This is a genomic window from Actinoallomurus sp. NPDC050550, from assembly GCF_040655075.1.
Taxonomy (GTDB): domain Bacteria; phylum Actinomycetota; class Actinomycetes; order Streptosporangiales; family Streptosporangiaceae; genus Actinoallomurus.
Genome location: NZ_JBFAJC010000008.1, coordinates 173015 through 285278 on the forward strand (window position 1 = coordinate 173015; position 112264 = coordinate 285278).

Genomic DNA, 112264 nt, shown 5'->3' on the forward strand with positions numbered 1-112264 from the left:
GTGCTCGGCGCCCTGGCGCCCGGCGGCATCAACGAGGACGACTACACCGACCTCCTGCTCGAACGCGGAGTCTCCGGGATCGTCTTCGTCTCCGGGCTGCACGCCGACTCGCAGGCCGACCACGGCCGCTACAAGCGCCTCACCGATCGCGGGCTCCCGATCGTGCTGATCAACGGCTACGCCGAGGGGGTCGACGCCACGTTCGTCTCCAGCGACGAGGCCGGCTCCATGGAGCTGGCCGTGGCACACCTGGCGCACCTGGGGCACCGGCGCATCGGGCTCGCCGTAGGCCAGGAGCGTTTCGTGCCGGTCATCCGGAAGACCGAGGGCTACCGCAGGGGGATGGCCGAGCGCCTCGGGATCGCCGATGTGGACGACTGGATCGTCAACACCATCTTCACGGTCGAAGGCGGGGAGGCGGCGGCGAAGCGACTGCTCGACCAGGGGTGCACCGCGATCTGCTGTGGCAGCGACATGATGGCGATCGGCGCGATCAGGGCGGCCCGGCAGCGAGGCCTGCGGGTTCCCGCGGACGTGTCCGTCATCGGCTTCGACGACTCGCCGCTGATGGCGTACGTCGATCCGCCCCTGACCACGGTCCGCCAGCCGGTTCGCGACATGGCCCTGGTCGCCGTTCGCAGCCTTCTGGACGAGATCCAGGGCGTCGGGGCCCCGCACACCGAGCTGTTCTTCCGGCCCGAGCTGGTGGTCCGCAGCTCCACGGGCCCGCTCCGCCAGTGATTGCAGCAATTCCCTGCAAAGTACTCAGTCCAAACCCCGCTCCAGCGCGTACCGCACCAGCTGTGCCTTGTTGTGCAGCTGCAGCTTGGTCAGGGTGTTCTGCACGTGGTTCTGGACCGTCCGGTGCGACAGCACGAGCCGCTCGGCGATCTCGCGGTAGGTCAGGCCCTTGGCGACCAACCGCAGCACCTCGATCTCCCGGTTCGTGAGCCGGGGAGTCTCCCGCTCCGGCGCGCCGACCAGGCGGCGGTACTCGCCCAGCACCAGGCCCGCCAACCCGGGCGTGAACACGGCCTCCCCGGCAGCGGCCGAGCGCACCGCCGCGATCACCTCGTCGAGGGAGGCCGACTTGGTCAGGTAGCCGGTCGCGCCCGCCGTCACGGCGTCGAGGACGTCCTGGCGTTCCCCGCTCGCCGACAGCACGAGCACGCGGATCGCCCCGTCGGCGGCCAGCAGCCGGCGGGTCACCTCCGCCCCGGGAAGGTCCGGCAGGTGCAGGTCGAGCAGCACGACCCGCGGCCGCGTCGCCTTCGCCACCCGCAGCGCCTGGGCACCGTCGCCGGCGGTGCCCACGACGGTGAGGCCGGCCGCCCCCAGCTTCTCCGCGATGCCGTCCCGCCAGATCGGATGGTCGTCGACGACCAGAACGTGCAGCGAGGCATCGGAGTCCATGGGTTCCCCCTCGTTCCTCGGAGCGTCGGCGCCTACGGGTTCACTCTTGGATGTAGTCGCCGTATCGCAGATCTTCAAGGAGCGTGTAGTGCGTCGGCTCCCAGCGAAGCAGTGTTCGGGTCAGGTCGCTGAGGACAGGTGCGTCGGCGGCGAGGATGGTCGCCAGGAAGGTGCTCCCGAAGTGCTCGCTCGCGTGCTCGAAGTGCTCGACCGCATCGTCGAACGTCAGCGAGACCGAAGGAACGCCCAGCTGGTCGCCGATCTGGTCGGCGATGCTCTTCAGCGTCACCCCACCTTCCGCAGCACCGTGTAGCGCCGTGCCGGCGGCAGCGTTCTCGAGTGCCAGCCGGTAAAGGCTCGCCGCATCGAAGCGGTGAACTGCGGGCCAGCGGGTTTCGCCATCGCCGATGTATGCCGAGACGCCATAACCTCCAGATACTCTCCTGACCGACGCATTCGGGGATCTCAACCTGCTTGTGCAAGGAGGCGCCGTGGGGGAATCGCCGTCGTCTCATCGACCCGGGGCCCTCGACTCCGTCGTAAGCGAGCTCAACGCACGCCATGTACACGGCGAGCGAAACGGACCGTCCTGAGCGCTTCCCCGCCTCCTCTCAGCCGGTGACCTGGATGACACGGCCCTGCTGCGCGTCAGCGTCCGTGGTGTTCCATCTCGTTCCGCAGGGTCCGGGGAACCCGGAGCTCGACCTCGGTCCCGCGGCCGGGGACCGACGTCACGGTCGCCTTTCCGCCGAGTTCCCGGATCCGCCCGACGATCGACTGCGCGACGCCGAGACGCCCCGCCTCGGCCGCCCGGGCCAGGCGGCCGTCCTCGAACCCCACGCCGTCGTCCCGGACGCTCACCGCGACCACCTCGCCCTCGTCGTCGAGCAGCACCCAGGCCCGCGCGTCGGGGCCGGCGTGACGGCGGACGTTGTCGAGCGCCTCGCCGGTCGCGGCGGCCAGGGCTCGCGCCGGCGCGTCCGGGAGAAGGACCGCGTGTGCGGGGCAGGACACCGTGACCCGGTCACCGGCCAGGGGCTCCAGCAGCGTCCGCACGTCGACCTGGCCGTCCGGCGGTGGCGTCGGCGAGGCGGCGACCAGCGACCGCAGCGCCACCTCCTGCTCCCCGGCCAGCCGGCCGAGCTCGGCCGCCTCCCCGCCGAGCTCCCGCCCGCGCACGCTGACCAGCGCGAGCACCTGCAGGACCGAGTCGTGGATGTCCCGCGCGATGCGCTGCCGCTCGGCCGTGGCCGCCTCCTGCCGGGCCGCGCGATCGAGGGCGGCCTCCGCACGCAGCACGAGCCGTACGACGTGGCCGCCGACCGTGCCGGCGATGAGCAGTAGCACGATGCCGTTGAACGTGTTGTGCGGCAACGCCTGGCGTTCGAGCAGGTCGGCCACGGAGAGGACGGCGGCTCCGGCGCACCCCGCCCACGGGCCGCCCGCGACCGCGCAGGCCAGCACGGACGCCGCCGCCCACGACACCGGCAGCGTCGCGGCCCCATGGTCGATGCGGGCGGCCGTGTCGACCAGGCGCGTGGCGAGGATCAGCGCGGCCGCGACGGCCACGTCCGCGCCGACCAGCCAGGGCCGCCGCGCCGCCGGGCGCGCGTACGCGACCGTGGCGAGCACGGACCACGCCGCCATCACGGCGAGCGCGAGCAGACCGCCCAGGGGATGGGCGTACCGCTCGTGATCCCGCACGATGAGGACCGCGGCGTAGCCGAGGGTGACGAGCCGGAAGACGCCCACCGCCCGCCACATCTGCTCGACCACGAAAGCGACATTACGGGTTTCCCGGGCATGCATGGCGGCCGTTCCGGGGCGCGGGACTTCAGAGGCGTGAAGCCTTTCAGGGCTGGATCGCGTTGGGGATCTCACTCCCCAGGCGGCTCAGCGCCTGCATGGCCTCGCGCTCTATGCGGGAAAGATCGCAAAGGATGGTGCCTGCCTGTACGAGGCACTGCGCATCGCCCGATCCGCCGGCTTTTGTGATCAGTGCGGCGACTTCCGTCCATAGCGCTGCAGCCTCGGCGTACAGCCCGTGGCCGGTGCGCAGGTGGCTGCTGTCGAGCAGTTGGGCGCATTCGGCGAGGAAGTCGCGGTAGAGGTTACGGAACAGCGCGCCGCCGGTGCCGGCCTTCTCCATCAACAGGGCGGCCTGCGGCAGGTCCCGCTGCGGGGTGTCGGTGCGCTGGAGCCATGTGCGTACCAGCTTGCCGGCCTTCTCGATGCCCCGGTGGCCGAGGTTGGCGATGGGCGGGTTGAGGAAGGCGTCGGCGCAGGCGGTGATGGCGGGAATGATCTGGCCCTGTGGGGAGGGCGGGTTCCTCGGAGCGGTGAGGGTGAAGGACCGGTGCTTGGCGGTCATCGGGCCGCGCGCGGCCCTGGCCTGGGCGAGGCTGGTCAGGCTGGTGGACACCGTTCCGCCTTGCTGGTCGGTGTCCACCAGGTAGGCGTCGTGGTCGTCGTAGCCGTACAGGGCGACGACATGACCGCCGAAGTGCACCTTCGAGCGGAAGTAGTCCAGGTAGTAGCTGTCGAGCTGCAGTCCGACAGGGTGGCCGGCGTCGATGGGGGCCGTCACGTTCTCCCATGCTCTGCGGGGGGAGGTGGTCTCCTGGACTACGAGCTCCAGATTGATGCCGGTGGCCAGGTTCCTGGTGAGTTCGAAAGGCCTGACCCGTCCCCCGAGGAAGGGGAAACCCATGTTCTTGCCGTCCCAGTAGATGAAGGACAGGCCGGAGCCGAGGCCGAAGAGCATGGGCTCGGACAGATCGAGTCCCTGGTGCCGCAGCAGGACCCCCAGAGCCGTCGTCTCGCAGTGCCGCATACCGCGGGCATCAATGTCCATCACGGTGGTCATGCCATGCTCTCCTGGACGGGGATGATCAGCCGGGTCATCAGTTCTTCTCGTGGTGCCTCCGCCGGCCCGACGAGATAGGCCTCACGTACGGGCGCTCGAGGGCGCAGCCCGCGCTCGTGGATGGCGGCGAAGAGCGCGTTGTAGGCCAAGAGCAGCTGGGAGTAGGGACCGATGTGCATGGTCTCGGCAACGGGTCCGCCGGGCAGCGCCTCGAACCGCAGGCCAGGCGTCCCTGCCCCGTGCGGCGTCTGCACTCCGACGGCGATCTCCATCCGCTCTTCCAGATCCAGCGGGTACAGCGCCCACAGCGGCGGCTCCCATGCGATTCCGGCCCTGCCGAGCACGGGCAGCAGCCGGCCTACGCACTCCTCGACCTTCGCTCCGATCTCCGCAGGGGTGCAGACCGCTCGCACCACGGCAAGCCGTCGCTCCGGCTCTCTGCCCATCGTCACCTCATAGCCGGGCAGGCCGCCCTCCGCCAGCCGCTCCAGCATCTCCAGCCGTGCCTGGTCCCCACTGATCCGCTCGGCCAGCCGGTCCCGCTCAGCGCGCAGGATCTGCGCCCTGGACTCAGGCTCGGCGGCCAGCGCCTGGGCTATCACAGCCAGGGGAAGGTCCATCTCGCGGAGCAGGGCGATGGTCAGGGCATCACGCGTCTGTTCAGGGGCGTAATAGCGGTAGCCGGAGCCGGCGTCCACGCGCACCGGAGCCAACAGCCCCATCTCGTCGTAGTGCCGTAGCTGCTTGACGCTGAGCCGGCACAGGCGGGCGAAGGGTCCGATGGTGAGAAGTTCGTCTCGCACGCCATCATCGTGGACTCTCCCACGGTGGGAGAGTCCAACACCGTGCCCATTGGCCCCTTCCGCGCAGGTCCGAACGCGCGACGGCCGGAGGCGGTTGCCCGCCTCCGGCCGTCGGATGTCCCGCGACTAACACTTGGAGACCTGCTGGATCTTCTTCACCTTGGGGATCCAGACGTGGTTGACGAACTTGGTGTGGCCACCCTTGCCGGCGGCCACGGGGAAGCACCGGGCGTTCATGTGCCCGACCGTGATCTTGATTCGGCGGGTGCCACCACAGCTCTGGCCCTTCACCTTCGTCCGGTGGTGGTAGTACACGGTGACCGAGAGCTGGGAGTCCCGGTACGAGTAGCTGAAGCACCCCGCCATGCCGCGGTGCGTCTTGCCGGGCACCCAACTGGCGGGATGGGCGGTCGCCGCGCCGGCGGGGGCGGCCAGCGCCGTGGCCGCCACGGCGATGGTGCCGACCATGACGGCGGCCTTCGTACGAATCCGCATCTGTGCTCCTCACAACAGGTGGTCGCGTCGATACGGTCTTGTACTCTGCCGAGCTTCCATACCGTGAGATAGAGGCCAGGGGCTCAAGCCGAAATAGGACTCCGGTCCCCCGTCGGTCGCGGCACTGCTCCAATGCGAAGCGAAGCGGCTTAGGCTCGTTCCGTGAATCATCCTCCGGCGGAGCCGATGCGGTACCGGCTCGACGCGACGCTGTACGGGATCCGGGCGTCGACGGACCACTCGTTCCGGTCGCCGACCCGCGAGGACATCCCGCCGCTCGGCACCCTGATGTGGGACGCCTACCGGGGGACGCCGGACGAGCGGGACGTCGGGGACGGCGTCCCGTCGGCCACCGAGGAGGTCCGGCTCACCTTCGACGGGGAGTACGGGCCATTCATTCCGGAGGCGTCGCTCGTCGCCGAGGAGAGCGGCCGTCTCGTCGCGGCCGCCCTGGTGACGGTCTGGCGCGGGGTCCCCCTGCTGGCGTTCGTCTTCACGGCTTCGTCCCACACCGGCCGGGGGCTGGCCAGGCGGCTGATCCAGGCGGTGATGGGGGTGCTTTCGGAGCAGGGGTACGACCGGCTCTCCCTCGCGGTGACCGGCCAGAACACCCGCGCCCGTGCGCTGTACGAGTCGATGGGCTTCGTGGAGGTTCCCGTCGGCAGCGGGTGAGACGTCCTCGCCGCCGCGTGACAGGATCGCCGGTGGGAGGTGCATCTCAATGAAGGTCGGACTACAGATTCCTGACTTCACCTGGCCCGGCGGACCGTCGAGTCTCGGTGCGGACCTGGCCCGCGTCGCGCGCACCGCGGATGACGTGGGATTCAACCGGATCGCGGTGATGGACCACTTCTTCCAGATCGGCATGGTCGGGCCGCCCGAGAACGACATGCTCGAGGCGTACACCACGCTCGGCTTCCTGGCCGCGCACACGTCCCGCGCGCGGCTGCTCACCCTCGTCACCGGGGCGGTCTACCGGCCGCCGGGGCTGCTCGCCAAGACCGTGACGACGCTCGACGCGCTGTCCGGTGGGCGGGCCGAGCTGGGCATCGGCGCGGCCTGGAACGAGGAGGAGGCCCGCGGCCTAGGCCTGCCCTTCCCGCCGGTGGCCGAGCGCTTCGAGCGGCTGGAGGAGACGCTGCAGATCTGCCTGCGGATGTGGGGCGACGGCGACGAGGCGTACGAGGGGCGGCACTACCGCCTCGGACGCACGCTCAACTCGCCGCAGGCGCTGTCGCGACCGCACCCGCCGATCATGGTCGGCGGGTCGGGCGAGCGGAAGACGCTGCGATTCGTGGCCCGGTACGCACAGGCGTGCAACCTGTTCCCCGGTCCCGAGGTGGCCCACAAGCTCGATGTTCTCCGCGAGCACTGCGCGGCGGAGGGCCGCGACTACGACGAGATCGAGAAGACCGTCATCTTCCGCTTCGACCCCGGCGAGAAGGGCGAGAAGTCGGGCGAGATCGTCGACACGCTGGGGAAGCTGGCCGAGCTCGGCATCGACGCGGTCATCGGCGGTGTCAAGGACGTCTGGCGCGTCACACCGCTCGAGGTGATCGGCGCCGACGTCATCCCGGCCGTGGCGGACCTGTAGCGCGCACCGAGATGGCTCCGGTGCGCCGCCGGTCGACGGCGGCGCACCGTGCGCCGTTGTCGGTGGTCAGCCTCGTACCCGGTACACCGCGCCGGTGAACGGCAGCGCGCCGCCCGTCTCACGCTCGTCGGGCGGCGCGAGCCCGGCGGCCGCGGCCCACGCGTCGACCAGGCTCGCCGGCCAGGATGTCCGCTCACCGGGGAGTACCACGACGAGGCCGTCCGGGGCGAGGGCCCGGCCGAGTTCGCGAACGGTGTGGCGGGGGAACGGGAAGGATCTTGGATCGAGGCGGCAGACGAGCGCGTGCAGGGTCCCGTCGGGGAACGGCAGGTCGACGTCGATCCCGCCGACGGACGGCGTGGGGACGTCGCCGCCGGCCCGGTGCGCCGCCCGCCGCAGTGCGCGGGCGTCACGCCGGTGGGGGACGCGCACCTCGACCGGCACCCCGTCGGCGATCAGCCGGGCGGCCAGGTCGTGGAGGCCTGAGCCGACGAGCCGTACCGGCGCGGTGCGCCGCGTGACCGCCTTGGTGAGGAGTGTGCTGAGAGTCGCGTCATCGAGCCCGGAACAGCCGTACGCGGCGGCTGCGGGCGTGCTCATCGTCGTGCCGTTCGGCCGGTGCCCGCGACGCGTGTCGCGGTGAGGCGGAGGTGGGCCACCGGAGTCCTCCCACGTTTTATCTGTATTCTGCAAGTATCGTAACGCAGGCGTCTATGCAGGCATGATGCGGGACATGGACGACATCGATGTGGCGATCGTGGGGCTCGGACTGGCGGGATCCGCCGCGGCGTGGGCGCTGAGCCGCCGCGGACGGAGCGTCGCCGCCTTCGAGGCGTACGGCCCGGGCCACCGGCGCGGCAGCTCGCACGGCCACGCCCGGATCTTCCGCCGCGCCTACCTCGACCCGCTCTACGTCGAGCTCACCGGCCGGGCGGGGCGGCTGTGGGAGGAGCTCGAAGAGCAGGCCGGCGAGCGGCTCCTGACCCGGACCGGCGGCGTCGACCACGGCCCCGGCCGCGAGCCCGAGCGCATGGCGGCCCTGCTCCGGGAGCACGGCGTCGCCGCCGAGCTGCTCGACCCGGCCGAGGCGGCCCGCCGCTGGCCCGGCATCCGCTTCGAGGGACCCGTGGTCTTCGACCCGGAGGGCGGCGTACTCGACCCGGAGGCGGCGATGGCCGCTCTAGTCCGCCTGGCCGTCGACGCCGGGGCGCACGTCGCGTACGACACTCCGGTCCGCGCCCTGCGGCCGGATTCGGACGGCGTGACCCTCACCACCGACACCGGCACCTGGCGCGCCCGTACGGTCGTGGTCGCGGCAGGAGGCTGGACCGGCCCGCTGCTCGACGGTCTGGTCCCGCTCCCGCCGCTGACCGTGACCCAGCAGCAGGTCTTCTTCTTCGACCGCGAGGACCCCGGCCCCTGGCCCACGGTCGTGCACGGTGAGACGTCCCTCGACCTCTACGCGCTGCCGGAGGGGCCGTACTTCAAGGTCGGCGAGCACGTCAACGGCGCGGTGACGACGGCGGACGACAGGGACTTCACCGTCGACCCGGCCGCCCGGGAGCGAGCAGTCGCGTACGCGCGCGAGTGGCTCCCCGGCCTCGATCCGGTCCCGCGCTCGGAGCTGACCTGCCTCTACACCTCGACGCCGAACGAGGACTTCGTCCTCGACCGCCGCGGCCCGTTCGTGGTCGCCTCCGCCTGTTCCGGACACGGCGCGAAGTTCACACCGCTGCTCGGCGAACTCGTCGCCGACCTGGTGGACGGCCATAAGCCGATCGACAGGTTCGCCCTACGCTGATGGCACCTGGCTGATCACCGGCGTTCGCCGTGTCGTGGGACGCGGCGTACGCCGATGGAACAGCGCGTCCGGTCAGCGGCCGGCCGTGAAGGGCGTCGCGACCGGGCCGGAGACGCCCGGGTCGACGCGGAAGATTCGGCCGGCGTCCGGCTCGGCCTCCCGCTGCTCGGGCGACAGGCCCTGCTGGGACGTCGTGATGAACAGCGTCGAGCGGTCGGTGCCGCCGAAGCAGCAGCTCGACACGTTCGTCACCGGCAGGTGGACCGTGGCGACCAGACGTCCGGACGGGTCGTAGCGGCGCACGGCGCGGCCGCCCCAGAACGCGACCCACAGGTGGCCCTCGTCGTCGACGCTCATCCCGTCCGGGGTGGCACCCTCGACCGCGAACAGCCGCCTGCGGCCGGTCGCCGCGCCGGTCTCCATGTCGTAGTCGAACGCGTCGACCCCTCCGGCCCGCGAGTCGATGAAGTACATCGTGCGGTGGTCGGGACTCCAGCCGAGCCCGTTGGAGATGGTGACGCCTTCCAGCACCGTACGGACCGATCCGTCGAAGACGAACAGCGAGCCCGCCCCGGGCGTCTCGTCGAACGCCATCGTGCCCGCCCAGAACCGCCCCGCCGGGTCGCACTTGCCGTCGTTCATGCGGATCGTGGAACTGTCGGCCAGGTCACCGGTCAGGGCCGTCGCCCGGCCGTCCTCGTCCAGCTCCATGAAGCAGGTGCCGGCGGCGATGATCCACCCACCCAGGACACGGGGGACGGCGGCGCCGATCGGGCGGTCGACCTCCAGCGAGCGCGGATCGGTGAGCGTCTCGCCGTCGAATCCGGCCAGCCACAGCCGCCCGGCCATGATGTCGACCCAGCCGAACCGGTCTCCGTACCAGAACGGCCCTTCGGCGTGCTCCACTCGTACCGGCGAACAGGGTTCCGCGGTGAGTTCCATGTTTCGGCTCCCAAGCGTGACGGCGGCGATCATCGCCAATCTTCCACTACCCGCTCATCCACCGGGCAGCCCGGCACTTCGCGCGGTCAGGATTCTCGCTCGACCACGTGGAAGCGCTCGGCGACGACGGGGGTGTGGCCGAGGAGCTCGGAGAGCCGGTGGACCGATCAGCTGCGGGTGTCGCTCACCGGTTCCAGCCGGCGGTCGCGGTCGCGGCGGTGTCCGGGTCGTCGGTGACCAGGATGAGCCGGTGGTCGTGGTCTGAGTAGAGCACCTCGATGTTCACCCCGGCCGTGGCGAGCGCCTGAGTGATCGCGCCCAGCTGGCCCGGCTTGTCCTGGTGGAGGCGGCGGGCGACCACCTTCCGGCAGGCGATGATCTTGATGCCGGCCCGCTCCAGTGCGGCGGTCGCCGCTTCGCCGTCATGGAACAGGAAGTGCGCCACCCCGCGGCCGTCGACGGTCCAGGCGCCGCCACCCTCCACGCTGACCCCCGCCGCGCCAAGCGCCTCGCCCATCTCCGCCAGCGCGCCAGGCCGGTCGTCCAGTCCGATGGTCAGGTCGTACATCGTCGTCTCCTCAGCCGTGCACGCGGCGGCTGTCCGCCGGTGCCTCGTCACGCTCATCCGGGCCGTAGTCCCGGACCACTTCCGCCATCCGCAGCCGGTACGTCGTGAAGAACCGATGCTGGCCCAGCGCCTGCGCACGCCGGTGCGCCGGCGTGTTCCGCCAGGCGGCGACGGCCTCCTCGTCCCGGAAGAATCCGAGGGCGAGGTACTTGCCCGGCTCGGTCTCGCTGGCATACCGCTCGATCCCGTAGAACCCGTCGAGCTCGGGCAGCAACTCCCGAAGCCGGGCGGACTCGGCCAGGTAGTCCTGGAAGGTGGCCTCGTCGTCCGGGTCGAACCGGTACTCGAAGATCATCGCGATCACACGTCGACCGTACGGCCGCGATACTTCCGTTCCGGTCGAATCATGCCTGCGGTGCCGCGTAATGCGCGGGGCTGATCCTGGACGTACCGCTCCCACGGAAGGATGTACGGGGAGTACCGGCGCTGGACGCCGTGTATCTCTGCTTCTATCCGCAGCATGGAACTGACGCGGCGCCAGCCGATGTCCAGGTAGCGCCAATGAAGCAGCCAGTACGAGCGTGCCGACGGATCGTAAGCGATGATCCATTCCGGGAAGCGAGCCTTTATGCGCTCGATGGTGAGAGTCTCCTCGATCACGCCTGTCTCCCCACCATCGCCCAGACGATCTTTCCGCCGACCACTTCGAACGCGCCGTATCGGCGGGCGCACTGCTTGACGATGGGAATCCCGCGCCCGGATACATCGTGAGACCCCGCCTGCTTCTGCCGGGGCAGGCCGTCGCCAGGGTCGTAGACGCACATGACGACGTACTTCCGCAGCGGAAATATCGAGATCTTGATCTCTTGGCCGGGTGCGGCCTTGATGGCGTTGGTGACCAGCTCACAGATGATCAACTCTCCGTCGTCGATCGCGTTCGGACTACAGCCCAATCGCCCGAGGCTCGCGCGAGCGAACGCGCGGGCGTTCCTGGCCATTTCCGGTCGGCCCTTGATCGTTAGCCTCTCGGCGTTCTCCATCTCGATATTCATCTGGCCCATAACGATGGCTCCCGACATTGCTTCGCGGATTCGTAGGGCCAGCCTGGACCTGTCGCGCTAACATCGCACTGTTTCGAGGAAACATCAGAAACGTCCGGAAACGCGGGGGACCAAGAGATGGCCATGCGGTCGCAACCCGATCCGATGTCCTCGTTGTGGGCGGTCATCGCTCTCCAGCTGCGCTTTCATCGGGAGAGGGCGGGCTTCACGGGCACGCAACTCGGCGAGCGGATCGGCTGTGTTCGATCGACTGTTTCGCGGATCGAGTCGAGCGCTCTCAAACTCGATCCGAAACAAGCGGTTCTTGCGGACGAAGCGCTGCAAACCGGGGGTTTGTTCGCTGCGCTGGTCGTTCATGCCCTGCGCGAGCCGGACGGACACTGGAGCAAGGAACATCGCGACATCGAGGCGACGGCCTCGACGATCCGAATCTTCGAAGCCGTGGTCATCCCCGGTCTGCTCCAAACACCGGAATACGCGCGGGCGCTCGCGCTCGCAAGCGGCGCTGGCGAGGAGGCGGCCCAAGCCGCAGTCGAGGTGCGCATGAACCGACAGGCCATCCTGTCGCGGAAGGATCCTCCCCTGTTGTGGGTGATCATCGCTGAGACGGTTCTCGAGTGGCCGGTTGGCGGCCCCGAGGTCATGCGCGAGCAGTTGGCGCACCTGCTCGAGCTCGCGGACATGCCGAATATCGGGATTCGGGTGGTTCCTAGGGCTGCGGGGGCGTATAAGGGGCTTGATGGTAGTTTCAAGGTGCTGTCCAACGCGTCAGGTGACGTTGCCTATCTGGAGTCACCCGGGCAAGGAAGGCTGGTCTATTCGCTCGAAGCGCGCCCGTATCTCGACCGTTACGACCGGATAGGGATAAAAGCCCTCAACGATGATCAGTCGAAAGAACTGATTCGTACGAAGATGGAGTTGTATCAATGATCGAGCCGTACCGGAAGAGCAGCTACAGCGGAACCGATCAGGGCAGCGACTGCGTCGAGGTCGGTGTCATCGGCCGGGCCGAGGCGGAGACGGGCTGACGAACGGCCTCAGCCGAGGCAGAGGCGTCCACCCGGCCTCATGGATATCGGACAGTCGGGCGGGCCTATGGTTTTCGTCTGTGACGACGGAGAAGGGGCTCTGGGCGGGCTTGCTGCTGGACGCGGTGGCCGGCGACCCGCGGCGGGGGCATCCGGTGGCCGCGTTCGGCCGGGCGGCGTCGGCGCTGGAGCGACGGCTCTACACCGACTCCCGGGCGCGCGGGGCCGTGTTCGCGGCGACCTGCGTGCTCGGAGCCGTCGGCCTGGGCATCGCCGCTGACGCGGTCGTACGGAACACCGCCGCGCGCACCGACCGTATGGGACGCGGACCGCGACGGGTCGACCGGGACCAGACCAGGGGCCTGGCTCGGGTCGTGGTGACGGCGGTTTCGACCTGGGCGGTTCTCGGCGGGACGTCGCTGGGGCGGGAGGGGCTGGCGATGGCGGCCGCGCTGGAGGCGTGCGATGTCGAGGCGGCCCGGCGGCGGCTGCCGCACCTGTGCGGGCGGGACCCGGGTGCCCTGGACGCCAAGGAACTGGCGCGGGCGACGGTCGAGTCGATCGCCGAGAACACCTCCGACGCCGCCGTCGCGCCGCTGTTCTGGGGATCGGTCTTCGGCGTGCCGGGGCTGCTCGCGTACCGGGCGGTCAACACGCTGGACGCGATGGTCGGGCACCGTAGCCCTCGCTATCTGCGCTTCGGCTGGGCCGCCGCCCGTCTCGACGACGCGGCGAACTGGGCGCCCGCGCGGCTGACCGGGCTGCTCACGGTCGTCTGCGCGCCGCTCGTCGGCGGATCGCCGCGCGTGGCGTACGCGATCCTCCGCCGCGACGGTGCCGCCCACCCCAGCCCGAACGCCGGCCGCTGTGAGGCGGCGTTCGCCGGGGCGCTCGGCGTACGGCTCGGCGGCGTCAACGTGTACGGGAATCGTGTCGAGCACCGGCCCGAGCTCGGCGACGGCCGCGCCGCCGAACCGTACGACATCCGGCGTGCCGTCCGGCTGTCTCAGGCGGTCACGGTCGCCTCGGCCGTCGTCACGGTCGGCGCCCGTGCGGCGGTCAGGGCCGGGTGGCGGAGCCTGCGCCGCTGACGGCGGCCAGCCGCGCGGTGTGCCCGGGCAGGTGCTCCTCGGCCCGCATCCGGATGAGCCGGTCCCACGTCACCTCGGCGTCGGTGACCTGACGGCCGGTGCGGTCGACGAGACGGATCCGTACGGTCCGATCGGCCGTCGCCTCGGGCATCCGGCCGACCAGGTCGGAACTCCCTTTCTCATCGGTCGCGACCGGGTCGGCGTGCCAGGTACGGGGCGGCCAGGACGGTCAGGCACAGGGCTGCGGCGACGTAGGCGAAGTCCTGGACGGCGGTCAGCAGGCCGGTCGCCGTGGCGAGGAGGCCGACACCGATCACCGGCACGCCGACGCCGAGGTAGATGACCACGAAGAAGCCCGCCATGACCTCGGCGCGGCGTTCGGCGGGCGCCGCGTTGTTGACCAGGGTGAGGGAGCCGAGGAACACCAGTCCCTGCCCGGCTCCGGCCACGGCGGTGGCGGTGAGGAGCAGGGGCAGGGATGCCACCGCTCCGGCGACGGCGAGCAGGACGAGCCCGGCGGCCAGCAGGGGCAGCCCGGCCGCCCGGACGGTGACCGGGCTCCGCCCGTACCCGACGACCTGGGCGACGGCCGACGAACCGAGCATGAGGGTCACCGCGCCGCCGCTGAGGGCGAGGTTCGCGCTTCCCGCCAGGGTGGCCACGTACGGCGGGACCAGCGTGAGGAAGAGACCGATGACGGCGAAGGCCAGGAAGCCGGCGACACCGCTGGTGGCGAAGACCCGCCGCATGGCGGCCGGGATCCGGGGTCGCTGCGGCCGCCATCGGACCGCCGGGCGTCCCGGCGGCAGTGCCGCCATCGCGACGGCCGCCGGGACCAGCAGGGCGATCTCCACGACGTAGGGGAGCACGCGAGGGGCCGGAGCGTACTGCGCGAGCAGACCCGACAGCAGTGGCCCCGCGCCGAGCCCGCCGACGGACGCGACCGTGGTGACGAGGGCGGCCCGGCGGCGGTCGCCGTTCGGTTCGAGTTCGGTCAGGACGGCGCTGAGCGCTCCGGACGCCGCGCCGAGGGCCAGTCCCTGGGCGACGCGGGCGGCGAACAGCCAGGCCGTCCCGGTGGCGAGGGCGAAGACCAGCGCGCCGACGGAGGCCAGGCCCACGGCGGGGAGCAGGACCCGGCGGCGGCCGACGGCGTCCGACAGTGGTCCGGCGACCAGGAGCGACGGGATGAGGGCCGCGACATAGGCGGCGAAGATCAGGGTGACGACGAGCGGCGAGAACCCGAAGGCCCGCTGGTAGCCGCGGTACAGCGGCGTGGGCAGATTGGTGCCGGCCAGCAGGACCAGCAGCGTGTACGCGGCGCCCCGGAACCTCCATCCGGTTCGGTCCGCGTGACCGGTGCCCGGCCGTAGCCCGGCGCCCGCGGTGTCGGCTGACATCGGATCCTCCTCGACGGTGACTGACCGACGGTCAGTCAATCTCAATGACCGACGTTCAGTCAACCGACTGAACGTCGGTCATTCAGCTATGCTTGAAGACCGGCGGAGAAGGAGACGGACGCGATGGCGACGGGCGCACGGCGCAAGCGGGTGACGAAGAGCCACGACGACCGGCGGGAGGACATCCTCCGGGCGGGCGAGGAGGTGTTCGGCTCGATCGGCTTCAACGTCGCCACGATCGGCCACATCACCGACGCCGCCGAGATCGGCAAGGGCACCTTCTACCTGTACTTCGACACCAAGGACCACCTGCTCGGCGCGCTCTGGGAGCGGTACGTCGACGCGATCGTCACCAAGACCCAGGACATCCTCGGTGAGGACTGCGGCTGGTGGCCGACGATCGACGGTCTCCTCGCCACGCTCATCGAGCACGCCGTCCGGAACGCCGAGCTGCACCGCGTCGTCTACGGCTCGGCGAACGCCCCGGCCCTGGAGATCTGCAAGCGCGCCAACCAGCGCGTCATCGACCTGATCTGCGGCTACGTCGCCGAGGGCGCCGAAGCGGGAGCGTTCGAGGCCCGCGATCCCGCCATGGCTTTCCGCATGGTCTACCACGCGACCGACGGCCTGCTCGACGACCTGATCGCCGATGGCGCGCCGATCGACGTCCAGGAGGTCACCGCCGTGGTGCAGGAGCTCACGCACCGGGCCCTCGGCGCCTCCTGAGATTCCGTCACCACCGAGGACTCCCGATGGCCCTTACCCGGCCGTGTGCGCGAGGACGGCGGCGGCCACCTCCTCGTGCACCTCCGGCGGCAGCGTGTGCCCCATGCCTTCCACGATCATCAGCCGCGCCCCGGGGATCTGCTCGGCGATGATCGCGCCGTGGCCCGGTTTGGCCGGCTCGTGGCTGCCCTCGATGACCAGCGTGGGCGCCTTCACCTGGTGCAGCACGCCCACCGGCTCGAAGTCGGGCTTGGCCGCTCCGGCCAGCCGGTGGTTGGCCACCGCCGACAGGTCACGGGCCCGGTCGTAGATCCGTTCCTGCAGTCGGCGCGCCGCGTCCTCGTCGAACGGCAGCCCGGTGCCGTGCAGCACGCGCTGCTCGGCGATCATCCCGTCGATCCGCGCGCGCCGGTCCTGCGGCGGCGGGGCGGCCATCAGCGCCTGGTAGAAGGCCACGAACTCCGGCGCCGGCTCGGGCAGGCTCCCCTCGGACTGCGGCTGCCCCATCAGGGCCCGCACGAGCACCTCACCCTCGCCGCCGCCGAGCGGCGAGGCGGCGATGACGGTCAGCGAGCGCACCCGCTCCGGCCGCTCCACGGCGACAAGCTGGCCGAGCAGCCCGCCCGCCGAGTGGCCGACCAGGTGCGCGCTCTCCAGGCCGTGGGTGTCCATCACGCGGTAGACGTCGTCCTTGATGTCGTCCCACGTGTACGGCTCCGCCGCGAAGTCGACGGTGCCCGACATGCCGGTGTCACGGTGGTCGTACCGGATCACCCGGCGGCCTCCGGCGGTCAGGCGGCCGACGAACTCGTCCGGCCACAGGATGCCCTGCGACATCGAACCCATGATCAACAGGATCGGCGCGTCCGTCTCGGCGCCGAACTCTTCACTCCAGATGGTCACGTTCTGCATGCCTCAAAGCATGTCGTCCTCGGCTACTGGCGCCTTCTGTAGAACTACTAGTCGCGCCAGTTCCGTACGGGAGCCGATGCCCAGCTTTGGATAGATCTTGTACAGGTGGTACTCGACCGTGCGCGGACTCAGGAAGAGCCGGGCGGCGATCTGCTTGCTCGACAACCCGTCGGCGACCAGGCCCGCGATGCGCAGCTCCTGCGGGGTCAGCGCGTCGAGCACGGCCGCGGGCGAGGTCTGCCCGCTCTCGCCCGCCGCCCGCAACTCGTCCTGCGCGCGCCGCGCCCACGGCCGGGCACCCGCCCGTTCGAACGTCTCCCACGCCATCCGCAGATGCGCCCGCGCCTCGCCCGGCCGCTGCGCGCGGCGCAGGCGCTCACCCAGCAGCAGGGCGGTCCTGGCCGTCTCGAACGGGTTGGTGTGCAGCCGCAGCGCCTCGCCGAAGGCGTCCTCGGACGAGTCGGCCAGGCCCCGGCAGCGGGCCAGCAGCGCGCGCGACTCCGGCGTCGCGGCGTGCGCCGACCATCGCTCGTACGCGGCCAGCGTCGTCCGCGCGCCCGCCTCGTCGCCCGCGCCCACGGCGGCCTCGACGCGGTCCGGCGCGCTCCGCCACACCACGGTCGGATGCCCGGCGCCCGGCCCCGCCGCCGCGATGGCGTTGAAACGGTCGTGCGCCGCCGTGTGGCGGCCCAGGCACAGGTCGAGCAGCGCCAGCGCGTACGCCGCCACTCCCGCCTGCAAACCGACCCGATGCGGTACGGCGATGGCCAGCGCCTCGCGGGCCTGCCGTTCGCAGGGCTCCTCCTCGCCCCGCAGCGCCGCCAGCGCCGCCAGGTTGGCCAGGTGCGCGGCCACCGTGTTCTCATACCCGGCCTCCCGGGCCAGCGCCAGGCCCTCCTCGGAGATGGCCTGGCTGCGTGCCAACCGCCCGGCGATGCGCTCGGCGGTCGCCACGAACTCCAGCACGACGGGCAGCTGCCCGGTCATACCCGACACCCTGGCCACCCGTCCGGCCCGGCCGGCCATCTCGGTGGCCAGGTCCGACTCGCCCAGAGTGCTGGCCGCGGCCGTCGCCCACAGGTACCCCGCCGCGTCCTCCAGTTCGCCGGCCCGCGCCAGCGCCCGCCGCAGCAGGCCCGGCCCGGTAGCGTCGCCGTCCAGCGTCAGGCCGATCCCGGCCACCGTGTCCCGCAGGAAACCCTCGGGGTGCGCTGCCGCCCTCCGGCCGAGCTCGACGATGGCCGTCGTGTCGCCGACGAACGAGGCCGCCTCCACGGCGTCGGCCAGCATGCCCAGACTGTCGCCTGCCGCCAGGATCCGTACGGCCTCGGCGGCGTTGCCCGAGTTCAGCTCGAACCGGCCCCGGAGCTGGGCGATCTCCATGGCGAGGGTGGCGTCCCCATCGGCCCGTTCGCGCGCCTCGGCGAGCAGCGACTCCGCCTGTCCCGGGCGGCCGCCGAGCCAGGCCGCGACGGCGGCGTCCTTCAGGCGGACGGCACGGGCGCGAGCCTCGGGGGTCAGCTCGGCGGCCCTGGCCAGGGCCGTGGCGGCGGCGCCGTACCCGCCGCGGTCGCGCGCCCGCTCCGCGGCGGCCACCAGCGCGGCGGCGACCTGCTCGTCCTGACCCAGGGCGGCTCCGGCCAGGTGCCAGGCGCGGCGATCATCCACGGTCAGCTCCGCCAGGACGGCGTGCACGCGGCGGACGTCGGCGGGAGCGGCCGCCTCGTGCACCGCGGACCGGATGAGCGGATGACGGAAGCGCACGCTCGTGCCCGACACCCCGGCCAGCCCGGCCCCTTCCAGCTCAGCCAGCGCCACCCGCCCAGCGGTGTTCTCGGCGGGCCGTATCGCCTCCTCGGCGAACAACCGGTCGGTGGCGCGCAGGACCGTGTCGAGGTCGGCCTCCACGGCGGCGACCAGTGCGACCAGCCGAGCAGGGGCGGACAACGCGGCCACCCGATCGCCGAAGAGCCGGGCGCCGCCCGGCAAAGGTTCAGGCAGCGGTTCGCGCCCGGCGAGCTGTGCGGGCGTCAGGCGGGCGGCGATCTCGCCCAGGGCGAGCGGATTCGCGCGGGTCAGCGTGACGAGCTCCCGCGCCACATGAGCGGGCAGTACACCGTGGCGGGACTCCAGCAGCTCGGCCGCTGCGGACTCGGGCAGGCCGCGCACATCCACTGTCAGCGGCACGCCCTTGACCGGAACATCCCCGCGCACGGCGAACAACATCGCGATCCGTTCCGTCCCCAGCCGTCTGGCGGCGAACAGCAGCGCGTCGGCCGAGGCCCGGTCGACCCACTGAAAGTCGTCGACCACGCAGATCAGCCCGTCCGGCGCGGCTGCCTCGGCCAGCAACGAAAGCACGCCGGCGCCCAGCAGGAACCGATCCGCGACACTGCCCGCGGCAAGCCCCAGGGCCGTACTCACGGCGCCGCGCTGCGGTTCGGGCAGCGCGTCGAGCGAGCCGGTCACCGGCCACAGCACCTGGTGCAGCGCCGCGAACGCGAGGTCGGACTCGGACTCGACGCCGGTGGTCCGAAGCACACGCGTCGCGCTGCCTCGCGCGGCAGCCGCGTCGAGCAGGGCGGTCTTGCCCGCGCCCGCCTCGCCGCGCAACACCACCGCGGCGCCGGAGCCGGCGCGGGCCCGCACGATCACCTCGTCGAGTGCCCTGATTTCCGCAGATCTTCCGTAAAGCACGAACACCCACTGTAAGGGGCCTTTACGCACCGGCTCCGGCCGCCCGCCGGTCGGCTGCTACCGTCGGCGTCCGTGGGCAACGGGATGCTGCTGGTCGCGGGGACGACGTCAGACGCGGGCAAAAGCGTCCTCACGGCGGGGATCTGCCGGTGGCTCGCCCGGCAGGGGGCCAAGGTCGCCCCGTTCAAGGCGCAGAACATGTCGCTCAACTCGATGGTCACCGCCGACGGGGCGGAGATCGGGCGGGCGCAGGCCATGCAGGCCGCCGCCGCGCGGGTCGAGCCCACCGCCCACATGAACCCGGTGCTCCTCAAGCCCGGCAGCGACCGGCGCAGCCAGGTGGTCGTGCTCGGCCACCCGATCGCCGAGGTCGACGCCATGGGGTACGCCGAGCACAAGCGGCGCCTCCGCGAGGTGGTCCTCGCCAGCCTCGCCGAGCTGCGCGCGCGGTACGACGTGGTGATCTGCGAGGGGGCGGGCAGCCCCGCCGAGATCAACCTGCGCGCCGGCGACCTCGCGAATATGGGCCTCGCGCGCGCCGCCGGGTCCCCGGACGGCCCCGGCATGCCGGTGATCGTCGTCGGGGACATCGACCGGGGCGGGGTCTTCGCCGCGCTGTACGGGACGGTCGGCCTGCTGGAGCCGGAGGACCAGCGGCTGATCGCCGGATTCGTCATCAACAAGTTCCGGGGCGCGCCGGAGCTGCTGGCCCCAGGCCTCGCGCAGATCACGGCCCTGACCGGCCGCCCGGTCTACGGCGTGCTGCCCTGGCTCGGCGGGCTCTGGCTCGACGTGGAGGACTCCCTCGCCCTGGACGCGCGTCCACCGACGCGCCCCGCGGTCGCGGGGGAGACCCTGCGGGTCGCGGTCGCCCGGCTGCCGCGCATCTCGAACTTCACCGACCTGGACGCCCTTTCCGCCGAGCCGGGCGTGAGCGTACGGTTCGCGACCACGCCCGGCGAACTCGCCGACGCGGACCTGGTCGTGCTGCCCGGATCCCGGGCCACGGTCGCCGACCTGGCCTGGCTGCACGAACAGGGACTGGCCGCCGAGATCGTACGACGGGCGCGGGCCGGCCGCCCGGTGCTCGGGATCTGCGGCGGCTACCAGATGCTCGCCCGCGAGATCCTCGACGACATCGAGTCGATGGCCGGACCGGTGGCGGGCCTCGGGCTGCTGCCGGTGCGCGTGGAGTTCGCCCCCGACAAGACCCTGCGCCGACCCAGCGGAACCGCCTACGGCGAACCGGTGCACGCGTACGAGATCCATCACGGCGTGGCCGCGGCGGAGGGCGGGGAACCGTTCCTCGACGGCTGCCGCGTCGGGGCGGTCTGGGGCACGACCTGGCACGGTGCGATGGAGAACGACGGCTTCCGCCGTGCCTTCCTCACCGACGTCGCCCGGACTGCGGGCCGCGACTTCACCCCCGCCCCCGACACCGACTTCGCGGCGCTGCGGGAGGCGCAGCTCGACGCGCTCGGCGATCTCGTGGAACGCCACCTCGACACCGACGCCCTGTGGCGTCTCATCGAGACCGGCACCCCACCGGACCTGCCGATCGTGCCGCCCGGCGGCGCCGGGTCATGAGTGAGCGTGGCGCGTCTGGTCACCTCCCCGGCGGAGGAGGGCACGTGAGTGAGCGGTGCGAGCGAATCGTGAGCATGGCGTGTCTGGTCACCTCCCCGGCGGAGGAGGGCACATGAGCGGGTTCACGCCGGGCGAGGAGCGCTGGCGGGCGGGACTGGGCTCGCTCCGCCAGACGGTCCGCCAGGAGCTCGTGGCGCGGCAGCTCGCCGCGCACCTTCCGGACGCGCCACCCCGGCGCGTCCTCGACCTCGGATGCGGCCAGGGAACGCAGATCCTCCGGCTCGCCCGCCGCGGACACGCCGTGACCGGACTGGACGCCTCGTCGGCGCTGCTCGGCGACCTCACGACCGCGTTGGACGCCGAACCGGCCGCCGTACGGGAGCGCGTCCGCGTCGTCCAGGGAGACGTGACGCGGGCCGCCGCGCTGTGCGGGACGGCGGTCTTCGACGTCGTCCTCTGCCACGGCGTGCTCATGTACTTCGCCGATCCGGGCCCGCTCCTCGACGCCGTCGCGGCCGTCGTCGCTCCGGGCGCGCTGGTGTCCCTCCTGGCACGCAACGGTGACGCCCTGGCCATGCGGCCCGGCCTGTTCGGCGACTGGCCGGCCACCGCGGCGGCCTTCGACGGCACGTCCTACCGCAACCGGATCGGCGTCGAGGCCCGCGCGGACCGGCTCGCCGACCTGACGGCCGCGCTCGCCGAGCGCGGCCTGTCCGTGCCCGCCTGGTACGGCGTCCGCGTCTTCACCGACACGGCGGCCGACGACGCCCCCGTACCCGAGGACCTCGACGCGCTGCTCGCCTCCGAGGAGCGCGCCGGCCGCACGGACCCCTACCGCCGGGTCGCGGCCCTTCTGCACGTCATCGCCCGGCGGCCGTCGGGAGAGTGACGCTCTAAGCCTCCCGACGCGAGGTGGCGGCCAGGGAGCCGAGGAGGGCGAGGGCCTGGCTGCTCGTCGAGGCCGGTTCCGCGTGGTAGACGACGAGCTCCTGCCCGGGACTGGAGCGGACGTCGAAGGTCTGCATCGTCAAGGTCAGCTCTCCGACGTCGCGGTGGTCGAAGCGTTTGCGGTCGAGCGCCTTGCCACGGGCGTCGTGGTGGGCCCACAGTTCGGCGAACTCGGGGCTCTGGTCGAGCAGCTCGGCGAGCACCTGCCGTACTCGCGGGTCGTGCGGAGCCTTGCCGTAACCGAGCCGGAAGCCGGCCACCGAGTTTCGCGCGACGTCGTGCCAGTCCCGGTAGAAGGCTCGCGCGGCCGGGTCGGTGAACACGATGTGCATGAGGTTGCGTGAGTGCGCCCAGTCGTGGAAGAGCGCGTCGGCGATCGCGTTCGAGGCGAGCACGTCGTAGGCGCGGTTTTCTCTAGGCTCTCCGGAGTTGTCGATCTTCCGGCGTTCTGGAGGGGTTCGTGGCCGACGGTGGTGCGTACTGGGATGTCTACTTCTACGACTTCTTCTCGCCTCGTACGGGCGTGGTCGTCGAGGAGGTACCGGGGCTGGGGAGTCTGGAGGAGCGGGCTGTCGGTAACGGCGCGCGCCACGGTACGCCGGTTATCGTGGCGCGGATGGGTGAGGTGGATGCCCGGGTCAACTTGTTCTTCCGTACGGGCAAGGTGGCGGGCGGGAGGCCGTCGACGTGGCGGCGGTACGCCTACGCGCTGGTCGTGTGGATGAACTTCCTGCACGTGTTCGGGCGGCGGTGGGATGAGGCGACGGTGCGGGATGTCGAGGTGTTCAAGCATTGGAGGCTCACCGACCCTCGCAACCAGGATCGTGTCGCGCCGACCACCTTCGACACCGACCGGGCCGCTCTGAACTCCTTCTACTTCTGGGCCAGTGGTCGGTATGGGGTGGCGAATCCGGTGAAGACGGTGGCCGGGGATGCCACTCGTCGCTGGCCGGAGGAATCTGCGAACACTGTGGTGGGGCCGGGCGGCCGCGATCCGTTGCGTCCGGCGGGCGCCAGCCGTCGGCAGGTGAAGTGGATGCAGCGGCCTGCTTTCGAACAGTGGCGCGATATCGGCCTGCGCGGCTATGGGTTCGATGGGCTGCGGCGTCCGGGGTGGCGGGGGGCGTGTGAGGACCGGGATGCCGCGTTCGTGGAGGGCCTGTTGGGCACGGGCTTGCGGTTGGTCGAGTGGGCCAGCGTCTTGGATGTGGAGATCCCGCCGGTCGGCGAGGCGCGGTTCGCGGCGGGGTGGCTGTCGGCGGCGTGCATCAAGGGCGGCAAGGCCGGACGGACTTACCGGATCCCGCGCAGTGTGCTGCGCTCGATCGCCGGCTACACCGACCCGATCACCGGGTCACGGGCTGAGGCCATGCGACGCGCACAGCGGGCGGGCCGCTACCAGCGGTTGAGCAACCTGCAGATCGTGACCGGCTATAACCCGCGCAGCAGGCTGTTGTATCTGGAGGGCCGGGACGGCGTGGTCCATCGGTCGTTGGACGTGATCGGCCCGGACGAACGGCGGCTGCTGTTTCGTCGGGTGGGTGACGATCTCGAACCGCTCGCGCTGTGGTTGACGCCTACGGGGCTGCCGAAGAAGGCCCATGGCTGGGAGGACACCTTCCAGGACGCCAACGCTCGGGTCGCCGACCTGTGGGTGGATGAGTTCTTCCCCGGCCTGCAGGGCGCGGAGCGGGGTCGGCGGCGGGAAAAGTGCCCGCTGTGGTGCCGGCCTCATATGGCCAGGCACAGTTTCGCGTTGAAGTGGTACTCGATCCTGTCGGTGGCTTGGGAGCAACGTATCGCGGGGTTCACCGAGGAGCAGATCGCTGATCTGCGGGAGCAGTTCGGCGGCATCTGGTTCCAACTCGCCTCCATGCTCGGTCACCGAGACCCGATGGTCACCCGCGACACTTATCTGGAGCCCTTCACGTGCTTGCAGATCGACTACCTGATGTCGTTGCTGGATGAGGAGGAGACCGCTGCCGTCGACGCTCTGGTCCGCGTGGTCGTCTCTGGCAGCGGCCGGGTGCTCTCGGCGATCGAGGTCCGGTGACGCGGGTTGGTGCGGGGCGGGGCGGCCGCCGGGCCAGTCTGCCGGACGCTCAGTGGAGAGCTCCCGAGGCATTGATCGACGATGGGCTGGCCGTCCGGTTCGTGGAGGAGGGAACCGGCGAGGAACGGAACTTCGACTTCTCCGACGTGCCGGTGAGCCCGCAGTTGCAGCCCTGGCTGGCGCAGATCTTCCTGCGGAGGATCTCCCCGCCGAAGTCGGTGAAGAAGATCGAATCCGCGAAGGATTTCGCCTGGTATGCGCGCCGGTTCGGCGAGGTGCTCAGTCAGCAGATGCCTGCGCCCACTGCCGTCAACGACGTGACTGCCGGCCATATCGAGGCGTTCTCGGCCAAGTACGCCGGGCTGCGGTCTCATCGCCACTACGTCGACGTGCTCCGTGGCCTACTCCGCGACGCCCCGGAGCTGTCGGCCGAGGTGCGCCGGGCGGTGGTGACCGGGCGTCCGGGCCCTGGGCCCGGTCTTCGAGTGGTGCAGGCGGACGATCCTGCCGGGGGCACCGAGGACGAGGAGACGCCTGCCGAGTACACCGGGATCGAGTGGCAGCAGATCATGACGGTGCTGCGCCGCGACATCCGGCAAGCCCGTGACCGGATCCGAGCCGGTCGGACGCTGCTGGCCCGCTTCCGGGCAGGAGAACTGGCAGCGGGCAGCCATGAGGAACTGGTCGGGCGGCACCTTGACGTCTTCGAGCGGACCGGCGACTTCCCCCGAGCCCCGAACGGCGTCCCCAACACGACGACCACCCGCGCAGGCGGCGTCTGGCAGTTGTCGAGACAGCTGTGCTTGACGATCCCCGAGCTCGGCGCGTTCGCCCTTCTGCTGACCGCGCTCACCGGCGAAAACCTCGGGACCGTCGCTGCCTGGCCAGCCGTGACCTACCGCCCCGACGGCGGCCGCCAGGACCTGCCCGCGGTCGCACTGCTCGAGGCTTCCAAGCCCCGCCGGGGCCCCGACCGCGAACACATGATCACCGCGTTGGAGGACATCCCGTCGACGCTGGCCTCGGTGCTGGCCGAGGGAGAGGACGAGCGGCGGCTGTTCCGATCACCGTTGAAGGTCTATCTGCTGCTGATCGAGCTGACCGAGCTGACCCGACGGCACGGCGGCCACACCGGGGCGTTCAGCGCCTACACCCCTGCTCCAGGGAAGAAGCAGCACCGGTGGGTGAGTCCCGCACGCAACTTCCATCTCCACAAGTGGGCCGAGCAGAACGGGTTCGGGCGCCAGACCGGGGGCGACGGCGAGCTGCTGCCGTTGATCGAAGTGCGACGCGTCCGCAACACCGTGATCGAGCGCCGGCGGCGTCCGATCGCGCACTCACGGCGCACGATGAACGACCAGTACCTCAAACGCAGCGAGCACGTCATCCGCGAGAGCCGCGCCGTCGTTGCCGAGGCGCTACGCGGCGAGGTCGACAAGGCCCGAGCTCGGCAGAGTGTCCAGGTGTTCACCACGGCCTTCATTGAACGCGCCCGCCGCGCCCCGGAGATGGCCGCCGCCGAGGCCGGGGTGGACGTCGACACCCTGCACCGGCTGCTGTCCGGGGAGAACGACACCGTCCTGGCCGGCTGTGTCGACCATCTGGCTGGAATCCACAGCGACCCCGGACTTCCGTGCCCGGCCTCGTTCCTGGACTGCCTGACCTGCGTGAACGCCCGGGCGCTGCCTCATCAGCTGCCGGTTCAGCTGCTCGCTCAGGACCAGATCGCGGGCCTTCGCCCGCACCTGGATCCGCGCGTCTGGCAGACACGCTGGGCGGACACCCTCAGCAGGCTCCGTGATCTCACCGGCCCGCACCACTACACCGACGCCGAACGCGCCGACGCCCGATCCCGGATCGAGGACCGGCACCACGCCATGGTCGACGACCTGTTGCAGGGCAGATTGGAACTACGGTGACCACCACAGATCCACTCAGGGCGGCGGACCCCGACGTGGTGGTCCTGCGCGGCCGAACGATCCGCGCTGGCACACCGGCCACGCAGTTGTCACGCTTCGGTGACCAGGTCTGGATCTTGCAGCCGGCCCACCCCGACGCCCACCAGGGCGTGAACGCGGTGCACTGGGAGCCGTTCCCCGCTCACCTGGTGCCGCTGTTCAAGACCTTTGCCCTGGCCGTGCTGGATCACCCGGTCCCGGCCGAGTGGGCGGTGAGCACGGGAGTGCAGTTCCTGGGAGTACAGACGTTCTCGACACGGATGTTGCACCTTCGGGTGTTCGCCACCTGGATGAACGACCACGGGCTCAAGGAGTTGAACGTGGTCACCGACCGGCACCTGGAGCGTTATCGAAGCCACGTCCTGGCCCTGGATTGTCGCCCTAAGCGCCGCGCTGACCTGCTCAACGCCGTGTTGATGCTGCACAACTACCGGGAGTACCTGCCGCCCTCCTGCCAGCTGGCCACCCGGGCCGCGCCCTGGGGCGGCACCATCGACTACGACCAACTCGGCCCGATCGCGGTCAAGGGGGAGAACAAGACCCCGAAGATCGCGTCGGCAACGATGGAGAACCTGCTGGCGTGGTCACTTTGGATGATCGAGGAAGCTGGCCCCGACATCGTCGCAGCACACGACTTCTACCAACAGATACGCACGGGCACCCACCCATCCCAGCAGCGCTACGCCGGACTCGGGGAAACCGACCGGCTGAGGGTCTTCCTGGACCACTCGCAACGGGACCAAACGCCGCTTCCCGGCACCACGACATCCAGCGGGACAGTCGAGCCGAACGACCACTACCTCGGCCAACTCCTCGGCGCCTCCCGCCCTGACCACTACGTGAGGAAGTCACCGGTCCGCCGCCGGATGCTCGCGGAGGCGAGCCTGCCGATCAACGACAAGAGCCACCTGGGGTCTGCGGTCACCGGCACGATCAACGGCAAGCCGTGGCGTGACGAGCCGATCGCCCTCGACGAACTGGCCGATCTGGTGCGGTTGTTGTTCGCCGCGGGCGCGGTGATCGTCTGCTACCTGAGCGGAATGCGGCCGGGAGAATGCCTCAACCTGCGCAAGGGGTGTCGCGACACCGATCCCGACTCCGGCGAACTACTCCTCAACGGCCGCCGCGGCAAAGGCAGAGGCCGCACCCCAGCACCCGACCAGCCGCGTCGGCACGCCGAGCCCCACAAGAACGACGATCCGCTGAAACGGCCCTGGGTGGTGGTCCAACCCGTCCATGACGCCATCGCCGTCCTGGAACGCTTCGCCTTCGGCGACCTGATCTTTCCCGCCAAACCGATGAGGTCGGTGCGCAGCGGCTTCCTGAACAACCGGGCGCGCAGCAGCGCCTATATGGCCCAGGACATCAACGACTTCGTTGACTGGGTCAACCGCACCTTCACTACCACCGACCAGGACCCGCCGATCCCACCCGACTCAACCAAACACCTGCATCTGTCGCGGTTCAGGCGCACCCTGGCCTACTTCATCGTCCGCCAGCCGCGGGGCCTGATCGCGGCCGCGTTGCAGTATGGGCACGTGTCGACCCTGGTCACGCTCAACTACAGCGGCTCGGCCGACACCGAGTGGATGAACGAACTAGCCGTCGAGCGGCTGGAAATGGTCGTCGAGCAGACCGAGGAGGACACGAACCTGCTGGACGATGGCGAGCACGTCAGCGGCCCCGCCGCCGACGAATACCGGGTACGCGTCGTCCGCTCCGCGCCGTTTGCGGGCCAGGTGATCAACCACGCCCGCAACGTCGAACGACTCCTAGCCAGCGTCGACCCCAACATCCACCACGGCGAAGGCATGACCTGCGTCTGGACCAGGCAGACCGCCGCCTGCGAACGCGCCCGGATCGAGGCCGGCCTGCCCACAGACGGCCAGCCCGACCAAGCCGAATGCCGAACAACCTGCCAGAACCTCGCCTACACCGACCGCGACATCGTCCAACTGCAGCACCGGGTCACAGCCCTCGACGCGACCACCGCCGACCGACTCACCCCCCGCCCCCTCCGCGACCGCGCCGCCACCCAAGCCACCCAGACGCGGGAGATCATCAGCCGTCATGAACGATCTCGCACGACCGTTGTGACTCGCGAAGGAGAAGACGCGTGAGCCGCGCACCCCGCGATCGCGAAGCGGACAGAGCCACGATCCGGGCCGCCGCTGACCGGCTCCTGGCAGGAACCCCACTTCACTCGGCCTCGGGAAAGCTCACCGGGACCGAACTGATCACAGAATCGGGCCTCCGCCGTGACGTCGTCTACGGCCACCGCGACCTGGTCGACGACTTCCAGGCCCGCGTGAAGGCCCAGCACACCATCCCGCTGGCCATGCAGAAGCTCACTGCGGAGAACACCCAGCTCAACGAGCAACTCACCCATGCTCGAGCCAAGCTCGCCACGGAACGAGCCACCGGACAGGCGCTGCGACGCGCGATTGCCGAGCTGTCCCTGGAACTCCAACAGGCGCACGAGGAACTCGCTGCAGCCAGCGAGGTCACCGCGCTCCCCATCCAGGGGTCCCGGTAGTCCTGGAGGAATTTCCGACGGATATACCGCTGACCTGCGGAAACTCGGAGGGTTCTGGGGACCGACTGCCGAGCGGCGTCCGGATAGCCCCCGCTCAGTGAGACGTTCACCGGACGACTTATCTGAGGCGGCGTCTTCGCACGTCGTGATGGCCGCACGGGCATCTGTCCGGGTGTCCGTTGGAGGAACCTCTTACGGACACCCGGCGCCGCGCGAGCCCATATCCGTTGGTTTCTCCGCCAGGACTACCGGGACCCCGGGAGACCGCGGCGCTGTGCCGGTCCCACACCTGCTGGACGAGCGACCGGAAGTCGGTCCGCTCCGCGTCCGTGCTGCGGCGGACGGACGCCGCCACGGGCCGGGGCCGCGTTCCGCGCGGGCGGCGCCGACCACGATGGTGACCACGTCGCGCGCGTTCTCCCCGTCGGCCAGCGCGCCGGCGAACTCGGCCACGTCCTCCGGGGCCGGCGGCGAGTCCGGGGACGAGCGCAGCAGGATCACGCCGTCGTACTCGTCGACCGCCACCCCGGACCGGGCCGAGCCGGCCGCGCCTGATCCGGCGGGAAGACGCCCTGGTCCAGCGGGTCACGAGCTACCTCCGGTGACGGCTTCGGTCTCGTCGAAGAGGCGGCCGGCCACCGGATCCGACCGGATCCGCCACCGGGCCGTTCTTCCACGAGACCGCACGGCGGTCTGCGGCCGCCTCCCGCTCCGTACGCCGGGACCGGGCGAGAGATGGCCTCGGTACGACATACGTGGCACGCGGCCCGTGGGTTCACTCGATCATCACGTATTTCCGCCTTTTTCGCCCGGCGGATGGGGCGGTACGCGGTCGGCGCAGACTGATCACATGCGTGCTTCCATCGGCTCGATGGCCACGCGGTCTCCGGGACCCCGGGCGAGATGTTCTCGACTGACCTGGCGCCGTCACGATGATCCTGCTCGGCAGGCAACCGATGGTACGCGCAGCACGTCCCAAATTCAGGGACGGCGACGGCGAGATGGCGGCCGCCGTTCATCGGTGGCGAAGGGGATCGATGATTCGGCTGCGCTCGGGCGTAAAGCACCTCGGCTCGTGGGTCAGAGTCTTGTCGGTCCCGTTGGCCGCTGCTTGCTGTCTGTATTTCTCGGCCACGTCCATGGGACCGTCCTGGTCGGCGATGCTCGGTCACGGCACCCCTGGCACCTTCACAGCCGAACGGTGCGAGCGCGGGAAGTCCGGATGTTCCTGGGAAGGAACCTTCGTCTCCGACGACGGCTGGACCCTGCGCACGGACGTCGGACTCAGCGACGGGGACGGGGTGAGCCACGTCGGCCAGCAGGTCCGAGCGCTGGACATCAGCGACCAGGTCGTCTATCCCGAGAATAACTTCGCGGCCCTCAGCGCTGACCTCTTCTTCGAGGCGATCCTCCTCGTAATGTCACTCGCCACGCTTTTCGTCTGGACCATTCTGATGCTGAACCGACTCCGGCGACGGCGCCGCAGGACTCCCACCCACGACTGGCGGTCGGGGTCATTCCCGTAGGCCCCGGCCTTCGCGAATCATCTTGACCATGGTTCTGACCTGTGACGCACCCTGGAAACGGGGGGCGGTGAAGAGCGAAGGCTGATTCAGGACCGCGTAACGGTCAAGTTCGGTCCGCGACGCCTCTCTGCCCCACTCCGGCCACACCCCGGCCGGAGCCGTCGGCGCCGTAAGCGCCGTCGGCGGCGCGAGGGGCGGTGGTGCCGGCCGGCGACGCGGCCAGCGCCTCGCGGAGCAGGTCGGTGTCCACCGTCATGGGGTCCCGGTAGTCCTGACGGAGAAACCAACGGATATGGGCTCGCGCGGCGCCGTGGTGTCCGTAAGAGGTTCCCCAAACGGACACCGGCCGTCACCGTTCCTGCCCCTGTTACCCGGTCGGCAGGCCAGGACTACGGCGTCGATCCTTCTCGGTCCAGATCCTGCAGGACGCCGCCTCCCGCGGCCTCAACGTCACCGTCAACCCGATGCTCATGGACTTCGGGTACTCCCGATCGTGGGGCGACGCCCTGATCTCGGCCGCGAACGCGACGCTCGCCCAGATGAAGCAGATCTGGACCGGCAAGAGCGACGCCGCCTCAAAAAGATGCTCGGCCTCACCCCGATGATCGGTAAGAACGACACCGGCCCGACCACCACCCAGACGATCGCCCGCCAGCTGCTGAGCTACGCCCAGACCAACTGCTGGCGGACATCTGTGAGCGTCGGTGGGTGGTCTTGAAAGTGCTGGTTGGTGGCCAGGGTTTGTGCTGGTGGGCGGTCAGTGGAGTGCTGTGTGGTGGACAGGTCGAATGCTGGTCTGGCGGACAGTGAATGTGCTGTTCCGGTAGCTCGTCCGGGTCCGGTTCTGGAGCGCGACCATGGCCGGGGTGAGTGCTCCCGGGGACGAGCGTGCGGTGATGGGTGTCGTCTCCCGGACGGGCTGGGGCATCTGCGCGGTCAGCGCGTGGCCGAGGCTCGCCGATCGTGTGGGACGCGGTCCCGGGGTGTCTGTACGGCAGGACGCTGGTACTGGGCACGGGCCAACATGCATCAGTGAGCCTTTGTGGTCACGAGGTCGGTCATGGGCTGGATCGGATGGATGACAAGGCTAACCATCTGGGGTCTCCAGCCTGTAGGCCCCCAGGCTGCGGCCGAGGGCCGCCGTGGCAAGGCATTTGCCTCCGGTCTCGGGCCTCAGGCGGAACCGTATCGACTGAGAGATCGTCTCATCCCCGACAAATCGGATGATCGAAGGCGAGACGCTGCGTGAACGCGACAGTGTGGATGTTCCTCGTCGTCATTTTTGTGGTGACGCCGATAGCCCTCCTCAAATGGTGGTTCATCGGCAACCGCTTCACCGGGACCACGGCGAAACAGCTGTACAAGCACCACACCGACTCAAAGGCCGCCCAGGAACGAATGCGCCAACGGCCCGCCGGTTCACCCGTACCCCAGCCCGCCGAGGCCCTCCCCGGCAGCGCCCAGTACGACGCCTCCATCGCGCGGAGCCGCGCTGGCGATCACCAAGCCGCATGCGCTCACCTGCAGGAGGCGATCGCCATCCGCCGTGCCCAGCTCGGCGATGAACACGAAGCGACGCTGACCTGCCGGATCTCGATGATCGGCACCCTCTGCAGCCTGAAGCGAGTCGCCGATGCCAACCGCGAGACCGACGAGGTCGCGGCGATCCTGCAACGGAAGACCATCGACCCGAAAACCGAGGCCATCTTCCGCACTCAGGAGAGACTGGCCCGGCACCTGCAAAAGCTGTACGGCGATATTTGAAGGACCCGGCCTCAGCGAGGCACGTCCATGCTGACGTCGCAGGTCAAGGGTCTGATGCGGGGTATCACGTCAGGTCCTGTGCCCGGTTCAGGAGACCCCGGGTCCCGGGACTCTACTGACGGGTAGTAACGCTAAGGACGGAGCGGCAGGTCATCCCTGAAGGGGTGGGGCCGGTCAAGTCGCTAGGAGTGGGCGGTTTGGTTCGTGCTGACCGTTTCTTGAGTGGTGGCGGGCTGATTTTGGGCGCGCTGAGGTGCCGGGGGCGGGGTCAAGGTGGAGCGCCTACTGGACGAACGACCTCGAGGCCGTCCCCGGGCCCTCGGTGAGGGCTCTCCGCTCCCGAACGTGTCCTGAGCCCCAAAGTAGATCGATCGGTGCAGGTCACAAGGTCCGTGCCGAGCCTCGCGGAGACTGGGGTTTCGGCGCCGGGTGGCGGCGCTGAGCATGCGGCCGAATTGGTGCGGGAGACGACACCAATGCGCTGACCTGCGCCTATGTCGCTCCACTGGCCGGACAGAATCGGCGTTCTGTCGGGTCAGGCGCTACTTGGCGGCTCAGGACACGTTCGGGAGCGGAGGGCCTCGTCGGTAGGCCGTGTGTGGATGCGCAGGATGTCGATCCGGGCGTGGCCGCCGACCCTGCCAGCGGAGCGCGGACATCCGCCGAGCCTGGAACGGCCGCCAGCCGAGCGCCCGGGGAGAGCCGCCGACCTAGACCACTCCGGTTAAACGGAGACCTGAGACCTTCGATTCTCGGGACTAGCAGCCCCGTCCCCAGATGGCGGCGGGTGGGGTGTCTGTTCAGCCGACGAGTGGGGTCACTCCGCCGCCGTTCTTGGCCTCGATGAGGCGGAACGACTCGCCCGAGGTCAGGATCAGGTGTGCGTGGTGGAGAAGTCGATCCACTCCGGCGCTGGCCAGGGTCTTGGGCATGATCGAATCGAATCCCGAAGGGTGGGTGTTGCTCGTCAGGATGATCGAGCGGCGTTCGTATGCGCAGTCGATGATGCGGTAGAACGCCTCGGCCTGGATGGGTTCGACGGGCAAGACGCCGATGTCGTCGATGACGATGATGTGGTTGGCGCAGATCTTGGCGATGGTGCGGGTGACGGCGCCATCCACCTTGGCCTTGGCGAGCTGATCAGCCGGCCCGGCCGCTCCCGCCCCATCAGGCTCTGCCCGCCATCCCGCAGCCGCACATACCGCTTCACCGTTCTGGGGTGGCATCCCACCAGCTCAGCCGCCGACCACACACTGTGGGTCAGGTCATAGGCGTTGAGGATCTCGCAGATCTCCGCATCCGATTTCACCGGGCGTGGGTTCCTCTCCGTGAACGAGTTCGTGAACTGGCACCCGAACTCTCTCCACACCGGCACCCACCCGGTCCGTGAACACGCCTCCTTGATCAACCCCAGCCCGTCACCCGATCGGCACTTCCCTGTCCGCCTACCAGCACAACCCATGTCCACCCGCCCGCACCCGCTGTCCGCCCACCAGCACCCGATCTGTCCGCCAGACCGGCACCAGGCCGTCCGCCCACCTACACAACCCATGTCCGTCAGCCAGCACCCACCCGTCCGCCTACCAGCACTTTCACCTGTCCGCTAGCACCAACCACGTCGGGTACATCGGCTTCTGGTCCGTCGGCCGCGACAACGGCGGCTGCCCGAACGGCTCCGTCTCGCCGACCTGCAGCGGCATCGGCCAGAGCACGTACGAGTTCACCGGCATCTTCAAGGGGTTCACGGGCTGACACGGAGGCCATCGAGGAGGGAGGCCCCACGGCCGGTCCCACCCGCCAGAGCGGGACCGGCCGCCGGGGCTTCCCCGGAGGGCATCAGGTGCCACGGTGGCTCAACGTCCGGTCCTGCGCCGCATCCGACGCAATTCCTTCCTGCAGAGGGAGAATCCCCCCCACGTGAAGCAGATGGTGCACAGGATGTTCACCGTCGTCGCCGACCATCCGCTACCACTGATGAACGTGGGATCGTCAGTCTCATAACGGATATGCACGGTGTCCCCGACGTCCGGCGACAAACCCACCTCCAGGGCGTACACCTGCGCAGTGATCGTTTGGCCATCGCGGGTGCGGAACTCGACGGCGACATCCCTGTTCTTCAGCCCGAGGCCCGTCTGGACCACCGTGGCGGACGTCGTGACGCCGCGAGTGATGAGCAGGCACTCGACGACACCGATGAAAATCCCGAAAACCGCGAAGCCAACACCGAGCGCGATCGAAACCAATCCGGAGGCGCGGGATCTATGCGTGAACCTCTGTTTCACCTAAGTAGGACGCGCGCGCTGCAGGTTCGGTTACCACCTCGTCATCACCGACATCGACGCACCACGGCGCCGGCTCGCCCTATCACGCCGCCAAGCCCGATAACAGACCGCAGCCGCAACTTCCACCGCCTACGGCGCCAGCACCAACCAGTCCGGCCAACTCCGACACGTACTCAGTCTCAGCTCTGTACTCCAAGGAGTACGCCGACATCCAACGCCGACAACATCAAATCCGACAAGCAGCTTGCCTAGTGAATGCGTTGTAGACGATGGCGGGGTTGTTCGGCCATGCGGTCATGAGCTGCAGCAGGCTCGGGTCGACGCGCTCGTCGACGGCGGTGGCCCGGGCGCGGGGGCTGAGCCCGGCCAGGCGGAACAGGTGTTCGCGGCCGTCCTCGTCGAGGCGCAGGGCTGCGGCCAGGGCGTCGATCACCTGGGTCGAGGGCGTGCGTTCGCGGCCCTGCTCGAGGCGGATGTAGTAGTCGACGCTGACGCCGGCCAGCATCGCCACCTCTTCGCGTCGCAGGCCGGGGACCCGCCGGTGGCCGACGCTCGGCAGATCGGCCTCGCCCGGCGTGACCTGGGCCCGCCGGGCGCGCAGATAGGCGCCGAGATCGGAGCGTGTCATATCGGCCATCGTATGAGCGTTCGCCGATGGCTTGGTGGGTGTGGTACTCCCAGGAAGACGGCGCCCTTCTTCATCCGTTCGGGACCGGCCATCGTCGAAGTCATGCCGACCAACCAGGATGAAACACCGCCCGACCGCAAGGTCGTCCTCGTCACGGGCGCCAGCAGCGGTACCGGGCGCACGCGATCGAGCCGGACGCCATCGCCGAGGCGGTGTCGTACGCCCTCACGCAGCCGCCCGGCGTCGACGTCAACGAGATCGTCGTACGGCCTGCCCACCAGCGCTGACCGACCCCAAGGAAGAAAGCCATGACCATTACCCCGACCACCTGGGATCTCACCGGACGGGTCGCCGTCGTCACCGGCGCCGCACGGGGCATCGGCCGCGCCACGGCCACCCTGCTGCGCGCCCGCGGCGCCCGGCTCGTCGTCACCGACCGCTCCGAGGCGGTCCGGGAACTCGCCGCGGCCGACCCCGACAACGTCGCCGCGCTGGTCGATGACGTCGCCGATGAGGAACTCGCGCGATCGACCATGCGGCTGGCCGTCGACCGATTCGGCCGGCTCGACATCCTCGTCAACAACGCGGGCCGTACCCTGAACAAGCCGATCACCGAGACCACCGTCGAGGACTTCGAGGGCATCCTGCGCGTCAACGCCGGCGGCAACTTCGTCCAGGCACGCGAGGCCTTCCGTGTCATGGAGACCGGTGGCGGCGGCGCGATCGTGTCGGTCGCCTCCATCTCATCGGTCGTCGCCTTCGAGACGCAGACGGCCTACGCCGCGTCGAAGGGCGCCCTCGCCCAGATCACGCGCGTGCTCGCCATCGAGGGCGGCCCGAAGGGCATCCGCTCCAACGCGGTCCTCCCCGGCGTGATCGACACCGACATCATGGAAGGCGTCGTCGAGAACGGCCGCGAGATGCTCGCCTCGTTCGGCGAGGCCCACCCGATCGGCCGGATCGGGCGTCCCGAAGAGGTCGCCGAGGCCGTCGCGTTCCTCGTGTCCGACGCCGCCTCCTTCATCACCGGCGCGCTCGTCGCCGTCGACGGCGGATGGACCGCCCAGTGAGCGGGCCCGTCTTCGTCGTCGGCGCGGGCCCGAGCATCGGGGCCTCCGTCGCCCGCCGCTTCGCCCGGGAGGGTCACCCGGTCGGACTCATCGCCCGCGGGCGAGCGCGCCTCGACGCCATCGTCGGCGACCTGCGGGGCCGCGGGCACCACGCCATCGCCACCACCGGTGACATCACCGACCCCGACGACATCGCCCGAGCGCTCGACGAGCTGACGTCCGCCCTCGGTGTTCCCGAGGTCGTCTGCTTCAGCCCGCTCGCCGACATCGCCCTCATCCGGCCCGTCCTCGACACCACGGCCGGAGACGTGAAGGACGCCCTGGCCCTCACGGTCGTGGGTGCCGTCGCCGTCGTCCAGGCCGTCCTGCCGGGGATGCTGGAACACGGCTCCGGCACGCTGCTGTTCACCACCGGTGGCGCCGCCGTCCGACCCAGCCCGGAGCGCGCCGTGAGCGCCGTCGTGTACGCCGGGCTGAACAGCTACCTCGACCTGCTCGCGCAGACGCTGCCGGAACGAGGAATCCACGTCGGCCGCGTCACCATCGTCGGCGCCGTGGGGCCGGGACTCACCCACGAACCCGACGACATCGCCGAACACCTCTGGCGCCACCATGACGTACCGACGGAGACCGTGACCGTCGTGACCTGAGCGGACCTGGCGTCGACGGGCACGGGCGGCCGGAATAGCCCGGAACGACCGCGCCTTGTCCACGATGTGACCGATCATGAGCTGTTCGAACTCGGTGATCTCCCGTTGTCGCGCGGCGGCACCCTGCCGGACGCCCGGCTCGCCCACCGGACGTACGGTGAGCTCGCCCCCGACCGATCCAACGCGATCCTCTTCCCGACCTGGTTCGCCGGGACCCACGAGGCGAACGAGTGGCTGATCGGCGACGGACGGCCACTGGACACCCGCCGGTACTTCGTCATCGTGCCGAACCTGTTCGGCAACGGCCTGTCCAGCTCCCCGAGCAACACCCCGGCGCCGTACGACCGCGCCCGGTTCCCGAACGTGACGCTGTACGACAACGTGGCGGCGCAGCATCGCCTCGTCACCGAGCGGTTCGGCGTCGACCGGCTGGTCCTGGTCATCGGCGCGTCGGTGGGCGCCGGGCAGGCGTACCAGTGGGCGGTGAGCCATCCCGACATGGTCGAACGCATCGCGCCGATCACCGGGTCCTCGCACACCAGCCCGCACAACCAGGTGTTCCTCGAAGGCCTCCGGGCGGCGCTCACCGCCGACTCGGCGTTCGCCGGCGGCGACTACGCCGAGCCGCCGCGCGACGGCATGCGCGCCTTCGCCCGGGTGTACGCGGGCTGGGGTCTCTCCCAGGCCTTCTACTGGCAGCGCCTGTACGAACGGCTCGGGTTCCCCACGCTGGAGGACTTCCTCACCGGCGTGTGGGAGCCCAACTTCGCCGGCTCCGACGCCAACGACCTGCTCGCGATGATGCGGACCTGGCAGCACGCGGACGTCGGGCAGACCCCGGGGTTTGACGGCGACACCGTGGCGGCGCTCGGCTCGATCAAGGCGCGCGCGCTCGTCATGCCGTCGGAGAAGGACCTGTACTTCCCGCCCGAGGACGAGGCGTGGAGCGTCCAGCACATCCCCGACGCCGAACTGCGCGTCATCCCCGGCATCTGGGGACACATCGCGGGCGGCGGCGCCGACCCGGACGCCGCGGCGTTCATCGGCGAGGCGCTGCGGGAGTTCCTGCGGCGCTGACCCGGGCCGGCGTCGGAGTTCCGGTACGGCCGAGCGGACAGTCCTCGGCGCTCCGGGCATCGCTTCGGAGCTGAGCGGACCGGCCCCGCGGCACCACGGCATGGCGGTGCCGCGGGAGTGCTCAGCCGTCGGCGGCCCGGCGTACGGCGGTCTCGATGATTTCGAGGCCGGCGACGGCGTCGTCGAGCGTGACCGGGGGCGGCCCCTCGCCGCGGACCGCCGCCGCGACGGCCGGATAGAAGTCCTGGTAGCGGCCCGGGTCGGTCGGCTCGGGCCGGGTGTCGCCGGGGGTCCCGACCGTTCCGTACGCCTCCGGGGGCGTCACGCCGTACTCCGGATCCGCGGGCGTGAGCCCGGCGCGGAGCTGGTCCTCCTGGACGTCCAGGCCGTAGGTGACGTAGGCGGCGCGGTCGCCCAGCACCCGGAACCGGGGGCCGAGGTCCGCGCTGATCGCGCCCATCCACAGGTGGGACCGGACCCCGCTCTCATGCGTCAGCGCCACGAACGCGTCGTCGACCGCCTCCGCGCCGGGCCGCCGTACGTCCAGCTCGGCGTGGACGTCGACGGGCGGGCCGAACAGCGTGACGGCCTGGTCGATCAGATGGGCGCCGAGGTCGTACAGGACACCGCCGGCGGCGGCCGGGTCGGCGGTCTCCTTCCAGCCCGGCTTGATCTGCGGGCGCCACCGCGTGAACCGCGACTCGAACCGCAGCACCCGGCCGAGCGTCCCGTCGCCGATCAGCCGCGCGGCGGTCCGGAAGTCGCCGTCCCAGCGGCGATTGTGGAACGGCACGATCAGTGGGCCGCCGGCAAGTGACCGGGCCTCGGTGGCCGTGGCCGCGATCGGCTTGTCGACCACTACGGGGAGGCCCGCGTCGAGCGCAGCGCGGGCCAGCGAGACGTGCGTGCGGTTCGGCGTCGTCACCACGACCAGGTCGTATCCGCCGGACCAAACGTCGTCGGGTGCGTCGAGGAGCTCGGTTCCGGCGTACCGGTCACGGACGGCGGTCCGGCGTTCCGGGTCGCGGGTCACGACGGCCGCGAGCTCCAGGCCGGGGGCGGCGGCGATCAGGGGAGCGTGAAAGACCGCACCCCCGGTTCCATACCCGATCAGAGCGACACGCAGATTGTCCACAGATGGCCTCCTTAAAGGCCATTTGATCACGCTGCGGGTCTGTCCCGGCACGGTGGAGTCGGCTTACTCTCCGAATGTGCGTACGCCCGACCCGTCCCCGGCAGCGAATCTGGCCGAGTCGCTGAGCCAATGGACCCTCGCTTTCGGCTGGTGGGACCGGGTGGCGTTCCTGTGCGGTGACGACGACTTCACCCACGGGGAGGTGCATCTCGGGGCGGGCCGCGCGGCGGGCATGTTCCAGGAGCATGGGGTACGGCCCGGCGACCGGGTGGTGATCGCGCTGCCCGGGTCGATGGAGTTCGTGTGGGCGTTCCTTGGCGCGGTGCGCATCGGGGCGATCGCGCTGCTCTCCGATCCGGAGGCTTCGGCCCTCCCTCCGGGAGAGGTCGCGGTCTGCGCACTCGGTCGGCACGAGCACGTCATCACGCCCGCCGAACTGGTCGCCGCGATGTCCCGCGTGCGGACGCCACCGGCGCACCCGGTGCACCTGGGCACGCCGGCCTTCGCCCAGTACGGCGCGCTGTACGCGCACGGCGACCCGGAGGCGTCGTTCCTGGCGATGGAGCCGTTCGGCCTGCGGGAGAACGACGTGCTGTTCTCCGTGCCGAAGACGTACGACCCGGTGGGGCTGCGCAACACCGTCTTCCTGCCCCTGTACTCGGGGGCGAGCGCGGTGCTCGACTCCGGCCGCCGTTCGGTCACCAGGGTCGCCGAGCGGGTACGCCGCCACCGCGCGAGCGTCCTGCTCTCGACGTCGGCGTTCCTGACGAGGCTCGCCGCGGAGGGGTCCCGCGAGCCGTTCTGGCCCCTGCGCATGGCCGTGTCCCAGGGCGCGCCCCCGCCGGTACACGCCGAGGAATGGCTCGGCTGCCCCGTCCTGACCCCGTGACCGAGGGGCCCGCGCCGACGCAGGTGCGCTGACCTGAGGTGAGAACCCGCGGCGATCAGGGACCCGGACCGGCGTAGGCATCTTGACCGGCGGTGAGCAGGCGTGGTCGGCGGGGGCAGGGACCCAGGCCGGGGTGGGTGCCCTGAGCGGAGGTCAGGATGCCGCGCCCGCGTAGGTGCCGAAGCTCCAGAAGACGCCCTCTGGGTCCCGGAGGGTGAACCCGCGCGACCCGTAATCCTCGTCACGCAGGCCCTGAACGACGGTCGCTCCCGCCGCCACCGCCCGTTCGTACAGCGCGTCGGGCTCGTCGATCACGACGTACACCGATCCCGTACCGGGCGGCAGGTCGGCGATCGCGCTGTCGGTGCGGGCGGCGCTGCCGAGCATGACGCCGCCGCCTCCCGGCGCGCGGAGCTCGGCGTGCTCGACCCGGCCTTCGTTCTCGTAGACGGCGACCTCCTCGAACCCGAAGGCGTCGACGAGGAACCGGATGGCGGCGTGGGCGTCCTTGTAGCGGAGTGCGGGCCAGATTCGTGTTTCGCTCATGCCCTCATCGTTCCCCTGGAGCGTCCTCGTCGCCTTGGACGAATGGGAGCTCCTCCTCGGCCAGCCACGCCGACGGGGGACACCCGGCCAGGTCGTTCCAGTCGCGGGCCAGGTGCGCCTGGTCGTAGTAACCGCAGGCGGCCGCGACGTCCGCCAGGGGCGGCCGGCCGGGCCGCTGGAGCAGCTGTTTGGACCGCTCGAACCGCATCACGCGGGCGGCCTCCTTGGGCCGCAGGCCGTACTCCGCGGCGAACCGCTCGCCCAGGTGCCGCCGGCTCCAGCCCACCTCGCGTGCCAGGTCGGCGATCCGTACGGTGCCGTCGGTCTCGGCGAGCCGCCGCCAGGCGTACGCGATTTCGGGCGCCGGTCCCGGCAGCCGGCCGATGCCGCGCGACAGCACGTCCTCGACCACGGCGAATCGCGCCCGCCAGGTGCCGGCCTCGGTCAGGCGTTCGACCAGCTCGGCGGCCCGCGGGCCGATCAGGTCGTCGAGGGACAGGACGGCCCCGCCGATCGCGCCGGCGGGCAGCCCGAACAGGGAGCGCGCCCCCTCTGGCGTGAGGTCGAGCTGGATTCCGGCCAGGTCACCGTCGTGCGCGATGGTCACCGGCCAGGTGTGCATGCCTCCCACGAGGGCCATGAAGGCCGTCGGCGTCCGGTCCGCGCCGACGAGCGTACGGGTCGGTGCGTCCAGGCCGAGGATCACGGTCAGGTGCCGAGACGGGAGCCCCCGATGCGTCCCCGGGGCGAAGCCCTCGTACCGGTAACCGACGCAGCGCGCCACCGACGGTGCGAGCCGCACCGACGGCCGCACCCGGGCCGTCTGTTCGACGGTAGCGCCACTTCCCATGGCCTCCACGGTAACCGGCGGACAGCGGAAACGGCGGCGCTCGCCACCGATACCGGACTGGGCCACGCCGCACCGACCTGGATCGCCGCGCCGGACCTCGCCGTGGCCGTCGCCTCCGGCACCCTCGACCGCCGCGACCGTCCGTCCCGCGAAGTAGTCAGGCATTGTGCTGTTCCCATGGCCGACGCTCACGTCCGGTAGGGCGCGGCGTACACCTCGCTGTCGGCTCGGAGGACGATCTGGCGAGAGTTTCATCCAAGGGATGGGGTGACCTGCGGCGGTGCGGGGCGAGGGTGGGCCTCGTAGACTGGGCGCGCGACGGCGAAGGGAAGGAACCCGGTGTGAATCCGGGGCTGTCCCGCAACTGTGACCGGGTAGCGAACCCGCGTGTACGGCCACGGCGATCAGCTGGAAGGCCGCGGGGGAGCGGTGACCTGGGAGTCAGGAGACTTCCCGCCGTCGGCGACCTTTCACCCGAGCCGGGGCGAGGACCCCCGAGGGAAGGAACGACGCGTGCGTGTCCTGCTGCTCTCAACGGCCGATACCGAACTCCTGTCGGCCCGCTCCGCGAACGCCGGATATGTGACCGGCAACCCGTCCCGGCTGGACGTCGCCGACCTTGACGGGCTCTGCGAGGGCGCCGACGTCGTGGTCGTCCGGCTGCTCGGGGGGCTGAAGACCTGGCAGGAGGGCGTGGAGGATCTGCGCCGCCGGGGCCTGCCGCTGATCGCGCTGGGCGGGGAGGCCGCTCCGGACGCCGAGCTGATGGCGCTGTCGACGGTGCCCGCCGGCGTCGCCGCGGAGGCGCTGGACTACCTGCGCGAGGGCGGCGTGGACAACCTGCGGGAGCTGGCCCGCTTCCTGTCCGACACCGTGCTGCTCACGGGTGAGGGCTTCGAGCCGCCGCGGCGGATGCCGGCGTACGGCGTGCACCAGACCGGGGTCGAGCCGAAGGACGGCCGGCCGACCGTCGGCGTCGTCTTCTACCGGGCGCACGAGCTGTCCGGCAACACCGCCTTCGTGGACACGCTGTGCGAGCGGATCGAGGAGCTGGGCGCGAACGCGCTGCCCGTCTTCTGCGGCTCGCTGCGCTCCGCCGACGAAGAGCTCCTAACACTGCTGGGCCGGGCGGACGCTCTTGTCGTCACCGTGCTCGCCGCCGGCGGGGCGGTGGCCGCGGACGCGTCGGCGGGCGGCGACGAGGACGCGTGGGACGCCGGGGCGCTGGCCGCCCTGGACGTCCCCGTCATCCAGGGGCTGTGCCTGACGACGTCCCGTGCCACCTGGGAGGCGTCGGACGCGGCGCTGTCCCCGATGGACGCCGCGATGCAGGTCGCGATCCCCGAGTTCGACGGCAGGCTGATCTCGGTGCCGTTCTCCTTCAAGGAGGAGGGACCGGACGGCATCCCCGTGTACGCCGCCGACCCGGAGCGGGCCGCGCGCGTCGCCGGGATCGCCGTCCGCCAGGCACGCCTCGGGCACACGCCGGTCGCCGAGCGCAGGCTCGCGATCGTGCTGTCGTCGTACCCGACCAAGCACGCCCGCGTCGGCAACGCCGTCGGCCTGGACACGCCCGTCTCGGCGGTCCGCCTGCTCGCGGCGCTGCGGGAGGCCGGCTATGACGTCGGCGACCATCCCACCGACGGGGACACGCTGATCCACTCGCTGATCGCGGCGGGCGGCCACGACGTCGAGTGGCTGACCGAGGAGCAGCTGCGCGCCGCGCCCGCCCGGGTGCCGCTGAAGGACTACGAGCGCTGGTTCACCGCGCTGCCGGAGTCGCTGCGCGAGGGCATGCGCGAACACTGGGGCGAGCCGCCGGGCGAGCTGTACACCGACGACGACGAGATCGCGCTGGCGTCGCTGCAATTCGGGAACGTCGTGCTCATGATCCAGCCGCCGCGCGGGTTCGGGGAGAACCCGGTGGCGATCTACCACGACCCCGATCTGCCGCCGTCGCACCACTACCTGGCGGCGTACCGCTGGCTGGACGAGGTGTTCGGCGCCGACTCGGTGATCCACCTCGGCAAGCACGGCACGCTCGAGTGGCTACCCGGCAAGGGCCTCGGGCTGTCGGCCGAGTGCGCTCCGGACGCGGTCCTCGGCGACCTGCCGCTCGTCTACCCGTTCATCGTCAACGACCCGGGCGAGGGCACCCAGGCGAAACGGCGCGGCCACGCCGTGGTCGTCGACCATCTGGTGCCGCCGATGGCGCGCGCCGACACGTACGGGGACCTGGCCAGGCTCGAACAGCTCCTCGACGAGTACGCCACCGTCCAGGCGATGGACCCGGCGAAGCTGCCCACCGTGCGCGCCCAGATCTGGACGCTGGTCAAGGCCGCCGAGCTCCACCACGACCTGCACGTCAGCGACGAGCCGGGCGAGGGCGACTTCGACGACTTCGTCCTGCACATCGACGGCTACCTCTGCGAGATCAAGGACGTTCAGATCCGCGACGGCCTGCACATCCTCGGCCAGGCTCCGGAGGCGGAACAGCGCGTCAACCTGGTGCTGGCCGTCCTCCGCGCCGCGCAGGTGTGGGCGGGCCGGGCGGGCGCGCTGCCGGGCCTGCGCGCCGCGATCGCGCAGGCCTACGGGCTGGACGAGCGCGAACTGCTCGCCGAACCGGGCGCGCGGGTGGAGGCCACGGAGCTCGCCGAGCTCGTGGACGGTCCCGCGCGGACCGCCTCCGACGTGGTCGACCTCCTCGAGGCGGTGGCGCGCCGACTCGTCGTCGGCATGGAGACGCTCGGCTGGGACGCCTCCCGGGCGGCCGCCGTCTGCGCCGAGGTGCTCGGCGGCGAGGTTCCCGACGTCGTACGCCTGCTGGAGTTCGGCGCGCGAGAGGTCGTGCCGCGCCTGGACGCCACCTCGCGGGAGATCGACGCGGTCCTGCACGCGCTCGACGGCGGCTACGTGCCCGCCGGTCCGTCCGGCTCGCCCACGCGCGGGCTGGTCAACGTGCTGCCGACCGGCCGTAACTTCTACTCCGTCGACCCGAAGGCGATCCCGTCCCGTACGGCGTGGGACGTCGGGGTGTCCCTCGCCGAGTCGTTGATCCGGCGCCACCTGGACGACACCGGCGAGTATCCGCGCAGCGTCGGCCTCACGGTGTGGGGGACCGCCGCGATGCGCACGCAGGGCGACGACATCGCCGAGGTGCTCGCGCTGATCGGCGTCCGCCCGGTGTGGGACGAGGCGTCGCGCCGTGTCACGGGCTTCGAGATCGTCCCGAGAGAGGAGCTGGGCCGGCCGCGCGTGGACGTCACCCTGCGGATCTCCGGGTTCTTCCGCGACGCCTTCCCGCACGTCATCGCGCTCGTGGACGACGCGATCGGCGCGGTCGCGGCCCTCGACGAGCCGGACAACCACGTCCGCGCCCACGCGCTGGAGGACCTGGCGGGACACGGCGACTGGCGGCGCGCGACCAGCCGGATCTTCGGGTCGAAGCCGGGCGCGTACGGCGCGGGCCTGCTGCCGCTGATCGACGCCCGCAACTGGCGGGACGACCGGGACCTCGCCGAGGTGTACGCCGTGTGGGGCGGCTACGCGTACGGGCGCGGCCTGGACGGGCGGGAGGCGCGCCCGGACATGGAGGCGGCGTTCCGCCGCATCTCGGTCGCGGCCAAGAACCAGGACACCCGCGAGCACGACATCGTCGACTCCGACGACTACTTCCAGTACCACGGCGGCATGGTCGCCATGGTCCGGTCGCTCACCGGGAAGAACCCCGCCGCCTACGTCGGCGACTCCGCGCTGCCCGACCAGGTGAAGACGCGCACGCTCGGGGAGGAGACCCACCGGGTGTTCCGCGCCCGGGTCGTCAACCCGCGGTGGATCGCCGCGATGCGCCGGCACGGCTACAAGGGCGCCTTCGAGCTCGCCGCGACCGTCGACTACCTCTTCGGCTACGACGCCACGGCCGGGGTGGTCGACGACTGGATGTACGAGAAGCTGGCGCAGGAGTACGTCTTCGACGCTGAGAACCGCGCATTCATGGAGCGTTCGAACCCGTGGGCGCTGCGCGGCATCACCGAGCGGCTGCTCGAGGCCGCCGACCGCGAGCTGTGGGCCGAACCCGCCGCCGAGACCCTGGAGCGCCTCCGCCAGACCTACCTCGATCTGGAGGGTGACCTGGAGGCGGGCGAGTAGGCGACATCTACCGACATCGCGACTGAATCGCGCTGATTCGATCACCCAGACTGGTTGAATCTGCGCAATGAGCGCTGATCCACCGGCCGACCTGAGACTCCGCGACTACGCCCCTCGTTCCCAGGTATGGGCCGAGGTCACGTCGGTTCCGACCGCCGCCGTTCCGTGCGTCGACGTGCACAACCACCTGGGGCGGTGGCTGTCGCCCGACGGCGGCTGGCTGGTCCGGGACGTGGGGGAGCTCGTCGCGGCGATGGACGAATGCCAGGTCGCGACGGTCGTCAACCTCGACGGCCGCTGTTCCTTCGCCACCCCGAGCGGGTGCTGTTCGGACCGACGCGCACCCTCCTCGCGGCGACGACCACCGTCTGTGGTTCCGTTTCCTCGAGTCGGCCGACGAGGCGTCTCCGCTCGGGCTGCAGAATTTCCAGGGCGTCCACCAGACGAACTGGTCGGTGCTCATGGCCGGCACCGTAACCAGCCAGATTCCCGTGCTCGTGCTCTCCGTGCTCGTGTAGCGCTTCTTCGTCCGGTCGATCGTCTCGTCCGGCCTCAAACGACCCACCGGCCGTGAGCGGGTGACCGACCAGGTCATCCGCTCACCGCCATCGGCGCCCGCCGTGCGATCAGACCGCAGTGACCTCGACGCCCGCGGCACGCAGCCGGTCGAGCTCGGCGGTGTCCGCGCCGACATCGGTGATCAGCACGGAGATCTCCTCGATCCCCGTGATCCGGGAGAAGGCGCGCCTGCCGACCTTAGAGCCGTCCGTCAGCACGATCACCCGGCCGGCGGTGCGCAGAAGGCAACGATCGGTCTGCGCCTCCACGTCGTCGTGCGTGCTGATGCCCCGGCCGGCCTCGATGCCGTCGACGCCGATGAAGACCAGGTCGAGGTTGATGTCGGCCAGCGCCTGATTGGCGATCGGGCCGACCAGTTCGTACGATGCCGAGCGCACGCTGCCGCCGGTTACCACGAGGTCGATGGACGGACGTACGGACAGCTCACCGGCGATGTTGAGCGCGTTCGTGATCACCTTGAGCGGGCGGGCCGCCGCGCCGAGAAGCCGGGCCAGCTCCGTCGTGGTCGTGCCGCCGCCCAGGCCGACCGAATGCACCGACTCGGTCACCAGCTCCGCCGCGGCCTGGGCGATCCGCAGTTTCTCCTGGTGATGGCGGCCCGTGCGATAGCGCATCGGCAGCTCGTACATCACCTCGGCCGAGACCGCGCCACCGTGCGTGCGTTTGAGCAGTTGCTGCTCTTCTAGCACGTGCAGGTCACGGCGGATGGAGGCGGGTGAGGCCTTCAGCTCGGCGGTCAGCTCGGCCACGGAGACGGAGCCGTCCCGGGCGAGCCGGTCGAGGATCAGGCCGAGCCGCTCCTCTTGGCGCATCCGATCACTATAAGGCGTTCCCTGGCGATTGATAATCGGCGGCATGGGATGCATCGCTCACCCTCGCTCATACGGTTTGGCGTTTGCTCATGCGTGCGCTCCTGGCACCTCCGCCGCGAGGCGAAGAGCGCCGGGAGCGCATATGTCCGGGGGGACTGGCGGCGGCCCGGGAGCCGCGGACCACTGCCGGAACGAGAGTCATACGCCGCGGTAGGGCAGGGCACCCGGTAGGCGTCGAGGTCGAGGTTCTTCTTCAGGGAGGTCAGCTTCTCGGCCGTGAACGGCCGGGCTTGCGGCTCGGGCGTTCACACCTTGTCGCGCTCCCCGTCGCAGCTGGCTGTCGTGCCGGGGTCGCATCTCCCCTCCGCTGGGAGTCAGGGTCAGGGACGGGCATGCTGATGAATGCCCACGCCACACGCGCCCGTTTCCGGATGTTGGTGGCGGCGATGACGTCGGCGGGGCCAGCGAACCCACACCGGCGGCAACAGAAGGTGTCCCGGTCGGGCCGGTTGGCCCGCTTGGTGTGTCCGCACCAGGGCACGGGACATTGCTGGGAGGTGTAGGCGGGGTCGACTTCCACGAACGGCACTCCGGCCCGCAGGGCCTTGTACTGGATGAACTCACCGAGTTGGTGGAACGGCCAGGAGGAGAGTGTGGCCCGCTGGTGCCGCCTGAGCCGTACCCGATCGCGTATCCCGCTCAGTTCTTCGAGTGCGATTCCGCGGTCGGTGCGTCGGGCATCGGCCACGATCTGCTTACTGATCTTGTGGTTCTCATTGGAGGCGTGTCGTGCCTCCTGCGCTGATCGGCGGGCCAGACGGCGGGCGGCCGACCGGCTTCCGGCGGCTTTCTTGGCCTGCAGTTCAGCGCGCAGCCGGGCTTGGCGTCTGCGGTATCGTTGCAGGCTCTTGCCCTGGTGGTTGTCCCCGTCGGAGGTGGTGGCCAGGTTGACGATCCCGCGATCCACCCCGATCCAATCGGCAGGCTCGAACTGCGGCGCGGCTTCGACCTCGCAGGTCGCGATCAGGAAGAACACTCCGTCGCGGTGCACCAGGTCGGTTTCGCCTTTGCGGTGGTCCGTCAGGAACTTCAGTTGCCCGGGCTCGCCGGTGAAGGCGATGTTCTGGACCCTGCCGTGAGCGGTCCAGATCGAGATGGTCCGGGCGTCCATCTGCCAGGACAGGCATCGGTCATCGAACGGCTGGGCCGCATCCGGGCGGAAGGTGATGGGCTTGGATTCTGCTTTGCGGCGCCGGCGTGAGTGCTCATCGCCCAGCAGGCCCGCCTGGATCTGGGCGTGCAGGGTGGTGTAGGCGTCGGCGACCTTGCGGATCACGTGTAATGCCGGCTGCGCCGACAGCCCCCGCGCCTTCAGGTCTGCGTAGACGAGCTTTTGCAGCTTCTGCCGGGCGAACACACCCTGCTCGAACGCGACCGCCGACACTTCGTTGGCCGCAGCGTTGCATAGGGGCAGGGTCGCCGCGAGCGCCGCCGCCTGCTCAGGCGTCGGCAGCAGCTTCACCTGCACCACCAACTTCACAGTCAGCGACCCTACAAGTACGCACCGACATTGGCGTGCAACTCCACGAATTCAACAGCGAAACCGACGACGCCCGCCAACCCGTGCACCGCCCGACCAAGACAGCCCTATTCCGCCTCCCGGTCCTAAGAAGCCGGGATTTCTCGCTAGAAGCCGCTTGAAGACGGCCTTGCCGGCGGCGACTTACTTGCCGTAGCCGTAGCCGTAGCCGTAGCCGTAGCCGTAGCCCGTGTGCGCGGTCGTGCACTCGCCAGTCTCTGCGCGGTTCGCAAGCGTTTCGGGCAGATATACGCATCGAACCCCGATGTTTGGCGCTCTGGAGCGGTCGGCCATGGCGTGGTTCCGTGATGGCGCTTTACGCTGATCCGCCATGGGACAGGATGTGCTTGGGGCGGAGTACGAGGCGATCCGGCTGACGCTGGAGAACGACGCCGAGGGCGAGGTGGTGGCGACGCTCGTCCGCCGCCCCTGTCCAGGCAGCCGGAAGGCCGTGCTTTACATACACGGGTTCGTCGACTACTTCTTCCAGACGCACCTCGCCGACTTCTACGTCGAGCGCGGTTTCAGCTTCTACGCCCTGGACCTGCGCAAGTACGGGCGTTCGCTGCTCGACCACCAGACGCCCAACTTCGCCCACAGCATGTCCGACTACTTCCCGGAGATCGACGAGGCGGTGCGCCTGATCCGGGAGGACAACGACCTGCTGCTGCTGAACGGCCACTCGACCGGCGGCCTGGTCTCGGCGCTGTGGGCCGACCGCGTGCGCGGTCAGGGGCTGGTCGACGGCCTGTTCCTCAACAGCCCGTTCCTGGAGCTGAACGTCCCCGCCGCGCTCCGGCGGACCCTGACGCCCGTCGTCCGCGTCCTGGCGAAGGCACGCCCGACCATGGCGCTGCCGACCGGGGTGAGCCGGTCGTACGTCCACAGCATCCATCGCGACCACGATGGAGAGTGGGATTTCGACCTGACCTTGAAACCCGCGGAGGGCTTCGGCGTACGGGTGGGGTGGCTCGCGGCGATCATCAAGGGGCAGCGGCAGGTCCGTGCCGGGCTCGACGTCGACGTGCCGATCCTCGCGATGTCCTCCACGACGACGGTCCGTGGCCGGAACGCCGACTTCTCGACCGGCGACGGCGTGCTGAACGCCGACGACATCGCCTACCTGTCGACACGGCTCGGCCGGCACGTCACGTGCGTGCGCGTCGAGAGCGGCCTGCACGACCTGGTGCTGTCCGCCGAGCCCGTACGGAAGAAGGTGTTCGACGAGCTCGAGCGGTGGACGACGGCCTACCTGTGACCGCCCACGGGGATCAGAACATCTCGCACCCGCCGGCCTGGTTGATGGTGAACACGTGACGGGCGGCGGCGCAGACGGTCTCGAGCACGTGGATCGGCGTGTCGTCGGTGGAGTAGGAGGCCCGGAGCACCTGAACGACGCAGTCGCCGGGATCCAGGCGGAGCAGATCGGTCTCCCACCGCGCGGCCGGCCGCGCCACCAGCGTCTCCTCCGCGTGCCCGAAGGCGTGTCCGTGCGCGGCGATCGCCTCGTGCATGGTCGGCTTGAGCAGCTCGGGGTCGGTGACGGGCGTGCCCGCGAACAGGTCGGCGCGGAAGTAGGAGACGGCGATCCGCACCGGCACGCCGTCGGCGAGCATCACCCGGCGGCGGGCGATGACGTCCTCGCCGGGCCGCGTGCGCAGGCAGGTGGCGACGTGCTCCGGAGCGGGCTCCAGACCGACGCCGAGGACGCGCAGCTCGGCCCGGACGCCCTGCCGCTCGGCCACGCTCAGGAACATGCATCCGGTGCCGTACATGGCGGGCTCGCTGGGTAGCGACCGGCGCACGATCACCGGGGGCGTCGGCTCGGAAGGGGCCTCCGGCGTCCGAGCGGTCAGGCCCTTGCGCATCTGCGAGATGCGGCCGGGCGACACTCCGAGCACGTTGGCGATGTCCTCGAGCCGGTGGCCGTTCTCCCTGGCTTCGGCGATCGCCTGGCGGCGCATCCGGGCCGCCTCTTCGACCAGTGCCTGCTGCTCCGCCATCACCATGCCCAGGGCGCGGGCGCGCTCGATCGGGTCGGCGACCGTGGCGATCTCCCGGAGGGTGCTGTGGTTCACGGCGACGGGGCTCCGCTCTTCGAGACGAGTTCTATCCCCCCTGTTGCGCGGTTACGCATCGTGGCCGTATGATCACACCCTATCTCGTTTAGGCCCCCTAAAGGCCGCCGCTGAGAGGGCTTCGATCCATGCGTGTTCGTTTCGATCACCCTGCCCATCTTGCTACAGCCGAAGCCCGCTGTGCTGGTGTTACCGCCAAGTTCGCCACACTCCGTCACTCGCCGGTGACGTCCTGATGGGCCGATCGGTACTCGGAGCGATCACCATCCCCGGCCATCCGGGGGAGGTCGCGACGGCCCGGCGGTTCGTCGCCAAGACGCTCGCGGGCCACCCGCAGGCGGACACCGTGGTGCTGCTGACGAGCGAGGCGGTCACCAACTCGGTCGTGCACACCGCCAGCACCATGGTGGGGGTGGTGGTGCTCGAGACGCCCACCGGCGTACGGGTCGAGGTCACCGACGAGGGCGGCGACACGCTGCCCACGGTCTACGGCGTGTCCGAGCTGCGCGAGGGCAGGCGGGGCGTGTTCCTCGTCGAGGAGCTGTCGGCGGCCTGCGGCATTCAGACCCACCCCGACGGCCTCACCTTCTGGTTCGAGCTCTAGGGCGAAGGCCAGACGCGTCCGCTATTCGATCGAGGAGATGGCGACGTTGTCGAACAGCACTCTGATGTCGCCGCCGCTGCCGCCGTTCTCCTGCACGGCGACCAGGCCGGTCTGCCCGTTGGCCAGCGGGCCGTCGGCGTCCGTGGTGTCGGCGGCGAGCGTGCCGTTGAGCCACAGCCGTAGCCGGACGTTCTTGCCGTCCTGTTCGCAGGCCGCCTGGAGGCGGTTCTTCGCGTTCTTCTTGAACCCGGCGGCCGACGACTTCCGGACCAGCTCCCGGGAGCCGGCCTTCCCGGCGGTCTTCCGGATCAGCGTTCCCTTGCCGTCGGCGCGGACCAGGAACTCGTAGTAGGCGGCGTCGTCGCTCTGGCCGGTCGCCCGGCAGAACACCCCCGCCATGCCGTACGGCGGGCCGCCCAGCACCGAGACGTCCACGCCGACGAGCTCCCGGGCCGGCAGCTCCTGCTTGGCGGGGGCGGGCTCCGCCCGGCGCTGGTAGATGCTGCTGCCCGCATCGATGCGGTAGCCGCCCTGCCAGTAGCCGCTCCCGGAGATCCACGTCGAGCCGGACCACCCCGAGTTGTCGTCGGAGAAGTCGTCGCCGTAGGTGAACACGGTCTTCGAGGGCGGTCCGTCGGAGCCGCTGAAGTACAGGAGCGCTCCGGCACCGAGGACCACCACGGCGGCCGCTCCTGCCGCCGCCGGTATCCACGGCCGGCGGCGCGCCGCCGTCGTCAGGACGGCGGTGCGGCCCCTCGCCGGGGGAGGCGGGTCCGCCAGCGTCGGACGGGTCCCCGTCCAAGGCTGCCCGGCCGAAGGACCGTCGGCGGTGCCTGGCGCCGGGCCGCCGGTCGGGATCGCCCAGGTACGGCCGACGGCCTCGGCGGCGCGCGCGGTGTCGGCGTGCGGCCGTCCAGTCAGGCGGTCCAGGAGCTCCTGCGCGGACGGACGCTGCCGGGGGTCCTTGGAGAGGGCCTGCGCGACGAGATCGCGCAGGCCCTCGTCGACGTCGTCGAGGGACGGCTCGCCGTGGGCGATCTGGTAGAGCACGGCGGGCACGCTGGAGGCGTCGAACGGTGCCCGTCCGGTTCCCGCGTACGCGACGACGCATCCCCAGGCGAACACGTCCGACGCGGGAGAGGCGGTCTCGCCGGCGATGAGCTCGGGCGCCATGTAGGCCGGTGTGCCGATGAACTGCCCGGTCCGGGTCGCGCCGGAGACGGTGTCGAGCGCCCGGGCGATCCCGAAGTCGATGACGCGTGGCCCCACCGAGGACAGCAGGACGTTCGCGGGCTTGAGGTCGCGGTGCACGACGCCCGCGGCGTGGATCGCGGTGAGCGCGGTGGCGACCCCGACGGCCAGATGCTCCAGGCTCGATCCGCGCATCGGCCCGCTGTCGCGGACGAACGCGTCGAGGTCGGGGCCGTCGACGAACTCGGTCACGACGAACAGCGGCTCGCCGTCGAGCCGGGCGTCCAGCACGGGCGCGGTGCAGAAGCGCCGTACGCGGCGGGCGGACTCGACCTCCCGGCGGAAGCGGTCCCGGAACATCTCGTCGTCGGCGAGGTCCGGGTTGATGACCTTCACCGCGACGTGTTCGCCGCGCGCGCTCTCCGCAAGGAAGACCGTGCCCATCCCGCCCCGGCCGATCCGGCCGACGAGCCGGTAGTCCCCGAGCCGGGACGGGTCACCGGGCCGTAGCTGATCGTTCGTGTTGACTCCGGTCACGACGGCCCGCCCCTCCTCTTCTCGACGAGCGATAAGACTAACGGGACAGGAGGGGGGTTCCGGGACTTAGGGGATCAGCAGCAGTTTGCCGGTCGTACGGCGTGCCTCCAGATCCTCATGGGCCCGGCGGGCGTCCGCGAGGGGGTAGCGCCCGCCGACGTGCACCGAGAGCTCCCCGGAGGCGATCCAGCCGAAGAGGTCCTCCGCGCGCCACATCAGCTCCTCGCGGGTCGCGACGTAGTGCACGAGCGTCGGGCGCGTCAGGTACAGCGAGCCGCCCTTGTTGAGGCGCTGCGGGTCCATCGGCGGCACCGGGCCGCTCGCGGCCCCGTACAGCGCGAGCAGGCCGCGCGGGCGAAGCGAGGAGAGACTGCCCTCGAAGGTGGTCTTGCCGACGCCGTCGTACACGACCGGCACGCCCCCGCCGGAGAGGCGGCGGACCTCATCGGCGAAGTCGTCGTAGCGGAGGACCTCGTCGGCGCCCGCGTCGCGCGCGAGCTTCTCCTTCTCGTCGGAGGAGACCGTGCCGATGACCCGGCCGCCCCGCAGTTTGATCATCTGGGTGAGCAGGAGGCCCATCCCGCCGGCGGCGGCGTGGACGAGCGCGGTGTCGCCCGGCTTGATCTCATGCGTCGAGTGCGTCAGGTAGTGGGCGGTGAGGCCCTGCAGGAGTACGGCGGCGGCCAGGTCGGGGGCCACTCCGTCCGGCACCGGCACGGCCTTGTCGGCGGCCACGACGGCGCGTTCGGCGTACGAGCCCGTGAAGTCGGCGGAGGCCACCACGTCGCCCACGCGCAGGTCGGTCACTCCGTCGCCGACCTCGATGATCCGGCCCGCGCCCTCGGACCCGGGAACGCCCGGGAGCCCCATGGGGTAGTTGCCCTTGCGCTCGTAGACGTCCTTGAAGTTGACCCCGGTGGCGGCGAGTTCGACGACGACCTCTCCCGGTCCAGGCCGCGGGTCTTCCGCGTCGGTGGGGTTCAGTACTTCCGGCCCGCCGTGTTCGGTCACCACGATCGCACGCATTCCGACCTCCTTGTGTTCGACTCACATCGAACATTAGCGCACGGGCGCGGGCGCGGGAAAACGAGCTGAGAAGTACGCGGCCGCGTACTAAGTTAGAAACTTCGCGCTCCCAACGACCCGAAAGGCTTTCGGCATGCCCACAAAAGAGGCGGAGGACACCGACCCCGAGATATCGGCCGAACGCGCGCACCTGACCCGCTCCCGCGAGGCGCTCCACCGGATGCGGGAGAACGTCCTGTCGCTGGACGCCTCGGTGGCCGGCGACTGGGTCTCGGCCCAGGTGCTCGGCGCGGACCTCGCCAAGCGGGCGGAGGCCCTGCGCGACGACCCCACGACCGCGCTGTTCTTCGGCCGCCTCGACCACCCCGAAGAGCGTCTGTACGTCGGCCGGCGCCACGTCCACGACGACGGCGGCCGGGCCCTCGTCATCGACTGGCGGGCGCCCATGGCCCGCCCCTTCTACAAGGCGAGCACCGCCGATCCGATGGGTCTCCTGCTGCGCCGCCGGTTCGGCTACTCCGACGGCGAGCTGACCGCGTTCGAAGACGAGGACTTTTCCGCGCCGGTCGAGTCGCGGCTGCTCGTCCAGGAGATCGAGCGCCCCCGCGTCGGCCCCATGCGCGACATCGTCGCCACGATCCAGCCCGAACAGGACGACATCGTCCGTGCCGAAGCCGACCACACGCTGTGCGTCCAGGGCGCGCCGGGCACCGGAAAGACCGCCGTCGGCCTGCACCGGGTCGCCTACCTCCTCTACGCCCACCGGGAGCGGATGCGCCGGGGCGGCGTCCTCGTCATCGGCCCGAGCGCGTCGTTCCTCGACTACATCCGCGGGGTGCTGCCGGCGCTCGGCGAGGTGAACGTCGAGCAGCACACCCTCGACCAGGTGCTCGACACCGTGCCGGTGAAGGCGACCGAGGAGCCGGCGGCCGGGCGGATCAAGGGCGACGCCCGGATGGCGGAGGTGCTGCGCCGCGCGGTCTGGAGCCACCTGCGCGAGCCGTCCGAGGCGCTCGTGCTGCCGCGCGGCACCCGCCGCTGGCGCATCCCCGCGTACGAGATCACCGAACTGGCCGAGACCCTGCGCGCCCGCGGCGTCCGGTACGGCGCGGGCCGCGACCTCCTCGGGCACCGCATCGCGCACGCCATCCTCCTGCGCATGGAGAACGCGGGCGAGGCCTGCGACGACCGGACCCACGACGCCGTCCGCCGGACCCGGCCGGTGAAGGCGGCGGTCGACCACGTCTGGCCGGCCCTCGACCCGGTGCGCGTGGTGATGCGGCTGCTGTCCGACGCGGACTTCCTCGCCGAGGCCGCCGACGGCCTCCTCGACCCCGCCGAACAGGCCGCCCTGCTGTGGGCCAAGCCGCCGAAGGGCCCCAAGTCGGCGCGCTGGACGCCCTCCGACGCGGTTCTCGTCGACGAGGCCGCGGATCTGATCAGCCGCACCTCCAGCCTGAGCCACGTCGTCCTCGACGAGGCGCAGGACCTGTCGGCCATGCAGTGCCGGGCCGTCGGGCGGCGTTGCGAGACCGGTTCGGTCACGGTGCTCGGGGACGTCGCGCAGGGCACCACGCCCTGGGCGGTCGGCGACTGGCCGACGCTCCTGCGGCACCTGGGCAAACCCGACGCGGACCTGACCGTGCTCGACCGCGGGTACCGCGTGCCCAGCCAGATCATCGACTTCGCGAGCCGCCTGCTGCCCCGGATCGCGCCGGAACTGACGCCGCCCACGTCCGTACGGTCCGCCCCCGGCTCGCTGCGGGTCCGCCGGGTCGCCGACCTGCCCGCCGCCGTGGAGGACGCCTGCCGGGAGGCCCTGGACGGCGAGGGGTCGATCGGCCTGATCGCCGCCGAGGCCGACGTGGCGGGTCTCGCCGGGCACCTGACCGCGCGCGGGATCGAGCACGTACGGCTCGCGGACGGGATGGCGGCGGCGCGGCTCGTCGTCACTCCGGCCACGCAGGCCAAAGGCCTGGAGTTCGACCAGGTCATCGTCGTGGAGCCCGCGGCCATCGTCGAGGCAGAGCCGGACGGCGAGCGCTCGCCCGGCCTGCGGCGGCTCTACGTCGTGCTGACCCGTGCCGTCTCGGGGCTGACCGTTCTGCACGCCCGCGACCTGCCCGAACCGCTGCGCTGAGACGGCGGGGACGCTCCTTCACCGAGGACCGGCGGTCAGCCGCCGGACCAGACGCGGGGGAGCGTCTCCGAGGCCATGGCGAAGACCTCCTCGACGCGCGCGGCGACCTCGTCCGGCTGGAAGAGGCCCTCGCGCGCGCAGCCCTCGAACGCGACCCGCATCACGGTGAGGAAGGTCGCGGCGACGAGCGTGGGCCGCAGATCGGTCGCGAGCTCCACGTCCATCCGCCGGGCGAGGATCGAGGCCATCTCCTGTTCCAGCTCGTTGAAGTACCGCAGCTGCGCCATCGCGAGGGCCGGGTTGTTCTCGATCAGGTCCCGGACCTTGGCGAACCGCGCGTGATCGTCACCGGACCGCCGAACCTCGTCGAAGACACCGTTGATCGTGGCCGCCAGGGCGGCGATCGGAGGCTCCTCGGTGGGCCGGGCCGCCAGCAGTTCGAGGAAGAGCTGGTCGTACGCCCTCATCACCGAGACGGCGAGGTCCTCCTTGCCGGCGAAGTACCGGAAGAACGTCCGTTGCGACACGTCCACCGCCGCGACGATCTCGTCGATCGTCGTGGCCTCGTACCCCTTGGCGAGGAACAGGTCGAACGCCGCGTCGATCAACGCCGAGCGTGTGCGCTGTTTCTTGCGCTCCCGCAGGCCGGGGGCTGGCGCCGCCGACGTTTCGGTCATGTCACCTACACCTCACATTCTGTTCATAGTGTGCCATAAGGCAGCAACTGACTCTTAGGACGATTTGTCATCTGTCAGCAGCTGACATAAATTCTGAACCGACATGGCACGTGTTCTGTAAGGGGGAGCGAGATGTCGCAACCGGTCGTCCAGGAGCGATTGCCCGCAGGGGCCGGGCCGAAGCGTCGCGGGATGGGGAACCCGTGGCTGACACTGATCGCGGTGGCGCTCGGCGTCATCATGGTGACCCTCGACGGCACGGTCGTGGCGATCGCCAATCCCGCGATCTCCAAGGACCTGGGCGCCTCGCTGGCGGACCTGCAGTGGGTCACCAACGGCTACCTCCTCGCCCTCGCGGTCTCACTGATCACCGCCGGAAAGCTCGGCGACCGGTTCGGCCACAAGCCGGTCTTCCTGATCGGCGCCGCCGGCTTCGCGCTGTCGTCGGCGGGCATCGGGTTCTCCAAGGAGATCGGGATGGTGATCGCGCTGCGGGTCCTTCAGGGCCTGTTCGGCGCGATGCTCCAGCCGACCGCGCTCGGGCTGCTGCGCGCGGCGTTCCCGGCCGAGCGCCTGAACATGGCCATCGGCATCTGGGGCGCCTGCATCGCGGCCTCGACCGCCGCCGGCCCCATCGTCGGCGGTCTGCTCGTCCAGCACGTCAACTGGGAGTCGGTCTTCTTCATCAACGTGCCGGTCGGCCTCGTCGCGCTCACCGTCGGCGCCCTCTTCCTGCTGAACGCCCGCGGTGAGTCCCAGTCCGGAGGCTTCGACATCCCCGGGATCGTCCTGCTGTCCGGAATGCTCTTCACCCTGGTCTGGGCCGTCATCAAGGCGCCGGCGTACGGCTGGGGCGACGCGAAGACACTGGCGTTCTTCGGCGGCTCGATCGTGCTGCTGATCCTCTTCCTGGTGCGGGAGCGGACGGCCCGTCAGCCGCTCCTGCCGCTCACGCTCTTCCGCTCCGTGTCGCTGTCCGTCGGCGTCGTCCTCATGATGCTGATGGCGTTCGGCATGTTCGGTGCGATGTTCTTCCTCACCTTCTACCTGCAGAGCGTGCACGGGCTGTCGCCGGTGGCCACCGGCGTGCGGCTCCTGCCGATGATGCTGGCCATGATGGTGGCCTCCCCAGTCGCCGGCGGGGTGATCTCGAAGGTCGGGCCGCGCGTTCCCCTGGTCGTCGGGATGGCGTTCGCCGGCGCCGCCTTCCTCGGCATGTCCGGTCTCGGGGTGGACGCGAGCTTCACGGCCATGGCCCCCTGGTTCGCGCTCATCGGCATCGGCCTGAGCCCCGTCATGGTGGGCGCCACCGACATCATCGTCGGGAACGCCCCCGTCGCGCTGTCCGGCGTCGCGGGCGGCCTCCAGCAGGTGGCGATGCAGGTCGGCGGTGCGCTCGGCACCTCGGTCCTCGGCGCCGTGCTCACCGCCAAGGTGGCCGCGGTCCTGCCCGGGCACATGACCGACGCGGGGCTGCCGAAGCCGACCCCGGCGCAGGTCGACCTGATGAAGGGCGCGATCTCCCAGGGCGTCGCGCCGGTGCCGAAGAACGCCCCGCCGCAGGTCGCCCAGCTGATCGTCAAGGCCAGCCACCTGTCGTTCATCGACGGCATGCACCTGGCGTTCATCGTGAGCGCGGCGATGGCGTTCGCCGCCGCCCTGCTGAGCCTCCTCGTCCGGGCCAGCCGCCAGGTCGAGGGCGCCGCCATGCATATGTGAACGGGCCTCGGTACGGGCTGCCATCGGCCCGTACCGGTTCAGGCATCTATGCCGAGCGCCGCGAGAACCCTTTCGGGGCTCTCGCGGCGCTCAGTGGTTTTCAAGGACGCGTTTAAGAGCTTGGGATGCATCCCGTTCCTGTTCAGCGTCTCTGATTGGCTTAGTGATCCCCGGTCGTCGCTCGGGGATGTGAGCCAATCGCCTTCGTGCCCTGGTGCTGAATGGCGGGAGCCGACAGCCCTCGTGACACGTCCCTCCGGACGCTAATCGGGGAGGTCTGGTGACCCCACCGAGGAGGGTGCCCGACGTCGCCTGGGCATCGGGCGTATGCGTGACATTCTGTCACAAGATCGCTACTCCTTGCTAGTCCGACTAGTGAACTCAAGGCCGGTCACCTGGCGTTCATTGTGAGCGCGGCCAGGGCGTTCGCTGCTGCTCTGCTGAGCCTCCTCGTCCGGGCCGGCCGCCAGGTCGAGGGCGCCGCCATGCACATCTGAAACGCGACAGCACCGCTACTGATCGCCGACGGCCTTCCGGGCTGTCCGAGGATCAGTGGTTTTCGTCACATATCGCTCGTTCCGTCGGACCGGAAACCGGGTAATCGTCCTGCGTTGCTCAAAAAAGATCGGGGGCGACAGGAGGATCCGATGGTCCTGGACCCAGAAGACGCGCGCGACGCACGATCCGTCACCGACGCGGAGCGTGGATCGCAGGTACGCAAGGCGGCACTCGCCTCCATCGTCGGCACCTCGATCGAGTGGTACGACTTCTTCCTCTACAACACCGCCGCCGCCGTCGTCTTCAAGGACGTCTTCTTCCCCAAGTCCACCGACTACGTCGGGACGCTCTCGTCCTTCGCCACGTACGCCGTCGGCTTCGCCGCCCGCCCGATCGGGGCGGCGATCTTCGGGCACTGGGGCGACCGGCTCGGCCGCAAGGCGACCCTGATCGTCACCCTCCTCCTCATGGGCCTGTCCAGCGCCCTCATCGGCGTCCTGCCGGGCACCGGCACGATCGGCGTCGCCGCACCGATCCTCCTCGTCGCCCTGCGCGTGCTCCAGGGCATCGCGGTCGGCGGCGAGTGGAGCGGCTCCGTGCTGCTCTCCATGGAATGGGGGAATCCCCGGCGACGCGGGCTGATGGCCAGCTGGCCGCAGATCGGCGTGCCGATCGGCCTCATCCTCGGCACGGTCGCGATGTCCTCGCTGGCGACCGCGAGCGGCGACGCGTTCAAGAGCTGGGGCTGGCGCCTCCCGTTCCTGTTCAGCTTGGTGCTCGTCGCCATCGGCCTGTGGGTACGGCTCCGCGTCATGGAGACGCCGATGTTCGCCAAGGTCGTCGAACGCCGCGAGGTGGCGAAGGTCCCGGTGCTCGACGTGATCCGCCGGCACCCGAAGGAGATCATCCTCAGCGCCCTGCTGCGCTGCTCGGAGCAGATGCCGTTCTACATCTTCACCTCTTTCGCGCTGACCTACATCGTCGAGCACGCCAAGCTGTCCAAGACCTTCGCGCTGAACGCGGTCGCCGTGGCCGCCGCCCTCGAACTCATCCTCATTCCGACGTTCGGCCACCTCAGCGACACGGTGGGCCGTAAGCGCATCTACGCGATGGGGGCGTTGCTGCTCGGCGTCATCGCCTTCCCGTACTTCGCGCTGCTCAACACCGCCGTCCCGGCCGTCGTCTTCCTCACCGTCGTCCTGGCCCAGGTCCCGCACGCGATGCAGTACGGGCCGCAGGCGTCGCTGATCGCCGAGGTGTTCCCCACGAAGCTCCGATACGGCGGCGCGGGCATGGGCTACCAGCTCGCCTCGGTCATCGCGGGCGGCCCGGCGCCCCTGCTGGCGACCTGGCTCCTGCACGACTACGGCTGGTGGGCCATCTCATTCGTCATGGTCATCGCCGCCTTCCTGACCCTCACGGCGACCGCCCTGCTGCCGGACCGCTCCCGCGTGGACCTGACCGAGGATGCCGCCTACGCCTGATCCTTACGGGGGATCGCGACCAACGTCGGCCTGACCGGCACCGGCGGCAGCGGACGCCGGTGCCGACCGCGAACGAGGGCGCGGTACACCGTGAGTCGGGCACTTACCGTCGTCCCCGACGTGATCCTGATCGGCGGTCTTCTCGCGGCCTTGTAAGTTTCACGGCGATTCTGCGTCAAATGGATCTGTCAGGTTACGCTCTGAGAGGCGCTCCTACATCCACCCCACCCCTGCTAAGGATGGAGATGCGATGCCTCGTCCCCTCCGGGTCGCCCGCGGAGCGCGCCGCACACTGACCCTGCTCGCGGCGGCCGTGCTGTTCATCGTCCCGTGGGCCGGTGCCGCCTACGCCGCCTGATTCCTTCGGATCGAAGGAATCAGGCGGCCGAGACCGCGGCATCCGTATTCCGGGATCGGGTCGCCACGCCGATGATCCTTCGACGACCGTTCCGGCGAGTGGAGGCGATGGCGTGGAGTACGTACGGGTGGGATCGTCCGGGTTGAAGGTGTCCCGGATCGCCCTGGGGATGATGGGCTTCGGCGACCGGTCGCGGCGCCGATGGCATCTGGATGAGGACAGCGCCGAGCCGATCGTGCGGCGGGCGGCCGAGGCGGGCGTGACGTTCTTCGACACTGCGGACATGTACGACGGCGGCATGAGCGAGGTGGTCACCGGCCGGCTGCTCGCCCGGCTGTTCCCGCGCCGGGACGACTACGTGCTCGCCACCAAGGTGTACTTCCCGGTGGGCCCGGGGCCGGGTGACGGCGGGCTGTCGCGCAGGCGCATCATGGCCGCCATCGACGCCTCACTGGACCGGCTGGGCACCGACCACGTCGACCTCTACCAGATCCACCGCTGGGACGACGGGACACCGATCGAGGAGACGATGGAGGCCCTGCACGACGTCGTCCGCTGCGGCAAGGCGCGGTACATCGGGGCGTCGAGCATGTACGCATGGCAGTTCGCCAAGGCGCAGCACGCCGCGGCGACCCGGTTCGTGTCGATGCAGAACCACTACAACCTCGTCTACCGGGAGGAGGAGCGGGAGATGATCCCGCTCTGCTGCGACCAGGGCGTCGGCGTGCTGCCGTACAGCCCGCTGGCACGCGGGCTGCTCGCGGGCACGCGTGACCGGCAGGGCGGCCGGCACACGGCGCGGGCCGGGAACGATCCGCTCGCCGATGCGTCGTACGAGGACGGGGACTTCGACATGGTCGACGCGGTGCGGGCGGTCGCCGGCGAGCGCGGCCTCGCCCCGGCGCGGGTCGCACTGGCGTGGCTGCTCGGCCGACCCGGGGTGTGCGCGCCGATCGTCGGCGCCACGAAGCCGGAACACGTGGACGACGCGGTGGCCGCCGTCGGTGTCGCGCTGACCGAGGAGGAGGTGGCCCGGCTGGAGGCGCCGTACCGTCCGCACCGGGTCATCGGGCATTCCTGAGGTGGCGCCGCTGGGCCGATGCCGTGGAGCGGGAGAGGCCGGCGGATGATGCGCTCCGGTCAGGGGCCGATGCGTCACCGTCAGCACGGCACCGCCGCCTGCTTGCGGTCCAGGGGCGCAGTGCGGTCGGCAGAATTTCGCCCTCTGGGTGCCTACGGCATTCAGCTGGCCGCACTGCTCACCGTCGATTCCGGTCCTGTTCGCTGTCGCCCTGTGGGCCGCCCCTCCGTGGTCCCTCACGCGTCGCCGGTCGCCGGTCCGTCGAGCTGGTTCACAATTTCGCGGGCCTGCGCCGGGTACTTCTTGATCAGGACGCTGAGTTGGGAGACCTCAGCGATCTGTGAGAAGCCTTGCCAGCTCAGGCGGTTGAGCAGGTCGCGGAACTCTTCGACCGAGCGCATGAGTTCCTCCGGCGACGCCATCAGCACTTGGAGTCGGCCGACGGGGTGACGACGTGCTTGATCCGGGTAACCGCCGTGTCGATCTCGGCGGCCGGGCAGATCCGTTCGTCCCAGCTCCAGTAGAACGAGAGGACCTCGTTCTCGTCGGGCCGGATCTTGATGATCTCGGCGAGGTGGGGGTTCGCGTTCGGGACCCACGCCCTGATGCGCGTGGGGCCGAGGACTTCGGCGCTCAAGCCCGCCTCCCGGCAGGCTTTTTCTAGGCGTTCGGCGATGACGTGGACCTCTTCGGGGGTCTCCTGCCATTGGACTGTCATGTCCTTGAGGGTCCCGCCGCTGGACCCGACCGGCCCGCAACGCAGTGAGGGCAAAGGAGCCGCACTCTAGTGCGGGTCAGACGACGCCAGCGCGGCGCGCGAGTCCTCTCAACTCGGGTGTGCTGACGCGGTGTTCGCGCCGGATGAGTTCGGTAAGCAGCGCGTTCGTGCGTGGGTCATAGCGGATGAGCTCCGGTGAGATCTGCTCGGCCTTGAGCAGGGTATGTACCGCGGCTGCCTCCTTGCGCTGCTGACCAAAGGCGCGCGCGAGGTCGAGCAGCACTTGAGCCCGCCGCCCACGAAGACCAGGCCCCAACCGCCGGACATCCAGCGATTCCCCACGTGAGAGAGCGAGTTTGGCGTCTCCGAACGCGACGGCAGCCGACACCTCGTGAATGACCACGTTGGTAGGGCCGAACGCGGACCAGAAGTCGTTACGGTCGTTCCCAACCCGTTCCGCAAGCTTTCGAGCCGTCCCAAGATGCCGGTCAGTGTTTGCTCTATCGAAGCGCGCCGCCGCTGCCGTAGCCGCCGCCAGATACAGGCCCCCGCGCACAGACAGCGCCGGAGGTTTGGCACGTCGAGTCGAAGCCGCAAGAGCGTCGGCGGCACCGAGCACGACGCGCTCCGCTTGTGCCGCACGCTTGAGCCCGATCAGGACGTAGCCGAGCCGGTAGGCGCTCACGGCTGCCAGGAGTGGACGCTCCGCCGACTCTGCCGCCGCAAGGGAGCGATCCGCCGCCGCCCAGGCGAGTTCCGGCTCACCGACGCGACTGAGTGTCATGGTGGCCGAGTGGTAGACGAGCGCCCGCAGCGTATCGGCCGTCCGGCGCTCTGGAGCAGAGCAGGAAAGACGTGACTCCTCTACCGCGTCGATCAAGCCCGGTAGCAGTTGCCCGGCATCGTCGTAGCGGGCCGCCTGGTACAGGCTGTTGGCACGGCGTACCTCATGACTCAGCCACCGCAGGCTCGGCCGACGACTGGCCTTCACCCGTGAGTTGATCACTCCGGGCAGCGCTCCGTATCGCGTCATGGCGTCGCGGATGCCCGCGACCCGCTCGTACTTCACTGTCTCCGTACCCGTCTCGCTTGACGTGAGCTGGCTGATCTCCGCGCCGAGGATCTCAGCGAGTTGGACGAGCACCGAGTGACTGTCGATCGATCGGAGACCCCGCTCCACCTGGCTCAGCCAACTCTCAGAGCGCCCGACCAGTTGTGCCAGCACCGCCTGGCTCAATCCCCGCCGCCGTCTTTGGCGGGCGATGCGACGACCGATCTCGGCGCGAGCGTCCACGCTGTGCCTTTCGCCAGGGGCTACGGTGCCCGAAGTGCGGCAAGCTCTGTGAGGATCTGCTCCCAGGGTGGCATACGGGCATCCGGTGGCGCAGAGGGATCGAACAACACTCGCACGCCCATCGAGCGCAGCGCGTCGAGATTAGGACCGAATGCCACATGCCGGGCGAGCGCCTCCTTAAGCAGCGGCACAGCCACAATCGGGACACCGAAACCGGTCAGTTCACACAGCAGGCCGACGGCGAACGTGTCCGTGATGCCGGTCGCCCACTTGTTGATCGTGTTGAAGGTCGCCGGAGCGACGATCGCCGCATCAGCGGCGGGCAATGCGTTCGGTTCGTCCGGCATGCGGTACTCGCTTCGTACTGGCTCGCCGGTCAGTTCGGCGAGCCGGTCAGCGTCGATGAAGCGTCGCCCCATCGGCGAGGCGATCACGCATATCCGCCATCCCGCACTTTGGGCGAGCCGGACCAGGGCATCGACGTCAGCAGCGGCGGGAGCGGCGCAGACGACGACATAGAGGACCCGCTGTCGAGGATCACCAGCCACGATGCAGACCCTAGCTGGCTGCCTTCCGTGCGATGCTGCGGGTGGTGGCGATGTTCTTCGAGGAGGCGGCCCGGCTGGAGGCGCCGTACCGTCCGCACCGGGTCATCGGACACTCCTGAGGCGGCGCCGCTGGGCCGATGCCGCTTCGGTCAAGGGCCGATGCCGTCCGTCGGGAGTGGCCGGCGGGGGACGGTCGCCGCGTGGATCAGTGACGTGGTGGTGCGGCCGTACGGTGCGAAACGGTCGAGGATCGGCTCGAGCCGGTCGACGGACCGCAGGTGCGCGATGAAGAAGAAGCAGTCGTCGCCGGTGATCCGGTAGCACTCCACGATCTCGGGGATCTCCTCGGCGATCTTGGCGATGCGGGGGAGCTCGCGGACGGCCGGGTTGATGCGGACCAGCACGGTCACCGGGAAGCCGAGGGCCTGCGGATCGACCTCGGCCCGATAGCCGGTGATCACGCCGGTGTCCTCGAGCCGCCGTATCCGGTCGGCGACCGCGGGCGCCGACAGGCCGACCCGGCGGCCCAGCTCGGCGACGCTCAGCCGCGCGTCGACCTGCAACTCGGCCAGGATCCGAAGGTCGATGTCATCGAGATCCTTGGCTTCGTAGGCCCGCCCGGGCCGTGGCCTGCGGTTCGCCATGCCGCCAGCGTACGAGCCGAACGACGATACGGCCATGCGTACGGATTCGCGGCCCGAGGCCGTCACCCGCCGCCGGGCCGCCGTCCCGGCGTGGTCGTACTTCGCCGGGAGCGCGGTCTTCCACTATCTAGGCCCGTCGTTCGCCGTCCTGCTGTTCGCGCGGGTGGCGCCGCTCGGCGTCGCGGGGTTGCGGATCTGGAGTGCGGCGATCCTCTTCGCCGCGTGGCGTCGCCCCTGGCGCCTGCTCACCGGGCCGGACGCCGCCGGACGTCACCTGCTCGTGGGGTGGGGGCTCGTGCTGGCGCTCATGAACTGCTGCTTCTACCTGGCGATCTCCCGGCTGCCGCTCGGTACCGTCGCGGCGATCGAGTACCTCCCGGTCATCGCGCTGGCCGCGCTCGGCGCCCGTACGCCGCGGAACCTGGCCGCCCTCGTCGCGGCGGTCGGCGGCGTGTACGTGCTCACCGACGTGCGCCTGACCGGGCAGCCGCTGGGGTTCGTCTTCGCGTTCGCCAACGCCGGGCTGTTCGCGGCGTACATCATGATCGCCCATCGGGCGGCGCGGCGGTCCGCCAGCGGCGTCGACGGGCTCGCGGCGGCCATGCTCGTCGCGGCCGTGCTCGTCGTCCCGCTCGGAGCGTGGCAGTCCGCCCCGGCGTTCACCGATCTCGTCGCGCTGGGCGCGGGGATCGGCGTCGGGATCAGTTCCTCGGTCATCCCGTACGTATGTGATCAGCTGGCCATGGCGCGGATGGCCCGCTCGACGTACGCGCTGCTGGTCGCGCTGCTCCCCGCGACCGCCACCGTCATCGGCGTCGTCGTCCTCCGCCAGATCCCGTCCCCGGCCGAGATCGCCGGCGTCGGCCTGGTCATCGCGGGCGTCGCCCTCCACCGCGAACCCCGCTGACTCCGGGGGAACGCTCGGCGAAGGCCACCGCCGGCTGGGAGGAACGCCTGAAAACTGGCGCGCTCGCCGACTCTTCCGTATCTCCGGCGCTATTGGCGGCCGGTCGCCGCGTGGTTAGGGTGGCGATGATCAACTCGCCAGTAGCGCCAAGGCCGTACGAGTTCCCGACGCATGCCTGGAGACCTCCGGTGGAAATCACCCCGCAAGACGGCCCCATCGTCATCGATCCGGCCGGCCGCGACATCCACGGCGAGGCCGCCCGAATGCGCGCGCGTGGGCCCGCGGCGAAAGTCGAGCTCCCGGGCGGTGTCGAGGCGTGGGCGGTGAACGACTCCTCCCTGCTCAAGCTGCTGCTCACCGACTCCCGCGTCTCCAAGGATCCGCGCCGGCACTGGCCCACGTGGATCAATGGCGAGATCTCCCCGGAATCGCCGCTGTTCGTCTGGCTGGTCGTGAACAACATGCTCACCAGCTACGGCGAGGACCATCGGCGGCTGCGCCGGCTCATCTCCAGCGCCTTCACCACGCGCCGGACCGCCGCGATGCGCCCCCGCATCGAGAAGATCGTGACCGAGCTCCTCGACGGCTTCGAGGCCGCCGAGCCCGGCCTTCCGGTGGACCTGCGCGAGGAGTACGCCTACCCGCTGCCCATCGCGGTGATCTGCGAGCTGTTCGGTATCGACGACGAGGCCGCGCAAGATGAGATGCGCCGCTGCGTCAGCGCCTTCTTCAACACCGACGCGGAGCCCGGCGAGGCCACCGCCGCCTATTCGCGCATGCAGGAACTGCTGGGCGCCCTCATCGCCGAAAAGCGGAAGAACCCCGGAGACGACCTGTCCTCCGCCCTGATCGCCGCTCGCGACGACGACTCCCGGCTGTCCGAGGAGGAACTCATCGGCACCCTGCTGCTGTTCATCGGCGCGGGGCACGAGACCACCGTCAACCTCCTCGACAACGCCATCTACGCCCTGCTCACCCGCCCCGACCAGCTCGCGCTGGTTCGTGCCGGACGCGTCGGCTGGGACGACGTGGTCGAGGAGACGCTGCGCGCCGAATCCCCCATCGCCAACCTCCCCCTGCGCTTCGCCGTCGAGGACATCACCCTCGACGACGGCGTCACCCTCCGCAAGGGCGACGCGATCCTCGCGTGCTACGCCGCCGCCAGCCGCGACCCGCGCGTGCACGGCGACGACGCGGACCGCTTCGACGTCACCCGCGCCGACAAGGAGCACATCGCCTTCGGCTACGGCGTCCACCACTGTCTCGGCGCACCGCTGGCCCGCCTGGAGGCCACCATCGCGCTGCCCGCGCTCTTCGACCGCTACCCCGACCTGACCCTCGCCGCCGAACCCGGCGAACTCCGGCCGCTCGCCTCCTTCATCTCCAACGGCCACCGCTCCCTCCCCGTACACCTCACGGCAGGGTGATCGACCAACGCCGGGGAGCGAACGGTCCTCACTGACGGTGGAAGTGCACCGGGTGTTCGGGGTCGGCGGAACAGGCGAAGAGCCCCCCAGGGCCAACGTCGATCATCATCCCGGTCGGCGTGGTGGCGTGCTCGTACTCCGGCGTGCCGTAGACCAGGTCACGGTCCTCGATCGCACACCACCGGCCATCGCCCTCACCGTTGTCGAGTTGCAGGAGTAGCGTGGCCGGCGCACCGCAGGCGACGCATGTCAGGTTGCTCGGCGCCGATCCGTGGATCACCGTTCCGCCGATCTTGAAGCCGGGGGCGGTCGACAGCTCTTCGTACACGTCCTCGTCCTGGTTCCATGCCAGTACGCGGGCCCTGAGGTCGTCGGGGAGTTCCCAGAGCCAGGGGTACTCGATCAGACGCTCCGGATGCAGGACGCACGGGCGCGGGATGTACGTCTCGTAGAACCCCGGAAGCTCGCCCTCCAGGTCCGGGACGGGCGGTTCCTCGAGTATCTCGGTCACCTCGGAGGCTCGCCGCCAGACCACCCGGCAGGGGGCATGCTCGGGGCAGCAGTGGTAGCCGACACACCACAGGATCTGGAGCAGATCCGTCCCCTCGGGGAAGGTGATCTCGGGAAAGTCCGCGGCGGTCAGCTGGGCCAGGGCGATCATCGGAGATCCCGGATCCTCTCCCGGGTACTGATCGCAGTCGGGGGCCTCGCAGTGCGGCCACGGCTCCGAGGCCGGCCACGCCAGAGGGCCTCCGATGTGGCCGTCCCGAGGGCCGGGACTGCCGGGCCGGGGGTGCAGCCGTACGGTGGTGGACGCGTAGGCGGCCAGTCCCGGGATGAACTGAGCGATATCCAGCGTGGGTGCTTCGGTGGTGCGGGTCACGGGGATCATTGTCATCCACCTCCGGGCACGCGGATCCGGCGAGGTCACCGCGCCGGCTGCGGGTGCGGGCGATCCGGTCGGCGGGACGAAGCCGACGAGGGAGCGTCCCCGATCGGCTTCATCGCCGAGGCGTCGCGTGCTCAGCGTGGAGACGCGGCCGGTACGGAGGAGGAGGACGCGAAGCCGCCCGCACGGATCGCGTCGGCGATCAGGCCGAGCGGCGGGCGAGGCGCGGTCGGCAGCAGCGCCGGCAGATCGCCGTCCCGCTGCTCGAGGAAGCCGGCGGTGATGTTCGAGAAGATCGAGATCGTGTGGCCGATCTGGTACGGCTCCAGGCCGAGGGCGGTGAGCGCGGCGCGTACGTCGGACAGCGCCGCCTGTTCGTACCGGATCTGGCGGCCGAGCGCCGTGGAGAGGGCCGCCGCGATGTCCGCGCCGCCGACTGCGGCCACCCCCTCGAGCTCATAGGCGCGACCCGCGTGCCGGCTGCGGCGACCGGCGTGGACGTCCGCGTACGCCTCCGCGGCGACCCGCGCGGCGACGTCGGCCAGGTCCTCCCGCGCCCCGACGGCGACCCTGCCGTCGCCCAGGGGCGCGCTGAAGACTCCCGTGGCGGCGGCGCTCTCCGCGGCCATCAGCGCCAGTCCGACGGGCATCTCCGCGTACAGTCCGTTGCGCAGGACGGTGACGTCGAACGGGGCGCCGGCGAGCCGGTCCTCGGTCCACCGGTGCGGCACCGCGATGGTGAGCCGATCACCCGAGCCGGCCAGGCTCGTGTAGATCACATGCCGGATGCCGGCCTCGGCGGCCGCCTCGACGACCGTGCCGTGCCGGGCGAGGACCACGTCGTCCTCGGCGTACCCGGCCGAGACGAACACCAGCACGGTCACACCCGCGAACCCGTCGGCCAGCGAGCCCGGATCGTCGAAGTCGATGCGCCGGGCACCGCCGCTCGCGGTACGGGTGCCCGCCACCACGTCGACGTCGGGAAGTGCGGCGAGCCGGTCGTGGACCAGGCCGCCGAGCGCGCCGGACGTTCCGGTCACGAGAATCATGAGACCCCCAAGGTGGTTGTTGCCGAATGATCGGCCCCAGCATCGTGACCACCTGCCGGGAGCGTAAGGAGGCATTCTCATGTCCGTAGGGCACACCGCGGTAACCCCCCAGGCCGGCGGCGCGCAGTCCGCAGGTCCCTGTGGCGACGACGATTGTGGCATCCGTGAGGTGCTCGACCGGATCGGCGACAAGTGGACCGTGCTCGTCATCGTGGAGCTGTCGAAGGGGGTCCGGCGCTTCCGGGAGTTGCAGCGGGCGATCCCCGGCATCTCCCAGCGGATGCTGACCCTGACGACGCGCCGGCTCTGCCGGGACGGCCTAGTCGAGAGGACCGTGTACGCCACCATCCCGCCGCAGGTCGACTACCGGCTGACCGCCCTGGGCCAGAGCCTCGCAACGATGGTCTCCGGCCTGGCGGACTGGTCCCGCGAGCACAAGGAAGCGATCGGCGAAGCGCGGCGGCGCTGGGACGCCGGACACGCCGAGTAGGCCACCGGACAGCGGTGCGAGGTTCCCGCGGCGTCATCCGGCAGCGGAGGCCTTCCCATGGCCTCCGGGCTACCGGTGCGGTGCGGCGGAGAGGCGGGCCAGGCGGTGCTCCTTCGGCCAGCGGACGTCGTACACCCAGCCGAGTTTCTCGAACACCCAGATGAGCCGCGCCGACACGTCGATCTGGCCACGCCGTACACCGTGCCGGGCGCAGGTCGGATCGGCATGGTGCAGGTTGTGCCAGGACTCGCCCATGCTGAGGATCGCCAGTGGCCAGACGTTGGCGGACCTGTCGCGCGAGGCGAAGGGCCGATCGCCGATCATGTGACAGATCGAGTTGATCGACCATGTCACGTGATGCAGGAGGGCCATCCGGACCAGGCCCGCCCAGAAGAACGCGGTGAGCGCTCCCCACCAGGACCACGTGATGAGGCCGCCGAGCACCGCGGGCAGGCCGAGCGTGACCGCCGTACACGCCCCGAACAGGCGGTGCACCACGCGCATGTCACGATCGGCGAGCAGGTCGGGCACGAACCGGCGCTGGTTGCTGAGGTCGCGCTCGAAGAGCCAGCCGAGGTGAGCATGCCAGAAGCCACGGGCGATCGCGGCCGGTGAGTCGCCGAACAGCCACGGAGAGTGGGGATCACCATCTCGGTCGGAGAACGCGTGATGGCGCCGGTGGTCGGCGACCCAGTGCATGACCGGGCCCTGTACGGCCAGACTGCCGGCGAGCGCCAGCACTATCCGCATGACGCGTTTGGCCTTGAAGGAGCCATGCGTCAGGTAGCGGTGGTAACCGACCGTCACGCCGAGACACGTGATCACGTACCAGATCGTCATGAGCAGGATGTCCACCCAGCTCAGACCCCAGCCCCACACCACGAGGGCCGCGAGGGCCAGCGCGAGAAGCGGGACGATCACGAAGATGTACACCGACAGGTGTGCGGCGAGCGCACGTCGGCCGGTGATCATGGGCGCGGGCCCGCGTTCCGGCCCGGGCAGAGATCGGCCGGTGAGGCTGGTCGACACGGCACGTCACCTCGGTTCTGACGTGGATGCGAGTTCTCGGCATCCCGTTCAGCTGAAAGGCCGAGACGAGGTGCCTCGCCCCAAGGTTGTTCCTACCCGGCTACGCGCAAACCACCATCCGCCGAACCACTGGACGAGATGCCATGAACACTGTCGACCCTGGGTCGCCGGCCGATCCTGCTGTTCCTCAGAGACGTGCGCCGTTCGCCGTGAGAACGACGTCGATGTTGCCGCGCGTGGCGCTGGAGTAGGGGCACACCTGGTGGGCGGCACGTACGAGGTCGGCGGCGCGCCGGGCGTCGTCGATCGAGGGCAGTGTGACGTTCAGTTCGGCGCCGAGCCTGAACGTGCCGTTCTCGTTCGGGATGAGCGCCACCGTCGCGTCGATCACCGCGTCGTCGGCCGGTAGCTTCTCGCGCTTGCCGAGCATGCTCAGGACGGCCCCGAAACACGCCGCGTATCCCACGGCGAACAGCTGCTCAGGGTTGGTTCCCGCACCGTCGCCGCCCAACTCCTTGGGAAGCCGCAGGTCCACGTCCAGGAGGCCGTCCGTCGTCCGCCCGTGCCCCTGGCGACCGCCGGTGACGCGTGCCTCGGCCGTGTAAAGCGCCTCGCTCATGTTCTCCTCCTCATGTTTCCAAAAATAGAAGCTACTACTTCAAAAATCGGAAGTAAAGATCTTGGTGCGTACCGAGCGGAGGAGCTATCGATGGTTCGAAAATCGGAAGTGCGGACATTATGGTGGTGAAGTGGACCAGCGATCGTACAACCAGTACTGCGCGACCGCGCGCACCCTCGACATCGTCGGCGAGCGCTGGACGCTGCTGCTGATCCGTGAGCTGCTGACCGGTCCCAAGCGGTTCGGCGACCTGCAGAACAGCCTGCGCGGTCTCGGCACCGGACTGCTCTCGGCCCGGCTGAAGCACCTCGAACGCGAGGGTCTCGCCCAGAAGGTCACGCTGCCTCCCCCGGCCCGTACCCCTGCCTACGCGCTCACCGAGGCGGGCGAGGAACTCGAGTCGGCTGTGCTCGCCCTCGCGCAGTGGGGTATGAAGTGGGCGATGGGGGAGCGCCGCGAGGGTGAGACCTTCCACATGGGCTGGACCGTGCTCGGCCTGCGCGCCTATTTCGTCCCCGAGGCCGCCGCCGGCCTCCACGCCACGTACGAGTTCCGGGTCGGGGACGAGGTCTTCCACGCCGACGTCGACGACAGCGCGATCGCGACCCTGCACGGGCCCGCTCAGCGGCCCGACGCCGTCATCGAGGCCGACGAAGACCTCTTCGCCGACATCGCCTCGGGCCGTACGGACCTGGCCGCCGGGCTCCAGGACGGCCGCGCCGTCGCCTCCGGTGACCCTGATCTCCTGCGAAGCCTGGGAGACCTGTTCGTACGGCCCCCGGCCCAGGATCGCCCCGGCTCGCCGGCAGCGCATTCGAAGGCCGTTTCCCGGCCCTCAGAGCGACCGGCATAGAGATCACTTGAGGCGTCGAGTGCTGGGCCGGGTGCCCCACCGGTGGCGGGCGCGTGCTCGGCTGATCAGTCTCAGCGGAACGCGGCGATATTGCGGGCGGCCCAGTCGGCGAACGGGCGCGGGGCGTGGCCGAGGACCCGCTGGACGTCCGGGCTGACGCGCAGCTCGGCCGGGCTCGGGGAACCGAGGATGTCCAGGGTGTCCTCGGCGAGCTCCGCCGGCATGCTCTGGGCCATGGCGGCTTTGGCCTCGTCGCGGGTGAGGTCTTGGAACCGCACTGGCGAGCCCAGCGCGGCGGCGATGGCCTCCGCCTGCCGGCGCGGCGTGATCACCTCTGGGCCGGTCAGCTCGTACACGCCGCCGGTGTGCCGGTCATCCAGCAGGCAGGCCGCCGCGACCTCGGCGATGTCCGCCGGGTCGATGATCGGCACCCCGACGTCGCCGAAGGGCGCGGCGACGACCCGCCGCGCGCGGATGGACTCGGCCCACCACAGGGCGTTGGAGGCGAAGCCGCCCGGCCGCAGGATGGCCCACTCCAGGCCGGACTCCCGCAGCACGTCCTCCACCGCGCGCATCGCGATCCGCGTTGGGCCGAAGGGCCTGGTCGCCACGCCCTGCGAGGAGAGCAGGACGACCCGGCGGACCCCGCTGACCGCGGCTTCGCCGATGATGTCGGCCGGGCCGGCTCCGGCGGCGTGCATATCGCCGGACAGCAGCAGGAACAGCGCCTTCGCCCCGGCCAGTGCGGGCCTGAGGCCGGCCGGCTCGGCCAGGTCGGCCACCACGTGGCGGACGCCGTCCGGCACCGCCGCCGCGTGTCGTGACACCGCCGTCACCTGCCGGCCCGCCTCGGCCAGCGCCCGCGTCAACGGCCGGCCCACATTCCCGGTAGCCCCGGTCACCACGATCATGATCAGCTCCTTGTCCGATGTCCTCTGTGGCCTTCACGCTAGGAGCCGGGCTAACTTTTGGTAAGGACGTACCTTGAGGTAAGCTCATCACGTGACGGGAGGCTCGCAGCGCATACAGGCCGAGGCGGGGCAGCGGTATGACGTGTTTCACACCGACTGCCCAGCGCGCGATGTGGTCGACCACGTGACCAGCAGGTGGGGCGTCTGGGTGTTGATCTCCCTGCGGCGGAGCAACGGCCTCCGGTTCTACGAGCTGCGCGAGAGCATCCAGGGCATCAGCGAGAAGATGCTCGCTCAGACCCTGCGCGCGCTGGTCCAGGACGGCCTGGTCTGGCGGGAGGTCGAGCCGACGACGCCGCCCCAGGTCACCTACGGGCTGACCGAGTTCGGTCGGGACGTCGGCGAGCCGCTGACGGACCTGTTCGACCGGATTACACGGCGGCTGTCGCTGCGTGACGCGGGATAGCGTGGTCGGAGGCCGGCACGGTCAGCCAGTGGCGGGGAGGGCGCCCCAGGAGGCGAGGGTCTCGATCAGGCCGGTGGTCGTCGGGAGGGCGGTCAGCTCTTCGGCGTCGACCCAGCGGGCCGCGCGGGCGTCGTCGCCGGCGCGCAGGACGCCGCCGGTCACCGTCGCGGCGTAGTCGCGGATGTCGTACGTCACCCCGCCCGGGCCCGTGCGGTCCACCGAGCCGATCAGTGGTCCGGGCTCGACCTGTAGGCCGGTCTCCTCGGCGACCTCGCGGACGACCGCGACGGCGTCGGTCTCGCCGGGCTCGACCCGGCCGCCCGGCAGCGACCACATTTCCTCATCCGGCGGGTGGCCGCGCTGGATCACCAGCAGCCGCCCGTCGGCGTCATGGACGATCGCTCCGACGCACCGCACACGCATGCACCCCAGGGTGCCACGATGCGGGCCGGAAGAGATCCGGAAGGACGGTCCGCGCTCGACCGGATGCCATCGGCGATTGCAAGTTAATCCGTCGCAGAAATGATGTCAACGGCCTTTCCCGATACAGTCGCAGGCAGGTACAAAACCGGTTTATCAAATCGGGGGAGGCGGGATGAAGCGTCCGACGATCGCCGACATCGCGCGCCGGGCGGGCGTCACCAAGAGCACCGTCTCGTTCGCGCTGAACGACCGGCCGGGGGTGTCCGCCGCGACCCGCGACCGCATCCTCGACATCGCCCGGGAGATGGGGTGGCAGCCGAGCCGCGTGGCCCGCGCGCTGTCCGGCGGCCGGGCGGGCGTGCTGGGGCTGGTCGTGGACCGCCCCGCGCGGACGCTGGGGATCGAGCCGTTCTTCATGCAGCTGATCTCCGGGATCGAGGGCGAGCTCGCCGCGCGCGACGTCGCGCTCCTGCTCCAGATGGCCGAAGACGGCCAGACGCAGGTCGCGGCCTACCGCCGCTGGTGGGCCGAGCGCCGGGTGGACGGGGTGTTCCTGGTCGACCTGCGGGTGGACGACGAGCGGGTCGCGCTGCTGGCCGAGCTGGGGCTGCCCGCGATCGTGATCGGCGGCCCGGACGGGCTCGGCGGGCTGCCCGGGGTGTGGAACGACGAGGCCGAGGCCGTGCGCTCCGTCGTGGAGTACCTCGCGGCCCTCGGCCACCGGCGGATCGCCCGCGTGGCCGGGCCGCCGGAGCTTCGGCACACGACCGCGCGCGGCGCGGCGTTCGAGGCGGCGGCCGGCGCGCTGGGCCTGACGACGACCTCGGTGTCCACGGACTACACGGGTGAGGAGGGGGCGCGCGCGACGCGGCGGCTGCTCGCAGCGCCGGAGCCGCCGACCGCCGTCGTCTACGACAACGACGTGATGGCCCTGGCGGGGCTGGGGGTCGCCGGGGAGATGGGCGTGCCGGTTCCGGGGCGGCTGTCCATCGTCGCCTGGGACGACTCGGTGCTCTGCCGGCTGGTCCACCCGCCGCTGACCGCGGTCGGCGTCGACATCGCCTCCTACGGTGCGGAGGTGGCGCGCCGCCTGCTCGACCTGGTCGCCGGGGATCCCGTCGAGAGCGGCCGCCACGCCGCGCCCGTGCTGACGCCGCGGGGGAGTACGGGGCCCGCCCCGTCATGAGAAACGCCCGGGACGGTTGACGCTAAACCGGTTTAGTGATCGTATCGAGGCGACGGATTTCCAGCGGTTGTTCGGAGAGACGCCCACGGCCGGTCCGCGCTCGACCGGGGTGCCTCCATGACGGCTGATGGGAGTTCACCAAGTGAAGGCACGCCGAATCACGGCGCTCGTCACGGGCGCGATCATGGTCATGGCCACAGGCGGCTGCGGAGGCGGCGGCGGGGACAAGTCGTCCCCGAAGACGCTGACCTACTGGGCCAGCAACCAGGGACGCTCCATCCAGCAGGATCAGCAGGTGCTCGGCCCGGAGCTGAAGAAGTTCGAGCAGCGCACCGGCATCAAGGTGAAGCTCGAGGTGATCGGCTGGCCCGACCTGCTCAACCGGATCCTCGCCGCGACCTCCAGCGGCAAGGGCCCCGACGTGCTCAACATCGGAAACACCTGGTCCGCCTCGCTCCAGGCGACCGGGGCGTTCCAGTCCTTCGACGACGCGACCCTCGCCAAGGTCGGCGGCCGGGGACGCTTCATCCCCTCCACGCTCACCTCGACGGGCGCGGCCGGGAAGCCTCCGGGGTTCGTGCCGCTGTACGGACTGGCGTACGGGCTGTTCTACAACAAGAAGCTGTTCGCGCAGGCGGGCCTGAAGAACCCGCCCCGGACCTGGCAGGAGCTCGTCGCCGACGCCAAGAGGCTCACCGACCCGGCGAAGAAGCGGTACGGCGTCGGCATGCTCGGCGCGAGCTACACCGAGGGCGCGCACTTCGCGTTCATGTTCGGCGCGCAGAACGGCGCGCGGCTCTTCCAGGGCGGGCAGCCCGGCTTCGACTCCCCGGCGATGGTGGCCGGCGTCCGCCAGTACCTCGACCTGCTCGGCACCGACAAGGTCGTCGACCCCGCCGACGCGGAGTACGTCAACGACGACCAGATCCTCAAGGACTTCGCGGCCGGGAAGTTCGGCATGATGATGATCCAGAGCTACGCGACCGCCGGTGTCCGCGAGAACGGCATGAAGGACGACGAGTACGGCGTCGAGCAGATCCCGCTGCCCGACCCGCTGCCGGCCGGTGGCCGCCGCGTCGCCAGCCACGTCGCCGGCATCAACATCGGCGTGTTCAAGAACTCCGGGAACAAGGACGGCGCCCTCAAACTCGTCGACTTCCTCACGAGCCCCGAGGAGCAGAAGATCCTCAACGCGGCCTGGGGCAGCCTGCCGGTGGTCCCGCAGGCGTACGACGACCCGAAGTTCCAGACGCCCGCGATCCAGACGTTCCGCAAGGTCCTCGCCGAGGCCGCCGAGACCCTGCCGATGATCCCGCAGGAGGCGCAGTTCGAGACCCTCGTCGGCAACACCGTCAAGGGGCTGATCGCCGACGCCGCCGCTGGCCGCCCGGTGGACGACGCCACCGTCAAGGCCCGCCTCGCCGACGCCGACAAGAAGATGCAGGCCGGCGGATGAGCGTGCCGAAGCGTCCGGAGGCGCCCCGCAGGCCGAGCGGGGAGCACTGGTGATCGGGACGACCAAGGCGCCCGGGAGCGCGCCGGCGCGGGCCTCCGGGCGTCCGCGGCCCCGGCGGCGTCTCCGGCTCGCGAAGTCGCTGCCGTACCTTCTGCTGCTGCCCGCCCTCGTCGCCGAGCTGGCCGTCCACATCGTCCCGATGCTGGTCGGGGCGTGGATGAGCCTGCTGCACCTGACCCAGTTCTTCATCCGTAACTGGACGCAGGCGCCGTACGGCGGGCTGGCCAACTACCGGATCGCGGTGAACGCGCACGGGCCCGTCGGCAAGGACCTGCTGCACTCCTTCCTGATCACTCTCGCGATCACCGCGGTCGTCGTCTCCTGCTGCTGGCTGTTCGGCCTGACCGCGGCCGTGCTGCTGCAGCGGCCGTTCGCGGGCCGCGCGGCGCTGCGGACGCTGTTCCTCGTGCCGTACGCGCTGCCGGTGTTCACCGCGGTCATCACCTGGCGGTTCATGTTCCAGCGCGACACCGGCCTGGTGAACGCCCTGCTGTCCGACGAGCTGCGGCTGGCACACGGCCATCCGTTCTGGCTGCTGGGCGACCGGAGCTTCGCCGCCGTGGTGGTCATCCTGGTCTGGCGGCTGTGGCCGTTCGCGTTCCTCACGATCACCGCCGGGCTGCAGAGCATCCCCGCGGACCTGTACGAGGCGGCGGCCATCGACGGCGCCGGGTCGCTGCGCCTCCTCACACGGGTGACGCTGCCGCTGCTGCGGCCGGTCAACCGGGTGCTGCTGCTGGTGCTGTTCCTGTGGACGTTCAACGACTTCACCACTGCCTACACCCTGTTCGACCAGCCGCCCGCGGCCGCCGACATGATCTCCATCCACATCTACAACGCGTCCTTCATCACCTGGAACTTCGGGCTGGGCTCGGCGATGTCCGTGCTGCTCCTGGCGTTCCTGATGGTCGTCACGCTCGGGTACCTCGGAATCGGACGGGTGAGGGAGCGTCATGCGTGAGTCTCGTACGCTGCGGTGGGCGCGGCCGGTCGTCCTCGGCCTGCTCGCGCTGTTCACCGTGATTCCGCTGTACGTCATGGCGGTCTCGTCGATCAAACCGCTGAAGGACGTGCAGGGGCGGTTCACCTGGCTGCCGACGCACGTGACGTTCCGGCCGTTCGTCGACATGTGGCGCACGGTGCCGCTCGGCCGCTACTTCGTGAACAGCCTGGTCGTCTCCGTCTCCGCCACCCTCTGCTCGATGGTGATCGCGATCCTGGCCGGCTACGCCGTCAGCCGGTACCGGTTCGCCGGGCGCGGCACGTTCATGACGGCGGTCCTGTCGACCCAGATGTTCCCCGGCATCCTGTTCCTGCTGCCGCTGTTCCTGATCTTCGTCAACGTCGAGCGGTACACCGGCATCCGCCTGTACGGGAGCCGGACCGGCCTGACCATCACCTACCTCACGTTCGCCCTGCCGTTCTCGATCTGGCTCATCGCGGGGTACTTCGACACGATCCCGCGCGAGCTGGACGAGGCGGCACGCGTGGACGGCGCCGGCCCGATGCGCACGCTCTTCCGCGTCGTGCTGCCGGTGGCCGCACCGGGCGTCGTCGCCGTCGCGATCTACGCGTTCATGACGGCGTGGGGCGAGGTGTTGTTCGCCTCCGTGCTCACCGACGACGACACGCGGACGCTCGCCGTCGGCCTGCGCGGGTACGCCACCCAGGCGAACGTCTACTGGAACCAGGTGATGGCCGCCTCCCTGGTCATCAGCCTGCCGGTGGTGGTCGGCTTCCTTGCCCTGCAGCGCTTCCTCGTCCACGGGCTCACCGCGGGCGCGGTCAAGTCCTGATCTGAAAGGCTCCTCAATGCGACGCGACTCTCGCAAGCTGCCCGGACCGGCGTGGCTGGGCGCGAACTTCTGGTCCCGGACCGGCGGCCCGCTGATGTGGCGCTCGTACGACCCCCGGGTCGTCCGGCACGAACTCCACGTGCTGGCCGAGCACGGGCTGAACGTCACCCGGTCGTTCTTCTACTGGCCCGACTTCATGCCGGAGCCGGACCGGATCGACGAGACCCTCGCGGAGCGGTACGCCGACTTCCTGGAGGCGCACGCCGAGCGAGGGATGCGGACGATCCCGACGTTCATCGTCGGCCACATGTCGGGGGAGAACTGGGACCCGGCGTGGCGGCAGGGCCGCGACCTGTACGCGGACGTGTGGCTGGTGGCCCGGCAGACGTGGTTCGCCGAGGAGATGACGCGGCGGTTCACCGGCCACCCGGCGATCGCCGGGTGGCTGATCACCAACGAGATGCCGATCTACGGCGGGACCGCCCCGGAAGAGCGGGTGACGAGCTGGGCCCAGCTCATGGTGCAGGCGGTCCACGCGGCCGGGGCGAAGGAGCCGGTGTCCATCGGGGACGGTGCCTGGGGCGTCGAGGTCACCGGTGTCGACAACGGCTTCTCGGTCCGCGCGCTCGCCGCGCTCACCGACTTCTTCGGGCCGCACGTCTACCGCATGGAGGACGACCTGGTCCGCCAGCACTACGGGGCGGCGTTCGTGTGCGAGCTGGCGGGGACGTTCGGGCGGCCGGTGGTGCTGGAGGAGTTCGGCTGCTCGTCCGACTTCGTCGCCGACGACAACGCAGCGCACTACTACCGGCAGGTCCTCTACAACAGCCTGCTCGCGGGGGCGACCGGCTGGGTCGCGTGGAACAACACCGACTTCGACCTGGTCGACCAGCCGCCGTACAGCCACCATCCGTTCGAGCTGCACTTCGGCCTGACAACCGTCGACGGCACACCGAAGCCGGTGTTGCGGGAGATGCGCGACTTCGCCCGTACGCTCGCCGAGATCGACCTGGCGGGCTGCGAGCGGGCCGAGACCGACACGGCGCTGGTCGTGCCCGAGGTGCTCGAGGGCGGATTCCCGTTCACCGTGCCGGAGGACCGCACGTACGTCTTCGCCACGCTCCGGCAGGCGTACGTCGCCGCCCGCGCCGCCGACCTGGCGCCGGGTGTGACCCGGGAGTCCGACGGCATCGCCGGCGACGCCCGCCTGTACCTCGTCCCCTCGGCCAAGCAGCTGACCGCCCCCGGCTGGCACCGGCTGGAGGACCTAGCCCGCCGCGGCGCGGTCGTGTACGTGTCGTACAGCGCGGGGCCGCACGGCGGGCAGCGCGGGCCGTGGTACTCCCACATGAACGCGATGTTCGGCGTCGAGCACCGGCTGACGTACGGGCTCGTCGACCCGATCGAGGACGACGTCGTCGAGTTCACCCTCACCGCCGACCTGGGCACCCTGGAGAAGGGGACCACCCTGGCGTTCCGCGCCGGCGGCACCGCGCACAGCCGCGCGTACCTGCCGGTGCGGCCCACGACTGCCGAGGTCGTCGCCGTCGACGGCCACGGCCGGCCCGCCCTCCTGCGGCAACGCTGCGGCGACGGGTGGACCGTCCTGTGCACCTATCCGCTGGAGCACATGGCGGCCGTCACCCCCCGCGTGAACCCCGAGCCGACCTACCGGATCTACGACGCGCTCGCGGCGCTGGCCGGGGCGCGGCGGCCGGTGCGGGTCGCGGATCCGCGCGTGTCCGCCGACGTCCTGGTGCGCGCGGACGGGGCCCGGTTCGCCGTTCTCGTCAGCCAGGCGGACGCCGAACTCGCCGTCCGGCCGCTCGTCGCCGAAAACGGACATGCCGGGGGTGAAGAGATCGTGCTCGGGCCTTATGGTGTGCAAGTGCTGGAGCTTCGAACGTGACCGGCGTAGTACCCGAGACGGCCCCGGCGACGGGCCGGTCGCCCGGGCACGCCGTCCTCGCCATTGACATCGGCGGCACCAAGCTCGCCGCGGCCCTCGTCGACCAAGACGGCCGGCTGCGCGGGCGCACCACCCGGCCCACCCCGCCCGGCGACGCCGAGGCGATCTGGACGGCGCTGGCCGCCGCGGTCACCGAGGCGATGGGCGAGGAGACCGTCATCGGAGCGGGGATGGGCTGCGCCGGGCCGCTCGACACCGTCGCCGGCACCGCCAGCCCGGTGAACATCCCCTCCTGGCGGGGCTTCCCCGTACGGGACCGGCTCGCCGCCCTGCTCGGCGGCCCGCCCGTGACGCTGGTCAACGACGCCGTGGCGGGCGCCGTCGCGGAGTACCGCCACGGCGCCGGACGCGGCAGCCGCGCCATGCTCGGGATGGTGGTCTCGACCGGCGTCGGCGGCGGGCTGATTCTCGACGGGAAGGTGTACGCCGGGCCGACCGGCAACGCCGGGCACATCGGGCATACCACGGTCGACCTGAACGGTGAGCGGTGCCCGTGCGGGTCGCGTGGCTGCGTCGAGACGTTCACCTCCGGCACCTCCATGGTCCGCTGGGCGCGCGCCAACGGCTGGACGCACCCGGCGCCCGACGGCGCCGCGCTCGCGGCCGACGCGCGCGCCGGCCATCAGGTGGCCCTGGCGGCGTTCGACCGCGCGGGCCGGGGCCTGGCGGCCGGGATCGCGTCGGCCGCCGCCCTCTGCGACCTCGACCGTGTCGTCATCGGCGGGGGCGTGTCCCGGTCCTGGGACGTCCTCGAGCCACCCTTGGTCCGCGCCATGGGGGACTACGCGGGCCTCGCCTTCGTCCGGCGTGTCACAGTGGTCCCATCGGAACTGGGCGCGGAGGCCGGTCTTCTCGGCGCCGCCGCCCTCGCCCACGACCCGGAGCTCGTCTGACCCATGGAACGTCTGCAGAACCCCGTCCAGGAGTACGCCTGGGGATCGCACACCGTGCTCGCCGACCTCCTCGGCCTGCCGTCGCCCACCGAGCGGCCGCAGGCGGAGCTGTGGATCGGCGCGCACCCCGCCGCCCCGTCGCGGCTGCCCGGCGGCCCGTCGCTGGACGAGCACATCGCCGCCGACCCGGAGGCGACCCTCGGGCCCGCCGCCGTCGCGCGGTTCGGACCGCGGCTGCCGTTCCTGCTGAAGGTCCTCGCGATCGCCGCGCCCCTGTCCCTGCAGGTCCACCCCGACCGGGAGCAGGCCGAGCGCGGATTCGCCGCGGAACGGACCCCGCTCGGCGACCCCGCGCGCAACTACAAGGACGACTGGCCCAAGCCCGAACTCCTGTGCGCGCTGACCGACGTGCACGCCCTGTGCGGCCTGCGCGACCCGGGCGACAGCGCCGAACTCCTGGCGAAGGTCCCGGCGCTGCGCCCGGTCGCGGACCTCCTGACCGCGGGCGACCTGCGCGCTGCGGTGAAGACGCTGCTCACCTGGCCGTCACCGGACGACGTCGTGCCGGAGGCCGTCGCCGTCGCCGGGGAGCCGTACGCCTCGCTGGCCGAGCGCTACCCGGGCGACATGGGCGTCATCCTGGCGATGCTGATGAACGAGGTACGGCTCGCCCCCGGCCAGGCCATGTACGTCCCGCCACGCGTGCCGCACGCCTACCTCGCCGGCACGGCCGTGGAGCTGATGGCCGGCTCCGACAACGTCCTGCGGGCCGGGCTGACGCCCAAGCACGTCGACGTGCCCGAACTGCTGCACCTTGCCTCCTTCGAACCCGGACGCCCGGACGTGCTCGACCCCGTCCGCCACGGCGAAGAGGAGGTCTACCTCACCCCGGCGCCGGAGTTCCGGCTGTCCCGCGTGGACGTCGCGGACGACGCGGTGCTGCCCGCCGGCGGCCCGCAGCTGCTGCTGTGCACGGACGGCCGGGTGGAACTGCGCCGCGACGGCCGGACGACCGGGCTGAGCCGGGGCGAGGCCGCGTTCGCCGAGCACCGGGGTGGCCCGATCGAGGCGACCGGCGCGGGCGTCCTGTTCCGCGCGACCCTCCCGGAGAGCTGAGCGAGCGACCACGGCTTCGCCGCGGTCACCATCCGCCAGTGATCAGGCGACGGCCGCACCCACCGGGTCATCCGTCCGGTGGTGATCGTGGTCGTCGCGACGCCACACGAACGACTCTCCCGAGGCATCGACTTCGATCCACAGTCTCCGGTCGGCCACGTCGACGCGCGCCGACAAAGCCGGGCGCGCGTCGCTGATTCCGACGCGTATTCCCCGCCCGGCCAGCTCCCGGCACAGTTCGACCAGTGCACCGAGACTGTGATCCATATTGGACCCGGTCATTTCTCACCCCAAACGAGTTCGCCTGCGCTTTGCGTCGCAAGCCACGCATGCTCGTCGTGTCGATCCGATTACGATCAGTCAACAGGCTGCGGTTCTCGTGTCGGGAGACGACAATGCGGGGCAGAGCAAGGCACGAAAGCCGTGCCCCTGGCTGCTCGCGAGGTGTACGCGAACGATGGTCGGCGTTCGAAGCGTTTGGGCATCCCGTATTCGCGCAGAACGCAAGACGCACGATTGGGATAAACCGGAAATGGCGCGGCGGCTCGCTCACGCCGCTGGAGACGCCCGGGGCAGTCTCCCGGACCATGAAACGTTGCTCGGGTACGTCAAACGGTGGGAGCGCGCAGCCGTCGGCATCTCCGAGCGATACCGCATGCTGTACGCCCGTGCCGTTGGTATCGCTGAGGAGGATCTCTTCAGCGTTGAGGAGGTGACGCTGCGGTCTCCATGGAGCGGCCTGGACGCTGAGGTGAACGGCAGCATCACACCTGACGACGAGGAGCGGTTGAGTCTCGCGGTGGCTCGTCCGTCGCGTCTTGACTCGGGGGTGCTTGGCCGAAGACGCGGGCGAGCCGCCGCCGGTGTACTGGTACACCGAAGCCTTCTTCCACCTGAATATAGGAACGGCGCTCGCTGGCATCGGCGAATACCGAGACGCGGTGGCGATGCTTTCAGAAGGCCTGGAGGGCGTACCGGCCGAGCAGCGCAACGCCACGTGGATGCGGGAGTACGAGGACGCGCTCGCCGAAGCGGAAGATCGGGCATGCTGCCCGTGGCCCCGCGGGCCCTCCCACGCGTGGGCCGCCTCTGCTCGCGACCGCGTCGGCCATCAGGCGGAGCGCGCGCCGCTGCAGGTCGAGCCGCCGGTCGGCGTGCTGGGCGATCAGCCACGCGCGGCGCGCCCCCTCCGCACCGACCAGCGTGGTCGTCGGCCAGCCGTGCTCGTCCAGGATCTGGCCGAGGCGGTCGGCGTTCCGCGTGGTCACCCGGCGGTACGCCAGCTGCGCGCCGACGTCCTTCGCCCAGCTCTGGTACGCCTCGCCGCCGGCGCTCGCGCCCTGCTGCAGGCGCCGGTCCTCGTCCGTCATGGCGACGAGCTCCGCGGCGAGCGCCGCGTCCACCGGTGTGGCGCCCGTCTCCTCAGCGGTCGTGCCGTCCTGCCCCATGCTCACGCTCCTTGAACGGTCTCCGGGCACAAACGCTAGGGCCGCCCGGAGGGCGCGAAGATCATCCTGAGGGACGGTGACAGGCGGTATCGCCGACGACGATAATAGATCTTGCGGTGCGGCGATGAGTTCTCTCGCCGGCGGCGGTCTGTATGGGGTGACGTGCTCAATACCCCGAAGGATCCCCCATGTACGACACCGTCGAATCGACCGAACCCGAGCTGATCGCACCGGCGGTGAGCGACCGTGCCCGATGGCTCGCGCTCGTCGTGTTGTGCGGCGGCATGCTGCTGATCGTCATCGACGCCACGGTGGTGAACGTCGCGCTGCCCGCCATCCAACGTGACCTCGGCTTCTCCTCTTCCGGCCTCGCCTGGGTGGTCAACGCCTACCTGATCGCCTTCGGCGGGCTGCTGCTGCTCGCCGGGCGGCTGGGCGACCTGGTCTCCCGCCGGGGCGTCTTCATCACCGGCCTCGTGGTCTTCACGGCCGCCTCGCTCGCCTGCGGGCTCGCGCAGGGACCGGCGGTGCTGATCGCGGCGCGGTTCGTCCAGGGCGTCGGCGGTGCGATGACCTCGTCCGTGATCCTCGGGATGATCGTCACGCTGTTCCCCGAGCCCCGGGAGCAGGCGAAGGCCATCGGCGTCTACAGCTTCGTCGCGTCCGCCGGCGGCTCGGCCGGGCTGCTCGCCGGCGGGATGCTGACGCAGGCGCTGAACTGGCACTGGATCTTCTTCATCAACCTGCCGGTCGGCGTGGCGACGCTCGTGATGTCCCTGCGGGTGCTCGACCGGGACAAGGGCCTCGGGTTCGGGGCGGGTACGGACGTCCTCGGCGCGATCCTCATCACCGCCGCGCTGATGCTCGGCGTCTACACCATCGTCGATCCGGCCGCGGCCCAGGGCTGGACCGCCCCGCGTACGCTCGAACTCGCCGCCGTCACGCTCGTGTTGCTGACCGCCTTCGTCGTACGGGAGGCGACGGCGCGCAGCCCGCTCGTGCCGCTGCGGATCTTCCGCTCGCGGAACGTCACCGGCGCCAACATGGTCCAGGCGCTGGCCGTCTCCGGGATGTTCGGCATGTTCTTCCTCGGAGTGCTCTATCTCCAGCGGGTGCTCGGCTACGACGCGCTGCGGACCGGGCTCGCCTTCCTGCCCACGACCGTCGTGATGGCCACCGTCTCGCTGCGCTTCGCCGAACGCCTCATCATGGCGTTCAGCGTCCGGGTGACGCTGCTCAGCGGGCTGACGCTGGCCGCCGTGGGTCTCATGCTGTTCGCCCGCGCGCCCGTGGACGGCGCCTTCCTGACCGACGTCCTGCCCGCGGTGGTCCTCATCGGCACCGGCGTCGGCGTCGCGTTCCCCGCGCTGGCGGCGCTGGCCATGTCGGACGCCACCCCGAGCGACGCGGGCCTCGCCTCCGGCCTCATCAACACGACCACGCAGGTGGGAGCGGCCGTCGGGCTGGCGGTCCTGGCGACCCTCTCGGCCGCGCACGGCCGTACGCTCGCGGGCCATGGCGCGTCCGCCGTCACCGCCGCGGCCGGCGGCTACCGCCTCGGCTTCATGGTCGCGGCAGGCCTCGTCGCCGTCGCCGTCCTGATCGCCGTCACGGTCCCGCACCGTACGGCCCGGCCGTCTTCGGACTGAGTCGAACATCCTCTAACGGTCCACCGAAACCAGCCTGCCGACAGCAAATAAAGCCGTGAACTGCGCCCACTGGATAAGTAGCCATAATTGACCGAAATATCGACGGTGTCATCCGACATAGTGGCCACTTAAGGCTGGAACGTCCACACCTGGTCAGGGCCTTCAATATTTTGGGATATGCCGCATACGATCCAGCTCCGACGCGAGATCACATCCTGACGCTGAACGCCGGGAAGTCGTTCCCGTACACGGTGTATTCGACCTCGATCGCGACGGACTCCTCCGGCGTGCAGGTCGGAGTCAGCGATCCCGATAAGGCGCGGCGGCTGGCGCGCCGGTCCAACGGGCCGGCCTCCGAGCAAGCGCTGAGCGCGACGACGCCGAACGTGCCGATCACCTTCACGAAGGGCGCTTTGGTCGAGGGTGCCGCCTGGCGCGACGTCAAGTGGCATGACACGACGCCTTTCATCGGCGGTGACGTCATCACCGACGGTAACGAATACTGCAGCGCCGGACTGCCGGCGATCCGCAACTCCGACGGGGCGACCGTTATGGTCACCGCGGATCACTGCTTCAAGAACGGCGCACAGGTCTACACCGGAAACGGAACCCCTGGGGCGCTCACTGGAAGCACTGGAAACTGGGTCGGCCAGCGGACCAGCGCCACCCAGGAATTCGACGCGGAAATCCTCGTGGGGACCAACAACAATGCCGATGAGAGCGACACCGACGGATGGAAGCCGCTGACTCGCTACGCCTACTCCTATAACGGAGACTACGTCTGCCAGGACGGGGGCGCGTCGTTCTTCGACTACCACAACGCGGGCACGAGCCCCACGCCGTGCAACATCAAGGTCGCGAACGAGGACGTCACCTGGAAGATGAACGACGCCTACGGCACTGAGCACGACACCAGAGGCGTCAAGGGGCAGAACACCTCGTCGTCGAACAGCAAGTACGCGGTCTGCCAGGGAGACAGCGGTGGGACTGTCTTCACCGCTGTCAACTCGGATTGGTCGGCGAGCGCCCGTGAAGCCCGCGGAATCGTCTCCGCCCAGGACGGTGCGCCGTGCAGCACTAACATTTACTGGACCGAGGCCACCGACATCTTCAATCGTCTCGGCCTGCACCTGAACCCGACCACCTGACATCACGCGGAAGGCGACTGGCGCCACCTGCCGGGGCGGCGGGTGACCAGTACTGGTCCCCGGCGGTCGCTGCGACTACATTCGCAGTGACCACCGGGGACACGGCCTGCGTCTTCGGCCTCCAGGCGCGGGATCGGCCCGATCAGGCGCCGGTCACCGGACGGCGCACAGGATGCGGTTGTCGCCGTGCTGCCACAGCGGGCCGACCTCGCCGAAGCCGGTCTCCCGGAGGACGCGGACGTGCGTGGACAGCAGACCGGACTCGGAGCCGTGATGGCCGGCGGCGGAGGCGTCGCGGGCCTCCTTGAGACCGCCGAGCACCGGGTCCGCGGCGGCGGCGTCCCACCACTGCCGCCAGCCCTCCGGCCGGTCCCCGGCGAATCGCCGCTCGGTCTCCAGCTCCTGCAGGGCGCGGTCGAGCCGGGCGATGACCGGGGTGGCGTCCTCGGCCGAGAAGTTGTCGCCGTTGAGGAACAGGCCGCCGGGGCGCATCACGGTGGCCAGCTCGCCGTACGTCACCCGCAGCTCCGCCTCGGAGATCCAGTGGAGGGCGGTGGTGCTCACCGCGGCGTCCACCTTCCGGTCCAGGCGTAGCCGGGCCGCCCACCCGGGCGCGCGCAGGTCGAGGTCGGCGAACGTGAGGCTGTCCCGCCCGGCGTGCAGCGCGCGCCCCAGCGACAGCAGCAGCGGGTCGGTGTCGATGGCGATGACCCGGGCCTGGGGGAGGCGGTCGAGCAGCCGGGCCGACAGGGAGCCCGGTCCGCAGCCCAGGTCCAGGACGAGGGGGTCGGGCCGGCCGGCGCCGGCGGCGACCGCGTCGATGAGGGCGGTGAACCGCTCCTCGCGGTCGGGGAGGAAGCCCTCCTGCTGGCGGTCCCAGCGGGTGATCCAGCGGTCGGCGACGTCGCGGGTGAGTGTTGCCATGAGCCCCTCCGTAACTGACGTATAAGCTTTTACCAGTGACACGCTAGATCGAGAGGCGTAACTGGTCAAGTGAATTTCAACAGTCACATGGACGCGGTGGTGGCGAGCGCCGTCGGCCTGGTCAACGCCCTCACGGAGGGCGAGCGGCGCGGGCGGCCGTACCGGCTGCCGGACGCCGCAGCCCGGGCGGAGGCCGCCACCGAGGTGCTACGTGCCGTCAGCCGGCGCACCGAGATCACCGAGTCGCAGGTCGGCGAGCTGACCGCCATCGCGCGGGAACTACGGGTCGTCTTCGAGGCGGTCGCCGCCGGAGACCTCGACGCCGCCTCGGAACAGGTCAATCGGCTGCTCGAGGGGACACAGGCCAGGCCGCGGCTCACCCGCCATGACGGGGAGCCCTGGCACATTCACTTCCACGGCGCGGGGGACGGGCTCGCCGCCGAGTGGGCGGCTCCGTGCGCCACCGGCCTGGCCGTGGTCCTCGGCGGCGAGCTGCACGACCGGCTCGGCGTGTGCACGGCGCCGCACTGCGACCGGGTCTACGTCGACACGTCGCGCAACGGCATGCGCCGCTTCTGCTCCACCGCGTGCCAGAACCGGGTCAAGACCGCGGCGTTCCGCGCCCGGGCCCAGTCCCGGCCGTGAGCGCCCGCCGCCTTCGCAGTCAGGGGGTGAGGTGTTCGGCGAGCCAGGCGAGGGCGAGGGGATAGCGGTACTCGATGGCGCCGTGGCCCGCGTCGAACAGCTCGAAGTGGACCGCGTCGTCCGCCACGCCGGCGGCCGCGACCGCGCGGCGGAAGGCGACGGCGCCGAAGTCGAGGTGGTACTCGTCCTTGGTGCCCGCGTCGATCCAGACGGCCCGCAGCGAGCGCAGCGCCTCGGCGTACTCCGGGCGCCGGGCCATCAGCACCGGGTCGTTGGCCAGCCAGCGCTCCCAGACCTCCGGGATGACGGCGCCGGTGTCGTCGAACGGCAGACGGACCGTGCCGTCCTCATCGGCGGAGTACGCCGCGGAGTACCCGTAGATCTCGATGAGCGGGAAGTCGGTCTCCTTGGTGCCGGCGAGCCGGCCCCGGAAGTCGGCGAGGAACTTCTCGATCGAGCCGTCGTACGCGTCGCGCAGGATGCGGGCCGTCTTGGGGAACTCCGAGCGGTAGCAGACGTCGAACAGGGCGTCGCCCGCGTGCGTGGCGAGCGCGCCGAACACGTCCGGCCTCAGCATCGGCGTGATCATCGCGCCGTAGCCGCCGCTGGACTTGCCGCTGATCCCGCGGTGGTCCCGGTCGGCGAGCGTCCGGTAGTGCGCGTCGACCCACGGCACGATCTCCTCGCACAGGTACGAGTGGTAGCGCCCGGTGCCGGGGGAGTCGAGGAACTGGCTGCCGCCGACCGCCGTCCACGCGTCGACGTAGACCACGATCACCGGCGGCGCCTCGCCGCGCGCGAAGACCTGGTCGGCCAACTCCGGGAAGGGCTGCCGCCACGGCGGGCGGTTGCGCCACATCGGCAGCGAGCCGGTGTAGCCCTGGATCACATAGACCGCGGGGTAGCGGCGGTCCGGCTCGTCGTCGTACCCCGGCGGGACGTACACCCACAGCGGCCGCCGGTGCGGGTCGCCGAGAGGGTTGTCGCGCAGCAGATCGCTGGCGAAGTCGTGTTCGTCGATGCGTCCGGCGAGCTCGGCCGACCAGGGCAGCATGTGGTGATCTTAACCCGGGGCAAGCCCGAGAGGGACCGCGGGAGCGAACTCCCGCGGTCGGCTGGGCATGAGGTATGTGTCAGTCGTCGGAGCCGTCGATCACGGCGACCTCGACGCAGTCGGCATTGTTGGAACTGCGGCTGCTCTTGCGCCAGCCGGCGTCGGTGAGATCGGGGTGGCCACTCATCCCCTGCTCTCCTCTCTGCTAAATCACCCCCGCGGGTACGGGGACGCATTCTTGAACTCGTCCGCCGCCGCCGCGATGAACTCGGCTGACTCGTCGGGTGGCAGCGCAGCGGCCCGCAGATGGTCGAACCAGGTCGTGTGACGGCGGACGTCCTTCTCCTTCTCGAGAAAGATGTTCCCGGCGGGACAGTCGATGTAGACGACGTCCAGGTCGGTGGGGTCGGGAAAGCCGATGATCGTGAAGGCCCCGTCGACGCCCGGGTGGGCGCCACGCGCGAACGGCAGTACCTGGATGGTGACGCCGGGCAGCTCGGCGGCCTCGAGCAGCCGCATCAGCTGAGAACGCATCACGGTGATGCCGCCGATCGGCCGGCGCAGGACCGCCTCGTCGATCACGGTCCACAGCTCCAGGCGGCCGGGCTCCTGCAGCATGGCCTGGCGGCGGGTGCGCAGCGCGATGCGCCGGTCGACGTTCTCGGGGGTCTCGCCGGGCCGACCGGCCTTGATCAGCGCGCGGGCGTACTCCTCGGTCTGCAGGAGACCGGGCACAAGATGGGTCTGGAACGTTCGAATGGAGGCGGCGGAGGCCTCCAGGCCGATGTAGGTGTCCAGGCCCGCGGACGTGGACAGCACCGCTTCGTACTCGGTCCACCAGCCGCGCTGCTGGGCGTCCTTGGCGAGCCCGAGGAGCTGGTCGCGCTGGGAGCCCTCGGGCAGCCCGTAGAGGTCGAGCATGTCCCGTACGTCGCGGATGCGCGCCACCGACTTGCCGGTCTCGATGCGGCTGACGCGTGACATCGAGCACTCCAGGTGCTTCGCGACGTCTTCGATCATGAGACCCGCGGCTTCGCGGAGCCTCCGCAGCTCCATTCCGAGCCGGCGACGGCGAACGGTTGGACTACGGCCATCGGTCATGGGGCACCTCCATGGCGAGCGTCCTGCGGGAATGGCGAGAAGAGGGGGGGACCGGTGGTGGGCCGCGGTGGGTTAGGCCGAAACCCTCGGCCGGACCGCGGAAGGGCCGTTGAACTGTGCACGGGTGATGCCGAATCCGTCTGATCTATTTGTCCGAAAATACTTGCACGTCAAAGTGGGGGAGGACATCCTGACAGGGAAGGTCACTCACCGTTGCCATCTGGGCACCTTTTGCCACCGGATGGCACCCTACCTGTTCAACGCCCTAGGGCGTACCCCTTCCTGCCGTATCGTCCAAGCGCGAGAGGGGTGGCAACCCATGGCCGCCACTGCGGATTCCCCGTCCGGGCCGCGGCGCCGCCACCTGGAGGCGCTCGCCCGCGAGGTCGAGGCCCGCGGTCTGCGCGGCGTGCTGGTCGGGGCCGAGGAGCCCATGCTGCGCGTGGTCGAGCCGGCCGGCGGGCGGAGCGTGATGGTGGTCGCCATGCCGACGTCCCGCGTCGCCTGGTCGTACCTGTGGGGCCGAGGCGGCCAGGCGGACGCCGCCGACCCCGCGCGCGCCGCCGAGGCGATCGCGCATTCCCTCGGCCGCTGAGCCGCGGAGGCCGCCTGCGGGTCGGCACTTTACAAAACCCACTCCCGAACGTATGTTCGAACTTGTCGCCTGCCTTCCCCCAGGCTCACTCTCTGTCACCGATCCGGAAGGTGGGCGGCCCGCGTGGGCGGAGCGAGCGAAGGGTTCGCCAGGGCGTGCCCTGGGCGTGGAGACGCGCCGGGCGGCGGCCGATGAGCCGGGTGTACGGCGACCCGGTCGAGGTCTGGCTCAGCGACGGCAGGCCCTCGCGCTTCGTCTGGCGCGGCCGGCTCTACACGGTGCTGCGCGTCCTGGATCGCTGGGTCACCACCCGCGACTGGTGGCACGAACGGCATCCTGAGGCCCCGGAAGGCGCCGAGCGGGAGTTCTGGCGCGTCGAGGCCACCCCAGACCGGGCGATCGGCGTGTACGAACTGCGCCACGACCAGGCGACCGGCACGTGGATGCTCTCCCGCGCCTGGAACTAGGGCGCGTCCGGTGGATCACGAATCTCAGGACTCGACGAGGTCGCGGATGGCCTTCAGGGTCGATTCGTCCTTCACTCCGGCGATGAGGAGTGTGGTCACGGGGGAGTCCTGCCACAAGCGGAGGCGTTCCTTGATGCGGCCGATCGGGCCGAGCAGGGAGATGGAGTCGGCCAGCTCGTCCGGCACCGCCTTGATCGCCTCGTCGCGTCGGCCCGACAGGAACAGCTCCTGCACGCGTACGGCCTCCTCGGCGTAGCCCAGCCGCCCGATCAGGTCGAGGTGGAAGTTGCGGTCCTTGGCGCCCATCCCGCCGATGTAGAACGCCAGCGGGATCTTGGCGAACTCCAGTGCGGTCGCCAGGTCGTCCGTCACGATCGTCGTCACGGTCGCGGCGATGTCGAACCCCTCCCGGCGGCCCGCCAACGACGCGCCGAACACCGCCTCGATCTGGGCCGGATCGACGAAGAGGGGCAGCCAGCCGTCCGCGATCTCAGTGGCGAGGGCGATGTTCTTCGGGCCCTCCGCGCCGAGGTAGACCGGGATCCGCGGGCGTACCGGATGGACGATCGACTTGAGCGGCTTGCCGAGCCCGGTGACGCGGCCGGGGCCGTACGCCGACGCCGGCAGGGGCAGCGGATAGTGGGGGCCGGCGGAGGTCACCGGCTCCTCGCGCCGCCAGACGTCCCGCAGGATCCGGACGTACTCGCGCGTACGCTCCAGCGGCCGGGCGAACGGCACGCCGTACCAGCCCTCGACGACCTGGGGGCCGGACGCGCCGATGCCGAGGGTGAGCCGTCCGCCGGACAGCGCGTCGAGCGTCAGCGCGTGCATGGCGGTCGCGGCGGGGGTGCGGGCGGACATCTGGACCACCGCCGTGCCCAGTTTGATGCGCGACGTCCGGGCGCCGTACCAGGCGAGCGTGGTGAAGGCGTCGGAGCCGTACGCCTCGGCGGTGAAGACGTATTCGTAGCCGAGCCGTTCGGCGGCCAGCACCGTCTCGGTGGCGTCCTCCGGATCCCGCTGCCAGTAGCCGACGTTGATGCCGAGCCTCATCCGCGCGCCTCCCTAAAACTAGAACGCGTTCTATTCAAGCAGATCGACGTCGATCCGGCACGGCCCCGAGGCCCTGCGCCGGACCCGCAGTGTCCCTGTGCCGGACCCGCGGTGCCCCTGCGCCGGACCCGCAGTGTCCTCGTGCCGGACCCGCGGTGCCCCTGCGCCGGACCCGCAGTGTCCTCGTGTCGGAGCTGCGGCGCCTCTGCGTCGGACCTGCGGTGTCGCGCGCCAGACCGGATATGTCATGCTGTCTTCCGGCGATACGCGGAGGAACCCGGTGCGAATCCGGGGCTGTCGCGCAACTGTGACCGGGGAGTTCTTCCTCAAGAATGGCCACGGCGTGAGCCGGAAGGTCGAGGGCGGGCGGCGAGCCGGGAGCCAGGAGACTCCGGCCGCCGATGCCAGACCACCTACGGGCGCGTTAACCCGAGGAAAGGACGACCACCGGGTGAACACCTATCCGTTCTCCGCCATCACCGGGCTGGAGGACCTCAAGCTCGCCCTCCTGATCAACGCGGTCTCCCCGGCCGTCGGCGGCGTGCTGGTCCGTGGCGAGAAGGGCACCGCCAAGTCCACCATCGTGCGCGGCCTCGCCGCGCTGCTGCCCGACGTCACGGTCGTGACGGACTGCCGGTTCTCCTGCGACCCGCAGGCGCCGGATCCACAGTGCCCCGACGGGCCGCACGTCGACGACGACGGCACGCTGGTCCGGCCGGCGCGGCTCGTGGAGCTGCCGATCGGCGCCGCCGAGGACCGCCTCACCGGCTCGCTCGACCTCGAACGCGCCCTGACCGAGGGCGTCCAGGCGTACCAGCCCGGCCTGCTGGCCGAGGCGCACCGCGGCGTCCTGTACGTCGACGAGGTGAACCTGCTCCACGACCACCTCGTCGACCTCCTTCTCGACGCCGCCGCGATGGGGCACTCGTACGTCGAGCGCGAGGGCGTCTCCATCCGGCACGCCTCCCGGTTCCTGCTGGTCGGCACGATGAACCCCGAAGAGGGCGAGCTGCGGCCGCAGCTGCTCGACCGGTTCGGCCTGACGGTGGAGGTGGCGGCCACCCGGGACCCGGAGGAACGGGCGGAGGTCGTCCGGCGGCGCCTGGCCTACGAGGCCGATCCCGCGGCGTTCACGCTCGGCTGGGCACGGGCCGAGGCCGAGCTGGCCTGGCGGATCGGCCAGGCCCGTGCCAGGCTCTCCGAGATCGTGCTGCCGGACGGCGCGCTGCGCCAGATCACGGCGGTGTGCGCCGCGTTCGAGGTGGACGGGCTGCGCGCCGACATCGTGATGGCCCGTGCCGCGATGGCCCTCGCCGCCTGGCACGACCGGACTGTCGTCACCGCCGCCGACGTCCGCGTCGCCGCCCGGCTCGCCCTCCCGCACCGGCGCCGCCGCGACCCCTTCGACGCGCCGGGACTGGACGAGGACAAACTCGACGACGTCCTCGAGAACACCGGCGGCTACGACTCCGACGACGCCTCCGGCTCCTCCACTCCGAACGTGCCCCAGCCACGCGGGGGAAGCGAGCCGGACACCGAACCCGACCCGGACGTCACGGTCGACTGGGACGCCCGGCGCAAGCCCGACGACGAGGACCCCGATGACCCCGGCCCGGACGACGGGCCTGACGGTCCCAGCCCGGACGGCTCCGGCCCGGACGCGCCCGGCGACTCCGACGGGCGGGACGCCCAGGAGGGGCCGCTGGTCGACATCGAGCAGGCGCTGTCGGGCGAGGGCGCGTCGGACGAGGACGACGGCGAGCGCACCCGGGTGGACTCCCCGGAACCCGCGCCCGCCGACGCCGTCTACCGGACGCGGGTGTTCACCGTGCCAGGCCTCGGGGACGGCGCGCCGGGCCGACGCTCGCGCGCCCGCACGCCGTACGGCCGCACGACCGGCGCGCGTCCGGGCGCGCATTCGCTGCACCTGACCGCGACGCTCCTCGCCGCCGCCCCGCACCAGCGCGCCCGCGGCCGCACCGGCCCTGGGCTGGTGATCCGCTCCGGCGACCTGCGCGAACGCATCCGGGAGGGCCGGGAGGGCAACCTGGTGCTGTTCGTCGTCGACGCGAGCGGCTCGATGGCCGCCCGGCAGCGGATGCGCGCGGTGAAGGGCGCCGTGCTCAGCCTCCTCCTCGACGCCTACCAGCGCCGTGACAAGGTCGGGCTGATCACCTTCCGGGGCACGTCCGCCGAGCTCGCGCTGCCCCCCACCTCCTCCGTCGAGGCCGGGGCCCGCCGCCTCGAGACCCTGCCGACCGGCGGGCGTACCCCGCTCGCCGCAGGCCTGCTGCGCGCCGCCGACGTGCTGCGCGCCGAACGCCTGCGCGACCCCGCCCGCCGCCCGCTGCTCGTCCTCGTGACCGACGGCCGGGCGACCCACGGCTCACCCGCTGACGCGTTGCGCGCCGCCGGACTCCTGCACGGCGTCACCGCCGTCGTGGTCGACTGCGAGCGCGGCCCCGTGCGCCTCGGACTCGCCGGCGGGATCGCCGCCCGCCTCGGGGCCGAGGTCGTCCGGTTGGAGGAACTGGCCGCCGACGCCCTCACCGGCGTCGTCAACGACAGCAGGGCGGCGGCGTGACCCCGGAACGAGCCCGCAAGGTGATCAACCTCGACGATGAGTTCGTGACCGTCGTCGTACGGAAGGACTGACATGCCGCAGGGAAAGCCGTCGCAGGTGCCCGACGACGGGCTCACGACCCGCCAGCGCCGCAACCGGCCCCTCGTGGTCGTCCACACCGGGCCGGGCAAGGGCAAGTCCACCGCGGCCTTCGGGCTGGCCCTGCGCGGCTGGAACCAGGGCTGGCCGATCGGGGTGTTCCAGTTCGTCAAGTCCGCCAAGTGGCGCATCGGCGAGGAGCGGGCCCTGCGTGTCCTCGGCGACTCCGGCGAGGGCGGCCCGGTCACCTGGCACAAGATGGGCGAGGGCTGGTCGTGGATCCAGCGGGCCGGCACCGAGGAGGACCACGCGGCGGACGCGCGCGAGGGCTGGGAGCAGATCAAACGCGACCTCGCCGCCGAGACCTACACGCTCTACGTGCTGGACGAGTTCACCTACCCGATGAAGTGGGGATGGGTGGACGTCGAGGACGTCATCGCGACGCTGCGGGACCGCCCGGGCTACCAGCACGTCGTCATCACCGGCCGCGACGCCGACCCGCGCCTGGTGGAGTTCGCCGACCTCGTCACCGAGATGGGGAAGGTCAAGCACCCCATGGACGCCGGCCAGAAGGGCCAGAAAGGCATCGAATGGTGACCGTGTCCCCGATCGCGCGGGCGGTCCGGTGAGGATCCCGCGCCTCGTCATCGCCGCTCCCGCCTCCGGGAGCGGCAAGACGACGGTCGCGACGGGGCTGATGGCCGCGCTGACCGCGCGCGGGCTCGACGTCTCGCCGCACAAGGTCGGACCGGACTACATCGACCCCGGCTACCACGCGCTCGCGGCCGGGCGGCCCGGCCGCAACCTCGACCCGTGGCTGACGTCGGAGGACCTCGTCGCGCCGCTGTTCCTGCATGGGGCGCGCGGCGCGGACGTCGCGGTGATCGAGGGCGTGATGGGGCTGTTCGACGGGGCCGAGGCCGCCGGCGGGGGCGGGTTCGCCTCCACGGCACACGTGGCCCGGCTCTTGGACGCGCCGGTCGTCCTCGTCGTGGACGCCTCGTCGGCGGGCCGCTCGGTCGCCGCGCTGGTCCACGGCTTCGTGACGTACGACTCCACGGTGCGGATCGGCGGCGTGATCCTCAACCGGGTCGGGTCCGACCGGCACGAGCGGATCTGCCGGGCGGCGATCGAGGAGACCGGCCTGCCGGTGCTCGGCGTGCTGCGGCGCCACGCGGACGCCGGCACCCCGTCGCGTCACCTGGGACTCATCCCGGCGGCCGAGCGCAGCGCCGACGCCGTACGGACCGTCGAGCGGCTCGGCGCCCTCGTGGCCGAGTCCTGCGACCTGCAGGGCCTGCTCGCCCTCGCCCACGGTGCGCCGCCGATCGCGGCCGACCCCTGGGACCCGGCGGTCGGCCTCCCGGACGGCGTCGCGGGCGCGCGTCCCGTTGTCGCGGTCGCGGGCGGTCCGGCGTTCACGTTCGGCTACACGGAGAACGACGAGCTCCTGAACGCCGCCGGGGCGGAGGTCGTCCCGTTCGACCCGCTGCGGGACGAGGCGCTGCCGGAGGGCACGCGCGGCGTCGTGATCGGCGGCGGCTTCCCCGAGATGTACGCTCCCGAGCTCGCGGCCAACGAACCGCTGCGCCGCCAGGTCGCCGCGTTCGGCGGGCCGATCTACGCCGAGTGCGCCGGTCTGCTCTACCTCGCCCGAACCCTCGACGGCGCGCCGATGTGCGGGGTCGTCGACGCGGAGGCGCGCATGACCTCCCGGCTCACCCTCGGCTACCGTGAGGCGGTCGCGGTGGCCGACTCGCCGGTGACCCGGACGGGCGAACGCTTCCGGGGGCATGAGTTCCACCGCACGGCGGTGGTCTCCGGGCCGGGCGCCGAACCCGCCTGGCGATGGCCGGGGTCCGGGCCCGAGGGATTCGCCGGCCGGAACCGCCTTGCGTCCTACCTTCATCTCCATTGGGCTGGTAGTCCGGAGATGGCGAGCCGTTTCGCGGGAGCGTGCCGATGACGTTCGACGAGGGTGTGCTGCTGGAGACCCGGCGGCTGCTGTTGCGCCCGTTCGAGGAGGACGACGCCGACGACGTCCTGGCCGCGAGCCGCGACCCCGCGCTCCTCCGCTGGATGGCCTGGGCGCCCGCCCAGACCGCCGAGACCGCGCTCGCCTGGTGCGTCACGTACGCCCACATCGATCCGGCCCGTGGCGTCAACTTCGCGATCGTGGGCGGCGACCGGCTCGTCGGCGCCCTCGGCCTCGACCGTGCGGAGTGGACGGACGGCCGCGTCGAGGTCGGCTACTGGATCGCGCCGTGGGCCCGGCGCAAGGGGTACGCCGTCGAGGCGACGCGCGGTGCCGCCGCGTACGCGTTCGAGAAGGGGCTGCACCGGGTCGAGCTGCTGGCCGCCGTCGGCAACCACGCCTCGCAGGGCGTCGCGGAGAAGGCCGGCTTCACCCGGGAGGGCGTGCTGCGCCAGGCCGTGCTCACCCCGGCAGGGCGGGTCGACGCCGTGCTGTTCGGCCTGCTGGACGGCGAACTGTAATGAACCAGGAGAAACCAAGGCTGGTCGGCGTCGGCGTCGGGCCGGGCGACCCGGAGCTCGTCACCGTCCGCGGCGTGCGGGTCCTGCGCGAGGCGGACGTCGTGCTCGTCCCCGTCATGGCGCTGGACGAGCCGGGCCGCGCCGAATCGGTCGTGCGCGCCTACACCGACAAGGCCGAGCGCGTGGTGTTCGCGCTGAACGACACCGGCGGGTTGAGCGAGCGCCGGGTGACCGCCTGGGACGCCGCCGCGCGCCGGGTCGTCGAGGCGTTCGCCGGCGGGGCACGGACGGTGGCGTTCGCGACGATCGGCGACCCGAACGTCTACTCGACCTTCACCTATCTGGCCCGGACCGTACGCGAGCGGGAGCCGGGCGTCGAGGTCGAGACCGTGCCGGGCGTCACCGCCATGCAGGACCTCGCCGCGCGGTCGGGGACCGTCCTGACCGAGGGCGACGAGTCGCTGTGCCTGCTGCCGCTGACGGGCGGCACCGAAGGACTGCGCGCCGCGCTGGAGACGTGCGACACCGTCGTGGCGTACAAGTTCGGCCGGGTCGCCGAGGAGACCCTCGCCGTCGTACGGGACGCCGGGCGGCTCGACGACGCGGTGTACGGCGCGCGGCTGGGCCTGCCGGACGAGGCCGTCCGCGCGGCGAAGGGCCTCGAGGGGCCGGTGCCGTACCTGTCGACGCTGATCGTGCCGGGCCGCCGGACGACCACCGGCGGGAAGCTGAGAGGGAGAGAATGAGCGGACGCGTGGTGTTCGTCGGGGCGGGGCCGGGCGCGGCGGACCTGCTGACGTTCCGGGCGGCGAAGGCGATCGCCGAGGCGGACGTGGTGATCTGGGCGGCGAGCCTGGTCCACGAGGACGTGCTCCAGCACGCCCGCCCGGACGCGGAGATCGTCGACTCGGCGCGGCTGCCCATGGAGGGCGTGCTGCCATACTACGAGCGCGCCGTCGCCGAGGGGCTGACCGTGGCGCGCATCCACTCCGGCGACCCCGCGCTGTGGGGGGCGCTGCAGGAGCAGCTCGACCGCTGCCGGGACCTCGGCCTGGACACCGAGGTGGTGCCGGGCGTGTCCAGCTTCTCCGCCGTCGCCGCCGCGGTCGGCCGGGAGCTGACGATTCCCGAGGTCGCCCAGTCGGTGGTCCTCACCCGGCTCGGCGGCGGGAAGACGCCGATGCCGCCGGGGGAGGAGGTCCGGGAGTTCGCCCGGCACGGCACGACGATGGCGCTGTTCCTGTCGGCGGCGCGGTCGAAGCAGCTGCAGGAGGAGCTCCTGGAGGGCGGGTACCCGCCCGAGACGCCCTGCGTGGTCGCCTACCAGTGCACCTGGCCCGACGAGCTGATCGTGCGCTGCCGCCTGGACGCGCTGGAAGAGACCGTGAAGCAGCACAAGCTGTGGAAGCACACCCTCGTGCTGGTCGGCGCCGCGCTCGAGGCCGGCGGCACCCGCTCGCACCTGTACCACCCGGGCCACTTCCACGGCCACCGCCGCGCGGACCGTACGGCGCGCAAGGCGCTGCGGGGCGGCTGAGCGGGTGATGAGCACCCCCTACGAGCCCGACATGCCGCGGACCATGAAGGTCCGCGGCAAGGCGCTGCGCACCGGCTGGACGACCGGCACCTGCGCCTCGGCGGCGGCCAAGGCCGCGGCGGAGGCGCTGGTCACGGGCGTCGCCCCGGAGGTCGTCGAGGTGGCGCTGCCGTCGGGCAACCGGGTGACGTTCGCGGTGGACTCGTGCCGAATCGGCGACGGGCGGGCCGAAGCAGTGGTGATCAAGGACGCGGGAGACGACCCTGACGTCACGCACGGTGCCCATCTGACGGCCGCGGTCTCGTGGCGGGACGAGCCGGGCATCGAGCTGGACGGCGGCGTCGGCGTGGGGGTCGTCACCAAGCCCGGGCTCGGCCTGGAGCTCGGCGGCCCGGCGATCAACCCGGTGCCGCGACGGATGATCCAACAGGCGGTGGGGGAGTCGGTGGACCTGAACACCCGAGGCGTGCGCGTCGTCATCTCGGTGCCCGACGGGGAGAAGATGGCACGCAAGACCACGAACAAGCGGCTCGGCATCCTGGGCGGCATCTCGATCCTGGGCACGACCGGGATCGTCCGTCCGTTCTCGACGGCGTCGTGGCGGGCGAGCGTCGAGCAGGCGGTGTCGGTGATGGCCGCCCAAGGGGAGAAGACGCTGGTTCTGTGCACCGGCGGCCGTACCGAGCAGGGCGCGATGGCGATGCTGCCGAAGCTGCCCGACGTGTGCTTCGTCGAGGTCGGCGACTTCACCGGCGCGGCGCTGCGCCGGGCCGTGGAGCACGGCATCACCCAGGTGGTGTTCGTCGGGATGGCCGGCAAGCTCACCAAGCTCGCGTCCGGCGTGCTCATGACGCACTACACGCGCTCGAAGGTCGACACCGCGCTGCTCGGCGAGATCACCACCGCGATCGGCGGGCCGGACGACGTCGCCGCGCAGGTCGCCGAGGCCAACACCGCCCGGCACGCGTACGAGCTGTGGGAGTCCGCCGGCCTGCTCGGCCGCGCGGGCCGCGAACTGTGCCGCCGCGTCGCCGGGGTCCTGGAGCGGTTCGCCGAGGACGAGGCCGCGAAGGTGCCCGGCGCGAACGGCGTGGCGGCGCAGGTGGTCCTCGTCGACTTCACCGGCAAGCGGATGATCGCGATGTACGGGCGGCTCGCCCGATGATCACGGTCGTGGGCTACGACGGCTCGCCGCTGCCCCAGACGGCGATGGACCGGCTCCAGAAGGCCTCGCTGGTGGTCGGCGGGCGGCGGCACCTGGAGGCGGTGCGCCCTCCGGAGCACGCCCGCCGGATCGTGCTGGGCGACGTCCCGGCGGCGCTCGCCGAGATCGACGCGGCCGCCCGCGACGACGTCGTGGTGCTCGCTAGCGGCGACCCGGGGTTCTTCGGCATCCTGCGGTCGCTGCGCGAGCACGGGCACGCGCCGGAGGTTCTGCCCGCCGTCTCCTCGGTGGCCGCCGCGTTCGCGCGGATCGGCCTTCCGTGGGACGACGCCGTCGTGGTCAGCGCGCACGGCCGCGACCCGCGCACGGCCGTCAACGCCTGCCGGGCGATGCCCAAGGTCGCCGTCCTCACCTCGCCCGCCTGCGGGCCCGGCGAGATCGGCGCCGAACTCGCCGGTTGGGATCGCGTCCTGTGGGTGGCCGAGCGCCTGGGCGGCCCCGGCGAGCGGGTCGTCCGCTGCACCCCCGCCGAGGCCGCCGCCCGCGACTGGGCCGACCCGAACATCGTGATCGCCCTCGACGAGCACCGGCCGGCGGAGGGATCCCTCGTACGGCCCGCCGCCGGTCGTATGGGTGACAGCACGTACGACACGGTCGCCGGCCGGGCCGGCCGTCGCGTGCACGACCAGCCCGCCGCGCCGCCGGACGGCTGGGCGTACGCCGACGACGCCTACGAGCACCGCGCCGGGATGATCACCAAGTGGGAGGTGCGCGCCGTCGTCCTGTCGCGGCTGCGGCCGACGCTCGGCACGCTGATCTGGGACGTCGGCGCGGGCAGCGGCTCGGTCGGCGTCGAATGCGCCGAGCACCACGCGGCCGTGATCGCGATCGAGCGCGACCCGGCCGCCTGCGAACTCATCCGGCGCAACGCCCGCTCGACCGCCGTACGGGTCGTCGAGGGCGCCGCGCCCGAGGCGTACGACGGGCTGCCCGACCCGGACGCGGTCTTCGTCGGCGGCGGTGGGCTCGACGCGCTCAGCGGCGCCCTCGCGCGCCGTCCGGAGACGGCGGTGGCGACGTTCGCGGCGGTCGACCGGGCGGCGACCGCCCACCGGCTGCTCGCCGACGCCGGGTACGCGGTCGAGGGCGTGCAACTGGCGGCGTCACGGTTCGCGGACCTGCCGGGCGGGTCGTTCCGCCTGGACGCCCAGAACCCGGTGTTCGTGCTGACGGGGAGGCTGCGGTGACGGACCGGACTGGCGCGCGGCGGATCCGGGGGGACGCCGTGACGGAGTCGACTGGCGCGGGGCGGGTCAGGGGCGACGCCGTGACGGCGCGGAGTGGATTGGAGGCGACGCTGTGACGGAGCGGGCGGGTGCGCGGCGGATCGGGGTCGTCGCGGCGACGGCGAGCGGCCGGACGGCGGCGGAGACGCTGCGGGCGGCCTGGCCGGACGAGGTCCGCGTCCTGACGGCCGAGAAGGCCGCCGACGCGCTGCGCGAGGCGTGGCGGACCTGCGACGCCATCGTCAGCTTCCTGGCCGTCGGCGCGACCGTACGCGTCCTCGCGCCGCTGCTCGGCCACAAGACCACCGACCCCGCCGTCGTCTGCGTGGACGAGTCGATGGCGTTCGCCGTCGCCGTCCTCGGCGGCCACCACGGAGCCAATCTCCTCGCGCACCGGCTCACCGGCGTGCTCGGCTGCACGCCGGTGGTGACCACCGCCAGCGACCGGAGCAACGTCACCCCGCTCGACTCGTACGGCGCCGACCTCGGGTTCACCGTGCACAACCCCGACCTGCTCGCCCACGTCGGCGCGGCCGTGCTGTCCGGTGAGCCGGTGCGGATCGAGGGTGCCGAAGGCCGGCCGCTGCCCCCGCTGCCGCCGAACGTCACCCCGGACGCCGAGGACGCCGCCCACCGCATCCTCGTCACCGACCACGCCGAGATGGACTGCATGTGCCACGAGGGCTGGTTCGGCGGCGCGCTCGTCTACCGGCCGAAGTCCCTCGTCATCGGTGTCGGCTCGGCGCGCGGCGTGTCCGCCGAGGAGGTCGGCGCGCTGGTCGACGAGGCCCTGGCCGCCGCCGCGCTCGACCCGGTGTCGGTGCGGTGCCTGGCGACCGTCGACCTGAAGGCCGACGAGGAGGGCATCCTCCAGGCGGCGGCCGTGCGCGGCTGGGAGGTCGTCACCTACCCGGCCGAGGTCCTCGCCGCCGTCGCCGTCCCCAATCCCTCCGAGGTGGTCCGCGCCGAGGTCGGCACGCCCAGCGTCGCCGAGGCCGCCGCCCTGCGCGGCGCGCGCGAGCACGGCCGGGACGCCGAACTCGTCGTGGAGAAGCGCAAGTCGGCCAATGCCACCGTGGCGATCGCGCGGCTGAGGCCCCGCGGGCGCCTGTCGATCGTCGGCCTCGGCCCCGGGGCGCGCGACCTGCTCACCCCGAAGGCGATCGCCGTGCTGCAGCGGGCGTCCGTCGTCGTCGGCCTCGACCAGTACCTCGACCAGGTCCGCGACCTCCTCCGCCCTGGCACCCGCGTCATCGCGTCCGGCCTCGGTCAGGAGGAGGAACGCGCCCGCACCGCCGTCGCCGAGGCGTCGGCCGGGAACGCCGTCGCGCTTGTCGGCTCCGGCGACGCCGGCGTCTACGCCATGGCCAGCCCGGCCCTGGAGTTCGCCGACGCCGACATCGACGTCGAGGGCGTGCCCGGCATCACGGCCGCGGTGGCGGCGTCGAACCTGCTCGGCGCGCCGCTCGGCCACGACCACGCGTACATCTCCCTGTCCGACCTGCACACCCCCTGGGAGGTCATCGAGAGGAGAGTCACCGCCGCCGCCGAGGGCGACTTCACGGTGTGCTTCTACAACCCGCGCAGCCGGGCCCGCGACTGGCAGCTGCCGAAGGCCCTGGCGATCCTCGCCGCCCACCGCCCGCCGGAGACGCCGGTCGGGTACGTCCGCAACGCCACCCGCCCCGACCAGACGGTGACGCTCACCACCCTCGCCGAGCTCGACCCGGCGCGGATCGACATGTTCACGGTCGTCATCGTCGGATCCAGCCGCAGCCGCGCCGTCGCCGGGCGCTTCGTCACCCCGCGCGGGTACCGATGGGCCTGACCGTACGCGTCACCGGACGCTGCCAGGGCTGCGGAGCCTGCCTGCTCACCTGCCCCGAACACGCCATCCGCCCGGACGCCGGATGGGCCGCGCACGGCGGCGACCCGCTGCGCGTCCTGCCCGACCGCTGCACCGGATGCGGCGAATGCGCCGAGATCTGCCCCGTCGACGCCATCGAAGAACTCCCGTGACCCGGCACGTCGGCCGGATCGTCGGGCCGACGAAGGAGGCCCTGTGACGACAACCCCCGTGCCCTTCGAGTACCTCGCCGTCTTCGTCATCTCCTGGCTCGTCGCGGCCGTCCTGTGGAGGGCAGGCCGATCCGAGCAGCGATATGGGAGCAGTACATGATCAAAACCAGGGCCGTCCATCCGATCGAGGAACGGTCGTACGAGATCCTGCGGTCGCGGGTCGACCTCAGCCCGATGCCGCCGCTGTGGCGGGCCGTCGCCGAGCGGGTCATCCACGCCAGCGCGGACGTCGAGTACGCCGTCGACCTCGTCACCGACGAGGCCCATCTCGAACGCGGACTGCGGGCGCTGCGCGCCGGCGCGCCGATCGTCACCGACGTCGCCATGGTCGCCGCCGGGATCACCGCGCGCGAGACGATCTGCTCCGTCGCCGACCCGGGCGCCGCGCGAATGGCCCGGGCGGCGGGCATCACCCGCTCGGCGGCGGCGATCCGCCTGTCGTACGCCGAGGTCGGCAAGGGCGCGATCTGGGTGGTCGGCTGCGCGCCGACCGCCCTGGAGGAGATCATCGCGCGCGACGTCGACCCGGCCCTGGTGATCGGGCTGCCGGTCGGGTTCGTCGGGGCCGCCGAGTCCAAGGAGGCGCTGCGGAAGAGCGGGCTGCCCGCCGTCAGCAACGTCTCCGAGAAGGGCGGCTCCGCGGTCGCCGCCGCCGCGCTCAACGCCCTCCTCTACTACGAGGGCACCGTCGAGGGAGAAGGGAACGTATGACGCCGCTGCTGCTGGTCGGGCACGGAACCCGGGACGAGAACGGGGCCGAGGAGTTCGGCCGGTTCGTCGAGCGGGTGCGAGGCCGGCTGCCGGCCGACGTGTCCGGGGGCTTCATCGAGCTGTCGCCACCGCCGCTCACCGACGCCGTGGCCGCGCTGTACGAGGCCGGGCACCGGCACCTCGCCGCCGTGCCACTCGTCCTCGTGGCCGCCGGGCACGGCAAGGGCGACATCCCCGGCGCGCTGGCCCGCGAGCGGGCGCGCCGGCCCGGACTGTCGTACGCCTACGGCCGCCCGCTCGGCCCCCACCCGGGGCTACTGGACCTCCTGGACGAGCGGCTGTCCGCCGTCCTGGACCCGGCCGAGCGCGCCGACACCGCCGTGCTGCTCGTCGGCCGCGGCTCGACCGACCCGGACGCCAATGCCGAGATCCACAAGGTCGCCCGGCTGCTGTGGGAGGGCCGGGGACTGGGCATGGTCGAGCCGGCGTTCGTGTCGCTGGCCCGGCCCGACGTCCCCGAGGGCCTCGAACGCTGCCGCCGGCTCGGCGCGCGCCGGGTCGTCGTGCTGCCGTACTTCCTGTTCCCCGGGGTCCTGCCGGACCGCGTGGCGGAGCAGGCGGGGGCGTACGAGGGACTGGAAGTACGGTGCGCCGACGTGATCGGCGACTGCGACGGCCTCGCCGACGTCGTCCTCGAACGCTATGAGGAGGCCCTGGCCGGCGACATCCGCATGAACTGCGACACCTGCGTCTACCGCATCGCCATGCCGGGCTTCGAGGGTCGTGTCGGCGCGCCGCAGCTCCCGCACCACCACCCGGACGACCCCGCGCACGGCCACCACCATCACGGCCCGCACGCGCACGCCCACCCGGACGACCCGTCGCACGCCCATGCCAACTGACGTGGACCTGCGCCACCACGGCGACCAGGAGGTCGGTCCCGGACTGGTGGACCTCGCGGTCAACGTACGGCCGGGCACCCCGCCCGGCTGGCTCGCCGCGCTGCTCCGCGACAGCGTCGCCCGGCTCGCCGCGTACCCCGACGCCGCCCGCGCGCGGGCGGCGGTGGCCCACCGCCACGGCCGTACCCCCGATGAGGTCCTGCTGACCGCGGGCGCCGCGGAGGCGTTCGTCCTCCTCGCCCGGGTCCTCGCACCCCGGCGCGCGGTGGTCGTGCACCCGCAGTTCACCGAGCCGGAGGCCGCCCTGCGCGCGGCGGGCCACGAACCCGACCGGGTGATCCTGGGCGGCGACTTCAAGCTCGTCCCGATGCCCGACGGCGGCGTCGGGGCCGGTGCGGCGCCTGAGGGCGGCCCGGCACGCGAGGACGGTGCCTTCCAGCTCGGCGGTACGCCCGGCGGTGGCGTCGGGGTCGGTGCGGTGCCCGAGGACGGTGACTTCCGGCTCAGCCCGGTACCGGAGGGCGGCGTCCGGGGTGGAGCAGTGCCTGAGGACGGCCGGTTCCGGCTCGGCGCGGTGCCGGGGGGCGGCGTCCAGGGCGGGGCGGTGCCTGAGGGCGGCGGTTCGCGGGCCGGCGCGGTGCCCGAGCGCGGCGGTTCGCGGAGCGGTGGCGTGCCGAAGGATGCCGACCTCGTCATGATCGGCAATCCGACCAATCCCACGTCGGTGCTGCACCCGGCGGCTGCGATCGCCGCGCTCGCCCGGCCGGGCCGGACGCTCGTGGTGGACGAGGCGTTCATGGACTGCGTCCCCGGCGAGACCGAGAGCCTGGCCTCCGAGGCCCGGGTCCCCGGGCTGGTCGTCATCCGCAGCCTCACCAAGACGTGGGGCCTGGCGGGCCTGCGCGTCGGCTACGTCCTCGCCGAGCCGCCCCTGATCGCCCGCCTGGCCGAGGCACAGCCGCTGTGGTCGGTGTCCACCCCCGCCCTGGTGGCGGCCGAGGCCTGCACGAGTCCGCGGGCCCTCGCCGAGGCCGAAGCGTGGGCCCGCGACCTGCAGGTCGAACGCGACCGGCTGGCGGCCGCGATCCGCGCGCTCGGCCTGCACGTCGTGCCCGAGGCACGGGCCTCGTTCCTGTGCGTGCGCGTCCCCGGCGCGCCCGGCGGCCTGGCCGTACGCGCGGCACTGCGCGAACGCGGCTACGCGGTGCGGCGCGGCGACACCTTCCCAGGCCTGGGGCCCGACTGGCTGCGCGTCGCCGTCCGGGACGCCGCCACCGACGACGCGTTCACGACCGCGCTCAAAGCGGTCCTCGGCGACACTCCACCGCCGTCCGCCTGTTAAATGATCATGGTACGAATCCCTGCAACGAGGAGAACCGATGGACCTCATCGCCGAGACGATCGCCGCGATCCGGCCGCTGGACGAGACGGCCATGCGGGCGGCGCGCGAACGGCATGACCGGCTGACGAAACCGCGCGGCTCGCTCGGCGCCCTGGAAGAGCTGGGCGTCCGCCTGGCCGGCGTCGCGGGAACGTGCCCGCCGCCCCTGCCGGCGCCCGCCGCCGTCGCGGTCTTCGCCGGCGACCACGGGGTGCACGCCCAGGGCGTCACTCCCTGGCCGCAGGAGGTGACCGCCCAGATGGTGCAGAACTTCCTCGCCGGCGGAGCGGTCGTCAACGCGTTCGCCCGGCAGGCCGGCGCCGAGGTCACCGTCGTCGACGTGGGCGTCAAGACCGAGCTGCCGCCCGCGCCCGGGCTGCTCGTCCGGAAGGTCGCGAGCGGCACCGCCGACATGACCCAGGGACCGGCGATGACCTCGGACGAGGCCCGCCGGGCCGTCGAGGTCGGCATCGAGATCGCCCGCGACCTCGTCGCGGCGGGCAACCGGTGCTTGATCACCGGCGACATGGGCATCGCCAACACCACGCCGTCGGCCGCCCTCATCGCGGCCTTCACCGGCCGCAGCGTCGAGGGCGTCACCGGGTACGGCACCGGCATCGACGACCTCACCCACGCCCGGAAGATCAAGGTCGTGCACACCGCCCTGGCCCGGGCCCGCACCGAACTCCCCGGCCACGACGGCAGCGACGGCGCCGATCCCCGGGTCGCCTCCGCCGACCCGCTGGCGGTCCTCGCGCAGGTCGGCGGGCTCGAGCACGCGGCGATCGCCGGCTTCATCCTCGGCGCCGCCGCCCAGCGCGTCCCCGTCATGCTCGACGGCGTGATCGCCGGTGCCGCCGCGCTCGTGGCGGCGGCGCTCGCCCGCGGCGCACGCGACTACTGCGTGGCCGGCCACCGATCCGCCGAACCGGGCCACGCCGCCGCGCTGTGGTTCCTGGAACTGCGCCCGCTCATCGACCTCGAGATGCGGCTGGGCGAGGGGACCGGCGCCGTCCTCGCCCTGCCGGTCGTGAGCAGCGCCGTACGCGTGCTGCACGAGGTCGCCACGTTCGACTCGGCGGGCGTCGCCGACAAGGACGCCGCCTCGCCGGATGGCCCCTGATCCGCACCGGTGACCACCGGACGGCCCCTGACCGGCACCGGTGACCACCGGACGGCAGCCGATCCGTCCGGGTGCCTGCCGGATGGCATCTGACCAGGGCCGGTGATCACCGGACGGTTACCGACCCACCCGGGTGCCTGCCGGATGGCACCTGACCGGCGCGGGTACCTTTGGTGCCGGACCGGACCGCTCACGCTTCGACCAGGAGATCATTCCTTGCCGCCCTACCTTCTCGGTCTCCGTTTCGACGGTCGCCGTGTCGTCGTCATCGGTGGCGGACGCGTCGCCCAGCGGCGCGTGCCCACGCTGCTCGCCGCCGGTGCCGACGTGCTGCTGATCGCCCCTGAGACGACGCCGATGCTCGAGGACCTCGCCGCCCGCGGCGAGATCACCTGGGAGCGCCGGGCGTACCGTCCGGGCGACTGCGACGGCGCCTGGCTCGTGCAGGCCTGCGCCGACGACGGAGACGTCAACGCGGCGGCCGCCGCCGAGGCCGAGAGCCGGCGGATCTGGTGCGTGCGCGCGGACGACGCGGAGCTGTCCCCGGCCTGGACCCCGGCGAGCGGCAGGGTCGGCGAGACCACCGTCGGCGTCCTCGCCGGGGGAGACCCGCGGCACGCCGCCGGCCTGCGCGACGTCATCGTCGACGGGCTGCGCGACGGCACCATCGGGGCGCGGCACTCACGGCGGCGGCCCGTGGGCGTCGCGCTCGTCGGCGGCGGCCCCGGCGATCCGGGGCTGATCACCGTACGCGGGCGGCAGCTGCTGGCCGAGGCGGACGTCGTCGTCACCGACCGCCTCGCCCCGCGCGAGCTCCTCGACGAGCTGCCCGCCGACGTGGAGATCATCGACGCGGCCAAGATCCCGTACGGCCGCTCGGTCACGCAGGACCACATCAACGCCGCGCTCGTCGAGCACGCCAAGGCCGGCCGTTTCGTCGTGCGCCTGAAGGGCGGCGATCCGTTCGTGTTCGGCCGGGGCGCCGAGGAGGTGCTGCACTGCGTACGGGAGGGCGTCCCGGTCACCGTCGTCCCCGGCATCACCAGCGCCATCGCCGTGCCCGCCTCGGTCGGTGTGCCCGTCACCCACCGCGGCGTGTCCCAGGAGTTCCACGTGGTGTCGGCACACGTCGCCCCGGGTGACCCCGCCTCGACGGTCGACTGGGAGGGCCTGGGCCGGGCCCAGGGCACTCTCATCCTGCTGATGGCGGTGGAGCGCATGAGGGTCATCGCCGACACGCTGATGCGCTATGGTCGGTCGCCTGACACTCCCGTCGCGGTCATCCAGAACGGTACGCTGCAGAGCCAGCGCGCCCTCACGACGACGCTTGCGGCGGTGGCGGATGACATGGCGGCCACCGGCGTACGGCCACCGGCGATCGTCGTCGTCGGCGAGGTCGTGCAGGTTGCACGAGAGATCGACATACTGAACGCGGATTTGGGGCGGACTCCGTGACACCCCCGGCTGACCAGAGCGCGATCAAACGCGCGGCTGCACCCCTTCCACTCGATGAGGCCCTGGCCGACCTGCGGGACCAGATCGCCTCCTTCCGGTTCGTCCTTGACGCCCCAGGCGTCGAGGAGGCCCGTACGACCCAGCAGGATCTGCTCAATCAGCTCGACGACTACCTTCTGCCGCGCGTGCGTCAAAAGGACGCCCCGCTGCTGGTGGTGCTCAGCGGGTCGACCGGCGCGGGCAAGTCCACGCTGGTCAACACGCTCGTCGGTGAGCGGGTCAGTGCGACCGGCGTGCTCCGGCCCACGACGAGCAGCCCGATCCTGGTCTGCCACCCCGACGACGCCGACTGGTGGCTCGACGAGCGTTACGTCCTGCCCGGCTTCGGGCGGGTGCCCGGCCCGGCGCCCGACGCCGTCGTCGGCGACCAGCTGGTGATCATGAAGAGCGACGTGCTGCCCAAGGGCCTGGCGCTGCTCGACAGCCCGGACGTCGACTCGGTGTTCGAGGACCACCACGAGTTCGCCTCTCAGTTCCTGTCGGCGGCCGACGTGTGGATCTGCGTGACCACGGCGGCCCGCTACGCCGACGCGCTGGTCTGGCGCCTGCTGCACCGAGCCCGCGACCACGGCGCCACCCTTGGAGTGGTCCTGTCCCGCGTCCCGGAGGGCGGCGAGGAGGTCGTCGGGCACTTCACCGAGATGCTCAAGGACAACGGCCTGGAGCAGGCGGCGCAGTTCGTCATCCCCGAGACCACGGTCTCCGGGGGGATGCTGCCCTCCGAGGCGGCCGACGAGGTCCAGATGTGGTTGGGCGGCATCAGCGAGGACGAGGATGGCCGAGCGGAGGTCATCAGGTCTACTCTGGGTGGCGTGCTCGACACCTTCCGTACCCGCGTCCCCGAGCTGGCCGCGAAGGTCGAGGATCAGGTCGCCCTCCGCACGATGCTCCGCGAGGAGGTCGAGGCCGCCTACGCCACCGGCCTGGCCGAGCTGGACGAGGCCACCCGCAACGGCTCCCTGCTGCGCGGTGAGGTGCTCGCCCGATGGCAGGACTTCGCCGGCACCGGCGACCTCGAGCGCGCCCTGCACGCCGGGCGCGGCCAGACCGGCCACCGCGGCAGCAGCCGGCGCAAGCGCAGCCCCGCGCGGGTCCGCGCGCTCAAGGCCGCCCTGCGCAGCGCGCTCGAGTCCCTCATCATGGCCGGCGCCGAGCGCGCCGCCGAGGAGGTCGTGAAGCGCTGGCAGGACCGGCCGGCCGGCGCCATGCTGCTGGCCGGGCGCGAGGAGGCGCTCGACCGCGCCTCCGCCGAGCTGCCCCGCCGCGTCACCCGGGCCGTCAGCGCCTGGCAGGACCACATCGCCGAGCTGATCCGGACCGAGGGTGTCACCAAGCGATCGGTGGCCAAGTTCGTCTCCTACGACGACGAGGCCCTGGCCCTCGTGCTGATGGTCGGCCTGTTCGGCTTCGGCACCAGCGAGATCGCGGTCGAGGGCGGCACCAGCGCCGTGCCGCAGCGGCTGCTCAAGGCGCTGTTCGGCGCAGAGTCGCTGCGGAGCATGAGCGCCAAGGCGCGCGCCGACCTGCGCGGCCGCGTCGGCATGCTGTTCGACGAGGAGGGCATCCGGTTCGGGCAGGTGCTCGACGGCGCCGGCGTGCCCGACGAGACCACCCCCGTCCAGCTCTACCAGGCCACATACAACCTCGAGGTCGCCCGGTGACCGAGGAGGATCGCGACCGATGACGACGACCACCCCCGGCGTCTCCGGCACGTCCCAGGAGACCGAGCCAGAGCAGACGGAGCAGGCGACCCCGGCTCCCGAGCCTCCCGCACCGCCGTCCGACGCGTCCGGGCTCACCCACCGCCTGGCCACGCTCGACCGGCTCGTCGAACTCGGCGACGGCCGCGTCGACCAGGCGCTCATGGACGACGCCGCCGAGCTCCTCGGCCGCGCCGGCCAGCGGCTGCGGCTGTCCGGCGACCACACGATCGTCGCGCTCGCCGGCGGCACCGGCAGCGGCAAGTCGTCGCTGTTCAACGCCGTCTGCGGTCTTGAGCTGTCGCCCACCGGCCTGCGCCGCCCGATGACCTCCGCCGCGCACGCCTGCGTCTGGGGCCTCGACGGCGCCGGGCCGCTCCTCGACTGGCTCGAGATCGGCAAGCGGCACCGCTACGCCCGGGCCAGCGCCCTCGACCAGACGACCGGCGGCGGCGCCGGCTCGCTGGAGGGCCTCATCCTGCTGGACCTGCCCGACCACGACTCCATCCGATCCGAGCAGGTCGCCGAGGTCGACCGGTACGTCGGCGTCGCCGACCTGCTGATCTGGGTGCTCGACCCGCAGAAGTACGCCGACTTCGCCGTGCACCGGCGCTACCTTGAGCCCCTTGCCGGACACGACGGCGTGAGCCTCATCGTCCTCAACCAGGTCGACCGCCTCGCGCCCGAAGAGATCGACGAGTGCGTGAAGGACCTGCGGCGCCTGCTGGAGGCCGAGGGCCTGCGCGACCCCCGCATCCTGACGACCTCGGCCAAGTCCGGCGCCGGGATCGACGACTTCCGCGAGGTCGTCGCGGACACCGTGGCCGCGCGGCGGGCCCGCACCCAGCGCCTCGTCGCCGACCTGGACCGGCTCATCCAGCGGTTCGAAGGCGCCTTCGGCGACATGGAGCCGCCCACCACGGTCGACGCCAAGCGCACCGCCGCGCTCGTCGAGGCGCTCGTGGACGCCGCCGGCATCCCGGCCGTGGCCGAGGCGATGGAGAGCGCGTACGAACTCCGCGCCCTGGACTACGTCGGCTGGCCGCTCGCCCGCCTCGCCGTCCGGCTCCGCAGCGATCCGCTGCGCCGCATGCGCCTCGTCGAGCTCCGCGACGAGCTGCGCTCGGCGTTCACCACCCCCGTCAACGCTCAGCAGGCCCACGTCGACAATGCCCTGCAGGACGTCGCGGAGGACGTCGTACGCGACCTGCCGGCCTCCTGGCGGCGGTCGGTGCGCGAGGCCGGCCGGTCCAACGCAGAGGCGCTCCCCGAGGCCCTCGGCACCTCGCTCCGCGACGTCGTCCCCGCGTTCAACCAGGTGCCGGCCGGGTGGTGGGCGGTGCGCGTCTGGCAGTACCTGCTGCTCGTCGTCGCCGCCGTCGGCGTCGTCTGGCTTGGCGCGATCGGCGCCTTCGCCGGTCTGAAGCTGGCCCACGCGCCGACCCGCCTCCTCGGCGAGGCGGACGTCG

At 71.2% G+C, this 112264-nt stretch carries 111 protein-coding genes and 2 riboswitches (2 of these 113 cut by a window edge); of the genes, 62 read left to right on the forward strand and 49 right to left on the reverse strand.

Annotated features, from left to right (window positions below; translation table 11 throughout):
* Positions 1–741, forward strand: the 3' portion of a protein-coding gene (locus AB0I04_RS14100; RefSeq protein ID WP_360883887.1) for a LacI family DNA-binding transcriptional regulator. 264 nt of this gene lie to the left of the window's left edge; the window shows 741 of its 1005 coding nt (coding positions 265–1005); its start codon lies off the left edge, out of view; its stop codon occupies positions 739–741.
* A gap of 24 nt (positions 742–765) precedes the next feature.
* Here the strand turns inward: AB0I04_RS14100 and AB0I04_RS14105 are convergent, their stop codons facing one another.
* From AB0I04_RS14105 to AB0I04_RS14130, 6 genes are all read right to left on the reverse strand, one after another.
* Positions 766–1413, reverse strand: coding sequence for a response regulator transcription factor (locus AB0I04_RS14105; protein ID WP_360883572.1), 648 nt, complete (start codon positions 1411–1413; stop codon positions 766–768).
* 40 nt (positions 1414–1453) lie between these two features.
* Positions 1454–1702, reverse strand: a complete 249-nt coding sequence (locus AB0I04_RS14110; RefSeq protein ID WP_360883574.1) for a hypothetical protein — start codon at positions 1700–1702, stop codon at positions 1454–1456.
* A gap of 359 nt (positions 1703–2061) precedes the next feature.
* Positions 2062–3189 carry a DUF5931 domain-containing protein gene (locus AB0I04_RS14115; RefSeq protein WP_360883577.1) on the reverse strand — a complete coding sequence of 376 codons (1128 nt, stop codon included), beginning with the start codon at positions 3187–3189 and terminating at the stop codon, positions 2062–2064.
* A gap of 76 nt (positions 3190–3265) precedes the next feature.
* A complete protein-coding gene (locus AB0I04_RS14120; protein ID WP_360883580.1) occupies positions 3266–4279 on the reverse strand; it encodes a BtrH N-terminal domain-containing protein in 1014 nt (337 codons plus the stop codon).
* Complete coding sequence (locus AB0I04_RS14125; RefSeq protein WP_360883583.1) at positions 4276–5082, reverse strand: MerR family transcriptional regulator; 807 nt, start codon at positions 5080–5082, stop codon at positions 4276–4278. The genes AB0I04_RS14120 and AB0I04_RS14125 overlap by 4 nt, the downstream gene beginning before the upstream one ends.
* Positions 5083–5208: 126 nt before the next feature.
* A complete protein-coding gene (locus AB0I04_RS14130; RefSeq protein ID WP_360883586.1) occupies positions 5209–5577 on the reverse strand; it encodes a hypothetical protein in 369 nt (122 codons plus the stop codon).
* 162 nt (positions 5578–5739) lie between these two features.
* Here AB0I04_RS14130 and AB0I04_RS14135 point away from each other — a divergent pair, with 162 nt between their 5' ends.
* Together AB0I04_RS14135 and AB0I04_RS14140 are read left to right on the forward strand one after the other, a co-directional pair.
* On the forward strand, positions 5740–6249 hold the full coding sequence (locus tag AB0I04_RS14135; RefSeq protein WP_360883589.1) for a GNAT family N-acetyltransferase: 510 nt from the start codon (positions 5740–5742) through the stop codon (positions 6247–6249).
* 49 nt (positions 6250–6298) lie between these two features.
* Complete coding sequence (locus AB0I04_RS14140; protein ID WP_360883592.1) at positions 6299–7171, forward strand: LLM class F420-dependent oxidoreductase; 873 nt, start codon at positions 6299–6301, stop codon at positions 7169–7171.
* Positions 7172–7237: 66 nt separating this feature from the next.
* Here AB0I04_RS14140 and AB0I04_RS14145 read toward each other — a convergent pair whose 3' ends face one another.
* Entirely contained in the window at positions 7238–7771 is a 534-nt protein-coding gene (locus AB0I04_RS14145; RefSeq protein WP_360883595.1) for a hypothetical protein, read from the reverse strand.
* 133 nt (positions 7772–7904) lie between these two features.
* On the opposite strand from AB0I04_RS14145, the gene solA reads away from it, so the two are divergent.
* Positions 7905–8972, forward strand: coding sequence for an N-methyl-L-tryptophan oxidase (gene solA / locus AB0I04_RS14150; protein WP_360883598.1), 1068 nt, complete (start codon positions 7905–7907; stop codon positions 8970–8972).
* A gap of 72 nt (positions 8973–9044) precedes the next feature.
* Here solA and AB0I04_RS14155 read toward each other — a convergent pair whose 3' ends face one another.
* The 5 genes from AB0I04_RS14155 to AB0I04_RS14175 all read right to left on the reverse strand — a co-directional run bounded on the left by AB0I04_RS14155 (position 9045) and on the right by AB0I04_RS14175 (position 11543).
* Positions 9045–9914: an SMP-30/gluconolactonase/LRE family protein gene (locus AB0I04_RS14155; protein ID WP_360883601.1), complete on the reverse strand. Its 870-nt coding sequence runs from the start codon at positions 9912–9914 to the stop codon at positions 9045–9047.
* Positions 9915–10098: 184 nt separating this feature from the next.
* Positions 10099–10482: an amino acid-binding protein gene (locus tag AB0I04_RS14160; RefSeq protein ID WP_360883604.1), complete on the reverse strand. Its 384-nt coding sequence runs from the start codon at positions 10480–10482 to the stop codon at positions 10099–10101.
* A 10-nt stretch (positions 10483–10492) separates the two neighbouring features.
* Positions 10493–10837: an antibiotic biosynthesis monooxygenase gene (locus tag AB0I04_RS14165; RefSeq protein ID WP_360883890.1), complete on the reverse strand. Its 345-nt coding sequence runs from the start codon at positions 10835–10837 to the stop codon at positions 10493–10495.
* A gap of 5 nt (positions 10838–10842) precedes the next feature.
* Positions 10843–11142: a hypothetical protein gene (locus tag AB0I04_RS14170; protein WP_360883606.1), complete on the reverse strand. Its 300-nt coding sequence runs from the start codon at positions 11140–11142 to the stop codon at positions 10843–10845.
* Positions 11139–11543 (reverse strand): ATP-binding protein, encoded by a 405-nt coding sequence (locus AB0I04_RS14175; RefSeq protein WP_360883609.1) that lies wholly within the window; start codon positions 11541–11543, stop codon positions 11139–11141. The genes AB0I04_RS14170 and AB0I04_RS14175 overlap by 4 nt, the downstream gene beginning before the upstream one ends.
* Before the next feature lie 117 nt (positions 11544–11660).
* Here AB0I04_RS14175 and AB0I04_RS14180 point away from each other — a divergent pair, with 117 nt between their 5' ends.
* The 3 genes from AB0I04_RS14180 to AB0I04_RS14190 all read left to right on the forward strand — a co-directional run bounded on the left by AB0I04_RS14180 (position 11661) and on the right by AB0I04_RS14190 (position 13662).
* Positions 11661–12473: a helix-turn-helix transcriptional regulator gene (locus AB0I04_RS14180; protein WP_360883612.1), complete on the forward strand. Its 813-nt coding sequence runs from the start codon at positions 11661–11663 to the stop codon at positions 12471–12473.
* The gene (locus tag AB0I04_RS14185) at positions 12470–12571 is read left to right on the forward strand and encodes a DUF397 domain-containing protein (RefSeq protein WP_360883615.1); all 102 of its coding nucleotides are present in this window, start codon (positions 12470–12472) and stop codon (positions 12569–12571) included. Before AB0I04_RS14180 ends, AB0I04_RS14185 begins: the two co-directional genes overlap by 4 nt.
* 80 nt (positions 12572–12651) lie before the next feature.
* Positions 12652–13662 carry a cobalamin biosynthesis protein gene (locus tag AB0I04_RS14190; protein WP_360883618.1) on the forward strand — a complete coding sequence of 337 codons (1011 nt, stop codon included), beginning with the start codon at positions 12652–12654 and terminating at the stop codon, positions 13660–13662.
* Here AB0I04_RS14190 and AB0I04_RS14195 read toward each other — a convergent pair.
* Positions 13631–13813: a hypothetical protein gene (locus AB0I04_RS14195; RefSeq protein WP_360883621.1), complete on the reverse strand. Its 183-nt coding sequence runs from the start codon at positions 13811–13813 to the stop codon at positions 13631–13633. The two genes, AB0I04_RS14190 and AB0I04_RS14195, sit on opposite strands and share 32 nt — an antisense overlap.
* Before the next feature lie 28 nt (positions 13814–13841).
* Positions 13842–15062, reverse strand: coding sequence for an MFS transporter (locus AB0I04_RS14200; RefSeq protein WP_360883624.1), 1221 nt, complete (start codon positions 15060–15062; stop codon positions 13842–13844).
* A 123-nt stretch (positions 15063–15185) separates the two neighbouring features.
* Between AB0I04_RS14200 and AB0I04_RS14205 the strand changes: the two genes are divergently transcribed.
* Positions 15186–15788: a TetR/AcrR family transcriptional regulator gene (locus tag AB0I04_RS14205; RefSeq protein ID WP_360883627.1), complete on the forward strand. Its 603-nt coding sequence runs from the start codon at positions 15186–15188 to the stop codon at positions 15786–15788.
* Positions 15789–15821: 33 nt separating this feature from the next.
* Here AB0I04_RS14205 and AB0I04_RS14210 read toward each other — a convergent pair whose 3' ends face one another.
* A complete protein-coding gene (locus AB0I04_RS14210; RefSeq protein ID WP_360883630.1) occupies positions 15822–16700 on the reverse strand; it encodes an alpha/beta fold hydrolase in 879 nt (292 codons plus the stop codon).
* 3 nt (positions 16701–16703) lie between these two features.
* Positions 16704–19397 carry a LuxR C-terminal-related transcriptional regulator gene (locus AB0I04_RS14215; protein ID WP_360883632.1) on the reverse strand — a complete coding sequence of 898 codons (2694 nt, stop codon included), beginning with the start codon at positions 19395–19397 and terminating at the stop codon, positions 16704–16706.
* A gap of 84 nt (positions 19398–19481) precedes the next feature.
* On the opposite strand from AB0I04_RS14215, the gene AB0I04_RS14220 reads away from it, so the two are divergent.
* Positions 19482–20984 (forward strand): cobyric acid synthase, encoded by a 1503-nt coding sequence (locus AB0I04_RS14220; RefSeq protein ID WP_360883893.1) that lies wholly within the window; start codon positions 19482–19484, stop codon positions 20982–20984.
* A gap of 112 nt (positions 20985–21096) precedes the next feature.
* Positions 21097–21873 (forward strand): methyltransferase domain-containing protein, encoded by a 777-nt coding sequence (locus AB0I04_RS14225; RefSeq protein ID WP_360883635.1) that lies wholly within the window; start codon positions 21097–21099, stop codon positions 21871–21873.
* Between the two features lie 4 nt (positions 21874–21877).
* Here AB0I04_RS14225 and AB0I04_RS14230 read toward each other — a convergent pair whose 3' ends face one another.
* The gene (locus AB0I04_RS14230; RefSeq protein ID WP_360883896.1) at positions 21878–22369 is read right to left on the reverse strand and encodes a hypothetical protein; all 492 of its coding nucleotides are present in this window, start codon (positions 22367–22369) and stop codon (positions 21878–21880) included.
* Between the two features lie 86 nt (positions 22370–22455).
* Between AB0I04_RS14230 and AB0I04_RS14235 the strand changes: the two genes are divergently transcribed.
* The 5 genes from AB0I04_RS14235 to AB0I04_RS14255 all read left to right on the forward strand — a co-directional run bounded on the left by AB0I04_RS14235 (position 22456) and on the right by AB0I04_RS14255 (position 30005).
* The gene (locus tag AB0I04_RS14235) at positions 22456–23985 is read left to right on the forward strand and encodes an integrase (protein ID WP_360883638.1); all 1530 of its coding nucleotides are present in this window, start codon (positions 22456–22458) and stop codon (positions 23983–23985) included.
* Positions 23982–25904, forward strand: coding sequence for a hypothetical protein (locus tag AB0I04_RS14240; protein WP_360883640.1), 1923 nt, complete (start codon positions 23982–23984; stop codon positions 25902–25904). Before AB0I04_RS14235 ends, AB0I04_RS14240 begins: the two co-directional genes overlap by 4 nt.
* Positions 25901–28063 carry an integrase gene (locus AB0I04_RS14245; protein WP_360883643.1) on the forward strand — a complete coding sequence of 721 codons (2163 nt, stop codon included), beginning with the start codon at positions 25901–25903 and terminating at the stop codon, positions 28061–28063. Before AB0I04_RS14240 ends, AB0I04_RS14245 begins: the two co-directional genes overlap by 4 nt.
* On the forward strand, positions 28060–28479 hold the full coding sequence (locus tag AB0I04_RS14250) for a hypothetical protein (RefSeq protein WP_360883646.1): 420 nt from the start codon (positions 28060–28062) through the stop codon (positions 28477–28479). Before AB0I04_RS14245 ends, AB0I04_RS14250 begins: the two co-directional genes overlap by 4 nt.
* Before the next feature lie 1139 nt (positions 28480–29618).
* Positions 29619–30005, forward strand: coding sequence for a hypothetical protein (locus AB0I04_RS14255; RefSeq protein WP_360883649.1), 387 nt, complete (start codon positions 29619–29621; stop codon positions 30003–30005).
* A 103-nt stretch (positions 30006–30108) separates the two neighbouring features.
* Here the strand turns inward: AB0I04_RS14255 and AB0I04_RS14260 are convergent, their stop codons facing one another.
* On the reverse strand, positions 30109–30261 hold the full coding sequence (locus AB0I04_RS14260; protein ID WP_360883652.1) for a hypothetical protein: 153 nt from the start codon (positions 30259–30261) through the stop codon (positions 30109–30111).
* 208 nt (positions 30262–30469) lie between these two features.
* Between AB0I04_RS14260 and AB0I04_RS14265 the strand changes: the two genes are divergently transcribed.
* Positions 30470–30610: a hypothetical protein gene (locus AB0I04_RS14265; protein WP_360883655.1), complete on the forward strand. Its 141-nt coding sequence runs from the start codon at positions 30470–30472 to the stop codon at positions 30608–30610.
* 640 nt (positions 30611–31250) lie between these two features.
* Complete coding sequence (locus tag AB0I04_RS14270; RefSeq protein ID WP_360883658.1) at positions 31251–31769, forward strand: tetratricopeptide repeat protein; 519 nt, start codon at positions 31251–31253, stop codon at positions 31767–31769.
* Positions 31770–32569: 800 nt separating this feature from the next.
* Here AB0I04_RS14270 and AB0I04_RS14275 read toward each other — a convergent pair.
* The 4 genes from AB0I04_RS14275 to AB0I04_RS14290 all read right to left on the reverse strand — a co-directional run bounded on the left by AB0I04_RS14275 (position 32570) and on the right by AB0I04_RS14290 (position 34989).
* The gene (locus AB0I04_RS14275) at positions 32570–32995 is read right to left on the reverse strand and encodes an ATP-binding protein (RefSeq protein ID WP_360883661.1); all 426 of its coding nucleotides are present in this window, start codon (positions 32993–32995) and stop codon (positions 32570–32572) included.
* Between the two features lie 627 nt (positions 32996–33622).
* A complete protein-coding gene (locus tag AB0I04_RS14280; protein ID WP_360883664.1) occupies positions 33623–34051 on the reverse strand; it encodes a DUF3592 domain-containing protein in 429 nt (142 codons plus the stop codon).
* Positions 34052–34277: 226 nt separating this feature from the next.
* Entirely contained in the window at positions 34278–34679 is a 402-nt protein-coding gene (locus AB0I04_RS14285; protein ID WP_360883666.1) for a helix-turn-helix transcriptional regulator, read from the reverse strand.
* Between the two features lie 151 nt (positions 34680–34830).
* Positions 34831–34989 carry a hypothetical protein gene (locus AB0I04_RS14290; protein WP_360883668.1) on the reverse strand — a complete coding sequence of 53 codons (159 nt, stop codon included), beginning with the start codon at positions 34987–34989 and terminating at the stop codon, positions 34831–34833.
* On the opposite strand from AB0I04_RS14290, the gene AB0I04_RS14295 reads away from it, so the two are divergent.
* From AB0I04_RS14295 to AB0I04_RS14305, 3 genes are all read left to right on the forward strand, one after another.
* Positions 34988–35749 (forward strand): SDR family oxidoreductase, encoded by a 762-nt coding sequence (locus tag AB0I04_RS14295; protein ID WP_360883671.1) that lies wholly within the window; start codon positions 34988–34990, stop codon positions 35747–35749. The two genes, AB0I04_RS14290 and AB0I04_RS14295, sit on opposite strands and share 2 nt — an antisense overlap.
* Positions 35746–36399 (forward strand): SDR family NAD(P)-dependent oxidoreductase, encoded by a 654-nt coding sequence (locus AB0I04_RS14300; RefSeq protein ID WP_360883673.1) that lies wholly within the window; start codon positions 35746–35748, stop codon positions 36397–36399. Before AB0I04_RS14295 ends, AB0I04_RS14300 begins: the two co-directional genes overlap by 4 nt.
* Positions 36400–36465: 66 nt before the next feature.
* Entirely contained in the window at positions 36466–37476 is a 1011-nt protein-coding gene (locus AB0I04_RS14305; protein WP_360883676.1) for an alpha/beta fold hydrolase, read from the forward strand.
* 121 nt (positions 37477–37597) lie between these two features.
* Here AB0I04_RS14305 and AB0I04_RS14310 read toward each other — a convergent pair whose 3' ends face one another.
* Positions 37598–38611, reverse strand: coding sequence for a Gfo/Idh/MocA family oxidoreductase (locus AB0I04_RS14310; RefSeq protein ID WP_360883679.1), 1014 nt, complete (start codon positions 38609–38611; stop codon positions 37598–37600).
* 76 nt (positions 38612–38687) lie between these two features.
* Between AB0I04_RS14310 and AB0I04_RS14315 the strand changes: the two genes are divergently transcribed.
* Positions 38688–39500, forward strand: coding sequence for an AMP-binding protein (locus tag AB0I04_RS14315; protein ID WP_360883682.1), 813 nt, complete (start codon positions 38688–38690; stop codon positions 39498–39500).
* 153 nt (positions 39501–39653) lie between these two features.
* On the opposite strand, the gene AB0I04_RS14320 is transcribed toward AB0I04_RS14315, so the two are convergent.
* Complete coding sequence (locus AB0I04_RS14320) at positions 39654–40046, reverse strand: VOC family protein (protein WP_360883685.1); 393 nt, start codon at positions 40044–40046, stop codon at positions 39654–39656.
* A 4-nt stretch (positions 40047–40050) separates the two neighbouring features.
* Entirely contained in the window at positions 40051–40896 is an 846-nt protein-coding gene (locus AB0I04_RS14325; RefSeq protein ID WP_360883687.1) for a helix-turn-helix domain-containing protein, read from the reverse strand.
* A gap of 329 nt (positions 40897–41225) precedes the next feature.
* Positions 41226–41348: riboswitch (cobalamin riboswitch) on the forward strand.
* Positions 41349–41409: 61 nt separating this feature from the next.
* Here AB0I04_RS14325 and cobN point away from each other — a divergent pair.
* Positions 41410–45048 (forward strand): cobaltochelatase subunit CobN, encoded by a 3639-nt coding sequence (cobN, locus tag AB0I04_RS14330; RefSeq protein WP_360883690.1) that lies wholly within the window; start codon positions 41410–41412, stop codon positions 45046–45048.
* Between the two features lie 626 nt (positions 45049–45674).
* On the opposite strand, the gene AB0I04_RS14335 is transcribed toward cobN, so the two are convergent.
* Positions 45675–46439 (reverse strand): DeoR/GlpR family DNA-binding transcription regulator, encoded by a 765-nt coding sequence (locus tag AB0I04_RS14335; RefSeq protein WP_360883693.1) that lies wholly within the window; start codon positions 46437–46439, stop codon positions 45675–45677.
* Between the two features lie 262 nt (positions 46440–46701).
* The gene (locus AB0I04_RS14340; protein ID WP_360883696.1) at positions 46702–47979 is read right to left on the reverse strand and encodes a transposase; all 1278 of its coding nucleotides are present in this window, start codon (positions 47977–47979) and stop codon (positions 46702–46704) included.
* A gap of 370 nt (positions 47980–48349) precedes the next feature.
* Between AB0I04_RS14340 and AB0I04_RS14345 the strand changes: the two genes are divergently transcribed.
* A complete protein-coding gene (locus AB0I04_RS14345; RefSeq protein ID WP_360883699.1) occupies positions 48350–49276 on the forward strand; it encodes an alpha/beta hydrolase in 927 nt (308 codons plus the stop codon).
* A gap of 13 nt (positions 49277–49289) precedes the next feature.
* Here AB0I04_RS14345 and AB0I04_RS14350 read toward each other — a convergent pair whose 3' ends face one another.
* Positions 49290–50096 carry a UTRA domain-containing protein gene (locus AB0I04_RS14350; RefSeq protein ID WP_360883702.1) on the reverse strand — a complete coding sequence of 269 codons (807 nt, stop codon included), beginning with the start codon at positions 50094–50096 and terminating at the stop codon, positions 49290–49292.
* Positions 50097–50331: 235 nt separating this feature from the next.
* Here AB0I04_RS14350 and AB0I04_RS14355 point away from each other — a divergent pair, with 235 nt between their 5' ends.
* A complete protein-coding gene (locus tag AB0I04_RS14355) occupies positions 50332–50700 on the forward strand; it encodes an ATP-binding protein (protein ID WP_360883704.1) in 369 nt (122 codons plus the stop codon).
* A gap of 21 nt (positions 50701–50721) precedes the next feature.
* On the opposite strand, the gene AB0I04_RS14360 is transcribed toward AB0I04_RS14355, so the two are convergent.
* Positions 50722–52428 carry a serine/threonine-protein kinase gene (locus AB0I04_RS14360; RefSeq protein WP_360883707.1) on the reverse strand — a complete coding sequence of 569 codons (1707 nt, stop codon included), beginning with the start codon at positions 52426–52428 and terminating at the stop codon, positions 50722–50724.
* A 66-nt stretch (positions 52429–52494) separates the two neighbouring features.
* On the reverse strand, positions 52495–53454 hold the full coding sequence (locus AB0I04_RS14365; protein ID WP_360883710.1) for a quinone oxidoreductase: 960 nt from the start codon (positions 53452–53454) through the stop codon (positions 52495–52497).
* Between the two features lie 133 nt (positions 53455–53587).
* Here AB0I04_RS14365 and AB0I04_RS14370 point away from each other — a divergent pair, with 133 nt between their 5' ends.
* Positions 53588–55594, forward strand: coding sequence for an AAA family ATPase (locus tag AB0I04_RS14370; RefSeq protein WP_360883712.1), 2007 nt, complete (start codon positions 53588–53590; stop codon positions 55592–55594).
* A 35-nt stretch (positions 55595–55629) separates the two neighbouring features.
* Here AB0I04_RS14370 and AB0I04_RS14375 read toward each other — a convergent pair whose 3' ends face one another.
* Positions 55630–56271 carry a TetR family transcriptional regulator gene (locus tag AB0I04_RS14375; RefSeq protein WP_360883715.1) on the reverse strand — a complete coding sequence of 214 codons (642 nt, stop codon included), beginning with the start codon at positions 56269–56271 and terminating at the stop codon, positions 55630–55632.
* A 132-nt stretch (positions 56272–56403) separates the two neighbouring features.
* Here AB0I04_RS14375 and AB0I04_RS14380 point away from each other — a divergent pair, with 132 nt between their 5' ends.
* The 3 genes from AB0I04_RS14380 to AB0I04_RS14390 all read left to right on the forward strand — a co-directional run bounded on the left by AB0I04_RS14380 (position 56404) and on the right by AB0I04_RS14390 (position 61411).
* The gene (locus AB0I04_RS14380) at positions 56404–57990 is read left to right on the forward strand and encodes a DHA2 family efflux MFS transporter permease subunit (RefSeq protein WP_360883717.1); all 1587 of its coding nucleotides are present in this window, start codon (positions 56404–56406) and stop codon (positions 57988–57990) included.
* 647 nt (positions 57991–58637) lie between these two features.
* Positions 58638–59972: an MFS transporter gene (locus AB0I04_RS14385; RefSeq protein WP_360883720.1), complete on the forward strand. Its 1335-nt coding sequence runs from the start codon at positions 58638–58640 to the stop codon at positions 59970–59972.
* Between the two features lie 470 nt (positions 59973–60442).
* Entirely contained in the window at positions 60443–61411 is a 969-nt protein-coding gene (locus AB0I04_RS14390) for an aldo/keto reductase (protein ID WP_360883723.1), read from the forward strand.
* A gap of 236 nt (positions 61412–61647) precedes the next feature.
* On the opposite strand, the gene AB0I04_RS14395 is transcribed toward AB0I04_RS14390, so the two are convergent.
* The 5 genes from AB0I04_RS14395 to AB0I04_RS14415 form a co-directional block, all read right to left on the reverse strand.
* On the reverse strand, positions 61648–61812 hold the full coding sequence (locus tag AB0I04_RS14395; protein ID WP_360883725.1) for a hypothetical protein: 165 nt from the start codon (positions 61810–61812) through the stop codon (positions 61648–61650).
* Between the two features lie 20 nt (positions 61813–61832).
* On the reverse strand, positions 61833–62129 hold the full coding sequence (locus tag AB0I04_RS14400) for a hypothetical protein (protein WP_360883728.1): 297 nt from the start codon (positions 62127–62129) through the stop codon (positions 61833–61835).
* Positions 62130–62205: 76 nt separating this feature from the next.
* Positions 62206–63423: a helix-turn-helix transcriptional regulator gene (locus tag AB0I04_RS14405; RefSeq protein WP_360883731.1), complete on the reverse strand. Its 1218-nt coding sequence runs from the start codon at positions 63421–63423 to the stop codon at positions 62206–62208.
* Between the two features lie 20 nt (positions 63424–63443).
* A complete protein-coding gene (locus AB0I04_RS14410) occupies positions 63444–63971 on the reverse strand; it encodes a flavoprotein (protein ID WP_360883734.1) in 528 nt (175 codons plus the stop codon).
* A 149-nt stretch (positions 63972–64120) separates the two neighbouring features.
* Positions 64121–64615, reverse strand: coding sequence for an Lrp/AsnC family transcriptional regulator (locus AB0I04_RS14415; protein WP_360883737.1), 495 nt, complete (start codon positions 64613–64615; stop codon positions 64121–64123).
* 34 nt (positions 64616–64649) lie between these two features.
* Between AB0I04_RS14415 and AB0I04_RS14420 the strand changes: the two genes are divergently transcribed.
* Together AB0I04_RS14420 and AB0I04_RS14425 are read left to right on the forward strand one after the other, a co-directional pair.
* Entirely contained in the window at positions 64650–65522 is an 873-nt protein-coding gene (locus AB0I04_RS14420; protein WP_360883740.1) for an EamA family transporter, read from the forward strand.
* 188 nt (positions 65523–65710) lie between these two features.
* Complete coding sequence (locus tag AB0I04_RS14425) at positions 65711–66949, forward strand: cytochrome P450 (protein WP_360883743.1); 1239 nt, start codon at positions 65711–65713, stop codon at positions 66947–66949.
* Between the two features lie 28 nt (positions 66950–66977).
* Here the strand turns inward: AB0I04_RS14425 and AB0I04_RS14430 are convergent, their stop codons facing one another.
* Together AB0I04_RS14430 and AB0I04_RS14435 are read right to left on the reverse strand one after the other, a co-directional pair.
* Complete coding sequence (locus AB0I04_RS14430) at positions 66978–67841, reverse strand: hypothetical protein (protein WP_360883745.1); 864 nt, start codon at positions 67839–67841, stop codon at positions 66978–66980.
* A 131-nt stretch (positions 67842–67972) separates the two neighbouring features.
* Complete coding sequence (locus tag AB0I04_RS14435; RefSeq protein ID WP_360883748.1) at positions 67973–68887, reverse strand: NmrA family NAD(P)-binding protein; 915 nt, start codon at positions 68885–68887, stop codon at positions 67973–67975.
* Between the two features lie 79 nt (positions 68888–68966).
* On the opposite strand from AB0I04_RS14435, the gene AB0I04_RS14440 reads away from it, so the two are divergent.
* Positions 68967–69377 (forward strand): helix-turn-helix domain-containing protein, encoded by a 411-nt coding sequence (locus AB0I04_RS14440; protein WP_360883751.1) that lies wholly within the window; start codon positions 68967–68969, stop codon positions 69375–69377.
* A gap of 69 nt (positions 69378–69446) precedes the next feature.
* Here AB0I04_RS14440 and AB0I04_RS14445 read toward each other — a convergent pair whose 3' ends face one another.
* Both AB0I04_RS14445 and AB0I04_RS14450 read right to left on the reverse strand, forming a co-directional pair.
* The gene (locus AB0I04_RS14445) at positions 69447–70349 is read right to left on the reverse strand and encodes an acyl-CoA desaturase (protein WP_360883900.1); all 903 of its coding nucleotides are present in this window, start codon (positions 70347–70349) and stop codon (positions 69447–69449) included.
* Positions 70350–70593: 244 nt separating this feature from the next.
* Complete coding sequence (locus AB0I04_RS14450) at positions 70594–71025, reverse strand: organic hydroperoxide resistance protein (RefSeq protein ID WP_360883754.1); 432 nt, start codon at positions 71023–71025, stop codon at positions 70594–70596.
* A gap of 130 nt (positions 71026–71155) precedes the next feature.
* Here AB0I04_RS14450 and AB0I04_RS14455 point away from each other — a divergent pair, with 130 nt between their 5' ends.
* Positions 71156–71878: a winged helix-turn-helix transcriptional regulator gene (locus AB0I04_RS14455; RefSeq protein ID WP_360883757.1), complete on the forward strand. Its 723-nt coding sequence runs from the start codon at positions 71156–71158 to the stop codon at positions 71876–71878.
* 71 nt (positions 71879–71949) lie between these two features.
* Here the strand turns inward: AB0I04_RS14455 and AB0I04_RS14460 are convergent, their stop codons facing one another.
* Positions 71950–72789, reverse strand: a complete 840-nt coding sequence (locus AB0I04_RS14460) for an NAD(P)H-binding protein (protein ID WP_360883760.1) — start codon at positions 72787–72789, stop codon at positions 71950–71952.
* A gap of 91 nt (positions 72790–72880) precedes the next feature.
* On the opposite strand from AB0I04_RS14460, the gene AB0I04_RS14465 reads away from it, so the two are divergent.
* Positions 72881–73255, forward strand: a complete 375-nt coding sequence (locus tag AB0I04_RS14465; RefSeq protein ID WP_360883762.1) for a helix-turn-helix domain-containing protein — start codon at positions 72881–72883, stop codon at positions 73253–73255.
* Between the two features lie 21 nt (positions 73256–73276).
* Here AB0I04_RS14465 and AB0I04_RS14470 read toward each other — a convergent pair whose 3' ends face one another.
* On the reverse strand, positions 73277–73678 hold the full coding sequence (locus tag AB0I04_RS14470) for an NUDIX domain-containing protein (protein ID WP_360883766.1): 402 nt from the start codon (positions 73676–73678) through the stop codon (positions 73277–73279).
* A 172-nt stretch (positions 73679–73850) separates the two neighbouring features.
* On the opposite strand from AB0I04_RS14470, the gene AB0I04_RS14475 reads away from it, so the two are divergent.
* The 7 genes from AB0I04_RS14475 to manA all read left to right on the forward strand — a co-directional run bounded on the left by AB0I04_RS14475 (position 73851) and on the right by manA (position 82154).
* Positions 73851–74864, forward strand: coding sequence for a LacI family DNA-binding transcriptional regulator (locus AB0I04_RS14475; RefSeq protein WP_360883769.1), 1014 nt, complete (start codon positions 73851–73853; stop codon positions 74862–74864).
* A 142-nt stretch (positions 74865–75006) separates the two neighbouring features.
* Entirely contained in the window at positions 75007–76320 is a 1314-nt protein-coding gene (locus AB0I04_RS14480) for an extracellular solute-binding protein (protein WP_360883772.1), read from the forward strand.
* Between the two features lie 49 nt (positions 76321–76369).
* Positions 76370–77341 (forward strand): sugar ABC transporter permease, encoded by a 972-nt coding sequence (locus tag AB0I04_RS14485; protein ID WP_360883775.1) that lies wholly within the window; start codon positions 76370–76372, stop codon positions 77339–77341.
* The gene (locus AB0I04_RS14490; RefSeq protein WP_360883778.1) at positions 77334–78176 is read left to right on the forward strand and encodes a carbohydrate ABC transporter permease; all 843 of its coding nucleotides are present in this window, start codon (positions 77334–77336) and stop codon (positions 78174–78176) included. The genes AB0I04_RS14485 and AB0I04_RS14490 overlap by 8 nt, the downstream gene beginning before the upstream one ends.
* 16 nt (positions 78177–78192) lie before the next feature.
* Positions 78193–80085 (forward strand): cellulase family glycosylhydrolase, encoded by a 1893-nt coding sequence (locus AB0I04_RS14495; RefSeq protein ID WP_360883781.1) that lies wholly within the window; start codon positions 78193–78195, stop codon positions 80083–80085.
* Entirely contained in the window at positions 80082–81038 is a 957-nt protein-coding gene (locus AB0I04_RS14500; RefSeq protein ID WP_360883783.1) for an ROK family protein, read from the forward strand. Before AB0I04_RS14495 ends, AB0I04_RS14500 begins: the two co-directional genes overlap by 4 nt.
* Before the next feature lie 3 nt (positions 81039–81041).
* On the forward strand, positions 81042–82154 hold the full coding sequence (gene manA, locus AB0I04_RS14505) for a mannose-6-phosphate isomerase, class I (protein ID WP_360883786.1): 1113 nt from the start codon (positions 81042–81044) through the stop codon (positions 82152–82154).
* A 42-nt stretch (positions 82155–82196) separates the two neighbouring features.
* Here the strand turns inward: manA and AB0I04_RS14510 are convergent, their stop codons facing one another.
* Positions 82197–82421: a hypothetical protein gene (locus AB0I04_RS14510; RefSeq protein ID WP_360883788.1), complete on the reverse strand. Its 225-nt coding sequence runs from the start codon at positions 82419–82421 to the stop codon at positions 82197–82199.
* A 686-nt stretch (positions 82422–83107) separates the two neighbouring features.
* On the reverse strand, positions 83108–83602 hold the full coding sequence (locus AB0I04_RS14515; RefSeq protein ID WP_360883791.1) for a DUF6624 domain-containing protein: 495 nt from the start codon (positions 83600–83602) through the stop codon (positions 83108–83110).
* A 188-nt stretch (positions 83603–83790) separates the two neighbouring features.
* On the opposite strand from AB0I04_RS14515, the gene AB0I04_RS14520 reads away from it, so the two are divergent.
* The gene (locus AB0I04_RS14520; protein ID WP_360883794.1) at positions 83791–85251 is read left to right on the forward strand and encodes a DHA2 family efflux MFS transporter permease subunit; all 1461 of its coding nucleotides are present in this window, start codon (positions 83791–83793) and stop codon (positions 85249–85251) included.
* Positions 85252–85421: 170 nt separating this feature from the next.
* Positions 85422–86399: a hypothetical protein gene (locus tag AB0I04_RS14525; RefSeq protein ID WP_360883796.1), complete on the forward strand. Its 978-nt coding sequence runs from the start codon at positions 85422–85424 to the stop codon at positions 86397–86399.
* A 153-nt stretch (positions 86400–86552) separates the two neighbouring features.
* On the opposite strand, the gene AB0I04_RS14530 is transcribed toward AB0I04_RS14525, so the two are convergent.
* Positions 86553–87323: a class I SAM-dependent methyltransferase gene (locus AB0I04_RS14530; protein ID WP_360883799.1), complete on the reverse strand. Its 771-nt coding sequence runs from the start codon at positions 87321–87323 to the stop codon at positions 86553–86555.
* Positions 87324–87392: 69 nt separating this feature from the next.
* On the opposite strand from AB0I04_RS14530, the gene AB0I04_RS14535 reads away from it, so the two are divergent.
* Complete coding sequence (locus tag AB0I04_RS14535) at positions 87393–87968, forward strand: CGNR zinc finger domain-containing protein (RefSeq protein WP_360883802.1); 576 nt, start codon at positions 87393–87395, stop codon at positions 87966–87968.
* Positions 87969–87987: 19 nt separating this feature from the next.
* Here AB0I04_RS14535 and AB0I04_RS14540 read toward each other — a convergent pair whose 3' ends face one another.
* From AB0I04_RS14540 to AB0I04_RS14550, 3 genes are all read right to left on the reverse strand, one after another.
* Positions 87988–89022: an alpha/beta hydrolase-fold protein gene (locus AB0I04_RS14540; protein WP_360883804.1), complete on the reverse strand. Its 1035-nt coding sequence runs from the start codon at positions 89020–89022 to the stop codon at positions 87988–87990.
* Between the two features lie 79 nt (positions 89023–89101).
* Positions 89102–89209, reverse strand: coding sequence for a DUF397 domain-containing protein (locus AB0I04_RS14545; RefSeq protein ID WP_360883807.1), 108 nt, complete (start codon positions 89207–89209; stop codon positions 89102–89104).
* Positions 89210–89232: 23 nt separating this feature from the next.
* On the reverse strand, positions 89233–90123 hold the full coding sequence (locus AB0I04_RS14550) for a helix-turn-helix transcriptional regulator (protein ID WP_360883809.1): 891 nt from the start codon (positions 90121–90123) through the stop codon (positions 89233–89235).
* A 319-nt stretch (positions 90124–90442) separates the two neighbouring features.
* Here AB0I04_RS14550 and AB0I04_RS14555 point away from each other — a divergent pair, with 319 nt between their 5' ends.
* On the forward strand, positions 90443–90718 hold the full coding sequence (locus AB0I04_RS14555) for a hypothetical protein (protein ID WP_360883812.1): 276 nt from the start codon (positions 90443–90445) through the stop codon (positions 90716–90718).
* A 191-nt stretch (positions 90719–90909) separates the two neighbouring features.
* On the forward strand, positions 90910–91185 hold the full coding sequence (locus tag AB0I04_RS14560) for a DUF6504 family protein (RefSeq protein WP_360883815.1): 276 nt from the start codon (positions 90910–90912) through the stop codon (positions 91183–91185).
* 24 nt (positions 91186–91209) lie between these two features.
* On the opposite strand, the gene AB0I04_RS14565 is transcribed toward AB0I04_RS14560, so the two are convergent.
* Positions 91210–92238, reverse strand: a complete 1029-nt coding sequence (locus AB0I04_RS14565) for an LLM class F420-dependent oxidoreductase (protein WP_360883817.1) — start codon at positions 92236–92238, stop codon at positions 91210–91212.
* Between the two features lie 270 nt (positions 92239–92508).
* A riboswitch (cobalamin riboswitch) is annotated at positions 92509–92630 on the forward strand.
* Between the two features lie 59 nt (positions 92631–92689).
* On the opposite strand from AB0I04_RS14565, the gene AB0I04_RS14570 reads away from it, so the two are divergent.
* The 17 genes from AB0I04_RS14570 to AB0I04_RS14650 all read left to right on the forward strand — a co-directional run.
* Positions 92690–94822: a putative cobaltochelatase gene (locus AB0I04_RS14570; protein ID WP_360883819.1), complete on the forward strand. Its 2133-nt coding sequence runs from the start codon at positions 92690–92692 to the stop codon at positions 94820–94822.
* Positions 94823–94894: 72 nt separating this feature from the next.
* Positions 94895–95497, forward strand: coding sequence for a cob(I)yrinic acid a,c-diamide adenosyltransferase (gene cobO / locus AB0I04_RS14575; RefSeq protein ID WP_360883822.1), 603 nt, complete (start codon positions 94895–94897; stop codon positions 95495–95497).
* A 28-nt stretch (positions 95498–95525) separates the two neighbouring features.
* Positions 95526–96866 carry a cobyrinate a,c-diamide synthase gene (locus AB0I04_RS14580; protein WP_360883825.1) on the forward strand — a complete coding sequence of 447 codons (1341 nt, stop codon included), beginning with the start codon at positions 95526–95528 and terminating at the stop codon, positions 96864–96866.
* A complete protein-coding gene (locus AB0I04_RS14585) occupies positions 96863–97396 on the forward strand; it encodes a GNAT family N-acetyltransferase (protein WP_360883828.1) in 534 nt (177 codons plus the stop codon). The genes AB0I04_RS14580 and AB0I04_RS14585 overlap by 4 nt, the downstream gene beginning before the upstream one ends.
* Positions 97396–98142, forward strand: coding sequence for a precorrin-2 C(20)-methyltransferase (cobI, locus tag AB0I04_RS14590; protein ID WP_360883830.1), 747 nt, complete (start codon positions 97396–97398; stop codon positions 98140–98142). The genes AB0I04_RS14585 and cobI overlap by 1 nt, the downstream gene beginning before the upstream one ends.
* Complete coding sequence (cobM, locus tag AB0I04_RS14595; RefSeq protein ID WP_360883832.1) at positions 98139–98933, forward strand: precorrin-4 C(11)-methyltransferase; 795 nt, start codon at positions 98139–98141, stop codon at positions 98931–98933. The genes cobI and cobM overlap by 4 nt, the downstream gene beginning before the upstream one ends.
* 7 nt (positions 98934–98940) lie before the next feature.
* The gene (locus tag AB0I04_RS14600) at positions 98941–100098 is read left to right on the forward strand and encodes a cobalt-precorrin-5B (C(1))-methyltransferase (RefSeq protein WP_360883835.1); all 1158 of its coding nucleotides are present in this window, start codon (positions 98941–98943) and stop codon (positions 100096–100098) included.
* Positions 100095–101345 carry a precorrin-6y C5,15-methyltransferase (decarboxylating) subunit CbiE gene (gene cbiE / locus AB0I04_RS14605; protein WP_360883838.1) on the forward strand — a complete coding sequence of 417 codons (1251 nt, stop codon included), beginning with the start codon at positions 100095–100097 and terminating at the stop codon, positions 101343–101345. Before AB0I04_RS14600 ends, cbiE begins: the two co-directional genes overlap by 4 nt.
* Before the next feature lie 112 nt (positions 101346–101457).
* Positions 101458–103212 carry a precorrin-3B C(17)-methyltransferase gene (gene cobJ / locus AB0I04_RS14610; protein ID WP_360883841.1) on the forward strand — a complete coding sequence of 585 codons (1755 nt, stop codon included), beginning with the start codon at positions 101458–101460 and terminating at the stop codon, positions 103210–103212.
* On the forward strand, positions 103203–103403 hold the full coding sequence (locus AB0I04_RS14615; protein WP_360883844.1) for a 4Fe-4S binding protein: 201 nt from the start codon (positions 103203–103205) through the stop codon (positions 103401–103403). The genes cobJ and AB0I04_RS14615 overlap by 10 nt, the downstream gene beginning before the upstream one ends.
* A gap of 156 nt (positions 103404–103559) precedes the next feature.
* Positions 103560–104174 carry a precorrin-8X methylmutase gene (locus tag AB0I04_RS14620; RefSeq protein ID WP_360883847.1) on the forward strand — a complete coding sequence of 205 codons (615 nt, stop codon included), beginning with the start codon at positions 103560–103562 and terminating at the stop codon, positions 104172–104174.
* On the forward strand, positions 104171–105076 hold the full coding sequence (locus AB0I04_RS14625) for a sirohydrochlorin chelatase (protein WP_360883850.1): 906 nt from the start codon (positions 104171–104173) through the stop codon (positions 105074–105076). The genes AB0I04_RS14620 and AB0I04_RS14625 overlap by 4 nt, the downstream gene beginning before the upstream one ends.
* Positions 105066–106418 (forward strand): aminotransferase class I/II-fold pyridoxal phosphate-dependent enzyme, encoded by a 1353-nt coding sequence (locus AB0I04_RS14630; protein ID WP_360883853.1) that lies wholly within the window; start codon positions 105066–105068, stop codon positions 106416–106418. The genes AB0I04_RS14625 and AB0I04_RS14630 overlap by 11 nt, the downstream gene beginning before the upstream one ends.
* Positions 106419–106455: 37 nt before the next feature.
* A complete protein-coding gene (gene cobT, locus AB0I04_RS14635) occupies positions 106456–107580 on the forward strand; it encodes a nicotinate-nucleotide--dimethylbenzimidazole phosphoribosyltransferase (protein ID WP_360883855.1) in 1125 nt (374 codons plus the stop codon).
* Between the two features lie 216 nt (positions 107581–107796).
* Complete coding sequence (gene cobA / locus AB0I04_RS14640) at positions 107797–109035, forward strand: uroporphyrinogen-III C-methyltransferase (protein WP_360883858.1); 1239 nt, start codon at positions 107797–107799, stop codon at positions 109033–109035.
* Complete coding sequence (locus tag AB0I04_RS14645; RefSeq protein WP_360883860.1) at positions 109032–110756, forward strand: AAA family ATPase; 1725 nt, start codon at positions 109032–109034, stop codon at positions 110754–110756. The genes cobA and AB0I04_RS14645 overlap by 4 nt, the downstream gene beginning before the upstream one ends.
* Positions 110757–110775: 19 nt before the next feature.
* On the forward strand, positions 110776–112264 hold the 5' portion of the coding sequence (locus AB0I04_RS14650) for an ABC transporter (RefSeq protein ID WP_360883863.1). Its footprint extends 242 nt past the window's final position; the window shows 1489 of its 1731 coding nt (coding positions 1–1489); the start codon lies at positions 110776–110778; its stop codon lies off the right edge, out of view.

Excerpts from the sequence above, each read along its gene's own strand:
- AB0I04_RS14510 (WP_360883788.1), bottom strand. The coding sequence starts at position 82,421 with ATGGATCACAGTCTCGGTGCACTGGTCGAACTGTGCCGGGAGCTGGCC.
- AB0I04_RS14275 (WP_360883661.1), bottom strand. The coding sequence starts at position 32,995 with ATGCCACCCCAGAACGGTGAAGCGGTATGTGCGGCTGCGGGATGGCGG.
- cobI (WP_360883830.1), top strand. The coding sequence starts at position 97,396 with ATGAACCAGGAGAAACCAAGGCTGGTCGGCGTCGGCGTCGGGCCGGGC.
- cbiE (WP_360883838.1), top strand. The coding sequence starts at position 100,095 with ATGATCACGGTCGTGGGCTACGACGGCTCGCCGCTGCCCCAGACGGCG.
- AB0I04_RS14490 (WP_360883778.1), top strand. The coding sequence starts at position 77,334 with ATGCGTGAGTCTCGTACGCTGCGGTGGGCGCGGCCGGTCGTCCTCGGC.
- AB0I04_RS14375 (WP_360883715.1), bottom strand. The coding sequence starts at position 56,271 with ATGACCGAAACGTCGGCGGCGCCAGCCCCCGGCCTGCGGGAGCGCAAG.
- AB0I04_RS14210 (WP_360883630.1), bottom strand. The coding sequence starts at position 16,700 with ATGCAGAACGTGACCATCTGGAGTGAAGAGTTCGGCGCCGAGACGGAC.
- AB0I04_RS14450 (WP_360883754.1), bottom strand. The coding sequence starts at position 71,025 with ATGAGCGAGGCGCTTTACACGGCCGAGGCACGCGTCACCGGCGGTCGC.
- AB0I04_RS14380 (WP_360883717.1), top strand. The coding sequence starts at position 56,404 with ATGTCGCAACCGGTCGTCCAGGAGCGATTGCCCGCAGGGGCCGGGCCG.
- AB0I04_RS14205 (WP_360883627.1), top strand. The coding sequence starts at position 15,186 with ATGGCGACGGGCGCACGGCGCAAGCGGGTGACGAAGAGCCACGACGAC.
- AB0I04_RS14585 (WP_360883828.1), top strand. The coding sequence starts at position 96,863 with ATGACGTTCGACGAGGGTGTGCTGCTGGAGACCCGGCGGCTGCTGTTG.
- AB0I04_RS14120 (WP_360883580.1), bottom strand. The coding sequence starts at position 4,279 with ATGACCACCGTGATGGACATTGATGCCCGCGGTATGCGGCACTGCGAG.
- AB0I04_RS14165 (WP_360883890.1), bottom strand. The coding sequence starts at position 10,837 with ATGATCTTCGAGTACCGGTTCGACCCGGACGACGAGGCCACCTTCCAG.
- AB0I04_RS14370 (WP_360883712.1), top strand. The coding sequence starts at position 53,588 with ATGCCCACAAAAGAGGCGGAGGACACCGACCCCGAGATATCGGCCGAA.
- cobT (WP_360883855.1), top strand. The coding sequence starts at position 106,456 with ATGGACCTCATCGCCGAGACGATCGCCGCGATCCGGCCGCTGGACGAG.
- AB0I04_RS14625 (WP_360883850.1), top strand. The coding sequence starts at position 104,171 with ATGACGCCGCTGCTGCTGGTCGGGCACGGAACCCGGGACGAGAACGGG.
- AB0I04_RS14175 (WP_360883609.1), bottom strand. The coding sequence starts at position 11,543 with ATGGGCCAGATGAATATCGAGATGGAGAACGCCGAGAGGCTAACGATC.
- AB0I04_RS14540 (WP_360883804.1), bottom strand. The coding sequence starts at position 89,022 with ATGCTGCCCTGGTCGGCCGAGCTCGCCGGACGCATCGACGAACACGAC.
- AB0I04_RS14225 (WP_360883635.1), top strand. The coding sequence starts at position 21,097 with ATGAGCGGGTTCACGCCGGGCGAGGAGCGCTGGCGGGCGGGACTGGGC.
- AB0I04_RS14145 (WP_360883595.1), bottom strand. The coding sequence starts at position 7,771 with ATGAGCACGCCCGCAGCCGCCGCGTACGGCTGTTCCGGGCTCGATGAC.
- AB0I04_RS14400 (WP_360883728.1), bottom strand. The coding sequence starts at position 62,129 with ATGACAGTCCAATGGCAGGAGACCCCCGAAGAGGTCCACGTCATCGCC.
- AB0I04_RS14530 (WP_360883799.1), bottom strand. The coding sequence starts at position 87,323 with ATGGCAACACTCACCCGCGACGTCGCCGACCGCTGGATCACCCGCTGG.
- AB0I04_RS14560 (WP_360883815.1), top strand. The coding sequence starts at position 90,910 with ATGAGCCGGGTGTACGGCGACCCGGTCGAGGTCTGGCTCAGCGACGGC.
- AB0I04_RS14320 (WP_360883685.1), bottom strand. The coding sequence starts at position 40,046 with ATGAGCGAAACACGAATCTGGCCCGCACTCCGCTACAAGGACGCCCAC.
- AB0I04_RS14295 (WP_360883671.1), top strand. The coding sequence starts at position 34,988 with ATGACCATTACCCCGACCACCTGGGATCTCACCGGACGGGTCGCCGTC.
- AB0I04_RS14130 (WP_360883586.1), bottom strand. The coding sequence starts at position 5,577 with ATGCGGATTCGTACGAAGGCCGCCGTCATGGTCGGCACCATCGCCGTG.
- AB0I04_RS14365 (WP_360883710.1), bottom strand. The coding sequence starts at position 53,454 with ATGCGTGCGATCGTGGTGACCGAACACGGCGGGCCGGAAGTACTGAAC.
- AB0I04_RS14285 (WP_360883666.1), bottom strand. The coding sequence starts at position 34,679 with ATGACACGCTCCGATCTCGGCGCCTATCTGCGCGCCCGGCGGGCCCAG.
- AB0I04_RS14160 (WP_360883604.1), bottom strand. The coding sequence starts at position 10,482 with ATGTACGACCTGACCATCGGACTGGACGACCGGCCTGGCGCGCTGGCG.
- AB0I04_RS14555 (WP_360883812.1), top strand. The coding sequence starts at position 90,443 with ATGGCCGCCACTGCGGATTCCCCGTCCGGGCCGCGGCGCCGCCACCTG.
- AB0I04_RS14545 (WP_360883807.1), bottom strand. The coding sequence starts at position 89,209 with ATGAGTGGCCACCCCGATCTCACCGACGCCGGCTGGCGCAAGAGCAGC.
- AB0I04_RS14325 (WP_360883687.1), bottom strand. The coding sequence starts at position 40,896 with ATGGGAAGTGGCGCTACCGTCGAACAGACGGCCCGGGTGCGGCCGTCG.
- AB0I04_RS14440 (WP_360883751.1), top strand. The coding sequence starts at position 68,967 with ATGTCCGTAGGGCACACCGCGGTAACCCCCCAGGCCGGCGGCGCGCAG.
- AB0I04_RS14415 (WP_360883737.1), bottom strand. The coding sequence starts at position 64,615 with ATGGCGAACCGCAGGCCACGGCCCGGGCGGGCCTACGAAGCCAAGGAT.
- manA (WP_360883786.1), top strand. The coding sequence starts at position 81,042 with ATGGAACGTCTGCAGAACCCCGTCCAGGAGTACGCCTGGGGATCGCAC.
- AB0I04_RS14475 (WP_360883769.1), top strand. The coding sequence starts at position 73,851 with ATGAAGCGTCCGACGATCGCCGACATCGCGCGCCGGGCGGGCGTCACC.
- AB0I04_RS14620 (WP_360883847.1), top strand. The coding sequence starts at position 103,560 with ATGATCAAAACCAGGGCCGTCCATCCGATCGAGGAACGGTCGTACGAG.
- AB0I04_RS14155 (WP_360883601.1), bottom strand. The coding sequence starts at position 9,914 with ATGGAACTCACCGCGGAACCCTGTTCGCCGGTACGAGTGGAGCACGCC.
- AB0I04_RS14200 (WP_360883624.1), bottom strand. The coding sequence starts at position 15,062 with ATGTCAGCCGACACCGCGGGCGCCGGGCTACGGCCGGGCACCGGTCAC.
- AB0I04_RS14395 (WP_360883725.1), bottom strand. The coding sequence starts at position 61,812 with ATGCGCTCGGTCGAAGAGTTCCGCGACCTGCTCAACCGCCTGAGCTGG.
- AB0I04_RS14385 (WP_360883720.1), top strand. The coding sequence starts at position 58,638 with ATGGTCCTGGACCCAGAAGACGCGCGCGACGCACGATCCGTCACCGAC.
- AB0I04_RS14615 (WP_360883844.1), top strand. The coding sequence starts at position 103,203 with ATGGGCCTGACCGTACGCGTCACCGGACGCTGCCAGGGCTGCGGAGCC.
- AB0I04_RS14335 (WP_360883693.1), bottom strand. The coding sequence starts at position 46,439 with ATGCGCCAAGAGGAGCGGCTCGGCCTGATCCTCGACCGGCTCGCCCGG.
- AB0I04_RS14460 (WP_360883760.1), bottom strand. The coding sequence starts at position 72,789 with ATGATCGTGGTGACCGGGGCTACCGGGAATGTGGGCCGGCCGTTGACG.
- AB0I04_RS14355 (WP_360883704.1), top strand. The coding sequence starts at position 50,332 with ATGGGCCGATCGGTACTCGGAGCGATCACCATCCCCGGCCATCCGGGG.
- AB0I04_RS14345 (WP_360883699.1), top strand. The coding sequence starts at position 48,350 with ATGGGACAGGATGTGCTTGGGGCGGAGTACGAGGCGATCCGGCTGACG.
- AB0I04_RS14470 (WP_360883766.1), bottom strand. The coding sequence starts at position 73,678 with ATGCGTGTGCGGTGCGTCGGAGCGATCGTCCATGACGCCGACGGGCGG.
- AB0I04_RS14495 (WP_360883781.1), top strand. The coding sequence starts at position 78,193 with ATGCGACGCGACTCTCGCAAGCTGCCCGGACCGGCGTGGCTGGGCGCG.
- AB0I04_RS14550 (WP_360883809.1), bottom strand. The coding sequence starts at position 90,123 with ATGACCGATGGCCGTAGTCCAACCGTTCGCCGTCGCCGGCTCGGAATG.
- AB0I04_RS14260 (WP_360883652.1), bottom strand. The coding sequence starts at position 30,261 with ATGACGGTGGACACCGACCTGCTCCGCGAGGCGCTGGCCGCGTCGCCG.
- cobM (WP_360883832.1), top strand. The coding sequence starts at position 98,139 with ATGAGCGGACGCGTGGTGTTCGTCGGGGCGGGGCCGGGCGCGGCGGAC.
- solA (WP_360883598.1), top strand. The coding sequence starts at position 7,905 with ATGGACGACATCGATGTGGCGATCGTGGGGCTCGGACTGGCGGGATCC.
- AB0I04_RS14290 (WP_360883668.1), bottom strand. The coding sequence starts at position 34,989 with ATGGCTTTCTTCCTTGGGGTCGGTCAGCGCTGGTGGGCAGGCCGTACG.
- AB0I04_RS14520 (WP_360883794.1), top strand. The coding sequence starts at position 83,791 with ATGTACGACACCGTCGAATCGACCGAACCCGAGCTGATCGCACCGGCG.
- AB0I04_RS14180 (WP_360883612.1), top strand. The coding sequence starts at position 11,661 with ATGGCCATGCGGTCGCAACCCGATCCGATGTCCTCGTTGTGGGCGGTC.
- AB0I04_RS14420 (WP_360883740.1), top strand. The coding sequence starts at position 64,650 with ATGCGTACGGATTCGCGGCCCGAGGCCGTCACCCGCCGCCGGGCCGCC.
- AB0I04_RS14195 (WP_360883621.1), bottom strand. The coding sequence starts at position 13,813 with ATGCCCGAGGCGACGGCCGATCGGACCGTACGGATCCGTCTCGTCGAC.
- AB0I04_RS14630 (WP_360883853.1), top strand. The coding sequence starts at position 105,066 with ATGCCAACTGACGTGGACCTGCGCCACCACGGCGACCAGGAGGTCGGT.
- AB0I04_RS14430 (WP_360883745.1), bottom strand. The coding sequence starts at position 67,841 with ATGATCCCCGTGACCCGCACCACCGAAGCACCCACGCTGGATATCGCT.
- AB0I04_RS14445 (WP_360883900.1), bottom strand. The coding sequence starts at position 70,349 with ATGATCACCGGCCGACGTGCGCTCGCCGCACACCTGTCGGTGTACATC.
- AB0I04_RS14105 (WP_360883572.1), bottom strand. The coding sequence starts at position 1,413 with ATGGACTCCGATGCCTCGCTGCACGTTCTGGTCGTCGACGACCATCCG.
- AB0I04_RS14565 (WP_360883817.1), bottom strand. The coding sequence starts at position 92,238 with ATGAGGCTCGGCATCAACGTCGGCTACTGGCAGCGGGATCCGGAGGAC.
- AB0I04_RS14600 (WP_360883835.1), top strand. The coding sequence starts at position 98,941 with ATGAGCACCCCCTACGAGCCCGACATGCCGCGGACCATGAAGGTCCGC.
- AB0I04_RS14255 (WP_360883649.1), top strand. The coding sequence starts at position 29,619 with ATGGGACCGTCCTGGTCGGCGATGCTCGGTCACGGCACCCCTGGCACC.
- AB0I04_RS14265 (WP_360883655.1), top strand. The coding sequence starts at position 30,470 with ATGCTCATGGACTTCGGGTACTCCCGATCGTGGGGCGACGCCCTGATC.
- AB0I04_RS14515 (WP_360883791.1), bottom strand. The coding sequence starts at position 83,602 with ATGGGGCAGGACGGCACGACCGCTGAGGAGACGGGCGCCACACCGGTG.
- AB0I04_RS14220 (WP_360883893.1), top strand. The coding sequence starts at position 19,482 with ATGCTGCTGGTCGCGGGGACGACGTCAGACGCGGGCAAAAGCGTCCTC.
- AB0I04_RS14185 (WP_360883615.1), top strand. The coding sequence starts at position 12,470 with ATGATCGAGCCGTACCGGAAGAGCAGCTACAGCGGAACCGATCAGGGC.
- cobO (WP_360883822.1), top strand. The coding sequence starts at position 94,895 with ATGCCGCAGGGAAAGCCGTCGCAGGTGCCCGACGACGGGCTCACGACC.
- AB0I04_RS14435 (WP_360883748.1), bottom strand. The coding sequence starts at position 68,887 with ATGATTCTCGTGACCGGAACGTCCGGCGCGCTCGGCGGCCTGGTCCAC.
- AB0I04_RS14140 (WP_360883592.1), top strand. The coding sequence starts at position 6,299 with ATGAAGGTCGGACTACAGATTCCTGACTTCACCTGGCCCGGCGGACCG.